At 66.5% G+C, this 113337-nt stretch carries 110 protein-coding genes (2 of these 110 running past the window's edge); 51 read left to right on the plus strand and 59 right to left on the minus strand.

Annotation, left to right across the window (positions count from 1 at the left end):
- The 3 genes in view from IBX18_RS09920 to IBX18_RS09930 are tightly spaced (at most 43 nt apart) and all read right to left on the minus strand, a layout consistent with a single transcriptional unit that may run on beyond the window.
- Positions 1–490, minus strand: the beginning of a protein-coding gene (locus tag IBX18_RS09920) for a hypothetical protein (protein WP_194833404.1). The gene continues 986 nt to the left of window position 1, outside the view; 490 of the gene's 1476 nt are visible here — the first part of the coding sequence; its start codon is at positions 488–490; its stop codon lies beyond the left edge, outside the window.
- Positions 487–798 carry a WXG100 family type VII secretion target gene (locus IBX18_RS09925; RefSeq protein WP_194833405.1) on the minus strand — a complete coding sequence of 104 codons (312 nt, stop codon included), beginning with the start codon at positions 796–798 and terminating at the stop codon, positions 487–489. Before IBX18_RS09925 ends, IBX18_RS09920 begins: the two co-directional genes overlap by 4 nt.
- A 43-nt stretch (positions 799–841) precedes the next feature.
- Positions 842–1171, minus strand: coding sequence for a WXG100 family type VII secretion target (locus IBX18_RS09930; RefSeq protein ID WP_194833406.1), 330 nt, complete (start codon positions 1169–1171; stop codon positions 842–844).
- 267 nt (positions 1172–1438) lie between these two features.
- Between IBX18_RS09930 and IBX18_RS09935 the strand changes: the two genes are divergently transcribed.
- Positions 1439–1864, plus strand: a complete 426-nt coding sequence (locus tag IBX18_RS09935) for a DoxX family protein (RefSeq protein ID WP_194833407.1) — start codon at positions 1439–1441, stop codon at positions 1862–1864.
- A 7-nt stretch (positions 1865–1871) separates the two neighbouring features.
- Here IBX18_RS09935 and IBX18_RS09940 read toward each other — a convergent pair whose 3' ends face one another.
- Positions 1872–3086: a DUF418 domain-containing protein gene (locus IBX18_RS09940; protein ID WP_194833408.1), complete on the minus strand. Its 1215-nt coding sequence runs from the start codon at positions 3084–3086 to the stop codon at positions 1872–1874.
- Between the two features lie 119 nt (positions 3087–3205).
- The gene (locus IBX18_RS09945) at positions 3206–3970 is read right to left on the minus strand and encodes a hypothetical protein (protein WP_194833409.1); all 765 of its coding nucleotides are present in this window, start codon (positions 3968–3970) and stop codon (positions 3206–3208) included.
- 406 nt (positions 3971–4376) lie between these two features.
- Between IBX18_RS09945 and IBX18_RS09950 the strand changes: the two genes are divergently transcribed.
- A complete protein-coding gene (locus IBX18_RS09950) occupies positions 4377–5273 on the plus strand; it encodes a PD40 domain-containing protein (protein ID WP_194833410.1) in 897 nt (298 codons plus the stop codon).
- 21 nt (positions 5274–5294) lie between these two features.
- Here IBX18_RS09950 and IBX18_RS09955 read toward each other — a convergent pair whose 3' ends face one another.
- The 8 genes from IBX18_RS09955 to IBX18_RS09990 all read right to left on the minus strand — a co-directional run bounded on the left by IBX18_RS09955 (position 5295) and on the right by IBX18_RS09990 (position 14572).
- On the minus strand, positions 5295–6716 hold the full coding sequence (locus tag IBX18_RS09955; protein WP_194833411.1) for a S8 family serine peptidase: 1422 nt from the start codon (positions 6714–6716) through the stop codon (positions 5295–5297).
- A gap of 626 nt (positions 6717–7342) precedes the next feature.
- Positions 7343–7945, minus strand: coding sequence for a DUF308 domain-containing protein (locus IBX18_RS09960; protein ID WP_194833412.1), 603 nt, complete (start codon positions 7943–7945; stop codon positions 7343–7345).
- 226 nt (positions 7946–8171) lie between these two features.
- Positions 8172–10109 (minus strand): M3 family metallopeptidase, encoded by a 1938-nt coding sequence (locus IBX18_RS09965; RefSeq protein ID WP_194833413.1) that lies wholly within the window; start codon positions 10107–10109, stop codon positions 8172–8174.
- Between the two features lie 190 nt (positions 10110–10299).
- Entirely contained in the window at positions 10300–10971 is a 672-nt protein-coding gene (locus IBX18_RS09970; protein WP_194833414.1) for a 1,4-alpha-glucan branching protein, read from the minus strand.
- A 116-nt stretch (positions 10972–11087) separates the two neighbouring features.
- Positions 11088–12233 (minus strand): RNA polymerase sigma factor, encoded by a 1146-nt coding sequence (locus IBX18_RS09975; protein ID WP_194833415.1) that lies wholly within the window; start codon positions 12231–12233, stop codon positions 11088–11090.
- A gap of 6 nt (positions 12234–12239) precedes the next feature.
- Positions 12240–12644, minus strand: a complete 405-nt coding sequence (locus IBX18_RS09980; RefSeq protein ID WP_135237251.1) for a YciI family protein — start codon at positions 12642–12644, stop codon at positions 12240–12242.
- Positions 12645–12688: 44 nt separating this feature from the next.
- Positions 12689–13240, minus strand: a complete 552-nt coding sequence (locus IBX18_RS09985) for a pyridoxamine 5'-phosphate oxidase family protein (RefSeq protein ID WP_194833416.1) — start codon at positions 13238–13240, stop codon at positions 12689–12691.
- Positions 13241–13615: 375 nt separating this feature from the next.
- Positions 13616–14572 (minus strand): hypothetical protein, encoded by a 957-nt coding sequence (locus IBX18_RS09990; protein WP_194833417.1) that lies wholly within the window; start codon positions 14570–14572, stop codon positions 13616–13618.
- Positions 14573–15440: 868 nt separating this feature from the next.
- Here IBX18_RS09990 and IBX18_RS09995 point away from each other — a divergent pair.
- Entirely contained in the window at positions 15441–15842 is a 402-nt protein-coding gene (locus IBX18_RS09995; RefSeq protein WP_194833418.1) for an SSI family serine proteinase inhibitor, read from the plus strand.
- 82 nt (positions 15843–15924) lie between these two features.
- Here the strand turns inward: IBX18_RS09995 and IBX18_RS10000 are convergent, their stop codons facing one another.
- On the minus strand, positions 15925–16332 hold the full coding sequence (locus IBX18_RS10000) for an SgcJ/EcaC family oxidoreductase (protein WP_228540627.1): 408 nt from the start codon (positions 16330–16332) through the stop codon (positions 15925–15927).
- Between the two features lie 250 nt (positions 16333–16582).
- Between IBX18_RS10000 and IBX18_RS10005 the strand changes: the two genes are divergently transcribed.
- On the plus strand, positions 16583–18043 hold the full coding sequence (locus IBX18_RS10005) for a carboxylesterase/lipase family protein (RefSeq protein ID WP_194833419.1): 1461 nt from the start codon (positions 16583–16585) through the stop codon (positions 18041–18043).
- Positions 18044–18147: 104 nt separating this feature from the next.
- The gene (locus IBX18_RS10010; protein ID WP_194833420.1) at positions 18148–19353 is read left to right on the plus strand and encodes a site-specific integrase; all 1206 of its coding nucleotides are present in this window, start codon (positions 18148–18150) and stop codon (positions 19351–19353) included.
- 115 nt (positions 19354–19468) lie between these two features.
- Here the strand turns inward: IBX18_RS10010 and IBX18_RS10015 are convergent, their stop codons facing one another.
- Together IBX18_RS10015 and IBX18_RS10020 are read right to left on the minus strand one after the other, a co-directional pair.
- Positions 19469–19729 (minus strand): hypothetical protein, encoded by a 261-nt coding sequence (locus tag IBX18_RS10015; RefSeq protein ID WP_194833421.1) that lies wholly within the window; start codon positions 19727–19729, stop codon positions 19469–19471.
- 28 nt (positions 19730–19757) lie between these two features.
- Complete coding sequence (locus IBX18_RS10020) at positions 19758–20681, minus strand: hypothetical protein (RefSeq protein WP_194833422.1); 924 nt, start codon at positions 20679–20681, stop codon at positions 19758–19760.
- Positions 20682–21277: 596 nt separating this feature from the next.
- Here IBX18_RS10020 and helR point away from each other — a divergent pair.
- A complete protein-coding gene (helR, locus tag IBX18_RS10025) occupies positions 21278–23476 on the plus strand; it encodes an RNA polymerase recycling motor ATPase HelR (protein ID WP_194833423.1) in 2199 nt (732 codons plus the stop codon).
- Positions 23477–23549: 73 nt separating this feature from the next.
- Positions 23550–24497, plus strand: a complete 948-nt coding sequence (ligD, locus tag IBX18_RS10030) for a non-homologous end-joining DNA ligase (protein ID WP_194833738.1) — start codon at positions 23550–23552, stop codon at positions 24495–24497.
- Between the two features lie 105 nt (positions 24498–24602).
- On the opposite strand, the gene IBX18_RS10035 is transcribed toward ligD, so the two are convergent.
- On the minus strand, positions 24603–25658 hold the full coding sequence (locus tag IBX18_RS10035) for an AraC family transcriptional regulator (protein WP_194833424.1): 1056 nt from the start codon (positions 25656–25658) through the stop codon (positions 24603–24605).
- Positions 25659–25782: 124 nt separating this feature from the next.
- Here IBX18_RS10035 and IBX18_RS10040 point away from each other — a divergent pair, with 124 nt between their 5' ends.
- The 4 genes from IBX18_RS10040 (at position 25783) to IBX18_RS10055 (ending at position 29635) form a co-directional block, all read left to right on the plus strand.
- A complete protein-coding gene (locus tag IBX18_RS10040; protein ID WP_306796210.1) occupies positions 25783–26523 on the plus strand; it encodes an NAD(P)H-dependent oxidoreductase in 741 nt (246 codons plus the stop codon).
- A gap of 261 nt (positions 26524–26784) precedes the next feature.
- A complete protein-coding gene (locus tag IBX18_RS10045) occupies positions 26785–27774 on the plus strand; it encodes a BtrH N-terminal domain-containing protein (RefSeq protein WP_228540628.1) in 990 nt (329 codons plus the stop codon).
- A 118-nt stretch (positions 27775–27892) separates the two neighbouring features.
- The gene (locus IBX18_RS10050; RefSeq protein WP_306796211.1) at positions 27893–28819 is read left to right on the plus strand and encodes an oxidoreductase; all 927 of its coding nucleotides are present in this window, start codon (positions 27893–27895) and stop codon (positions 28817–28819) included.
- A 249-nt stretch (positions 28820–29068) separates the two neighbouring features.
- Positions 29069–29635 carry an isochorismatase family protein gene (locus IBX18_RS10055; protein WP_194833425.1) on the plus strand — a complete coding sequence of 189 codons (567 nt, stop codon included), beginning with the start codon at positions 29069–29071 and terminating at the stop codon, positions 29633–29635.
- Positions 29636–30204: 569 nt separating this feature from the next.
- Here the strand turns inward: IBX18_RS10055 and IBX18_RS10060 are convergent.
- Complete coding sequence (locus IBX18_RS10060) at positions 30205–30645, minus strand: nuclear transport factor 2 family protein (protein WP_194833426.1); 441 nt, start codon at positions 30643–30645, stop codon at positions 30205–30207.
- 282 nt (positions 30646–30927) lie between these two features.
- Between IBX18_RS10060 and IBX18_RS10065 the strand changes: the two genes are divergently transcribed.
- Positions 30928–32163 carry an FAD-binding oxidoreductase gene (locus tag IBX18_RS10065; protein WP_194833427.1) on the plus strand — a complete coding sequence of 412 codons (1236 nt, stop codon included), beginning with the start codon at positions 30928–30930 and terminating at the stop codon, positions 32161–32163.
- Positions 32164–32332: 169 nt separating this feature from the next.
- Complete coding sequence (gene sigJ, locus IBX18_RS10070; RefSeq protein WP_194833428.1) at positions 32333–33265, plus strand: RNA polymerase sigma factor SigJ; 933 nt, start codon at positions 32333–32335, stop codon at positions 33263–33265.
- 45 nt (positions 33266–33310) lie between these two features.
- On the opposite strand, the gene IBX18_RS10075 is transcribed toward sigJ, so the two are convergent.
- The 6 genes from IBX18_RS10075 to IBX18_RS10100 all read right to left on the minus strand — a co-directional run bounded on the left by IBX18_RS10075 (position 33311) and on the right by IBX18_RS10100 (position 38688).
- Complete coding sequence (locus IBX18_RS10075; RefSeq protein WP_194833429.1) at positions 33311–34129, minus strand: LLM class flavin-dependent oxidoreductase; 819 nt, start codon at positions 34127–34129, stop codon at positions 33311–33313.
- Entirely contained in the window at positions 34126–34974 is an 849-nt protein-coding gene (locus IBX18_RS10080; protein WP_194833430.1) for an alpha/beta fold hydrolase, read from the minus strand. The genes IBX18_RS10075 and IBX18_RS10080 overlap by 4 nt, the downstream gene beginning before the upstream one ends.
- A gap of 178 nt (positions 34975–35152) precedes the next feature.
- Positions 35153–35989: an NAD(P)-dependent oxidoreductase gene (locus tag IBX18_RS10085; RefSeq protein ID WP_306796212.1), complete on the minus strand. Its 837-nt coding sequence runs from the start codon at positions 35987–35989 to the stop codon at positions 35153–35155.
- 223 nt (positions 35990–36212) lie between these two features.
- Positions 36213–37100: an LLM class flavin-dependent oxidoreductase gene (locus tag IBX18_RS10090; RefSeq protein ID WP_306796213.1), complete on the minus strand. Its 888-nt coding sequence runs from the start codon at positions 37098–37100 to the stop codon at positions 36213–36215.
- Between the two features lie 7 nt (positions 37101–37107).
- Positions 37108–37716 (minus strand): ABC transporter permease, encoded by a 609-nt coding sequence (locus IBX18_RS10095; protein WP_194833432.1) that lies wholly within the window; start codon positions 37714–37716, stop codon positions 37108–37110.
- Positions 37717–37953: 237 nt separating this feature from the next.
- On the minus strand, positions 37954–38688 hold the full coding sequence (locus IBX18_RS10100) for a hypothetical protein (RefSeq protein WP_194833433.1): 735 nt from the start codon (positions 38686–38688) through the stop codon (positions 37954–37956).
- Positions 38689–39148: 460 nt separating this feature from the next.
- Here IBX18_RS10100 and IBX18_RS10105 point away from each other — a divergent pair, with 460 nt between their 5' ends.
- The 3 genes from IBX18_RS10105 (at position 39149) to IBX18_RS10115 (ending at position 42618) form a co-directional block, all read left to right on the plus strand.
- On the plus strand, positions 39149–39772 hold the full coding sequence (locus IBX18_RS10105) for a hemerythrin domain-containing protein (protein ID WP_194833434.1): 624 nt from the start codon (positions 39149–39151) through the stop codon (positions 39770–39772).
- 211 nt (positions 39773–39983) lie between these two features.
- Complete coding sequence (locus IBX18_RS10110; protein ID WP_194833743.1) at positions 39984–41537, plus strand: acyl-CoA carboxylase subunit beta; 1554 nt, start codon at positions 39984–39986, stop codon at positions 41535–41537.
- Between the two features lie 106 nt (positions 41538–41643).
- Positions 41644–42618, plus strand: coding sequence for a helix-turn-helix domain-containing protein (locus IBX18_RS10115; RefSeq protein WP_194833435.1), 975 nt, complete (start codon positions 41644–41646; stop codon positions 42616–42618).
- Here IBX18_RS10115 and IBX18_RS10120 read toward each other — a convergent pair.
- Positions 42604–43437: a hypothetical protein gene (locus IBX18_RS10120; protein WP_194833436.1), complete on the minus strand. Its 834-nt coding sequence runs from the start codon at positions 43435–43437 to the stop codon at positions 42604–42606. The genes IBX18_RS10115 and IBX18_RS10120 overlap by 15 nt on opposite strands.
- A 170-nt stretch (positions 43438–43607) precedes the next feature.
- Between IBX18_RS10120 and IBX18_RS10125 the strand changes: the two genes are divergently transcribed.
- Entirely contained in the window at positions 43608–44522 is a 915-nt protein-coding gene (locus IBX18_RS10125) for a threonine/serine dehydratase (protein WP_306796233.1), read from the plus strand.
- A gap of 23 nt (positions 44523–44545) precedes the next feature.
- Here IBX18_RS10125 and IBX18_RS10130 read toward each other — a convergent pair whose 3' ends face one another.
- From IBX18_RS10130 to IBX18_RS10140, 3 genes are read right to left on the minus strand one after another with little or no spacing between them, the layout of a single operon-like run.
- Positions 44546–44941: a RidA family protein gene (locus IBX18_RS10130; RefSeq protein ID WP_194833438.1), complete on the minus strand. Its 396-nt coding sequence runs from the start codon at positions 44939–44941 to the stop codon at positions 44546–44548.
- A gap of 15 nt (positions 44942–44956) precedes the next feature.
- Positions 44957–45583, minus strand: a complete 627-nt coding sequence (locus tag IBX18_RS10135) for a transcriptional regulator (RefSeq protein WP_194833439.1) — start codon at positions 45581–45583, stop codon at positions 44957–44959.
- Entirely contained in the window at positions 45580–46755 is a 1176-nt protein-coding gene (locus IBX18_RS10140; protein WP_306796214.1) for a pyridoxal-phosphate dependent enzyme, read from the minus strand. Before IBX18_RS10140 ends, IBX18_RS10135 begins: the two co-directional genes overlap by 4 nt.
- Positions 46756–46928: 173 nt before the next feature.
- Here IBX18_RS10140 and IBX18_RS10145 point away from each other — a divergent pair, with 173 nt between their 5' ends.
- Entirely contained in the window at positions 46929–48155 is a 1227-nt protein-coding gene (locus tag IBX18_RS10145; RefSeq protein ID WP_194833440.1) for a cytochrome P450, read from the plus strand.
- Positions 48156–48180: 25 nt separating this feature from the next.
- Complete coding sequence (locus IBX18_RS10150; protein WP_194833441.1) at positions 48181–48375, plus strand: ferredoxin; 195 nt, start codon at positions 48181–48183, stop codon at positions 48373–48375.
- 152 nt (positions 48376–48527) lie between these two features.
- On the opposite strand, the gene IBX18_RS10155 is transcribed toward IBX18_RS10150, so the two are convergent.
- Both IBX18_RS10155 and IBX18_RS10160 read right to left on the minus strand, forming a co-directional pair.
- Entirely contained in the window at positions 48528–49178 is a 651-nt protein-coding gene (locus tag IBX18_RS10155; RefSeq protein ID WP_194833442.1) for a DUF1361 domain-containing protein, read from the minus strand.
- A gap of 100 nt (positions 49179–49278) precedes the next feature.
- Positions 49279–50130, minus strand: coding sequence for an alpha/beta fold hydrolase (locus IBX18_RS10160; RefSeq protein WP_194833443.1), 852 nt, complete (start codon positions 50128–50130; stop codon positions 49279–49281).
- Between the two features lie 100 nt (positions 50131–50230).
- Here IBX18_RS10160 and IBX18_RS10165 point away from each other — a divergent pair, with 100 nt between their 5' ends.
- Entirely contained in the window at positions 50231–50863 is a 633-nt protein-coding gene (locus tag IBX18_RS10165; protein WP_194833444.1) for a TetR/AcrR family transcriptional regulator, read from the plus strand.
- A gap of 201 nt (positions 50864–51064) precedes the next feature.
- On the opposite strand, the gene IBX18_RS43395 is transcribed toward IBX18_RS10165, so the two are convergent.
- The gene (locus tag IBX18_RS43395; protein ID WP_373889176.1) at positions 51065–51367 is read right to left on the minus strand and encodes an alpha/beta fold hydrolase; all 303 of its coding nucleotides are present in this window, start codon (positions 51365–51367) and stop codon (positions 51065–51067) included.
- Between the two features lie 405 nt (positions 51368–51772).
- Between IBX18_RS43395 and IBX18_RS10175 the strand changes: the two genes are divergently transcribed.
- A complete protein-coding gene (locus IBX18_RS10175; protein WP_194833445.1) occupies positions 51773–52039 on the plus strand; it encodes a hypothetical protein in 267 nt (88 codons plus the stop codon).
- A 211-nt stretch (positions 52040–52250) separates the two neighbouring features.
- Here the strand turns inward: IBX18_RS10175 and IBX18_RS10180 are convergent, their stop codons facing one another.
- Entirely contained in the window at positions 52251–53225 is a 975-nt protein-coding gene (locus IBX18_RS10180; RefSeq protein WP_194833446.1) for a YafY family protein, read from the minus strand.
- 63 nt (positions 53226–53288) lie between these two features.
- Here IBX18_RS10180 and IBX18_RS10185 point away from each other — a divergent pair, with 63 nt between their 5' ends.
- Entirely contained in the window at positions 53289–53642 is a 354-nt protein-coding gene (locus IBX18_RS10185; RefSeq protein WP_228540630.1) for a nuclear transport factor 2 family protein, read from the plus strand.
- 281 nt (positions 53643–53923) lie between these two features.
- Complete coding sequence (locus IBX18_RS10190; RefSeq protein WP_194833447.1) at positions 53924–54403, plus strand: DUF488 domain-containing protein; 480 nt, start codon at positions 53924–53926, stop codon at positions 54401–54403.
- 205 nt (positions 54404–54608) lie between these two features.
- Here the strand turns inward: IBX18_RS10190 and IBX18_RS10195 are convergent, their stop codons facing one another.
- The 3 genes from IBX18_RS10195 to IBX18_RS10205 form a co-directional block, all read right to left on the minus strand.
- A complete protein-coding gene (locus IBX18_RS10195; RefSeq protein WP_228540631.1) occupies positions 54609–55469 on the minus strand; it encodes an NAD-dependent protein deacetylase in 861 nt (286 codons plus the stop codon).
- Positions 55470–55492: 23 nt separating this feature from the next.
- Entirely contained in the window at positions 55493–56143 is a 651-nt protein-coding gene (lexA, locus tag IBX18_RS10200; protein WP_194833448.1) for a transcriptional repressor LexA, read from the minus strand.
- Between the two features lie 67 nt (positions 56144–56210).
- A complete protein-coding gene (locus IBX18_RS10205; RefSeq protein ID WP_194833449.1) occupies positions 56211–56588 on the minus strand; it encodes a VOC family protein in 378 nt (125 codons plus the stop codon).
- A gap of 106 nt (positions 56589–56694) precedes the next feature.
- Here IBX18_RS10205 and IBX18_RS10210 point away from each other — a divergent pair, with 106 nt between their 5' ends.
- Complete coding sequence (locus tag IBX18_RS10210; RefSeq protein ID WP_306796215.1) at positions 56695–57357, plus strand: ATP-binding cassette domain-containing protein; 663 nt, start codon at positions 56695–56697, stop codon at positions 57355–57357.
- Positions 57357–58133: an iron export ABC transporter permease subunit FetB gene (fetB, locus tag IBX18_RS10215; RefSeq protein ID WP_194833450.1), complete on the plus strand. Its 777-nt coding sequence runs from the start codon at positions 57357–57359 to the stop codon at positions 58131–58133. The genes IBX18_RS10210 and fetB overlap by 1 nt, the downstream gene beginning before the upstream one ends.
- 6 nt (positions 58134–58139) lie before the next feature.
- Here the strand turns inward: fetB and IBX18_RS10220 are convergent, their stop codons facing one another.
- The 3 genes from IBX18_RS10220 to IBX18_RS10230 form a co-directional block, all read right to left on the minus strand.
- On the minus strand, positions 58140–60413 hold the full coding sequence (locus IBX18_RS10220; RefSeq protein ID WP_194833451.1) for a molybdopterin guanine dinucleotide-containing S/N-oxide reductase: 2274 nt from the start codon (positions 60411–60413) through the stop codon (positions 58140–58142).
- Between the two features lie 112 nt (positions 60414–60525).
- On the minus strand, positions 60526–61002 hold the full coding sequence (locus IBX18_RS10225; RefSeq protein WP_194833452.1) for a nitroreductase family deazaflavin-dependent oxidoreductase: 477 nt from the start codon (positions 61000–61002) through the stop codon (positions 60526–60528).
- 154 nt (positions 61003–61156) lie between these two features.
- Positions 61157–61498 carry a rhodanese-like domain-containing protein gene (locus IBX18_RS10230; RefSeq protein ID WP_194833453.1) on the minus strand — a complete coding sequence of 114 codons (342 nt, stop codon included), beginning with the start codon at positions 61496–61498 and terminating at the stop codon, positions 61157–61159.
- A gap of 87 nt (positions 61499–61585) precedes the next feature.
- Between IBX18_RS10230 and IBX18_RS10235 the strand changes: the two genes are divergently transcribed.
- The 7 genes from IBX18_RS10235 to proS all read left to right on the plus strand — a co-directional run bounded on the left by IBX18_RS10235 (position 61586) and on the right by proS (position 70470).
- Complete coding sequence (locus IBX18_RS10235; protein WP_306796216.1) at positions 61586–62035, plus strand: MarR family winged helix-turn-helix transcriptional regulator; 450 nt, start codon at positions 61586–61588, stop codon at positions 62033–62035.
- Positions 62036–62188: 153 nt separating this feature from the next.
- Positions 62189–64474, plus strand: a complete 2286-nt coding sequence (locus IBX18_RS10240) for an MMPL family transporter (RefSeq protein WP_194833455.1) — start codon at positions 62189–62191, stop codon at positions 64472–64474.
- Between the two features lie 80 nt (positions 64475–64554).
- Positions 64555–65493, plus strand: coding sequence for a TIGR03621 family F420-dependent LLM class oxidoreductase (locus tag IBX18_RS10245; protein WP_194833456.1), 939 nt, complete (start codon positions 64555–64557; stop codon positions 65491–65493).
- Positions 65494–65887: 394 nt separating this feature from the next.
- Positions 65888–67216, plus strand: coding sequence for a family 1 glycosylhydrolase (locus IBX18_RS10250; protein WP_194833457.1), 1329 nt, complete (start codon positions 65888–65890; stop codon positions 67214–67216).
- On the plus strand, positions 67213–67428 hold the full coding sequence (locus IBX18_RS10255) for a hypothetical protein (protein WP_194833458.1): 216 nt from the start codon (positions 67213–67215) through the stop codon (positions 67426–67428). The genes IBX18_RS10250 and IBX18_RS10255 overlap by 4 nt, the downstream gene beginning before the upstream one ends.
- Before the next feature lie 145 nt (positions 67429–67573).
- Positions 67574–68950: a hypothetical protein gene (locus IBX18_RS10260; protein ID WP_194833459.1), complete on the plus strand. Its 1377-nt coding sequence runs from the start codon at positions 67574–67576 to the stop codon at positions 68948–68950.
- An 80-nt stretch (positions 68951–69030) separates the two neighbouring features.
- Positions 69031–70470: a proline--tRNA ligase gene (proS, locus tag IBX18_RS10265; RefSeq protein ID WP_194833460.1), complete on the plus strand. Its 1440-nt coding sequence runs from the start codon at positions 69031–69033 to the stop codon at positions 70468–70470.
- A gap of 30 nt (positions 70471–70500) precedes the next feature.
- On the opposite strand, the gene IBX18_RS10270 is transcribed toward proS, so the two are convergent.
- Positions 70501–71202: a TetR/AcrR family transcriptional regulator gene (locus IBX18_RS10270; RefSeq protein WP_194833461.1), complete on the minus strand. Its 702-nt coding sequence runs from the start codon at positions 71200–71202 to the stop codon at positions 70501–70503.
- A 156-nt stretch (positions 71203–71358) separates the two neighbouring features.
- Here IBX18_RS10270 and IBX18_RS10275 point away from each other — a divergent pair, with 156 nt between their 5' ends.
- Both IBX18_RS10275 and IBX18_RS10280 read left to right on the plus strand, forming a co-directional pair.
- Positions 71359–72288: an NAD-dependent epimerase/dehydratase family protein gene (locus IBX18_RS10275; RefSeq protein WP_194833462.1), complete on the plus strand. Its 930-nt coding sequence runs from the start codon at positions 71359–71361 to the stop codon at positions 72286–72288.
- Positions 72289–72403: 115 nt separating this feature from the next.
- Positions 72404–74125, plus strand: a complete 1722-nt coding sequence (locus IBX18_RS10280; RefSeq protein ID WP_194833463.1) for an FAD-dependent oxidoreductase — start codon at positions 72404–72406, stop codon at positions 74123–74125.
- Between the two features lie 368 nt (positions 74126–74493).
- On the opposite strand, the gene IBX18_RS10285 is transcribed toward IBX18_RS10280, so the two are convergent.
- A complete protein-coding gene (locus IBX18_RS10285) occupies positions 74494–74790 on the minus strand; it encodes a hypothetical protein (RefSeq protein WP_194833464.1) in 297 nt (98 codons plus the stop codon).
- 34 nt (positions 74791–74824) lie between these two features.
- On the opposite strand from IBX18_RS10285, the gene IBX18_RS10290 reads away from it, so the two are divergent.
- Together IBX18_RS10290 and IBX18_RS10295 are read left to right on the plus strand one after the other, a co-directional pair.
- The gene (locus IBX18_RS10290) at positions 74825–76921 is read left to right on the plus strand and encodes an LGFP repeat-containing protein (protein WP_228540632.1); all 2097 of its coding nucleotides are present in this window, start codon (positions 74825–74827) and stop codon (positions 76919–76921) included.
- Between the two features lie 14 nt (positions 76922–76935).
- Entirely contained in the window at positions 76936–77550 is a 615-nt protein-coding gene (locus IBX18_RS10295) for a hypothetical protein (RefSeq protein WP_194833465.1), read from the plus strand.
- On the opposite strand, the gene IBX18_RS10300 is transcribed toward IBX18_RS10295, so the two are convergent.
- On the minus strand, positions 77532–78473 hold the full coding sequence (locus IBX18_RS10300; RefSeq protein WP_194833466.1) for a helix-turn-helix transcriptional regulator: 942 nt from the start codon (positions 78471–78473) through the stop codon (positions 77532–77534). The genes IBX18_RS10295 and IBX18_RS10300 overlap by 19 nt on opposite strands.
- A gap of 65 nt (positions 78474–78538) precedes the next feature.
- Complete coding sequence (locus IBX18_RS10305; RefSeq protein ID WP_194833467.1) at positions 78539–79177, minus strand: TetR/AcrR family transcriptional regulator; 639 nt, start codon at positions 79175–79177, stop codon at positions 78539–78541.
- Positions 79178–79265: 88 nt separating this feature from the next.
- On the opposite strand from IBX18_RS10305, the gene IBX18_RS10310 reads away from it, so the two are divergent.
- The 3 genes from IBX18_RS10310 to IBX18_RS10320 all read left to right on the plus strand — a co-directional run bounded on the left by IBX18_RS10310 (position 79266) and on the right by IBX18_RS10320 (position 82300).
- The gene (locus IBX18_RS10310) at positions 79266–80219 is read left to right on the plus strand and encodes a DUF1295 domain-containing protein (RefSeq protein ID WP_194833468.1); all 954 of its coding nucleotides are present in this window, start codon (positions 79266–79268) and stop codon (positions 80217–80219) included.
- A 79-nt stretch (positions 80220–80298) separates the two neighbouring features.
- A complete protein-coding gene (locus IBX18_RS10315; RefSeq protein WP_306796217.1) occupies positions 80299–81543 on the plus strand; it encodes a glycosyltransferase 87 family protein in 1245 nt (414 codons plus the stop codon).
- Positions 81544–81550: 7 nt separating this feature from the next.
- On the plus strand, positions 81551–82300 hold the full coding sequence (locus IBX18_RS10320; protein ID WP_194833469.1) for a nucleotidyltransferase domain-containing protein: 750 nt from the start codon (positions 81551–81553) through the stop codon (positions 82298–82300).
- A gap of 4 nt (positions 82301–82304) precedes the next feature.
- On the opposite strand, the gene car is transcribed toward IBX18_RS10320, so the two are convergent.
- Positions 82305–85811: a carboxylic acid reductase gene (car, locus tag IBX18_RS10325; RefSeq protein ID WP_194833470.1), complete on the minus strand. Its 3507-nt coding sequence runs from the start codon at positions 85809–85811 to the stop codon at positions 82305–82307.
- A gap of 244 nt (positions 85812–86055) precedes the next feature.
- Between car and IBX18_RS10330 the strand changes: the two genes are divergently transcribed.
- On the plus strand, positions 86056–87507 hold the full coding sequence (locus tag IBX18_RS10330; RefSeq protein WP_228540633.1) for an MFS transporter: 1452 nt from the start codon (positions 86056–86058) through the stop codon (positions 87505–87507).
- Positions 87508–87664: 157 nt separating this feature from the next.
- On the opposite strand, the gene IBX18_RS10335 is transcribed toward IBX18_RS10330, so the two are convergent.
- Together IBX18_RS10335 and IBX18_RS10340 are read right to left on the minus strand one after the other, a co-directional pair.
- Positions 87665–88171, minus strand: coding sequence for a GNAT family N-acetyltransferase (locus IBX18_RS10335; RefSeq protein WP_194833471.1), 507 nt, complete (start codon positions 88169–88171; stop codon positions 87665–87667).
- Between the two features lie 27 nt (positions 88172–88198).
- The gene (locus tag IBX18_RS10340) at positions 88199–89332 is read right to left on the minus strand and encodes an MCE family protein (protein ID WP_194833751.1); all 1134 of its coding nucleotides are present in this window, start codon (positions 89330–89332) and stop codon (positions 88199–88201) included.
- A gap of 128 nt (positions 89333–89460) precedes the next feature.
- Between IBX18_RS10340 and IBX18_RS10345 the strand changes: the two genes are divergently transcribed.
- The gene (locus IBX18_RS10345; RefSeq protein ID WP_194833472.1) at positions 89461–90813 is read left to right on the plus strand and encodes a cytochrome P450; all 1353 of its coding nucleotides are present in this window, start codon (positions 89461–89463) and stop codon (positions 90811–90813) included.
- A 79-nt stretch (positions 90814–90892) separates the two neighbouring features.
- Entirely contained in the window at positions 90893–91774 is an 882-nt protein-coding gene (locus IBX18_RS10350) for an oxidoreductase (RefSeq protein ID WP_194833473.1), read from the plus strand.
- 27 nt (positions 91775–91801) lie between these two features.
- On the opposite strand, the gene IBX18_RS10355 is transcribed toward IBX18_RS10350, so the two are convergent.
- The 10 genes from IBX18_RS10355 to IBX18_RS10400 all read right to left on the minus strand — a co-directional run bounded on the left by IBX18_RS10355 (position 91802) and on the right by IBX18_RS10400 (position 101556).
- On the minus strand, positions 91802–92398 hold the full coding sequence (locus IBX18_RS10355) for a TetR/AcrR family transcriptional regulator (RefSeq protein ID WP_194833474.1): 597 nt from the start codon (positions 92396–92398) through the stop codon (positions 91802–91804).
- Between the two features lie 75 nt (positions 92399–92473).
- Positions 92474–92959 (minus strand): glutathione peroxidase, encoded by a 486-nt coding sequence (locus tag IBX18_RS10360; RefSeq protein ID WP_194833475.1) that lies wholly within the window; start codon positions 92957–92959, stop codon positions 92474–92476.
- The gene (locus IBX18_RS10365) at positions 92956–94182 is read right to left on the minus strand and encodes a cytochrome P450 (RefSeq protein ID WP_194833476.1); all 1227 of its coding nucleotides are present in this window, start codon (positions 94180–94182) and stop codon (positions 92956–92958) included. Before IBX18_RS10365 ends, IBX18_RS10360 begins: the two co-directional genes overlap by 4 nt.
- Positions 94183–94225: 43 nt before the next feature.
- A complete protein-coding gene (locus tag IBX18_RS10370) occupies positions 94226–95818 on the minus strand; it encodes a succinic semialdehyde dehydrogenase (RefSeq protein ID WP_194833477.1) in 1593 nt (530 codons plus the stop codon).
- 110 nt (positions 95819–95928) lie between these two features.
- On the minus strand, positions 95929–97524 hold the full coding sequence (locus IBX18_RS10375) for an acyl-CoA synthetase (protein WP_194833478.1): 1596 nt from the start codon (positions 97522–97524) through the stop codon (positions 95929–95931).
- A 25-nt stretch (positions 97525–97549) separates the two neighbouring features.
- Positions 97550–98791, minus strand: a complete 1242-nt coding sequence (locus tag IBX18_RS10380) for a hypothetical protein (RefSeq protein ID WP_194833479.1) — start codon at positions 98789–98791, stop codon at positions 97550–97552.
- A 5-nt stretch (positions 98792–98796) separates the two neighbouring features.
- The gene (locus IBX18_RS10385; RefSeq protein ID WP_194833480.1) at positions 98797–99345 is read right to left on the minus strand and encodes a nuclear transport factor 2 family protein; all 549 of its coding nucleotides are present in this window, start codon (positions 99343–99345) and stop codon (positions 98797–98799) included.
- Positions 99345–99551 (minus strand): ferredoxin, encoded by a 207-nt coding sequence (locus IBX18_RS10390; protein WP_107656548.1) that lies wholly within the window; start codon positions 99549–99551, stop codon positions 99345–99347. Before IBX18_RS10390 ends, IBX18_RS10385 begins: the two co-directional genes overlap by 1 nt.
- Positions 99548–100354 (minus strand): SDR family oxidoreductase, encoded by an 807-nt coding sequence (locus IBX18_RS10395; protein ID WP_194833481.1) that lies wholly within the window; start codon positions 100352–100354, stop codon positions 99548–99550. The genes IBX18_RS10390 and IBX18_RS10395 overlap by 4 nt, the downstream gene beginning before the upstream one ends.
- Positions 100354–101556 carry a cytochrome P450 gene (locus tag IBX18_RS10400; RefSeq protein ID WP_194833482.1) on the minus strand — a complete coding sequence of 401 codons (1203 nt, stop codon included), beginning with the start codon at positions 101554–101556 and terminating at the stop codon, positions 100354–100356. Before IBX18_RS10400 ends, IBX18_RS10395 begins: the two co-directional genes overlap by 1 nt.
- Positions 101557–101856: 300 nt before the next feature.
- On the opposite strand from IBX18_RS10400, the gene IBX18_RS10405 reads away from it, so the two are divergent.
- Genes IBX18_RS10405 through IBX18_RS10430 form a run of 6 tightly spaced genes read left to right on the plus strand, consistent with a single transcriptional unit; the run spans position 101857 to position 107444 of the window.
- Positions 101857–103326 carry an aldehyde dehydrogenase gene (locus IBX18_RS10405; protein ID WP_194833483.1) on the plus strand — a complete coding sequence of 490 codons (1470 nt, stop codon included), beginning with the start codon at positions 101857–101859 and terminating at the stop codon, positions 103324–103326.
- A 15-nt stretch (positions 103327–103341) separates the two neighbouring features.
- A complete protein-coding gene (locus IBX18_RS10410; RefSeq protein WP_194833484.1) occupies positions 103342–104091 on the plus strand; it encodes an SDR family oxidoreductase in 750 nt (249 codons plus the stop codon).
- Positions 104088–104957 carry an NAD(P)-dependent oxidoreductase gene (locus tag IBX18_RS10415; protein ID WP_194833485.1) on the plus strand — a complete coding sequence of 290 codons (870 nt, stop codon included), beginning with the start codon at positions 104088–104090 and terminating at the stop codon, positions 104955–104957. Before IBX18_RS10410 ends, IBX18_RS10415 begins: the two co-directional genes overlap by 4 nt.
- Positions 104954–105358, plus strand: coding sequence for a carboxymuconolactone decarboxylase family protein (locus IBX18_RS10420; protein WP_194833486.1), 405 nt, complete (start codon positions 104954–104956; stop codon positions 105356–105358). Before IBX18_RS10415 ends, IBX18_RS10420 begins: the two co-directional genes overlap by 4 nt.
- A gap of 12 nt (positions 105359–105370) precedes the next feature.
- A complete protein-coding gene (locus IBX18_RS10425; RefSeq protein ID WP_194833487.1) occupies positions 105371–106840 on the plus strand; it encodes an FAD-dependent oxidoreductase in 1470 nt (489 codons plus the stop codon).
- A 25-nt stretch (positions 106841–106865) separates the two neighbouring features.
- Complete coding sequence (locus IBX18_RS10430; RefSeq protein ID WP_194833488.1) at positions 106866–107444, plus strand: TetR family transcriptional regulator; 579 nt, start codon at positions 106866–106868, stop codon at positions 107442–107444.
- Here IBX18_RS10430 and IBX18_RS10435 read toward each other — a convergent pair.
- Both IBX18_RS10435 and IBX18_RS10440 read right to left on the minus strand, forming a co-directional pair.
- A complete protein-coding gene (locus IBX18_RS10435) occupies positions 107431–107880 on the minus strand; it encodes a nuclear transport factor 2 family protein (protein WP_194833489.1) in 450 nt (149 codons plus the stop codon). The genes IBX18_RS10430 and IBX18_RS10435 overlap by 14 nt on opposite strands.
- Positions 107881–107964: 84 nt before the next feature.
- Complete coding sequence (locus tag IBX18_RS10440) at positions 107965–108714, minus strand: SDR family oxidoreductase (protein ID WP_194833490.1); 750 nt, start codon at positions 108712–108714, stop codon at positions 107965–107967.
- A 113-nt stretch (positions 108715–108827) separates the two neighbouring features.
- Between IBX18_RS10440 and IBX18_RS10445 the strand changes: the two genes are divergently transcribed.
- Positions 108828–110414 (plus strand): GMC family oxidoreductase, encoded by a 1587-nt coding sequence (locus tag IBX18_RS10445; protein ID WP_194833491.1) that lies wholly within the window; start codon positions 108828–108830, stop codon positions 110412–110414.
- A gap of 14 nt (positions 110415–110428) precedes the next feature.
- On the opposite strand, the gene IBX18_RS10450 is transcribed toward IBX18_RS10445, so the two are convergent.
- Entirely contained in the window at positions 110429–110776 is a 348-nt protein-coding gene (locus IBX18_RS10450; protein ID WP_194833492.1) for a DoxX family protein, read from the minus strand.
- Positions 110777–110911: 135 nt separating this feature from the next.
- Between IBX18_RS10450 and IBX18_RS10455 the strand changes: the two genes are divergently transcribed.
- Both IBX18_RS10455 and IBX18_RS10460 read left to right on the plus strand, forming a co-directional pair.
- A complete protein-coding gene (locus IBX18_RS10455; RefSeq protein ID WP_194833493.1) occupies positions 110912–111787 on the plus strand; it encodes a sigma-70 family RNA polymerase sigma factor in 876 nt (291 codons plus the stop codon).
- Between the two features lie 159 nt (positions 111788–111946).
- A complete protein-coding gene (locus tag IBX18_RS10460) occupies positions 111947–113167 on the plus strand; it encodes a CdaR family transcriptional regulator (protein WP_107656535.1) in 1221 nt (406 codons plus the stop codon).
- Here IBX18_RS10460 and IBX18_RS10465 read toward each other — a convergent pair.
- A protein-coding gene (locus IBX18_RS10465; RefSeq protein WP_194833494.1) for a 4Fe-4S cluster-binding domain-containing protein crosses the window boundary here: on the minus strand, positions 113085–113337 show its end. The gene runs 326 nt beyond the window's last position; 253 of the gene's 579 nt are visible here — the last part of the coding sequence; its start codon lies beyond the right edge, outside the window — the gene reads right to left on this strand; the stop codon is at positions 113085–113087. The genes IBX18_RS10460 and IBX18_RS10465 overlap by 83 nt on opposite strands.

Raw genomic sequence — 113337 nt, forward strand, 5'->3', positions numbered from 1 at the left:
TGTCCCAGGTCAGCCCAGCGTTCGAGATGGTGGTCGCATTGCCGTCGGGAATGGTGAGGCCGATCTTTTTGACCAGGCCGAGCCCCTCGTCCACCAATCCCTGACCGGGACCACCGGCGCTGGGCAGCGGCTTGCGGCAGGCCAGCACCGGAAACGGCGGTTTCGGCGGCTGGACCGGCGCAGGACCGGCGCCGATGGTCGCGCCGTGCTCATCGAGCGCGCGCTGATAACCCATCTCGTTGAGGACGATGGCGTAGCTATGCGCGGCGGTGGCGACCTTCTCCACCATCTTCAAGATCTCGGTCGCGCGCTGGTCATAGGACCTTCCCCACGCGAGAGCGTCCTCGTAACTGCCCGCCATGTCGGTAGCTTTTTCAAGCTCCGGCCAGCGCGCATCGATTGCCGCCCACCAGGCCGACGCACCCGCAGCCACCTTGGCAGCAGTGTCGTAGTAGACCGTGGTGTCGACGTCGAGAACAGTTCCGGTCACTGCGCGACCTGACCGCTGCGGCCCAGCATGGCGAGGTTGGCGGCGGTTCCGCTCTCGTAGGAGGCGTGGGCGGCCGCTGCGGCGGCGCGCATCTTGTCGAGTCCTTCGGTCATGCGGGCCGCGGCGGCGACCCATTCGGCGTGGGCGGTGGCGTGCGCGTCGGCGGCGGCACCGTTCCAGGTCGATTGCACGGTGGCGATGCGCTGGTCCAGTTCGGTCAGGGAGTCGGCGACGAAGGAGTTGAGTGCGGCCACCTTGGCGGTGACGGCGTCCAGGTGTGCGAGGTCGACGCGGTATTGGTCGGTCATAGAACGTTGTCCCCCAACGGGTCTCGGTGCGGAGCGATGACTGTCAGGGCAGGTTCAGCGAACTTACCGCGGCGGCATTGCCGGTGTCGGTGGCGGCGCTGCGGTCGACGACGACGCCGAGCAGGTCGGCCATGTCGGCGAGAGCTTCGAAGACGTCCAGGGCACCGCGATGGACTTCGTCCCACGCGGTGGAGTACGCGGTCGCCGCGGTGCCGCGCCAGCTCGACTCGAGCGCGGTGACGTCGGCCGAGGCCGAACGCAAACCGTTGATGAGGTTCTGGGCGGTGGTCTGCACGTAGCGGCCGGCGTCGCTGACGTGGTCAGGCACCAGGTTGAAGGTGTTCGGTGCCGCGTTGGCGGCGCTCTCGGTCAACGGATGCTCCTTGAGGGGGTCGGGGCACTCTATGCAAGGTTGGACGTGCCCGGGTCGCCGACGGTTCCCTCTAAATCTATCGGTTCGGAAAACCGCATCGCGGGCCACCGTTGCGCACCCCTCCGAATGCCGGGTTGCTCGCGTTGTCTGCGCTGCGGACGTGCGGCACCCAACTAGGGCGGGTGTCCGATGACAGACACCTCACCGCTTTGCGCGTCATTGCTTCGCGCAGAGGTTGGCTGCCGAACTTATGTGACACTCGTAGCTATGCGCCCGCAAACTCGAACTGCCGACATCTGGCTGCTCTGTTGCCGCATCAGCGTGGGGCTGATGTTCCTGATCGGCGCATTCAAGAAGGTCACCGATCTCGACTGGTTCCGCGACGAGTTCGTCGCACTCGGCGCACCGTTTCCCCACCTCACAGCCCCGGTCACAGCCTGGATCGAGCTCGTCGGCGGCGCTCTGCTCATACTCGGTGCCCTCACCCGAGTCGCGGCCGCCGCTCTCGCTGCCACCATGGTCGGTGCGCTGTGGCTGTCGGTAATCCCTGCAATAGGCAAGAACTTCCACACTCTTCCCGACCGCGTCAGCAACTTCTTCTACGCCCCCGAATGGCTATTGCTGCTTATCCTCGCGCTGCTGGTCAGCATGGGCGCAGGTCGCGCTTCTATCGATAGTCGGCGCCACGCATAGCTCGGCATCAATCCGCCTGTGCCGGAACCTGTTCCGGCTTCCGCCACCACTGCGGAAGGGACAGATACGTCGCGGCCCGCAGCACCCACTCCACCGGCCCGTACTGGTGATGACGCAACCACCAGGTACTCAACGCCAGCTGCGCGGCATAGGTGACCAAGGCAATGGCGACGACGCCGAGCGGTGGAATCTCGTCGACCAGCGCAAGCCCATAACCGGTGTAGATCAGCATGAGCACGATGGACTGCCCGATGTAGTTGGAAGCCGCCATCCGCCCCGCAGGCGCAAGGTGCCCGATCACGGCCGCGGTGCGCGGAGACTGGGTGAGGCAGATGATGCCCGCTATGTAGGCGAACGTCATCAGCGGATTGACCAGCTGCTGAATACCAGGCCAGACACTCGGCATGATCATCCAGTTCATCGATCCCGCGAAGCTGCCCAGCGACACCGGCAAACCGACTCCTAGGCCGACGACCAGGAACCAAGGTGCCCACCGCCGCAACGTTTCCTGGTCGCTGAACAGCTGTCGTTTCCCCGCCGCCATACCGATCAGGAACATGCCGAGGCTGGTGAGGCCCTGGGTGAACCAGATCAGGCCGATGAATATGGGAGCGAGCCATATCTGCGTGCCGAGGGTGTCTTCGAGGGTGCCGGTATAGCCGTTGTGGATCCGCTGAAGGTCGAACAAACTGGACAGCGCGGCGATTTTGTCGTCCTCGGCCGGTAGGAAACTCCACCCGCACCACACCACATACAGCACCGCACCGGTGATCACGGCGGTGCGCGGCCTCAGTTTCTTCAGCGGGATCAGGATCAGGCACAGGAACGCGTACAAGGTGAGGATTTCACCGATCCACAGAAAGAACACGTGCGCCAGCCCGATCACCATCAACGCAAGGCAGCGGCGCAACAGTCGCGCGTTGGCCGAGACACCCGCGCGCTGGGCCGCCGCGATCTGCAGCGTGAACGAGTAGCCGAACAAGAACGCGAACAGCAGATAGAACCGGCCGGAGAACAAGGCCTCGACCACCGCGTGCACCGTGTGGTCGAGGCGACTGTCGAAGCGCGGTTGCGGGTTGTCGCTCGTCCCGTTGTACGACCACAGAGCGCTTGCGACGAGGACGTTGGTGATGAGGATGCCGAACAGCGCGAATCCCCGGAGAATGTCGACCTCCGCGATCCGTCGACCCGAGACCGCAGCGGGGACAACCGATTCCGACATACCAGTGAAGTTAGCCTGCCGAACCGGAACCGCGCGTCCGTCAACGGGCTGACAACCGCGCCGATCTCCAGGGTGCCGCGACTGCGACCTGCGGCGTATTGACAATAGCCACCTGGCGGTCACGCCAGATCGGCCACCTCCAGGTAGATCTGCCGTTCGACGGCGATCTCGGCCAGAAATCCTTGTGCGCCACCGGATGCGGCGGTCGCCGGGAACGCCGCGACGGCCAGCTCGCCTGCGCGCAACCGCATGCCGGTGAACTCGCGCTGCCCGAGAATGATCGGCTGTGCCTGCTCGAAGGTCTTCCGGACGACCTCGTCCGCGAGTGGCTCGCCGAGCAGGTCGGTCACCGTTCCCGGCACGATCCAGGCCGAAACGATCTGATCGAAGCTCGGCTGACGGGTGATGTGATGCGCCAGATACATCCGGCTCGGCCGGCCGAAGCACAGATGCGTGAGCAGTCCGCGACCGCGTTCGCGATCCGGATCGAGTTCGGTGAAGTGGACGACACGTCGCACGGTGGCGAGTACGTCGCTGGCGATCGCCATGCCATCGCGTTCGCGCCTGCCCCGGATCAGCGTGCCACGGAACGACTTGCGCGGGCGCACACGCCCCGGGTCGAGCTCCGCGATCGGGAAGTCCTCCGGATCGAACGTGTGAATGCCGGTGTAGCCGGACCGCCGGTCCGCGCCGAGTGCCCGGCTGCCGCGTTCGTCGAGTGCGACCTCGAGCAGCACCTGGTAGTTGTAGGGCGACTGGAACGTCGGACGGTACGACAGGTAGCAGTCGAGGCCGGTGCCGAAGGCGACCATGCCGTGCGTGCCCGCACCACCTGCCAGTCCGGGCTGATGATGTCCGGAGGTACGAATGTGGATGGCGCTCATGACCCCGCCTCGCTCTCGCTCATCGCATCAGCGACTGCGTTGTCGATTCGCTCGCTCATGATTTCGCTCCTTTCTCCGCACCTTCAGAGTGCCGACATCTCGGCCCGCTGCCACGAGTGCTCGACTACTCGAATCCGCAGGTAGGGGCTACTCGGTAGGGGTAGGGGCGCACTCCGCTATGGGGTGGCCGATCATGCTGTGGCATGCGGTGCCAGTTCGCATGCTGCGCCGTCCGGGGCAGCCGCCGCCCGGAGCACGAGGGCTTCGACGCGCTGATGGGGCCGGCCATCGCGTCTCGTTCAGTCGCGCCGCTGAACCAGCGGTGGCCCGGAACGCGCCGAGCAGCTTGGTACGGGTCGCGGAATTGCTTCGCCGCGAAGGGGTTCGCGTGGCTAGGTTGGTCGGCATGCGGAAAGTGAAAGTCGCGCTACGACATGTGGTTGTCGGCGTTGCGCTGTCCGGACTGATCGTCGGCTGCGGTTCGGAGCCGTCGGGCCCGGACCAGTCACCCCATTCGGAGCAACCGCGACGGACGGAGAAGGTGGTGTTCCAGGACGGCTGGCAATCGATCTTCGTCATGAATCCCGATGGCACCGATGTGGTTCGGATCGGCGAGGGCAACCATCCGAGTTTTTCCCCCGACGGATCGAAGATCGTGGTCGGTGGCACCGCTATTTCGACGATGGATCCGGACGGCAGTGACGTGCGGCGAATCACCGACGGCGGTTACGGCCCCAAGTTCTCCCCCGATGGATCCCGGATCGCCTTCGCCCGCGGCGGTGCCATCTATGCGATCAATTCCGACGGCAGCGACCTGAAGCAGCTCACCGCGCCCCCGGATCCGACGGCTCCGCCCGGCCCCGGCCAAGCCTCGTCGCAGAATCCCGCGTTCTCCCCTGACGGTTCAAAGATTCTGTTCACCAGGACCGGCGCTATTTGGGTAATGGCAGCCGATGGAACACACGCGCGGCAGCTGCTGGCGGATCCGTTCTGGAACTCCGACCCGGCCTTCACGCCGGACGCCACGAAGATCGTCTTCACCAGTAACCGGGGTGGGAAGAACCGCTCCGAGATCTACGTGATGAATGCCAACGGTGCCGATGTCCGTCCCCTCACCGATGACGCGACGGTGCACCCGGCGTTCTCGCCAGACGGCTCGAAGATCGTCTACACCCGCAATCCGGCACCCGAGCCGGGTGCCCAGATCTGGGTGATGAACAGCGACGGCAGCAACGCCCGCCAGCTCACCGATCCGAAACAGACTGCTCAGCTTCCGAGTTGGGGTGCGGGCACCGGTCGATGAGCCTTGATCGCCGGACGTCGATCAGTAGGGCGCGGCCATGGCTTTCAGATCGGGCAGGTTGCCGATGCGCTGACTCGCCGGGCGTCCCGGTGCGCTGGTCTGGGCTGATCCGGTAGCCCGCAGCAGCGCGCGTATCTCGGCGGGCGTTTTCCGGGAATCGGCGACCGCGCTGATGCCTTGAAAACTCGCGATCGCGCCGGTGACGATCGGTGAGGCGCTGGACGTTCCGCTGAAGACGTCGGTATACCAGAGGTCTTCGTCGGAGCCGCCCTGCAGATCGCCGTATCCGGTGGTGGTCACTTCCCTGCCCCAGCCCTGGGCGTCGGCGCGGGAACCGAAGTTGGAGAAGGCCAGCCGGGACCGGCCGGGACCGTGGTCGCGGCCGTGGAAGCCCTGCGGCGGCGCACCCGCTCCGACGACGATCGCACCCGAGTCAGCCGCACCACCGCGGAACGGGTTGCGCCACGAGGCGGGAAACTCGGCGGGGCGCCGGTCGTAGAGGGCGGCGTCGAGGTCTTCGGCACCGTTTCCGGCCGCTTCCACCACGATGACGCCGCGGGCGCCGGCGTAGCGAATCGCCGCGAGATCGTCGGGCCACCATTCGATCGCGATGTAGCCCGCTTGGTCCGGGCGACCCGCATAGTCGAAACGCGGTCCGGGACGGTGCAGTTCGAGCAAGATGACATCGCCTGCACCGAGCGCGTCGGCGGCGGTGCGGATCGCGGCGGCCGAGCCAGGTCCGAAGATCGACACCGCGCGAATGAGGGCGTCGGGTGCGATACCGGTGATGCCGTAGGCGTTCACGTCCCCGCTGATCTCGCCCGCGACCGCGGTGCCGTGGTCGCGCCAGCCTCGAGCCGGCGAGGGGTTGCCGCCGATCACACCGCCCTGGCCGATCATCAGGTCTTCGTGAGTGAACCGCCATGCGCCTTCGATATCGATCACGCGCACACCCTGACCGCGTCCGCCCGGCATGGTCCACGCCCACCGGGCGTCGACGCCCTGCGGTGCGGGGTCGAGGTAGCCCTGGCGCGCTTGGAAATTCGGGGTGACCGGTGGTGCGTCGTCGGCCCGCGCAACCGGCGCGCCGTCGGGTGCGATCGGCGGTTCGGCGGGCGGTTTCACGTAAGCGCCGTCGACCTCATCGTCTTCGCGCAGACGGGCGGCGACTGCCGCGAGATCCTCGGTGACGCCATGCACGGAGAAGTACTGGAGATACACCGCGGCAACGGGCTCGTGCGCGGTTCCCGCAACGCGAGCGGGCAGGCGGTTGGCGGGGCCGAAGATCCGCGCGAGCCGACAACCCTCGGGCAGTAGCGTGGTCAACCGCGCCTCGGTGCTCTGACTTTCGCGCAAGACGGCCGAGGTGAGTGCGGTGTCCGCACCGTTGGTGACCACGATCAGCTCGGCCGGCGATCGAAGCGGACGTTGCTGGAATGCCATGGTATTCAGTCAACCCCGTGCACGGGAGCGGCACTACCGTAATGCACTACGCATCTTCCCCGAGCGCATGCCGGCATGGTGTGCACGAGGGTTGGGTGAGAACCGTGCGCCACCGCGATGTCCCGCTCGCCGTCGGACTCCGTGTCGAACGGGATTTGACGGCGCCCCCACTCGCACGTCTCCGCCACCAAGTCCCGCTCGCCGCCGGACTCCGTGCCGAACGGGACATGACCGCGCCCCCACTCGTATTTCTCCGCCACGGTGTTCCGCTCGCTGCCCGGCTCTGCGGCGAGCGGGACCTGACGGCGCTCCCACTCGTACTTCTCCGCCACCGTGCCCCGCCGCTGTCGAACTCCGCGTCGTGCGGGACACGGCGGCGGAAGTTACTCGGGCGAGGCCGCGAGCCGTGTCCCGTTGCCGTGAAACGCGCAGCCATGCACCACCTGTGCCAAGTGCCGTCGTCCCACCACGCGGGCAGACGCTCACGTCATCGTCGTGGTGGTGCATGCGGGACTGCCCTTCAGGAATCGGGCCGCACCGTCTGCAACCGCCATATCCCGACAGGTTCCCTGCAGGCTTCGCTTGCACGAGACCAGATTTCAGCTTCACGTGCCCGGAACTTGCGATCAGGGGTCCAGGCGAACCGCGCGCATCCGCGACACTCCGGTCAGGTCCACCACACCGTGGCGTACCGCGGCGACGCTGAGCACCTCCATGGTCCCGATCAGGATGAGGAACAGTCCGACCACCAGGCCGAGCACGTCTACCGAGTCGAAGGGCAGCACGCCGACGAGGATGCCGAGCAGCATGGTGGCCAGCCCGAACACTTCCTGCCTGCCGCCGCCGGCCAGGTTGGTTGCCCAGACGGCGACTGTCGCATGGCAGATGCCGCGGATCGACCACGCCAGGGCGATCCAGAACGACAGCAACAGTGCCGAATTGCCGCCGTTGAAGCACAGCATGGCGAGCAGCAACGACACCACTCCGCTGGCGAAGACGAGCACGCGCAGGGCGGGCGCGATTTTCGCACCGAATGCGACAACTATCTGCAGTCCGCCGTTGAGCAGCAGGTAGAGGCCGAAAAGCAGCTCCGCGGTCGGCAGCGATTTGTGCGGCCATATCGCTATGACCACACCCACGATCATCGAGCAGGCACCGGCGACCACTATCGCCTGCCGGACACCGCCGGCCAGTGGTTCCGTACGCCCTCCGAGCTCGTTTTCGGGCATAGCTACATGATATGGCCGAGCCGTTCAGTTAGCCGCGTGTTTGCTTTCACTCGGTGCGCCGAGTGTCGATCATCGGACGTAGTCGGCACTCTCGCGGGACCGCTGGACTCCTCGGTCGGTCAGGTCGGCGACCATCCACACGAGTTGCTAGGGCGTTGCCAGATGCTCACGTGGAGCGTCGATCTGACGATTCAGCGGCTAGAGTGTTCCGTTCCGAACCCGGGACTTATGGGGCCGATCGAGCAGCATTCGCCACCGGCGCGGTATCCAACGACGCTGTGAAAGCATCGAATCCGGACGGCCGACCGAGGAAGTCCGCCACCAGATCCGCCGCGTCCCGAGATCCACCGGGAGCGAGAATTCGATCGCGATATCGATGCGCCACTGCGGGATCGAACAGGTCATCGGCGTCGAAGGCCGAGAACAGATCCTTAGCGATCACCAGACTCCACAAATACGTGTAGTACGCAGAGGTGTATCCGGCGAGATGTCCGAACGAAGCCTGAAAATGCGTGCCCGGCAAACCCGGGATCATGCCGTAGCGTTCCATGGCCTGCATGACCGCTGCAGTGTGATCGGCGGGCCGGTCCCGGTGCAGTAGATACGACACTGCGGCATAGCCGACCTGGGTCTTTATCGTAATTCCCTTACCGAAGTCCTTCGCCGCTCGCATCCGTTCCACCAGATCGGCGGGGATGCGAGTGCCGTTCTCATCGATGGCGAAGGTGCCCAGAATGGCCGCGTCCCATGCCCATTCCTCGAGCATCTGTGACGGCGCCTCGACGAAGTCCCACTCGGTGGCCACGCCGGAGAAGCGCGCCCACTCCTGCCGACCTCCCAGCACATGATGAATCAGGTGCCCGAATTCGTGGAACAGCGTGACGACGTCTTGGTGTTCCATCAACCCACGAGGGAAGTTGCACACCAGCACTCCCTCGGGCAGCAGCCGGTCGGTGATGCCACCGACGAGATCGAATTGCGCCGCATGCTTGTATTTGCCCGCGCGTGGATGGAGGTCGAGGTAGATCCGTCCGCGCCGTTCACCGTCGGCGTAGACGTCGTAAGCGGTGACGTCCTCGTGCCAGCGCGGGACGTCGACCGGCCGATACTCCAGGCCGAACAGTCGGCCGGTCACCTCGAGCAGGCCGGCGCGGACCCGGGTGAAATCGAAGTATCGGCGTACCTCCCTGGCATCGACATCGAATTGTTCGCGTCGGATCAGCTCCATGTAGTAACCGGTCTCGGAGCGGTCGATCGTGTCGGCGGGGTCGTCCTCCCGGCGGCGCGTCAACAGTGCGTCGAGGTCGCGGCGGCCCGCAGCATCAGCGGCGGTGGAGATCCGCTCGATGAATTCGGCGATGGCATTTCCGGTGCCGATCATCTTGACGTCGGCGTCGAAATCGGGCCAGCTCTCGTAGCCGAGGAGCCGGGCCTTCTCGTCACGCAGGTCGAACATCTCGTGCAGGACAGTGTCGTTGGACGGCCAACCGCGGCTCTCGAACTCGATCGTGAGGTTGCGGCGGGCATCGGCGTCGCGCGCGTAAGTACGGAACGGGCGGTAGTCCGGATAGTCGGTGGTGACCATGACGAGTCCGTCCTCGGCGGGCGGATGCGCGGCGAGGAAATCGGCGGGCAAACCGTCGAGTTGCTCTGCGGCGAGCCGAACAGATCGCACGTCGTCCCGGATGGCGCGGCCGAAGTCCTGGTCCAGCACGGTGAGCCGCTCGGAGATCTCGCGAAGCCTGGTGCGGGTCTTCTCGTCGCGGTCCACCCCGCTGCGGCGGAAGTCGCGTAGCACGTGGTCGCGCATGCGCAGGGCTACGTCGTCCAGACCCTCCGTGTCGGTGGCGGCGACGATGTCGTAGAGCGCACGGTCGAGGTTGCGATCGGTCTTGCTCCGATCGATCTGCTGGACCAACTCTTCGGCCAGGGTGCGCACCTCGGACTCGGGGTGGACCTCGACGAACAATCCGGCGGCCGACTCGGCACCGCGCAGCGCGATGTCCGCGTCGTTCCAGCGGCGGAGCACCGTGGCGGTGTCGCGGGAAGTGCCGTCTTTCAGCTGCTTCAGCGTGTCCGACGCGGACTGCAATCGGTCGCCGACGTAATCGGCGAGCCAGGCGGACCAGTCAGCGGATGGCAGGGCAAGCGGCTGCGGGTTCATTCCTCGACAGTAATAGCCGTCGTCTCGGTCGGGGCAGAGGTGGCAGATGCCGGGTCATAGTCGGCAGTCACGACAACCAGTGGTGCGTCGCAACCGGCGAGAGGCCCGCCCATTACGGTGTCGCGGCCTCGGCAAACCCCCCATTGGGTCGGCGGACAGCCTTGCGGCCCATCCTCTTTCACAGGCCTCGCTAACTCTCCACGTGACCGTCGAAGGACAAGAACACACCACGTACCGAAGTATCGCCCGGCAACTGCCATGACGCGGTGACGTGACCGGCACCGGCCCGGTCGGAGGACTCGTCACCGGGTTGCAGCACCCGGTTCACCCGCACGATCGCAGTGCTGCCGGGTACCTGCGCACCGACCATGATGTCGGTGCGCGACGACCCGTCTTCCGCCACCACCGGCTCCGATTCCAGTGTGGGAACGGCGATATCGGGTGTGGTCACCGCGACCGATTCATCCACCGTCGCGCTGGCATGCTGCGCCTGAGGCTGGACCGTTCCGCCGAGCAGGGCGAGAATCTGCGCCACCACGACCGGATCGCGCGTCCCGTCGTAGAGCCACCGTTGCCCGAGCACACCGTGCATCGACGTGCCGATCAGCGTGTCTTCGGCGCCGTCGCGCGGTGCGCCGCGATAGGCGAACGGCACCTGGTAGCTGACCGGCTCTGCGCCCGAAGTGTCGGTCACCACCATGAATTCGATCCCGACCTCCCCGGCCGGGTCGTCGAGCCGGAAACCCCCGGTCCGCTGCAGCACCGGGCGAGCGCTGCCGCGATACCACGACCTCGTCGGCAACCACGAGGCCAACAATTCGACTTTGGTGGGCACCATCGTGGTCTCGTGGATCACGGCCATGCTTCGAGTCCTCCTGCTCCGCCTCGCGGCGCTGTTGTGTCTCGAGTTTATGGGACCGAGCCGTCTCGATCGTCGCCTATTCCGTTGACGCTGCGACGATTTCAGAGGGGTTCCACTCACCCGCGCAGTTGCGTGTTGAGTCGCGCGGCCTGACGCGTGAGGTGAACACGTTCCGGGAGGCTGGTGGCCGACCCGGCGGCTTCGGTGTAGAGCCGTGCGGCAGTCACCAAGTCGCCGTCGCGTTCATGCAAGTACGCCGCGGCCGCGGTATGGCGGGGCAGGCCGGGGTTCAGCTCCGCCAACGCTGCCAGCCCGGCCCGCGGTCCGTCGGCCTCGCCCACCGCGACGGCCCGATTGAGGCGGGCGACCGGATTGTCGGTGAGGCGCAGCAGCTCGTCGTACCACTCGACGATCTGCACCCAGTCCGTCTCTTCGGCGGACTGGGCATCGGCGTGCAGCGCCGCGATCGCGGCCTGAGCCTGGAACTCCCCCAATCGATCTCGGCTGAGCGCGGCTTGGAGGATGTCGACACCCTCGGCGATCATGCGGGTGTCCCACAGGCTTCGGTCCTGTTCCGCGAGTGGCACGAGGTTCCCGTCGGCGCGCGTCCGGGCCGGGCGCCGGGCGTGGTGCAGCAGCATCAGCGCGAGCAGTCCCGCCACCTCCTCGTGCTTGGTCACGACCGCCAGCTGACGGGTGAGCCGGATCGCCTCGGCGGCGAGGTCGACATCGCCGGAGTAGCCCTCGTTGAAGACGAGGTAGAGCACGCGCAGCACCGTGCCGACGTCACCCGCTCGGTTCAACCGAACACCCGACACGGTCCGTTTGGCCCGGCTGATGCGCTGGGCCATGGTCGATTCCGGCACGAGATAGGCCTGCGCGATCTGTTTCGTGGTCAGCCCGCCGACCGCGCGCAGGGTCAGCGCGACGGCCGACGCCGGTGTCAAAGACGGGTGCGCGCACAGGAAATACAGCTTCAGCGTGTCGTCCGCCGTTTCCGCCGGGCCGGGCGCGGGCTCCTCCTCGAGCAGTTCCTCGCGCCGCCGCCTGGAGGTGTCGGCGCGGGCGGCGTCGAGGAACTTGCGCCAGGCCACGGTGACCAACCAGCCCTTGGGGTCGTGCGGCGGATCGTCCGGCCACACGCGCACCGCTTCGAGCAATGCTTCCTGCACCGCATCCTCGGCCGCCGCGAAGTCCGCGCCGCGGCGGCCGAGAATGCCGATCACCGCAGGCGCAAGTGCCCGCAGCAGAGCGTCATCCACTGCGCGTCACTCCGTGATGGTCGGCGGCGGGCTCCAGAACGGGCGCACCTCGAGCCACTCCTGGACCGGCTTACCACCCGCACCCGGCGCCGCGGACAACTGACCGGCGAGCTCGATCGCCCGCTCGTAGCTGTCCACGTCGACCACCATCCAGCCGGCGACCAGATCCTTGGTTTCCGCGAAAGGGCCGTCGGTAACCGGCGGCCGTCCCTCACCGTCGTAGCGGACGAACGTGCCCTCCGGGGCGATCGCCTGCGAGTCGACATACTCGCCGGTGCTCTGGAGTCGAGCGGCGAAGTCCTCCATGTACTGCACATGGGCGGTGATCTCGTCCGGTGTCCACTGGTCCATCGGGACGCCGTTGACCGATGCGGGTGCGCCCCGATAGTGCTTGAGGAACAGGTACTTCATGAGGTTCTCCTTGATATGGCTCGGCCCATTGTGGCCGGTCTGGTTCAGGGACGGAGCAGCGGGCGGGTTCTCGACATCGCGCCCTCGAATTTGTCTCGACTCAGGCTTGCTGGCGCTTCCCGCTGCTGGATCAGCTCCTCGATCGGGCTCGGCAGGTTCGTCTCGAAGTCGATCAGCTTCGCCCACGTCGGGGTCACCACGATCCGGACCATGCTGTCGTACAGCGCCCGAACCCCCGCCTCCCATTCGACGCGCTGCTCGGGCGTCATCTGGTAACTGCCGTTCATCTGGAGGTACTCCTCCGGGATGCCGTCGACGACATCGAACTCGACCCGACCGCGGATGAGCAACAGCTTCGGCGGATGCACCTCGGTGTCGATCGTCAACGCCACCATCGGGTTCTGGCGCAGGGCAGCCAGTTTCGGGGCGTTCGTCGAGGTGCACATGACGATCTCCGAACCGTTCCAGGTGAACCCGATCGGGATATTGCGGGGTGTGCCGTCCTTGGCCACGTACGCCAGCCGGGTGAAGTCGCGCGCCAGCAGCTCGCGGCTCATCGGTCGGTTCAGCACCTCGGTGATCTCGTTCGGTTGCATGGTCGTCCTCTCGGTGTGGTCGGCCGTTCTGGCCGGTGTATCCCTAGGACGGAGCAGGTGACCGGTTCTCGACATCGTCGTGTGCGGCAATTTTCAGAAGTTTTGTCGCAGAGTGGTGCACATGGCGACCGCGCCTTGTCTGTAGCGATATGCGGCTTCTGACACCGCGACTCCCGGCTGGGCCGCCGAGCGGAGCTGACGGTAGCGATGGGCGGCGAACGCCGAGGAGTGCCGTTCCCACGCTGTGCCGCAGCCAGGTGCCTACTCTCGAATTGCCGTGTGGTGTTACGGCTCGCGCGGCGACGGCTTCAGACCGATGTCGACTGGCGCCGTTCGATCCCGGCCATGAACGACTCGGGATCGTTGAGTACGAACTCACGCCCCCGATCGACTGTCCAGCGCCGTGATGTTTCCTGGCTTGCGGCGGGTTTCGGCGAGGAGTTCGTCGAGCTGAGCCTCGGCGCGTTCCGCACGGGCCAGGGTTTGGGTGCGTGCTTCGTCCAGTGCCTCGATGCGATGCGCCGCCTCGGTGCGTGCCTTCTCGATCGTGGCCGCTGCTTCGGCGCGGACCGTGGCGAGATCGGCGGCGGCGGTACGGCGGATCTCGGCCAGTTCGGTGCGGGCGGTATCGAGTTCGGCGCGAACCCTGCGCCATTCCTCGCGGGCCTCGTTGGCGGCTTCGATCCGTTCCATCGCGGCTTGCTCCGCACGCTCGGTCGCGCGTTCGGCGTCGGCGGCGCGCTGGACGGCAAGATCGCGTTCGGACTGCGCCGCACTGACCTGAGCAGCCGATTCACGTTGCGCGTGCGCGATTTCCGTCGCGGCGCGGCGTTCGGCCCGTTCCACCTGTTCGGCGGCTTCCTTGCGAATCCGATCGTTTTCCTCGGCAGCCTCGCGCCGCGCGGTGCGCACCTCGGCTTCTGCTTCGCTGCGCGCCGCGAATACGTCATCGGCGGCCTGCCGGGTGGCGCGCTCGACTTCGCGCAGCGCGTCATCACGGGTGCTGTTGGCGTCGGCGACCAAGGCTTCGGCACGTTCGGCCGCTCCGGCCGCGTCGTCGGCGGCGGCCTCGGCGAGCGCACGCGCCTCCTCCGCCTCGCGTCGCGCCTGTTCCGCGGCGACAGTGGCCATTTCGGCCTCGGCAATACGCCGAGCCGCATCGGCTTGCACCGCCTGGACCTGCGCTTCGGCAACGGACGGGTCGCCCAGGGTGGACAGTTCGGCGACCGCGGCATTCAGGGTGTTGCCCAGTTGGTCAGCGAGCCCACGGAATTGAGTGAGCAGCTCATCCGCGCGGAGCCGTGCCGCAGTAACCGGCCCCTGCTGCGTCACAGTGACGGAACCAGCCGGTGCCTCCGACTCCTCTTGTAGCCGTTGACGTTCCCGCCACGCGCGCCATCGCGTGTGGTCTGGATGATCACAGTATTCCGAGGGGCGGCCAGGTCCCCCGCCGCGTGTGATCGGTCGGGAGCAGCCCGGGTAGTTGCAGACGTTGGACACCGGAGAATCGTAGCGTTGGTTTCGTCACTATTGACGTATTCACACGAAACGAAATGTGCCGTGTCGCAGTAAGACTCATTTACTGACGCCGCCGTTCTGACCGCCGATAAGTGAACATTATCGGCGGTCAGACCGAAGCAGCATTCTGCAGACTCCCCCAAACTGGCTGGTTCTAATACGTTTACGTTTGGTTGCATCCAACGAAACGGAACCGCTACGAAACCCATCAAAAACTGTGCACCCCTGCACGCTCGTACCATTTCTCGGGTTCTGGCGTCAGCTGTGATGTGGAGTGGCCCGATCAACCGGTTTGGAGAAGGCCGCGTGCCGCCGCCTGCGCGGCCGCACACTCAACTGTTGGCGGATGAATGTTGGTCGGCGGCGGCCGCCTTCCGATACTGCCGCCGAGTAGCCTGCCGGCCGACGGTGAGCAATGTGGTGGTCACGTCTTGACCTACCCGCCAATCCGGGGGCTGACTGCCGGGCGCGCCCGGTGCGGGAAGGCCACCATCGAAGTCGCCCATTGGGCGCGGCCTGCGGTGCGGGTGCCGGCGCCAGTGGCGAAGGCGGCATGCATAGCGTCCGAGGCGACTTGCTGAATGCCGTAGCCACCACCGACGTTGTCGCGGGCGCTGCACCCTGGCGGCGCGCCTACGCCCGGCTGCGCGGGATGACGGCCGAAGCGTGATTGGGTGGACCGATGACGACCTACTCGCCCCGTCGCATCCTCACGATCTGCTCCTTGGCAATCGCGACGGCCGCACTGCCGCTAGCGTCCGCCGACGCCGCTGCCACACCCAAGTCCACATTGAAACTCACCATCACCAGTGCCGCCGCGCAGGATGCGAGATCGGCCACGTTGACCTGCGGTCCGGCCGGGGGAACTCATCCGCGTGCGAAGGAGGCGTGTGCGGCTCTGACCGCGGCGAAGGGCCAGTTCGATGAACTCGAGGGCGACGTCTCCACTTGCACAACGGAGTACGACTCAATCACCGCGACAGCAACCGGGACGTGGAATGGCGTGAGGGTCGAGTGGGAGAACACCTTTGCCAACGAATGCGAGCTCCACGGTGCTACTGCCCCGGTTTTCTTCTTCGACTGAGCAAAGTACCGGCCGTCGATCCGTGGTCGGCTATCAGTCTTCATCAACCGGCGCTGCACTCTGCGACGCGATCGGTGCGAAGTCATCGAGCCCGTTGAGTCGTGTGTTCTGTACCGCTCGGATCAACCACCGCCCCGAGCGTTGCACGAGAACCGCAGTGATGAGACCCCCGACGATCCTCAGACACGGCAGCGCCCGGCAAGACGTGATCGGGCCACGCCCATTCGGTATGCACCAGCATCACTCCAGGAGTCAGCGGCTGGATGTCGACGACCGTCTGGCTGTAGTTCTTCTTCTGCGCCAGCACAGATCCGGGTACATCCTTGTGCCCGCGCACATTCTCCTCCCGCGATCGCCACCACACGCCCCGGTGCGTGATGAAGTCGCAGTCCTCGGTGAACAGCTCGCCCCATTCCCGCATCTCATGCTGAACCCAGAGTTCGGTATAGCGATCGAACAGTTTGCGAATCGCCTCGATGTCATCATGCATGGATCGAATTCTGAAATATCAACCATAGTTTAGGTCAAGCAGGCGGCTGAACTCGTCGGACGAGCCAGCCTCCGACCTCTGGCAATCGGGTGCCTCCTCAACCCGATCCTGAGCTAGGTCAGACCGCGCTGGAAAGCTGCGTCACTCCCGCGTGGGCACTTTCCAGCCGAAGTGTGTGTCGGCGGATGATTTGAGCGGTACCTCGTAGGCGCCGATCGGTACCCATCGAACGAAAAGTGAGCACTCTGACGTGAACGACGAATGTGAAGTCCGCACGGCTGCCGGAGTCGTGCGTGGCAGGTGGGAGAACGCTGTGGCGGTCTTCCGAGGTATCCCATACGCCCAGCCGCCGGTTGGGGTGCGGAGGTTTGCGGCGCCTGTTGCGGCACAGTCGTGGGATGGCGTTCGCGATGCGCTGGAGTTCGGTCAGCCAGTGCCGCAAGCAAATTGGGTATCTGGCGGTGACTGTTTGACCCTCAATGTCTGGTCGCCTGATCTCGGTGCCGCGGGACTGCCGGTGATGGTGTGGATTCATGGCGGTAAGTACCTGGAGGGCACCTCCGGCAATCCGCACCACGACGGTACGACTCTTGCTCGGTCCGGTGTGGTCGTGGTCAACATGAACTATCGCGTCGGTGTGGAAGGTTTCGCCCGTATCGGTGGTGCTCCGGACAACCGCGGCATTCTCGATCAGGTTGCCGCGCTGCGGTGGGTGCAAGAGAACGTCGCTGCGTTCGGTGGTGACCCGGGCAACGTCACTGTGTTCGGCCAGTCCGCCGGCGCGGGTTGCATCGCGGCGCTGTTGGCGATGCCGATGGCTGCGGGGCTGTTTCGCCGCGCCATCGCTCAGAGTGTCCCCGGCACTTACTTCACACCGAAGCTCGCTGCCGCGATTTCGGCAACGATCGCCGCGGAAGTCGGTGTGCAAGCCACTGTGGACGAGCTGGCTCGTATCTCACCGCGTGAATTGATCGACGCGACAGAGGCGGTCGTTCAGAAGATGCCGGAGTACGTCGAAACCTGGGGGCCTACGGCGCTGACGCCGACTCCGTTTTCACCAGTCGTCGACGGTGACATCCTGCCGTCAGCGCCATGGCGTGCGCTCGCCGCCGGTGCCGCGCGGTGCATCGATGTGCTCGTGGGGCATACCCGCGACGAATACCGACTGTTCAATGCTCGTCTCGGTAGCGAGGTGACCGATGAGCAGGTGAGTGCCACACTTGAGCTTCTCGCGCCCGCCTCGGACGCGGATTACCGAACCGCTTATCTCGAAGCCAGTCCCGGGCAGCTGGATGAACTCGTCAACGCCGACTGGCTGTTTCGGATGCCGAACCTGCATCTTGCGAACGCTCACTGCGCCGGAGGTGGGCAAGCCTGGACCTATGAACTCTGCTGGAGTTTCAATCCCGCGCAGGGCGCCTCACACAGCCTCGACAACCTACTGGTGTTCGGCACGCTCAGCCTCGACGAAGTGCGCAGCTACGGTGGACCGACCGCCGTGGACGAAGCCCGCCACGTCGGACACCACATGCGCACCGACTGGCTGAACTTCGCGAGAACCGGCAACCCCGGCTGGGCCCCTTACGATCCGGGCACCCGATCAACCCGCGTCTACACCGCCGAGCCGAGCACCCAGCTCTACCCCGAAGAACGCTCGCGTCGCATCTGGCACACCCACCAATTCGACGTTCAGGACCTGCGTGCCCAGTGAAACGCGCACTAGGACATACCCCGACGCGCGGAAGGCGCTCGCTCCCGTGAATTCGACTGCGGCGGCGGGACAATGACTTCGGTCTAGAAACAGGGAGCTGATCGATGGAAGAGCGCGCCGCTGTCATAGCGATGCCGGACTCGGTGCGCACCGAGTTGCGCCGCGGGGTGCGCAGTGTGCTCGTGGACGCGGCCGCGCTGCGGTTGGTGCGGGAGCGGTTCGATGACGATCAGGCGGGTTCGCTGCGCCGCTATCTCGAAGCCTCGCAGTCCGCAAATACGTTGCGCGCCTATCGAACCGACTGGATCGCCTGGTCGGCGTGGTGTCTGGACGAGGGTCGGCAGGCGATGCCCGCGGACCCGCTCGACGTCGCCGTCTACCTGGCGGCCGCCGCCGACGCGCGCCGCGATACCGGTGAGTGGGCGTTCAGCGCGGCGACACTGGAACGCAAGTCTGCGGCGATTGCCGCCGTGCACGCCGCGAACGGATTGCCCTCCCCCACCCGTTCCGACGTTGTCCGCCTCACCCTGCGCGGCATCCGCAAGACTCGGCGAACACAGCCGAAACGCAAACGCCCCGTGCTGTTGCACACCCTCGATCAGTTGCTCGCCGGGCTACCCGAACCCGGCTGGCCGACCGAGCCCGCTCGGCGCCGCGATGCGCTCGTGTTGTTGATCGGGTTCGCCGGCGCACTGCGACGCAGTGAGCTCGCCGGGCTGCGCATCGCCGATGTGGCGGTGCAACTCGATCACGCCACCGGTGAGCCGGTGCTGCTGGTGCGACTGCCGTCGACGAAAACCGACCCGACCGGTGTCGCCGAACAACGCGTCGCGCTGCCCCGCGGCCAACGCCCGCGCACCTGTCCCGTCTGCGCGTTCGCCGACTGGGTGCGCCTGCTCGAAATTCACACCGCAGCAGGCACATCCGGCTTGCGCGCCCACCTGACCACCGACACCACCGATCCGGGCATCCACCGCTGTCACGGCTTCACCGGAACCGCCCTCGCCGAGCAACCCGACCTACCCTTGTGCCCCACCATAAATCGTCACGGTACGGTCGGCGCCACCCCCATGTCCGGCCGAGCGGTCGCCGAACTGGTCAAACGCTACGCCGCCCGCGCCGGACTGGACCCCGACCTCTTCTCCGGCCACTCCCTACGCGCAGGCTTCGCCACCCAAGCCGCGCTCGGCGGTGCCAGCGATCGCGAAATCATGCGCCAAGGCCGCTGGTCCAATCCCCGCACCGTGCACGGCTACATCCGCACGGCAAATCCGTTGGAAGACAACGCCGTAACCAAACTCGGCCTGTGAACGTGCGGAGGACACCATTCAACTGCCGTCGAGAAAGCACTGCACCGACAAGTGCGTTCCACTTCAGAGCACGCATCGCCGATCTAGCGAGCATTCCGAATGCAGTACCGCGAACTCAGTCGAACAGTTCGTCCGCAGTATCGACCAATACGGCGCGCCGAACCCACGTCTCGAGCTGATCCACATCAGCACACCTCGACACCCGTGTACGAATCTCGTCGCTGACCGAAATGCCGCGAGCATCCAGCACCGTCAGCACCATGCGGGCCGCCTCACTCGCCCGACCTTCGGCCTGGCCTTCGACCCGTCCTTCGGCCCGACCTTCGTCGACATACTTCCGGGCGAAGTCGCTCTGGTACTCGTATCCCGTAGTCATCTGAGCATTCCGAAGCAGTTCCGCGAACTCAGTCGAACAGTTCGTCCGCAGTATCGATCAACACGGCGCGTCGAACCCACGTCTCGAGCTGATCCACATCAGAACACCTCGACACCCGTGTACGAATTTCGTCGCTGACCGAAATGCCGCGAGCATCCAGCACCGTCAGCACCATGCGGGCCGCCTCACTCGCCCGACCTTCGACCCGTCCTTCGGCCCGACCTTCGTCGACATACTTCCGGGCGAAGTCGCTCTGGTACTCGTATCCCGTAGTCATCAGCTCCTCCAGGTGGTGTTGCGCCGACTCAGACAGAGCCTTGTGCACGATGTCATAATACATTTTCGCTCGCTCGTCCTCGGTCTTAACGAGGCCTGCGAGCAGGGCAGAGAGAACTTCACGGGCCTGCGGGCCTTCGGCGTGCGCGATTGCCGACAGCACCGCACGCTCCGGCACCGCGACAGCTTCAGCCGGATCAGTCACCGCGGGCACTTGGTTAGGGCCCAGCACCAGCGGACGCAGGGTCATGCCGGGATGTCCGAGGTCGATCGGTCGCGCCGCCCATTCCGCTACACCGACGTCCGGCGCCACCACTAGCAGGAACACCGGGCATTTCAACCGCGCCCGGAGGGTAACGACATAAACTGGCCAACTCCATTGTCGGGTGCCGTCTCGACGTAGCTGCACCTCGACCGCGATCCCCGCCACCGGGATACCGGACCCATTGGTCAGCGAGAAGGCCATGTCCCCGCGGAATTCCTTGGGCCCGATGTCGGTGAAATCACAAGCCTCGGTACGGGTCTGTTGGAAATCGGGTAGGGGTAACCCGAATACCTCATGCAGAAAACCCGCTGCCAGCTCGGGCCGACAGCGGAACAGTTCCACCAACCCCTCGTGGATGTATTTTGGCGGCATGCCCGTGAGATTACGCTGCGCCACCGACACTTTCGGCATACTTCGCGCAATTTTCAGCGTTCACAAACACATTCGTCGGTCGGGCTGACCGTCCACAACCAGCGTCGCTGCAGCCATCATTAAACGTGACTTTGGAATGTTCGATTCGAGGGTGCATGCCGGAACCGCGCTATAAAGCGTGACTTTGGAACGCCCTATTCGAGAGTGCATATTGGAACCGCGCTACAGTGCGCAGCCAGTTGCGGGCAGGAGGAACCGTCCATGCGGCGTCGCGAGGAGGTCCGTCTACTCCGGACAACAAAAATGGAAAGGATCTACTCCTTCCCACTCTCAATGTATAGCGCACAGGGGGGCTTGCGGCAAGACCGGGGTGATGCCGCACAATTGCTCGCCTAGGTCAGACCCCTGTGGAAATGGAGATGTTGGGTGCATGTGTGGTGGGCGACGTATTGGTCGCGGGGCGACGTCGGGGCGAGGGTGAAGCTGCCAGGTCACGCCCGAGTGACGGCTGCGTCGGTCGCGCTTCGCACCGAGGCGGCAGCCGCGCCGCTGCTGCGGCCGGTCCGGCAAGGGTCGCCGGTGTCCGCATGAGCACACGCGAGACGGTCGTAACAGAACAAACAATGAAGGGGCACATGCCAACCCACGGGTACGAAGACGAATTGCAGTCCGAGCGCGGCTATGTGGCCGGGCTCTACACACGGCTCGATGCCGAGCGCGCCCGGGTGAAGGGCAGGTACGCGGCGGCGTTGCGCGGGAACGACGGCAGCCCGATGGAACGGGATTTCGAAGTGCGCGCGCTGGCCAAGGAGGCGATGCGGCTGGATGTCGCCGACAACGGGCTGTGTTTCGGTCGATTGGACACCCTCACCGGCGAGCGGTCCTACATCGGCCGGATCGGGCTGTTCGACGAGGCGAACGAGTTCGAACCGCTGCTGCTCGATTGGCGGGCACCGGCGGCGCGTCCGTTCTATGTGGCTACCGCCGCGACACCGGAGAACATGCGTCGCCGCCGCCAGTTCCACACCCGCGGGCGTCGGCTGGTCGATTTCACCGATGAGGTGCTCGGCCGTCCGGAGGGCTCCGATCGGGGGGACGCGGCGTTGCTCGCGGCGGTCAACGCGCCGCGTGGCGACGGGATGAACGACATCGTGGCGACGATCCAGGCCGAGCAGGACGAGATCATCCGGCTCGACCATCCCGGTGTGCTGGTGATCGAGGGCGGGCCGGGCACCGGAAAGACCGTAGTGGCGCTGCACCGCGTCGCGTATCTGCTCTACACCCAGCGTGAGCGGATGGAACGCCAGGGTGTGCTGGTGGTCGGCCCCAATCCGGCGTTTTTGAACCACATCAGCCGCGTACTGCCGTCGCTGGGCGAAACGAACGTGGTGTTCACAACGACCGGCGACCTCGTGCCCGGACTGCGCGTCACCGCTGAGGACAGTCCGCAGGCGGCTCGCCTCAAAGGTTCGCTGAAGATCCTGGGCGTGCTCGCAGCGGCGGTCGCCGATCGCCAGCGACTACCCGGTGAGCCGCGGATCATCGAGTTGGCGGATGTCACGGTGCGGATCGACGCCGAGATCGCGGGGTGGGCCAGAGAAGAGGCGCGCGGGAGCGGGCGGCCACACAACGAGGCGCGCGAGGTGTTCCAGGAGATCCTCACGTGGGCGCTCACCGAACGAGCGATCGCCCGGATCGGCAAGGGCTGGCTGACCCGCTCGGACACCGAAGCGTGGGAGCAACTGCGGGAAGACCTGATCGCGGAGCTCGCGGACAACGACGCGTTCACCGCCGCACTCGACGAACTGTGGCCGATTCTGACACCGGAAACGCTACTGGCCGAGCTTTATACGTCCGTCGAACGACTACGCGCGGCGGGCGGCGACGAAGCGCTGTTGCGTACCGACGGCACCGCCTGGACGGTCTCGGACGTGCCGCTGCTCGACGAACTGGTCGATCTGCTCGGCCGCGACAAGCCCGTCGACCAGTCCGCCGAGCGGGAACGCAACGAGCAGGCGCAGTATGCCGCGGGCGTGCTGGACCTGATGGTCGGCCGCGAGGACATGATGGACGACGAGGATCACCTGTTCGCCCAGGACCTGCTCTACGCCGAGGACCTGGCGGATCGTTTCCTCGAACGCGACACCCGCGAACTCGCCGAACGCGCTGCGGCGGACCGGGATTGGACCTACCGGCATGTCGTCGTCGACGAGGCGCAGGAGCTGTCCGAAATGGACTGGCGGGTACTGATGCGACGGTGCCCGGGCAAGTCGTTCACGGTGGTCGGCGATCTGGCGCAACGCCGGTCGGCCGCGGGAGCCACCTCGTGGGACGCAATGTTGCAGCCGTATGTGCCCGGCCGGTGGATCTACCGGTCGATGACCGTGAACTACCGCACCCCGGCGGAGATCATGCGCGTTGCTGCCGCGGTACTCGCCGAGTTCGCACCCGATGTGCCGCCGCCGGAGTCGGTGCGCGCGTGCGGAGTCCAGCCGTGGGCGAAGCAGGTGAGTGCTGACGAACTGTCCAGTGCCATCGAGGAATTCGTCCGCGAGGAGGCAGGTCGCGAAGGTACCAGCGTCGTGATCGGGCCGCCGGATGTGCCCGGCGCGGTGGCGGCGTCGGAGACGAAGGGGTTGGAGTTCGACGCCGTTCTGGTCGTGGAGCCGGAACGGATCCTGGCAGACGGACCACGCGGCGCGGCCGAGCTCTACGTCGCGTTGACCCGCGCCACCCAGCGCCTCGGCGTGCTGCACCAGGGAGAACTGCCGCAGGCCCTGACCGGACTCGCCGAAACCGGGACACCCGCCCCGGTCGGAAGCCGACCACAGTAGTTATTGGCGCGACCGTCCCATACTTGCTGATTGCTGGATATATGCTGATCTTGTGCAATCAGCGCCGGCGCCGATGCTGGCCGTCTCCGGGCGGCCACCGGCAGACACCGGTCTGTGGGCGATCGAGATGAAGTGGGACGGCATTCGCGCCATCACCCGATGGAACGGCGGGCATGGCCGGTTCTACAGTCGGAACAACCGCGATATCAGTGGCTCTTTTCCCGAGTTGACCACCGCTTTCGCCGGTCTGCTCGATGGTGTGGACGTGCTGGTCGACGGAGAGATCGTGGCACCCGAGCCGGGCACCGGTGTGCCGTCTTTCCGTCGGCTACAGCGCCGGATGCACGTGGTGCGACCCACCGCCGAACTCTTGCGTGAAGTGCCCGTGCAATACCTCGTTTTCGATTTGCTCGGTGTCAACGGAGAGTCCATTATGACGCTCCCCTATGCCGAAAGACGCGCCCGACTAGAGGATTTGGCGATCGACCTACCGCTCACACGCACCCCGCCCTACTACGTCGACGTCAGTTCGGCCACCATGCTCGAGGTCGCCAAGGACCACGGACTAGAGGGCATCATCTCCAAACGCCTCGACTCCAGTTATCAGCCCGGCCGCCGCTCTCCCGCCTGGATCAAAACCCCGCTTCGCAAGACCACCGAGGTTGTCATCGCCGGCTGGCTCCCTGGCAACGGGCGGTACTCCGGCATCTTCGGCTCCATCGTGATGGGCGCCTACGACGGGGCGGGCCGCCTGGTGCACATAGGCAACGTCGGCACCGGCTGGACGATGCGAGACCGCAAGGTCCTCCAGTTCCGCCTCAACGAAATAACCCGCCCCGACACCCCCTTCGACATCCCACCCCCGCGCTCCGTCTCCTCCTCGGCGCATTGGGTCGAACCCGAACTCGTGGCCGACATCGAATACCGCGAGGCCAGTGCCGAAGGGCTCCGTCACCCGAGTTGGCGCGGGCTGCGGACGGATAAGGCGCCGCACGAAGCCAAAACGCCGGATCTCGGCTGATATCCACCCGGCGTGGGTGGCGGCGCAGGTAGGCGGTGAAGCTGATGATGGGCGCCCAGCCGGCCGGAAGCACCGGGGGCCGTCGACCTTTTGCTGCGGGTTTTGTCAGCGCGAGACCGCGCCCTCTGTCCTCGTCGCACTCGTGCGGCGTGAGCGCGTGGAGTGGTTCGATGCTGTCGTGATCCGCGAGATCCATCCGGACTCGTCGCGGGGTGCGGCCAGCGCTGCCCGGAACTCGGTGGGACTCGTCCCGCGGAGCCGTTTGAAGGCCGCGCTGAAGCCGAAGGTGTCAGAATAGCCGACGGTGGTCGCCACCTGGGCGACGCTGCGAGCGGGGTCGGCGAGCAGTTCTTCGGCTTCGGCCATGCGCCATTCGGTGAGGTAGGCCAGTGGCGGTTCGCCCATCACTTCGGTGAAGCGCCGAGCGAACAGTGCGCGCGAGACCGCCGCCTCGGCGGCCAGGCTCGCCACGGTCCAGCGGTGGAACGGCCGGTCGTGGATGGCGGTGAGCGCCGGGCCGACGATCGGGTCGGCCATCCCCCGGTACCAGGCGGGCGCGCAATGCTGCTGTTCGGCGAGCCAGGAGCGCAGCGTGCAGACCAGTGCCCAGTCCAGCAGCCGGTCCATCAGCGCCTGCGAGCCCGCGCTGAACCGGACCGCGTCGGCGGCGGATTGTTCCAGCCACAAGCACATTTCAGGGTCTTCGTGGATCACCATCACCTGCGGTAGCGCTCGCAACAGCCGTTCGTGGCGTCGCCCCGATGCCCGGTAGGCGCCGACGAGCAGCGAAGTCTCGCCTGGCACACCGGTTGTGGATGGCGTGACGATCAATTCGGGTGTCGCGCAACTGATGTCGGCCGGACCGAATCCGTCCGGCACGAAACAGGACAGCTCGTAGCGCTCGTGCGGACGGTCGAGCGCGTCGGGCGTGGCGGCAAGGTGAAAGGGTTCACCCGCCTGCACGAGCGCGGTGTCGCCGGCGACCAGACTCGTGCGTGATCCATCAGCGAGCACCAGCGTGCCGTCGCCGCGCAGCACCGTCACCATGATCAGGGGCGCACGGTCGGCGAAGCGAATAGTCCACGGCGGGCGCAGCACGGCATGGGCCACGACCGATCCTTCGGCACGAATGCCGCTCAGCAACGAACTCAACGGGTCCACCCCATCAGCGTAGACGAATTCCTATCGACTGAAGATGATCACCCATAGATCGTCCACACGATTCGCGGTTGACTGATGCGACCGGGCCGACCAGCCCGCACCAGATCGAACAGGAGAACTCACCGTGACCCAGTCCGCCGCCACCATGACGCCCACCGCCGAACTGACCACCGCCGGATCGAGCACCACCGATACCTCCAGACGGGGTGCCACCGCGCTCGTGGTCCTCGGCCACCACCGCTCCGACTCGCTCTCCGCTCATATCGCCGACCTCGCCGCCGGCCGCCTCGCCGCCGCCGGGTACACGGTCGACTTCCTCGATCTGCAGGCCGAGAACTTCGACCCGCGGATGACCGTCGCGGACCAGCCCGAGTGGGGCAATCGCGATAAGGTCTACTCCCCCACCGCCGAGGCGCACATGCGGCGCGTGCTGGCCGCTGAGGTCGTGGTCGTGGTCTTCCCCGTCTACTGGCAGAGCGTTCCCGCCCTGCTCAAAGGCTGGATCGATACCGTGTGGAACTACGGTTTCGCCTACGGCCGCAGCAAGCCGCGCCTGGCAGGCAAGCGCATCCTGTGGCTCGGATTGGCCGGAGCGACAGCCGATGACGCGATCATCCCCGGCATGCAGCAGCTACTGGAAGCTCAGCTCAACGACGGCTTGGCCTACTACAGCGGTTTCGCGGACTCGCGGGTCGGCCTGCTTCCCGATGCCGAGGAGTCGCCCCAAAGTATCGACGCCGAGGGCAATCTCGTGATCGGCGAGGCGATCGGCGGGGACGCGCGGACCGCCCACTACGCCGCCTTCGACGCGAAAGCAGAGGGCTTCGTCGACGCATTGCTCGCTGCGAGTCACGTCGCCGCCTAGGGGTTGAGGAACATCCCGCGCAGCGATCCGAGCGGCGGCCGGACCGAATTTCGCCGGGTAGTGCCCGATTTGCTCGAGGCGGGCCAGAAGTCCGGCCGGGATAGCGTTGGACTCTCCCGCCACGGGAGAGTCCAACATGATGGCAGCGCGGTTTCGTTGCCGTCCAAGAGTGCGGGCTGTACGTGAGGCCTTTCTCGCTGGGCAAGCGGAAGCGCCGAGAGAAGAGTGATGATCGCCGCCCAGGAAGGTGTCCGCATAGCCATGCTGATCGACATTGAGGCCCGCGGTATGCGGCATTGCGAGACAACAGCTTTGGGGGTGCTGCTGCGACAGCATGGACTCGAGCTGTCCGAGCCGATGATGTTCGGCCTCGGCTCCGGATTGTCGTTCATCTACTGGGACAGTAAGAGCATGGGCTTCCCCTTCCTCGGTGGACGGGTCAAGCCGTTCGAGCTCACCAGAAACCTGGCCACCAGGCTCGGGCTGGAGCTGCTGGTCCAGGAGACCGCCTCCCCTCGTAAGGCGTGGGAGAACGTGGTCGACCTTCTCGGTGCCGGCCACGCTGTCGGACTGCAACTCGACAGCTACTACCTGGACTACTTCACGTCGAAGGTGCACTTCGGCGGTCACGTCGTCGCCATGTACGGCTACGACGACCACGTTGCATTCCTGGTGGACACCGACCAGCAAGGCGGCACGGTGTCCACCACGCTGACCAGCCTCGCTCAGGCCAGGGCCGCGCGCGGTCCGATGACCGCCAAGCATCGATCCTTCACTCTCACCGCCGCGCAGCACCCGTCCTCCCCGGAGAGCCAGATCATTCCCGCCGTCACCGCCTGCGCCGACGCCTTCCTCAACCCGCCCATCGCCAACCTCGGACACCGCGGCATCGAAAAGGCCGGCAAGCTGGTACCCACCTGGTTCGAGCGGACCGACGACCCGCAGCGCGATCTACCGCAGGCAGCCCTCTTGATGGAGCAGGCCGGCACCGCCGGCGCCCTCTTCCGCAACTTCTACCGCGACTTCCTCGCCGAATGCGCCCAGACCCTCGACAGCCCCCACCTGCGCACCGGTCACCGGCTGTACGCCGAGGCAGCGACCGGCTGGACCCAAGTCGCTGCACTGATCGCACAAGCCGGTGAATCGGGCGATGCCCAATGCCTCGCCCAAGCAGGCAACATCCTCAGCGACCTTTCACGGATCGAGTGCGAAGCCATGCAGGAGCTCAGCCGGCTGGGGAGTGAGCTGTAGACCCCGGATAGTTTCGTTGTCCAGCGACACCTGCCAGACCGCGGCCGCACCCAGAGCGGCGAAGATTTTCGGGGCTTTTCGAAGGGGCGCTCGGCGGCTGCGGAATTGTGGTTTTACCGTGTGGCAGCTCACTTTCATGGTTTCGGGCAGGGTGGACGCGGCGACTGGGGGATCCTGGAAGCTCGGCGATTCGACGGTCAATCGGATCGGGTTGGGCGCGATGCGGCTTCCGCAGTACGGTCAGGCGTTCGCGGCGGACGCGGTGCCGCGCGATCGGGGTGCGGCTGTTCGGGTGCTGCGTCGAGCGGTCGAGCTCGGGGTGAATCACATTGATACCGCCGCGTTCTACTTTTCCCGGTTGCGTTCGGCGAACGAGCTGATCAATCACGCACTGGCTCCGTACCCGGATGAGCTGGTCATCGCCGCGAAAGTCGGGCCACGCCGCGACCGGTCCGGGAATTGGCTGGAGCCGGCCACACCGGGGCAACTCCGCGGCGAGGTCGAGGAAAATCTTCGCCAACTCGGCCGCGATCATCTCGACCTTGTGTATCTGCGGCGGTCCGGCCAAGATTCGATTGCCGAGCATTTCGGTGTGCTGGCCGAGTTGCGCGAGGCCGGGCTGATCCGTCACCTCGGGGTCTCGAATGCCACGCCCGCGGATGTGGCCGACGCGCAGGCGATCGCCCCGGTGGTGTGCGTACAGAACCCCTACGGGCTGGCCCACCGTGGCGACCAGGACGAGTTCGTCGACGCATGCGGTGCGCAGGGAGTCGCGTTCGTGCCGTTCTTCACCATCGCTGGTGCGGGTCGGGAAGCGGGCGCTACGGCCGGCGAACACCCGGAAGTCGGTGCGATCGCCCGCGCGCACGACGCCACACCAGCGCAGATTCGCCTGGCATGGACATTGCACCGCGGGCCGCATGTGCTGCTCATCCCCGGCACAGGCGACCCGGACCACCTGGTGGACAACGTAGCCGCGGCCGGACTATCGCTCACCCCAGACGATTTGACCCGGCTCGACGCCGTACATCGAGCCGAACAATAACTCAGCACGATCATTCATCGAATAACCATCCGCGTTCCGTTCCACAAGGTTTCGCGGTCGTCGCTGCGCGACGGCGAGGTCGACCTCGCCGGAGTTGCGCGACCGCCGAGCATGCAAGCAGCTCCGGGAGCGTGGCGGAGATGCGGGGGCAGATGAGCCGATTATGCGTTCGCCGATGCATACCGGCGATAGCAATCTACAATAAGCGCTGGTCGAAAAACGTTGCGGGACCGATCTTGTGGAGGCGTCATGGGCAAGGCTCTGATCATCGTCGACGTACAGAACGACTTCTGCGAGGGGGGGACGGTGGCCGTTGCGGGCGGCGCCGCGCTGGCCGAACGGATCAGCCGGTATCTGCGTGACAGTCACTATTCCGCGATCACCGCCACCCGCGACTATCACATCGATCCCGGCGCCCATTTCTCGGACACTCCCGATTTCGTCGACACGTGGCCGCCGCACTGCCGAGTCGACACCCCTGGCGCCGACTTCCACCCGAACCTCGACACCGCGCCGATCGATGAGGTCTTCTTCAAAGGCGCGTATGCCGCTGCCTACTCCGGATTCCAGGGCGCCACCAAGGACGGCACAGCGCTCGCGGACTGGTTGCGCGCCAACGACATCGATACCGTCGACGTTTGTGGTATCGCCACCGACCATTGCGTTCGCGCCACCGCCATGGATGCCCGCACCGCCGGTTTCAACACCCGAGTGCTGGTGAACCTGTCCGCAGGCGTGTCCCCCGGCAGCATCGAACGGGCACTGGACGAACTCCAGGTGGCAGGCGTGAAAATCGACGCAAAAACCGCTGGTTGACCGAGGGCATTTCGTGTCGCCATATTGGTCGGATGATCAGGGGGAACTGAGGCTGGCATCGGCCGAGAGGCGAGTGACATCAGTTCCCCCTGATCGCCTGTCCAGCAGTATGTTTCGGAGGCGCACGCGACACAGCGCCTTCGTGCCGCTCCCGAGGACAGCGCAGCGCGGTGGGTACTGGTCGCAGCGGAGGTCGCTGTCGGCAGCAACGACGGTGGGCTGGCGTGGCTGGGGCCGTTGATCGCCGCCGACGCGGCCCTCGTCAACGATGCCGTCACCATCGCTGACGTCCTGATGGGATCCGGATGCCTCGCAAGCCCTTCGGCTCGCATGCAGCGGGGTCGATCGCGAGCAGCTGAGGCACATTGCATACGCCGAAGGTGATGCGGCCGCTCAGCGAGTATTGGCTCTGCTCGACGGCGACCGCTGACCGCACTATCCGCCACTGACGCCGGGCGCGTGTTCGGCGGATTTCTCCGCTTCCGTGCAGGTCGTCGGCCGAGTCGGCGAAGACGTCGGGTTATTTTCCGGCGACCGGCCCGGGTATCCCGAGCCGGTCTGCGGCTTAGTCAAGCAGGTTGGTCCTTCTCCGTGGGGAGCCAGACTTGCATGTTCTCCGGGTTGATCGGGATCGAGATGTGTTCGTGGGTGATCAGCCAGCCGCCGTTGGCGCGGTGCAGGCACACGGTCTCGCGGACCCAGATGGACGCTTGCAGTCCGCCTTTGCGGGTTCCCGAGTCCAGGTGGAGCATGTTGGCGAAGGCGACGTCGCCGCTGGTCCGCACGGTGCGGTCGTGGGTTTGCAAGCTGATGGGGCCGTCGTAGCCGTCGAACCAGCGCAGGAAGTTGCGGCGGACTTCGTCGTGCCCGGCGAACCGGAGTGGGGGTACGACGTCGTAGTAGACGATGTCGGGGTCGTAGTGCTCCATGAGTCGATCGATGTTCTTCGACTGCTGCGCCTCGGCGCGGGTGGCGAAGAATGCCTCGAGTTCGGAGTCGTTGGTAGTCATCGCATCCTCTGTTCGGGATTTCGTCCGGCACCGGTTCGCCCGGAGCGGTCGCTGTGGTTCCGCTACTCCGACGACGCCGGGCTCCGGAATGTGAGGCGCGCTGCGGCTGAGTCGGCGGCGCAACGCCCATCCCAGCGGTCGCCGTGCATCGAAATAGCCTCCGCGAGCAGGGCATTCGGCCCGAAAATTGCCATAGGCGAAAAATTCCGGAGTCGGCTAGGGTCGGATTCATCCCAGGGCCCCGGGGTTCGAAATATCGGTCGAACTCGCTGTGGAGGAACAATGTCTGACCATTCCGACGTCGTCGTCATCGGTGGCGGAATACTAGGGTGCACAATGGCTTTGCACCTGATCGAAGCCGGTGCCGGACGGGTCCGGCTGCTGGAGCGTGACGGGCTTTTCCAGGGCACCAGCGCAGCCGGCGCCGGATTCCTGGCAAGCTGGACGCCGTTCGCCGCAGAGCAAGCCGTGACCGGGTACAGCCTGGACTACTACGCCCGGCTGCAAGCCGAAGGCCACGACATCGACCTGCGGCGCAACGGGATCCTGTCGCTGGACGCCCGCGCGTCCTCATTGCAGGAAGTCAGCGCCGGCGGTGCGGAGTACGGCGCGCAGGCCACTGTCGTGGACGCGGCCGAAGTCGAGGCGCTGACCCACGGCCTGGTCAAGCGCACTGGAGTATCCGGCGGATTGTTCGAACCAGTCGGTGCGCAGGTCTTCGCGCCGAAGGTCGGGGCAGCCCTTGCCGAGCGGCTGCACCGGCACCCGGAAGTGCTCGACGCGCGGCGGCCGGCTACCGCGCTGCGGGCTCGCGGCGGTCGCATCGTCGGCGTCGAAACCACCACCGGGACAATTGATTGCGCGGCCGTGGTGGTGGCGGCGGGCGCCTGGAGCAACGAATTGCTCGCTCCCCTCGGCATATTTCTGCCCTCCGCACCGCAAGTCACCTCACGGATCATCACCGAGAACCTCGACCTGCCCGGCACCTTTCCCGCGCTGCTCCTTTCGGGTCTGATCCCCGAGGATCCCGACGGCGGAACACTGTTGTGGGTGCGCCGCCACGACGGCGGCTTGCTGTGGGGCGGCACTTACGACACGTACCCGCGCAATATCCTCCTGGACGCCCCGATGCCGGAACGGCTCGACGAGATCCCTTACGACGGTGTGCGGGAACTGCTGCGAGTAGCCGCACGCGCCGACGCCGTCATGCCGGCCCTTGCCCGGCAATCCAGCATTACGGTCAAACACGGCGCACCCTGCTACACCCCAGATTGGCGCGCACTGGTCGGGCCGGTCGCCGCCGTCGAGGGCCTCTATGCCCTGACCGGAGACAACGAAGCCGGGTTCACTCACGGCCCCGGCCACGCCAAGGTCCTCACCGATCTACTCCTGCACGGAACCAGCGACCTGACCCCCGCCGACGACTGGAGCCCCGACCGTTTCGGCGATCAATACACCACCGAAACCGCCGTCATCGAGGCTTATCTCGACTACCAGAGGTCGTTTGCCGCCAGGTGAGCTCGGTCGCCGTGAGCCTTGCTCGGGCACAGAGCTGGTCGTGGGTGGTGGCGAAAGTCCGCGCCGCCCACGACCGCTCTCGCGCGGTCGCCCTGGCAACATCACATTCCGGACGGCTGTTTCGTCGTAATGGTGTGAGCGGAAGCAACAGCGGAAGATCGGCGGCACGATGACCACCGAAGCGGGGCCGGATGGCCGGCTCGATCCGAGCCTGGACGCGATCATGAGCGAGCGTCGGCAGCTGATCAATCTCGCGTATCGGCTCCTCGGTTCGCTTGCCGATGCCGAGGACGTCGTACAGGAGACGTATGCGCGCTGGTATTCCATGTCCCGAAGCCAGCAGCAGGACATCGCCACCCCGGGTGCGTGGTTGACGAAGGTGGCGGGACGCATCTGCTTGGATCTGCTCGGTTCGGCGCGTGTGAGGCGGGAACGCTATGTCGGTGAGTGGGTTCCCGAACCGCTGCCCGATCGAGGTGAGTGGAGCGCGGGCCCCGGCACCGACCCTGCCGACCGGGTCACTCTCGACGAGTCGATCAACATGGCTTTCCTTGTCGTGCTCGAGTCGATGACCCCGGCCGAGTGTGTGGCGTTCATCCTGCACGACGTCTTCCGCTACCCGTTCGCGGAAGTGGCCGAGATCGTCGGTCGCAGTCCGGCGTCGTGCCGTCAGCTCGCGACCTCAGCGCGCAGGCGCATCGATGCCGCGCAGCCCGCCGCGGCGCCTACCGCCGAGCAGGCGCGCGTCGTCCGCGGGTTCAAGCAGGCGTGGGAAGCCCGGGACATCAACGCCCTCATCGGGTTCCTCGATCCCGCTGCCACGGCGATCGCGGACGGCGGCGGTCAGGTCAACGCCGCGCCGCGGCCGATCGAGGGTGGCGAGCAGATCGCCCGCTACCTCGTCGACGTCTCAGGCCGGGTACGCGGTGTGACGATCCTGGAGTGCACGGTCAACGGCCAGCCCGGTCTGGTGACGCAGATGAACGGCACCGTCACGGCGGTGGTGGCGTTCGATATCTCGGACAATCGGATCCGACGCGTCTGGGCGGTCCGCAATCCCGACAAGCTCAGCCAATGGACGGCCGCTCAGCTCATTCGATAGTGGCTGCCCGGTATCGCCGCACACGCGAGCTGCCGAATCGCATCGTCACCTTTCGATCGGTCCGTCGCGGAGGACACCTCGCACCTGGTCCAGCGTCACGGTGTCCGGCTCGAACTCTGCCAGCCACCAGGTGGCGCCCGCCTTGGCGTAGGGGGCTGGGTCGGCGTTGGCCGGCAGGGGGACGGCGATATCGAACGGGGTGGTGCTGTGCTGCCGGAGGGCGGTGAGGGTGGTGGCGATCTCGGCGAGTTGGTCGGGGTGTTCGAGGTTGACGGGGAAGAAGCCGTCGTGGCGCGCGGCGCGGCGCAGCGGTCGGAGGTTGCCGGGGAATCCTGCGGCCCATACCGGCACGCCGGGGCGTTGGATCGGGGTGGGCAGGAAGGAGATTCCGTCGACGGTGTAGTGCTCGCTGTGATGGTGCACCGGCTCACCGGACCAGGCGGCGGTGAGGATCTGTAGTGATTCGTCGAGCATTCGGCCGCGCCGCCGGTCGTCGAGTTCCTCGCCGGTGGCCGATAGTTCTTCGGCGAAGCGATTGCTGCCCAGGCCGACGCCGAGGGTGAGGCGGCCGCCGCTGAGGCGGTCGAGTGTCGCGGTTTCCCTGGCGACCTTGGTGGGTCGGCGGCGGGCAAGGGGTGTGACCATGGGGCCGAACCGGAGGTTTTCGGAGGCGGTGGCGATCGCGGCCAGCGTGATCCACGGGTCGGCCACCTGCCGGACCGGCTCCCGCCAGCGCACGTGGTCCCAGACGAACATGCCGTGCCAGCCTGCCTCCTCCGCCTCGGCGGCCAGTCGTGCGACGGCGACCGGGTCGGCGAGATCATCGAAGATCGGCAGCCAAAGGGCCGACTGCAACGTGGTCATGCGATACCGCCTTCGGTGTGCTGGAGCAGGGCCGGGACGAACACGTCCCACAGCGGTTTCGGTAGGTCGTGTCCGGCGCCTTCCAGGATCAGCAGCGTCGCGCCGGGAATCGTGTCGCGTAGCGAATATCCGTGTGGGAGTGGGAAAGCCGGGTCGTGGTCGCCGTGCACCACCAGAGTCGGCGCCTTGATGGCGGCGAAATCGCGGGATGCCCCGTCGAAGCTCATCGCGTAGTGGTTGACGAGGGTGGATCCGATGTTGCGCGCGCGGGCCACATCCCGCTCGACCAGGGCGCGGGTGGCGGTTTCATCGAAGTAGGGCGAGCCGCCCGAGTACGACTTCACCGATGCGACCACATAATCCACCACCGCGCGGGAATCAGTGGGGCCCGGGTCGGCGAGGGTGCTGAGCTCCTCCGACGGCGGCAGCCCTTCCGCGCCTGTGGAAGTGGAGACAAACGTCAGTGACTCGACCCGGTCGGGGTGGTCTACACCAAGGATGAGTCCGATGCCGCCGGACATCGATCGGCAGACGATGTGTGCGCGCTCGAGGTGCAGGGCGTCGAGGAGGCCGAGTGCGTCCGCGGCCAGGTCGGTGTACGCGTAGCCCGGCCGTCCCGGCGGGTAGCTGGTGGATCTGCCGGTGTCCCGGTTGTCGTAGCGGATCACGAACCGGCCGCCGCGCGAGATCTGTTCGCACAGTTCGGTTTCCCACCACAGCATCGAGGCGGCCGCTCCATCGATGAGCAGGATCGCCGGGTCGGCGGGGTTTCCGAAGGTCTCTAAGCACAGCTCGACCTCGTTGAGCTCGACGAGTTGCTCGCCGTGCGACAGGGAATCGGTCATGGAGGCAACGCTAGACCGCGCGGTCCCTCCCCGACAGCGCCAGTTTTCGATCGAGTCGATCGCGAGCAGCTACGTAACTCGCCATCCTGGATTCACGTCCGACGTGCAACTGCGGCATCTCACCGCGCTGGGCCGACGTGGACTCGTTCGGCCAGGCGATCGCGAGCCGTGGAGCTCGCTAGCCGACGAGCGCCGCGGCGTCGTAGGTCGGCTGATAACCGAGCTGCCGGCGGGCCTTGCCGGAGTCGTAGACGCGGTCGATGGTGGTCGGCAGTGGCCAACCTTGTTGCCGAAACAAGGTGACAATGTCGGGCACTCGTTGTTCGAGCAGTGGCCTCGGATCGTCCCACAACTGCGGTGTGTCGTTGGGGCGGAACACCATTGGCCCGGCGATGTTGAATGCGCCGGTTACCTCGGGGTGTTCGGCGGCCAATCGGTGGGCGCGGGCAACATCGCGGACGTCGACCCCACGGTAGAGCCGGTGGGCAGCCTGGATGGCGGGCTCCTCCGGGAAGCAGCGGGCGATGCGCAGCACGACCGTGCTGAGCGTCCGATCACCTTCGGCGAGAAGAGCTTCCGCGCCGAGCTTGGTTTCGTCATAGATGTCGCGCGGCCGCGGTTCCAGCGTTTCATCGACCCAGACCGCACGATCGGTGGGCACCAGTGCGTGCCCGTAGACCGAGGTGCTGCTGGTGTAAACCATTCGCCGGACACCACATTCGGACGCACACTCGAGCAGAGCGGCGGTGGCCTCCACGTTGACGGCACGGAACTCGTCGTCGCCGACCCGGCCGACATGCGGAGCGTGCAGCGCAGCCGTATGCACGACAACCTCCGCCCCGTGAACGGCGCGTGCTCGAAGTTGCGTGTCGCGCAGATCGCCCAGATGGGTGGTCCACTGGCCGGGACGAACATCCCAGCCGCGCACTTGCCAACCTGCCGCGTGCATTTCCTGCGCGACGGCAGCTCCCACCACACCGGACGAACCAGTTACCAAAACTACTGCCGACTCCACGGACTCCGACATTACCCGCGTGGGCGCACACCCCGTCATGCCTGCTGACCGTGCCATATCGAGCGGTTCTAGGCCGAGGACATGCTCGCCGCCCGGCGAAACGCGCGAACGTATCCAGCTGTGCCGGCCATGGCACGACGATTATGTGTGCCTCAGCCACCCCGAGGGAGCGCAGTCGCAGCCGATGGTCGTACCCCGCGTGACCACGTCAGCGGCTGGGAGTTCAGGCGCACAGGGCTCGGGTGGCGGGGATGACGTCGCCGATCCAGCGGCGGAGTTGGGTGTCGTCGGCGGATTCGGGCCAGTAGACGAAGGTGTCGAAGCCGATTTCGTTGGCGAGATCGGCGAGGATGCGGGCCCAGCCTGCGGCGTCGGTGCGGATCGGGGCTTCGCCGCGCAGGGTGACCTGGCCGGGGGTTTCGGTGATCGTGCCGACGAGTTGGGCCATGCGGGTGATGTCGGCCGGGTTACGTCCGGCCTCGGTCGCGGCGGCGGAGATGATGTCTTGTGTCGCTTGCCATTTCTCGTACGGCAGGTAGTGCGGGATGGGTGCGGCCCATCCGTCGGCGATCCGTCCGGTGAGGGCGTTGGCCTTCGGGCCGACGCTGCCGAACCAGATGCCGACCGGATGTGCGGGCGCGGGCCCGGACTGCACGCCGTGCACGGTGTAGTGCGTGCCATGGACTTTCGCTTTCGTCCCCGGCAGCCACATGGCGCGGATGATCGCGGTGGCTTCCTCGAGTGCTTGCAGCGCTTCGGGATTCGACCGCACCGGTCCGCCCATGGCGCCGATCGCGGGCCAGAACGCGCCCGCGCCCAAGGCGAGTTCGAAGCGGCCGCCGCTGAGCAGATCCAGAGTCGCGGCTTGCTTCCCGAGCATCGCGGGTCCGCGCAACGGCAGGCTCGCCACATCCGGAAACACCCGCAGCCGTTCGGTTTCCGCCAGGATGGTGGCGATCACCGCGAACGTGTCGGCCAGTCCGCCCGAGTACGGATGGTCCTGGATGCCGAGCAGATCCAGGCCTTCCCGGTCCGCGACCTTCGCCATCGCACGCAACTGCGGCAGCTCGGTCACGGTCGGCGCCCACTGAATACCGAATCGCAAGTTCACACCGCGATCATGCCAGCCCGTTCAGCCGTGCTTCTTTAAGCCTTGACGACCCGTCATGCCGGGATCGGCACAGCGCAGCAACGAGGTAACCGCCGCCTCCGGCGATAGCCAAGACCCAGTACAGGTTTGCTCCGTCGAGCAATAGCGCGGCCGACGACGTCACCGCGAGCCAGGCACCGAGGGCGTACTGGACCAGATCACGATATACGGATCCGCCTGCGAGATAGATCATTCCGACGACGAGGCCGGAACCGGTCGGCCACAACAGCGTCTGCACCTGCACGTCCTGCAGCGCCGTCTCCAGGGCTGTGATGATCAGATACAGCGCAGCGAAGCCGATCAGCCAGGACGCGGCCAGCAAGATGCCGACAACAGCCTCGCGACCGTGGGCACCGCGCTGCGCTCGGACCGCGAACACCCCGGTCACGACCAAGCCGGTCAGCAGTCCGCCTAGTAGAAGAACTGGCGCTACGGCGGAAGGTATCGGCAGACTGGGCTCGTCGCCGTAGGTCAGCGCGAATGCGCTGTAACCGAGCAGCCAGGCGAAACCGAAAGTCAGATACGAGGGTCTGTTGTTCGGAACGGTGGCCACTGCGCGTGGATCGTGATGGGACATGGCGGTCCTCCTATGTGGACATAGAAAGTAGAACTCGCCCCGCCGAGACACTCCATGAGCGAGAGTCTCGAACACATAGCCCAGCGTCTCGTTAGTTGGCGTTCCTTACCGTCGGCCGGACTCCAGGTGTTCTAGCGAACCTTTGACCACGAGTTATCCCGCTGCTCGCGGTACTGGTGCGCGGCTTCAACGTCCGAGCTCGCAGGCGCAGATAGCACGGGTGGAATCTACGCCCGCTCAGCTTCGAACGCCGAGGGTGCCAGTCCAGGCGGCAGTATCCAGACCAGCGCGACGGGCCAGCGCGAACATGGCGACGATGTCGTCGTCGGTGCGTGGCCGGGAATCCTCGCCGGGGTAGTGCTGCTCGGTCAACCGGGTCATCGAGTCGGCGAAGGAGCGGAGCACGTTCTCCGTGACGGTGCCGCGCTCGGCGGCGTCGAGTAGCTGGTCGCACAGCTCGGGCATGCCGGCGTCGGTGGCGTCGAACTCCAACCGCTCAGCGATCTCGCCGACCGCACCCTCCCGGGTCGTCAACGACGAGACGCCGCAGTCCAGTCCGTCATCGGCCAGGTCGTCCGGGTAGGGCGCCCGGTGCCAGGCACCGTCGTCGAACCAGTAGACGCAGCCGACCATGTAGTCATCGATCAGGCCTTGCAGGTATTGGCACGGCAACCATTCCGGGGCACCGGCCAGCAGGTCGATCGCGGGTTCGTGCGTTTTGACGTTGCTCGATTCGTCTTCGCCGACGAGGACCGCGCGGCCGTCGCCGTACCACTTCAACACCCACCAGGTGCAGCCGCTGTCGTCCCAGTGCAGGCCGTCGTCGTCGATCCAGTATCCGTAACGATGCTGCGCGGGCTCGCGCTCCTGGTCCCGGTCGTAGGTCGCGACCGCGACAGCCGCCCACCGCGTCCACAGCAGCCGCGCGTCCGGCAGGTCGTCGGGGCGCCCCGGGCGGTGTAGCTTCGCCAAAATCGTTCTCCTGATCCGCGTTTCGGATGCCAGCATAGGCGGCCGCCGCGACATCGCGTATCGATGCCACGCGGTGCGGCGGGACGGACGGGCCCAGTTCCCACTGACCAGCTCGGAGCATCTCACCAACCTGGCCGAGATCGCCGCGACCGACGTCCCGGCCGGGGTGACCCAGCGGCTAAGAGCCATCTGGGCGCACGAGCAGCCGCCCTCGAGCGACCTCACCTGTGACCGACGGGTCGCTCGTGCGTCGAGCGCGGCACCGACTCCCCCGTCCAGCGCCTCGACGGCGCGGGCCAGGTGCAGACAGATCCGGTCTCGACCTGCCCCCACTGTCGGGCGTTCCAGAGGATGGCCGTCCGGGTGCGTTATTGTCGATCACAGGGACCTGCCAGCTGCCCTGAGAGCTAGTTTGCCTGGCGTCCAGTGCTGACCTGAAACGCGTTGTCAGGGAGGAATTGTGGACATTACCGAGTTGATTCTCGACGACCACCGTGAGCAGCGGCGGCTGTTCGCGATCCTGGAGCAGATCGACCGCGCCGAAACCGACGTGCTCTCCGCCATTTGGGATCGGCTCGCGGCCTTCCTCGAGCTGCACGCGAAGGCCGAGGAAGAGATCTTCTACCCCGAGCTGCTGCAGGTGGGTATCGCGGCTCGGCGCGCGGACCGGGTGGAGGACGAGACGCTCGACGCGATCCACGACCACAACGAGATCAGGGACGCGGTCGCGGAGGTGGCACAGCATCAGGTGGGCACCGACGACTGGTACGCGGCGGTCGCGGCCGCGAATCTGGCCAACAGCGATCACATGGCCGAGGAAGAACGCGAGGGTCTCACCGATTTCCGCAGGCTGGCCGGGTTGTCGCGCCGTCACCGGCTGGCCGTAGCGTTCGCCGCCTACGAGGCGCGCAATTACGCCGGTGTCGAGGCGGTCGACGAGGATCCCGCGGGCTATATCCGCGAGGTCGAGAACAAACTGCCGACCGAGGGCGAGCCGTCGACCGAGGATCAGCCACCGGCCACCGAGAACAAACCAGCGCCTTCGAACGGATCGCTGAGTGTCGGCAGCCTGAAGCGGAACTGACCCCGCGGCACTCACCAACGGCCCGTCACCCCCTTACCGCACGCGGTACAGTCGACCCGCTCCGGGCCCGCTTTCGAGCTGTTGGGAATGCCATACCAATCCGGCCCGAACTGTGACCTGTCCCGCATATGGGGACTGTTATCGCGTTCTTGTGTCCACACCGCTTAACGTCGCCAAGGCACAACAGTTGGTAGGGAAGGTGGCGGCGAGCGTGGTTGATACCCAGGCGAAGCTAGATGAACTGGTCAAGATCCTGGCGATCGCTGCGGAACCCGCAGGTGAGGGCGGTATTGCCAAGCGGGAGAAGAAGGGTATTCCGAGCGTCCGGCAGCGGATACAGATGCTGCTCGACCCCGGGACGTTCCTCGAGACCAGTGCGTTGGCGCGCCAGCCCGACCAACCGGACGCGCTCTACGGCGATGGACTGGTCACCGGTCGTGGGTTGATCGGCGGCCGCCCGGTAGTGGTGATCGCGCACGACCAGACCGTCTACGGCGGCTCGGTCGGTATCACCTCCGCCCGAAAGTTCATGCGCGCGTTGCAGTTCGCGTTCGACAACGCCTGCCCGGTGGTGACGATCAACGACTCCGGCGGTGCGCGGATCCAGGACGCGGTGGGCTCGATCGCGTCGTTCGGTGATATTTCCCGGGTGTTGGAGAAGCTGTCCGGCTATGTGCCGCAGGTGTCGATCATTCTCGGCAAGTGCGCCGCGGGTTCGGTGTACGGGCCGATCAATACCGACGTGCTGATCGGCACCAAGGATTCCTACATGTTCGTGACCGGGCCCGAGGTGATCAAAGCCGTCAACGGTGAGGACATCTCGGCCGAGGACCTCGGTGGCGCGGAGGTGCAGGCCAAGCGCGGCACCCTGCATCACGTGGCGGCCACCGAGCAAGAAGCCTATGACTGGGCCCGCCAGTACCTGAGCTATTTCCCGACGAGCTGCCTCGAGCAGCCGCCGATCGTGAATCCGGGTCTGGAGCCGGAGATCACCGTGACCGATCGGGAACTCGACAAGATCATCCCGGATTCCGATCGCACCGGGTACGACATGCACGAGATCCTGCTGCGGATCTTCGACGACGGTGAATTCCACGAGGTGCGTGCGGAATTCGCGCCGAATCTGATCACCGGATTCGCCAGGGTCGACGGTTTTCCGGTCGGTGTGATCGCCAATCAACCGTTGGTGCTCGGTGGCTCCATCGACGCGGCCTGCTCGGACAAGTCGACCTATTTCATCCGGCTCTGCGACGCGTTCAACATCCCGCTGGTGTTCGTCGTCGATACGCCGGGCGTGCTGCCGGGTCTGGACCAGGAAGCCAACGGGGTGATCATCCGCGGTGGCCGGGTGCCGCGCGCGATCATCGAGGCCACAGTGCCGATCATCAACCTGGTGGTGCGTAAGTCCTATGGCGGCGCGTACGGGATGATGGCGGCCCGGCAGGTGGGCGCCGATATCAGTTTCGCCTGGCCGACGGCACGGATCGCGGTGATCGGCGCCGAGAGCGCGGTCGACCTCATCGGTAAGCGGCAATTGGCGGCGGTGCCCGCGGAGCAGCGGGCGGCCGCGCGCGACTTCATGGTCAACCATTACAACGAGACCATCGCCACCCCGTGGATCGCCGCCGAACGCGGTTACATCGACGCCGTCATCGAGCCGGCGCGCACCCGGCTGGAGATCCGGCACGCGCTGCGCTTGTTGCGGGACAAGCCGCCGGTCAAGCCGGAGTTCAATCCGCGCAAGCATTCGGTCTATCCGATGTGATTCCGCTGGAAGCGTCTCCATGAAGGTGGTTTGACTCGGCCCCTGCCGCGGGGAAATATGGGCGCGGCGGGGGTCTGAGAACGAACGCGGAATGGATCGGCCGGCGATGGACAGTACTGGAGCTGACTTCGCCGCCTCGCGTGGGGTTTTCGCCGTGGATTCGACCGATCCGGGTGCCGTATCGCGCGGTTTCGACATCTTCCGGCACGGGTGGCAGACACAGGTCGGCGACGGCTTTCCGCTGCCGACTTTCAGTCCGATGACCACCGGCGATTTCCGGGTCAGGAGCCGCGTCGCGAAGCTGCGCGACGTGGCTGTCACCGATCTCGACAGTGCGTCCGTCATCCGCACGGCAGGCACCCCGTACGGCTATGACGACCAGGTGCGGATTTACGTAGTTCGCCGCGGCACTTGGACTTTGGGTGCGTCGGCCGATCACGACGAATACACCGTCGCGGCCGGGCAGTTCCTGTTGCGGCACGGTCCGCCGTTGCATTTCGGGGCGACGCCGGAGACCACGGTCAGAATTCTCACGCTGCCTTCCGCGGTGCTCGCGCCGCGACTGCGGAACCGGAGCGTCACCGAGGCGGCGGACTCGGCGGAGATGCGCCTGCTGATGGCGCACACGAACATGGTGCACGCCACCGTGGCGGACCTCGGCCCGACCGGTGTGCACGCCGCGCACGGCGCCATGCTCGAACTGGCGAGGGCGGTGACGACGGGTCGGTTCGACGATGCGGAGCCGGGGTTGCGGCCCGCGCTCGTCCAGGCGGCGAAAGTCTTGGCGGATGGTCGGCTCGCCGATCCCGAGCTGTCTGCGGCGATGCTGGCCCGTGAACTCCACGTCTCCGTGCGCACTCTGCAACGGGCGTTCACCATGGCCGGCGAGTCGGTGACCGGCTACATCCGCGACCGCAGGCTGGCACAGGCGCGGCTCGCCCTCACCGCCCCGTCGCACCGGCCGACGGTCGCCGAACTCGCCGCCTACTGGCAATTCGCCGACAGCAGCCATTTCATCCGCGCGTTCAAGAAACGCTACGGCCAGACGCCCGCCGAGTACGCCCGCTCAGCAAGGTCCTAACGACTTGGCGCGCAGTTCGCCGCGCGGACCGATCGCCTCGGCCACGCCCAGACAGGTGCTGCCGAGAAAGATGCCGAGCTGGTAATGGACGGTGTCGGCATCGAACGAATCGACCAGAACGCCGATTTCGTATTCTCCGGGATAGGTGACCTCGCCGACGTAGTCGATGCGATAGGACGACGGTGACAGGTCGGGCACCAGCCCGTCGAGGGCGAGTGCCGCGGCCGTGAATGCCGCGATCGCCTCGTCGTACCAGGTGGCGAGGGCGAGGAAATTGACGTGCTGATTGATGTCGACGTCGCTGATCCGGGCACGCAGCGGAGCGAAATACGCGTAGTGGTTGCGCTGCCGGCGTTCGGCATTCGCACGGGCTACGACCGTCTCGCTGGAATCCGGGCCGGCCAAAGCGGTGAGATCGGCGATCAATTCGTCCGGAAGGGCGAACGGTCCCGCGGTGCCGAACAGCACGACCGTGGCGCTACCACTGCCCACCCTGTTGCCGCCGGCGAATACCGCATGTCCGTAGGTGAACGATGACCGCCCGATCCGACGGATATCGGTGTGCACTTCGATATCGGTGTCCGTGCGGCGGGCTGGGGCGAGCCGTTCCACGCTTTGGCCGACGAGAATGATTTGGTAGGGACCGAATTCACCGGCCGCGACGAGTCGTTCGAACTGCGGCAGTTCCAGTCGTATCCGAGCGTCCTCCAGCCAGCGGGCCATCCCTACCGTGCTCACGGTCCCGTCCCGGCCCAGATCGCCTTGCCGCACTCGGATGTCGGACTGGACCGGAAACGCGTAGTCACTGATGGATTTCATGAACGAGGACCCTAGGAGGAATTCAGGAGCCGCGACATCGGTAAACCTGCATATGGCGTGGATGTTCCATAGGGTTGACGCGGTTGTTCGAACGGCGGGTCGCCGCTGGGTATCGTCGTGCTGTGCTCGAGACGCGGCTTGATCTGGACCGGATTCGTGCGGCCCGCCGCGTGATCGACCCTATTCTTCTGAATACTCCGATGTACCGATGCGATGCGCTGGGGCGTCGGCTCGACTGCACGGTGAGTATCAAGCTGGAGACAGCGAACCCGGTGCGCAGCTTTAAAGCTCGCGGTACCGAGCTCGTCTCCAGTCTGTTGACCGAGCAGGAGCGGACGGCGGTGGTGTGTGCCAGCGCGGGCAACCTCGGCCAGGCGCTCGCGTGGTCCGGCCGCCGTCGTGGACTGCGGGTGACCGTGGTGGCGTCGCGGCGAGCGCCCGCGGCCAAGCTCGAGCGGATCCGTGCGCTGGGTGCCGAATTGATGGTGGTGGACGGCGATTTCGAGATGGCCCGCGAGCAGGCGGTGAGTATCGCGCGATCGCGCGGGATTCGGCTGGTCGAGGACAGCCTTGATGTGGAGACCTGTGAGGGGGCCGCGACGATCGGACTCGAGTTGGCGGATGCGGAGGACGCGTTCGATGCGGTGCTGATTGCGCTGGGTGGCGGGGCGATGGCCACCGGCATCGGTTACGTCCTGAAGTCGCTGACACCGGGTGTCGAGGTGATCTGTGTGCAGCCGGCCGGTGCACCGGCGATGACCCGCTCGTGGCATGCGCGGCGCGTAATCACCACCCAGTCGTATGACACCATCGCCGACGGGGTCGCCGGTCGATATCCCATCCCGGCGGTCGTGGACGACCTTCTCGTGGTGGCCGATGACGCTGTGCTGGTTCGGGAGTCATCGATCATCGCGGGCGTTCGAATGCTCTGGGAGCACACGGGTTTGGTGGTCGAGCCCTCCGCCGCGCTGGGTGTCGCCGCCGTCCTCGAGGATCCGGGCCGTTTCGCCGGGCGTCATGTCGTCACGGTCATCTGCGGTGGCAATGTCGATCCGGATGCTTACCGCGGGTGGATATCAGCGTGATTCGAATTTCGTCGCGCGCTCTGCTATTCCGGGAGGGCGGCGATGGCGTGGATCTCGATGGCCGAGTCGTAGTGCAATGCACTGGCGCCCGCCACGATACGAGCCGGGCGGTGCGGGCCGAGCCATGCGGCATAGATCGTGTCGAAGGCGGGCCAGGCTGCGAGGTCGGTGACGTGCACCGAGACCGACACCAGCCGGGTCCTGTCGATACCGGCGGCGGCCAGACAACGGTCGAGGTTGTCGAGGACTTGCCGCGCCTGGACGTCGAAAGGCTGGCCGGCCAAGCTGTTTCCGTCTTCGTCGACCGGTAGTTGCCCGGAGATGTAGGCGAACCCGCCGTGCATGGCGATATGTGAGTAGTGCCCGGCTGGTGGTCGCAGGTCGGGACTGTTGCGTAGTTGGATGTCGGCGGAGGTCATTGGTCCGGTCCTTCGTTACTTGGAGTAGTTGTAGACGCTGGCGCGGGAGACGCCGAGCAGGTCGGCGATGGTTTGCGCGGAGCCGCTGGATTCGAAGTAGCCGTCGCGGCGAAGTTGTTTGGCCAGTGCACGTTTGGCGTCGGCGGGCAGACTCCGCGGGGTGTGTGCGCGGGCCGCGGCGAACGCCTCGATGGTCTCGCGCAGCTCGCGGGCGGTGCGGTCGCGCAGTGTCTCGAGGACTTCGCCGCCGTGTGCTACCTCGGTGGCGACGAGGTTCGCGAGGGTGCGGGTCAGCGGTGACAACGAGGAGACGTCCAGGTTCAGGCACAGCGCCGCGACGTATCGTCCTTGTCTGTTCTTGATGCCGATCGAGGTGCTTTTGACCGGTCGTCCGTCGGGGAATTGGTTGGGGTAGTTCTGGATGACGCTCGGGTAGTCGGGGTCGGCGATGCGCGCCAGCCCGAGCTCGGTGGCCGAATCCCCCACCTGCCGGCCCGACAGGTTGTTCTCGATGGCGCGGATAGCGTGCTGCGGATTGCGTAGATCGTGGAGCACGACCTCGCACAGTCCGGGAAACATCCGGCCGATCGCGCCCGCGATCTTTTCAGCCTCGGCCAGGAGGTGCTCGTCGTCGGCGCTCATGCCCGCGCCCCTTGTCCTTGATGGCTCGTGCGGTCTTCGTCGAAGATGCCCGCCGTCTTCTCCGACGACTTGGTTCCGGCGCCGGTGAGCACCACCACGGTGGTCTCGTTCTCACCGATGGCGCCCGCGGCGATGAAGTGGTCCAGCGCCGCGGCGGCGACGCAGCTGGTGGGTTCGGCGTAGAGGCCGCGAGAGGCCAGCTTGCGCACCGATTTCCGGATCATCTCCTCGGAGACGGCGACGGCCGCGCCACCGGAACGGCGGATCGCCTCGACCGCTTCGGGCAGCCGGACCGGATCGGCGATAGCGGCGCCCTCGGCGATGGTGGGAACGCGCGGTTCGCGGTCGGCGGGGTCGAGACCGTTGACCGTGTCGGCGATGGTCGCCCAGTGCTCGGGCTGGCCGACGAACAGGCGCGGGCGGTGCGCGATCTGCCCCGCGCCGAGCAGCTCGCTGAACGCGATGTCGCACCCCAGGACGTTGCTGCCCGCGCCGGCGACGAGCACCACGTTGTCGGGGGCTTGGAACCCGAGGTCTTCCCACATCTCGTAGGCCACGGTTTTGGTGCCCTGCAAGAAGAATGGGTGCCAGTTGTGGCTGGCGTACCTGATCTGTTCGGACTGGCGGATCGCTTCCTGCGACACCTGCTCGCGGGTGCCCGCGACGAGTTCGATCTGGGCGCCGTAGGCGCGCACCTGCAGGATTTTCGCGGCCGAGGTCGACTCGGGCACGATGATCTTGGCTCGGATGCCGGCAGCGGCACTGTAGGCCGCGACCGAGGAGCCGCCGTTGCCGGAGCTGTCCTCGAGCACGTAGTCCGCGCCTTGGCCGCGCAGGTGCGACACCATCACCGCCACCCCGCGGTCCTTGAAACTCGACGTCGGGTTGAACCATTCGAGCTTGAAGTGCACGCGCCGGCCCGCCCAGTCCATCGGCACCATCGGGGTGCAGCCCTCGCCGAGGCTCACCCGGTGGCGCGCGTCGACGGGGATCGCCGCCTGATAGCGCCATAGTGACCGTTCCGAGGTGACGATTCGGTCGGGCGTGATGCCCGGCAGCGCACTCATCGCCAGTGCGGTGCCGTCGTCGCCGCGCCAGCGGGGGTCCGCGATGTTGTAGCGGTGGCCGGACCGGTCGTACAGGAACGCATCGGTGATGGGCGTGTCGGTCACAGTCTCAATCCTTCTTGCCGGTCCAGGAGGTTCTAGACTAGCAGTCTAGATTTACATTCACAGTCTAATGCAGCCGCTGACGCCGCCCAGGAGGCCGTATCAGCGCCGTGACAGCCGTATGTCAGGTCGTTCCGCGACCGTGGTCAGCACAACAGCCACGAAAGGAAAACCTGATGACTCAACCGGTTTCGATTCCGAACGGTCTCCCCACGGCGCGTGATGCCAGCCCCTTCGATCCGCCCAGCGAGATCAGCCGGATGCGCGCGACCAGCCCGGTCTGTCCGCTGATCTTTCCCGACGGGCACGAAGGCTGGTTCGTCACCGGATACGACGCGGTCCGCCAGATCATGGCCGATACCCGATTCAGCTCGCGCCGGGATCTGGGCATCATGCACGTGCCGTACGAGACCCCCGGCATGCCCGCTGCCACTGAACCGTCTCCGCAGATTCCGGGGCTGTTCATCGCGATGGACCCGCCGGATCACACCCGGCTGCGGCGCATGCTCACCGGCACCTTCACCGTCCGGCGGATGAAGCAGCTCGAAGAGCACATCATCGAGATCGCCGAGCAGCAGTTGGCGGAGATGGCGAAACTGACCCCGCCGGTCGATCTGGTCAAGGAGTTCGCGCTGCCGGTGCCGTCGCTGGTGATCTGCGAAATGCTCGGCGTCCCTTACGCGGACCGGGAGACCTTCCAGGTCAACTCCGCCAAGTTCCTGGTCAAGGACCAGTCGCTGGAGGAGAAGATGGGCGCGTACGGCGCGATGATGGGCTACCTCGCCCAGCTGGTCACGGCCAAACGCGCCGAACCCGGCGACGACATCCTGTCCGACCTGGCCCGCAACGACGAACTCTCCATCGAGGAGCTGACCGGCATCGCGTTCCTGCTGCTGCTCGCGGGCCACGAAACCACCGCGAACATGTTGGCGCTGGGCACGTTCGCGCTGCTCGAGCATCCGGACCAGTTGGCCGAACTGCGGGCCGATCCGGAGCTGGTGCCCGATGCCGTCGAGGAACTCCTGCGCTACCTGTCCATCGCCGACATCTTCTATCGCTACGCCACCGAGGACATCGAACTCGGCGGTGAAACGATCCGCAAGGGCTCGACCGTCGTCGTCTCGCTGCTGGCCGCCAATCACGATCCGCAGCGCTTCGACAACCCCGACACCCTGGATATCCATCGCAAGGCGCGCGGTCACCTGTCCTTCGGCCACGGGGTGCACACCTGCCTCGGCCAGCAGCTCGCTCGCATCGAAATGCGTGCCGGATTCGCCGGGCTCCTGCGGCGCTTCCCGACCCTCGAACTCGCCATCCCAGCCGACGAGGTGAAACTGCGGACCGACATGAACATCTACGGCGTGCACGAATTGCCGGTCACGTGGACGCAACTGGCCTCGTAAACCGTTGAGCACGAAGGAGATAACGATGACACGGCTTGTGGCGGATCGGGAGCGCTGCATCGGATCGGGCATGTGCGCGCTCATCGCACCGGAGGTGTTCGATCAAGACGAGGCCGACGGCCGGGTGCGGTTGCTCGATCCCAGCCCGCGCGGCGGTCACGCGGCGGTGCGCGACGCGGTGGACGCTTGCCCGGCCAGGGCACTCGACATCTCGGATTAGCGGACATCGACTCGCGCCGCCGGGCTCGATCTCAGCGCCTGGACGTGCAGCTTGCGGTAGGTTTGCCTTCCTCCGAACGGTGCCGCGGGGATGCCGGTTCGGGTGGCACAGCGGTGGCTCGACGAACCTCGTTGTGCGCGCGGATGTTCCGGTCAGGTGACGGCAGGGCGGCGGAGGCGGCGCAGATCGGCGACCGCCGTCTCGACCACGGCTTTGGTCACGAAATGTCCGACGGCGGTGACGAGGAAGGTGGCCACGATGAGGATGGGGGCCCAGGACCAGGTGAGGGCGAGGACCATGCGTTCGAAGGTGCCGCGGGGCTGGACGACGGGTTCCCAGCTGTTGAGGCGGGTCCAGCGGCCGAGGAAAACGCCTATCGCGCAGAGTAGGTGCAGGCCGAGGGTCATGGGGGCGCGCCAGCGGGTTCGGCCGATGTGGTCGAGGTAGCGGCCGAGTTCGGCCAGGGCGAGGTAGTAGGCGAGGAAGCCGGAGGCGATGAACGCGGCGTAGACGGGCAGCACGGTGGTGACCACAGGGCCGTCACCGAGGAAGCGGATGTCGTCGCGCAGGTGCACGAGGTCGGTGACCACATAGGGCGCGTTGGGCAGGAACAGCACGAACAGCACGGCGCCGGCCCACCACAGCGGCGAGCGGGATACCTTGCGATCACTGCGTCGCCACCGAAACACCAACAGCGCCAACACCACTGGCACCCAGGCCAATATTGTGTTCCAGGCCAGCCAGACGAAGTCTCGCCGGACCACATCCAACAGGCCCGGCCCCACCCGATCGAGTACATCCATGGCGCCATCATGCCGATCGGACGGGCCGCGGTGAGCTCTCCGAGCCGAAGGCCACTACATCGCTACAGCTTCACCACACTATCTCCACAGCCGCACGAGGTCATCGAGCCAGAAAGGACTGCAACGCGGTGATCAGCGCGGCCGGATTGTCTTCCTGCACATTATGTCCCGCGTCCGGGACGACGACGAGTTGTCCGTCCGGGATGCGCTCGACCAGACGTTCGGCGGCCGACTGCGGCAGTATTCTGCTGCGACCGCCGCGCGCCAGCAGCACCGGAACCCGGGACAGTTGAGCGGCGAATCGTTCGAGTGCGGCGAGGATGGCCGGGAAGTCGGGTGGACTCAGGTCGCCTTTGGGCACCCAGCCGCCGTCCTCGGTGCGGCGGAACAGGGTGCTCATGCGGTAGGTGACGCCCGCGCGATCGGAGCGCGGGCTGACCCGCATCGCGGAGTCCACCACCGTGTCGAGTTCTCGTACCGGGCCGAGCCCAAGAATGAATTCCCTTACCCGCCGGGTACTTTCGAAGTCGGCGCCGGGCGCGACATCGACGAGGGCCACTCGTTCCACCAATTCCGGCCGGGTATCGGCGATGTGGGCCGCGACCACGCCGCCGAGCGACATGCCGACAAGCCGTACCCGGTCGAAACCGAGGTGGTCGGCCGCGGCGACGACGTCGTCCGCCATGGTCGCGATCCGGTAGTCGTCGGACCACTCGCTGTCGCCGTGACCGCGCAGATCCAGCGCGACCAGCCGGGCGGTGCCGCGCAGGCCGAGGCAGACGAAATCCCAGGTGTGCGCGGTCAACGCACCGCCGTGCAGCAGGATGGTCGGGAAACCCTTTCCACCCCAATCGAATCCGTGCAATCGACAGCCCGCACGGGAGAAACGGAAGTCGCGGGGTGGCGTCGGATCGTGGATCGGGACACCCAAGGCCGCCGCTCGCTCGGTCATCGACGGAATCGTGGTTTGTCCTCGCACGGCGCCACCTTTCCTTACCTTGAGTATCCAAGGTAACGGATATTACCTTGGATACTCAAGGTAATATTTGCGGATGGCCACCCGAGTGCGACGCAAACCCGATGACGCCAAACGACTGATTCTCGAGGCCGCGGGCAAGCTACTCGCCGCGGGCGGCCCGGCCGCCGTGCAGGTGCGTGCCGTCGCCGCCGAGATCGGGGTCTCCGACGCCGCGGTCAACCACCACTTCGGTACGCGCAACGGACTATTGGAGGCACTGCTGCGTTTCGGCGGCTCCAAGCTGAAGGCCGAACTGCACACGGTGCTCGCCACATGGACCGACGGACCCATCGACCCCGCCGAGTTGGTGCGCGCGCTGGCCGCGCTGTACGCCGACGGGTACGCCGAACTCGCGCTCGCGCTGCACCGCTCCGGTTGGCGCGACGCCGGTAGCGGTCTGCTCGACGAGGTGGTCGACCGGCTGCACAGTCAGGCCGAGCAGCACTGCACGGCGACCGGTCGAATTCCGCCGCCGCGTGAGGCGATTCAATTGACGATCGCCGCGTTGCATCAAGCTGTCGCGACGGATCCGCTGTTCGGAAACGAATTCCGCAGGAGCGTCGGACTGGACGCGTCGGCTCGTGAGCGCATGCTCGACTGGTGGACGGAGATCTTGCGCGCGACGGTCGCCGGGACCGAAGGGGCGACGTCGCGCTCGACGAGCTAGGGACAGCCGGGAGCTGATCGCGGACGGCGGGGCGACTGCTCGGTGATTGCTGTGCGCCCCGAACCGAGAAATCGACCGATGCGTTCTCAGCGCCCACGGCTTCACACCCTTTTGCTGAGCCGCACACCCGATATAGAGGGTGTGCGGCTCAGCAAAAGGGTGTGCGCTTCTCCCCCCGCGCGGCTGCTCGGGACCGGCGTCTCAGGTAATCGTTTCTCTGCGGTGGACGAATTCGGTGACGTGGTCGGCGAAGGTCGGCCACAGTTCACGGGGCAAGTGGTGGCCCATGCCGTCGAAGATCACCAATTTCGCGCCGGGGATCGCCGCGGCTGTGGCATGTCCGCCGCTGACATCGCACATCAGGTCGAACTGTCGCATCTGCGCGCCGCCGCCCATGATCAGCAGCACCGGCGGCAATTCGGTGTCGCCGAAGCGTTCGTAGGTGATGTCGATTCCGGACGGACCGACGTTCAGGAGCTTGTCCTCGGTAATTTCGTCCTCCATCTCGATACCTCTGCGCGCGTGCCGGTTGTCGGCAGCAGCGGCTGGATTTCGCTCGGGCCTGCGAGTATGCGGCACCAACGGGGCCTTGCCGCAAGCCCACCCGCGCGATGTATGTTGAAAGGGGAAGAGTTCCGCGCCGACAAATCACCTCTGTTCGGCATGCGATGCCACTTTGCACGCGCCGCAAACTAGTTACGACATAGCCTGTCAGCTGGCGATTCATTTCGGATTCCCCGCCGTCGCGACGTCGTGCGGGCGCAACGGTCACATTGTCTGCACGCAATGCCGAATTGCAGTCGCCGCCAAAAGCTTCGCGCTTGTCTTCGCGCTCTCGTCGGACGAGATCGCGGCCGTACTCGGTCGCGGACCGGGGTGGGTAGCATCCTCGGCGATGATGGGAGTTGGATGTCGGAAGTTGTGCAGCTGACGGCGGTTGATGCAGCGGGGGTGTGCTGGCCGGTTGCGTTGCGGCTGGGTGAGCCGTCGGTCGCGCGGGTGGAATTGGTGGGTCATGGCGTGTTCGGGTCGGCTGACGACGACTACCTGAGCTGTCTGATCACTGTCCGCGAGTACCTCGAAAAGCAGGGACTGCTGTTGTGCTGTCAGGGCGCTCGGCCGGATGTGTGGCCGTCGGGCCAGTTACGGCAGTTCGAAAATGGGCGGCGCGCCTAGGTTCTCGACGATGATCGTCGTGGCGAGGAGGTCGAGGTGGTGGACATCTTCGCTCCGGCGCCGCCGGAGCTGGTGGTCAGCGTGTTGGCGCAGCGCAAAGCCGTGTTCGCGTTCAACGGCTTGCCTTGGCGGGGCGAGTAGCTGCTGCCTCGACGATGAAGACGGCGCGGCGATGCACGAAGAGTGGTCGGGCCGCGGCAGGCGGCGACGCTCAGGGTGACAGTTCGTAGCGGGTAGCGATTGCGGTGGCGCGGTTGTGCAGGGCGGTGCGCAACCACTGTGGGGACAGGGCTTCGGCGTGGGTGGCGAGTTGCCATAGTGCCCATTCGGCGTGTCGGGAATCTTGGAAGGTTGCTTCCAGTCGTAGCCAGCCGTCGGCTTCGGATTCTTCGGCGCGGATGGTCAATGCGGTGTCGACCAGTTCCTCGCGCCGGGCCGGGTTCATGCGTAGCAGCACGGTGACTTGGTCGCCGCCGGTTCGGAATCGCGTGCTGCGCTCCTGCCAAGCCTGGGATAGATCGACGTGGTCTGGTCGTTGGGCGGGTTCGGGGAGTGCTTCGGCGGCGAGGATCCGCGACAGGCGGTAGGTGCGGTCAGCGCCGGACTTGGTGGCGAGTAGATAGCCCTGGCCGCGCGCGGTGACCAGGCCGATCGGGTCCACCGTGCGCCAGGTCGGGTCCTGGTCGACGGCCGCGTAGTGGATGCGCAGTTTGCGTCCGGCGAACACCGCGCGCCGAACCTCGGTCACCACGGTGTCGGGCACCTTCTCGGCAATCAGGCGGCGGGCGAGCAGATCGGTTTCCGGTTCGATGAGTAATCGCTGGGCCGCGTCGTTGGCGGTGGCCAGATAGCTCTCGGGGAGCGCGTCGACCACCTTGCGCATGGCCGAAGCCAGCGCCGAGGCGAGGCCGAAGGCTTGTGCGCCGCGCCGTGATCCGGCGACCAGCAGGGCGAGCGCCTCGTCGTGATTTAGTCCGGTGAGCTCGGTCTGGAAACCGGGTAGCAGGGCGAATCCGCCGTGCCGGCCGCGTTCGGCGTAGACCGGAACACCGGCCGCGGACAGCGCCTCGATGTCGCGCAGCACCGTGCGCGTGGACACTTCCAGCTCGCGGGCCAGCGCAGTCGCGGAGAGCCGGCCGTGCTGGCGCAGCAGCAGCACCATCGAGACCAACCGGTCGGCGCGCATGCGCAGAATTATGCCAGGAATACACGACACAGGATGTCGTGATTCGCTGGGAAGCTTACGAGTATGACAAACAAGAACGTGGCCACCGACCCCAACGACCTGGGCAAGTACTTCATCGAGCGCGCCAACGCGGGCGACGTCGACGGACTGGTGGCGTTGTACGAGCCGAACGCCGTGCTGGCGTTCCCGCCCGGCAACCTCGCTACCGGACACGCGGAGATCCGGAAGGTGTACGAGCAGTTCGTCGCGGCCGCTCCCGTGCTGACACCGGGTCGGCAGCATCCGGTGCTGATGAGCGATGATCTGGCGCTGACCGCGTCCACGTTGACCACCGGCGAGGTGGCGGTGGAGATCGCCCGTCGTCAGCCGGATGGGTCGTGGTTGTGGGCGCTCGACCAGCCGGTACTCATCCCGTAGCGGACGCGGGTGGTGGGCTCCGGCGAGCCCACCGCTGCGCGGGGCATTTCACCGTTGTGCGGGCATGTAGAGGAGCGGCGCCGAGCTGACCAACTGGTGCTCGGGGTGCCGCGATCTGAGCTTGCCGCTACGAGTGTCAGATATGGGCTGGGCTGCCGGCGATGGGCTGGGCTGTCGGCACCGACAGCGGCCGGATTGCCCACGCTCGGTTCGCAATCCACGCGGCGAGCGCCTCGCTATCCCGGCGAGGCTTTCGCGCCACCGAGTCGGACAGGTACTGAATGAAACGATTTGCGACGATCGGCGTCTACGGCTTCACGGCTGCAACCTTTATCGAGCAGCTCACCGACACGGGTGTGGGGTTGCTACTAGACCTGCGGCAGCGTCGCGGCGTTCGGGGCGCTGAGTACTCGTGGGCGAACTCGGCGCGGCTTCAGCAAGCACTCGCGGTGGCAGACATCGGCTATAGGCATGTGCGGGAGCTGGCACCGACCACCGAGTTGCGCCAACTCCAGTACCGAGAGGACGACCGTCAGGGTGTAGGCAAGCGCAATCGCGTCGCGCTGGCATCGGAGTACACCGAGCGCTACACCCGGGAGATCCTCGACCCGTTCGACCTCGGCACGCTCGTGGCGGAGGTACCGAGTGACTCGATGGCTGCGCTCTTTTGTGTCGAACGCGATCCGGAGGCCTGCCATCGTTCGCTCGTGGCCGCCCGCCTAGAGGCCGAACACCGACTACCGATCACGCACCTGCACTGAACCCTTTTCGCCGCAGTCACTGACGAGTCGCAGTCGCCGCCGACCCGCCGGGTGCACATACTTGCCACATGCGGCGTGACCGACGCGGCAACCGTGCTCCCGGGTCGGCGGGACGAGTCGCACGTGCAAAACTAACACCGGGGCACGCGCAAAGTTGGCACCGAGTCCGCCGGACGCTGCCAAGCACACCCCTGCCTGCCAGTACTCACCCCGCCGAGGATAGAACCCGTACCTCTCCGAGCGCGTCGGCGAGCGCGACCAGCGCACTCGAGCAGCCGGCGTCGAGCAGGCACGTGGCCAGCTCGTCCCCACGGGTGGTCCCGTGGTTGACGATCACCACGGGCCGACCGGTTTTCGCCGCGTGCCGCACGAAGCGCAATCCCGACATGACGGTCAGTGACGACCCCGCGACCAGCAGCGCGTCCGCCTCGTCGACGAGTTCGAATGCCGCCGCGACGCGCTCCTTGGGCACGTTCTCCCCGAAGTACACGATGTCGGGTTTCAGCATTCCCCCGCAATTCGCGCAGTCGACCATCCGGAAACTGTCGGTGTCCGCAACAACCGCATCGGCATCGGGCGCGACTTCCACCCCGTTCGTCGTCGCTCCCTCGGCGAAACCAGGGTTCGCCGTTTCGAGCCGCTCCGCCAACGCCATCCGCGAAATCAACGCCTCGCAACGCAGACACCGCACCCGCGCATAGGTGCCGTGCAGGTCGATCACCCGCCGATGCCCGGCCTTGGTGTGCAGCAGATCGACGTTCTGGGTGATCAGCCCGGTGACCACACCCATCCGTTCCAACTGCGCCAGCGCGCGATGCCCCGGATTCGGCCGTGACGCGTCCATCCGCCGCCAGCCGATGTGGTTGCGTGCCCAATACCGCTGCCGGAACACCGGATCGCCGACGAACTGCTGATAGGTCATCGGGTTGCGTGGCGGCGAGGCCGGCCCGCGATAGTCGGGGATGCCGCTGTCGGTGGACACGCCGGCACCGGTGAGCGCTACCACCCGGCGCCCGGCGAGTACCTCGACCAGCCGCTCGACGCCTGGTTCCGACATGTCCGACATCAGTTCAGGGTACGACTACCCGTTCAGACGCGGCGCATGACCGAGACCACCTTGCCCAGCACCGCGGCCTGATCACCGTCGATGACCTCGTAGGCGGGGTTGCGCGGTTCCAGATACACATGCCCGTTGCGCCGCCGGTACACCTTCACCGTGGCCTCGCCGTCGATCATCGCGGCCACGATCTCGCCCGAGTGCGCCTCGTTCTGCTGGCGCACCACCACGATGTCGCCGTCGCAGATCGCCGCGTCGATCATCGAGTCGCCGCGCACCCGCAGCCCGAACACGGTGCCGCGGCCGACGAGCTGGCGCGACATGGTCACCATGTCGTCGGTGTGTTCCTCGGCGAGGATGGGTGTGCCCGCGGCGATGTCGCCGACCACCGGCACGGCCACCGAGTCCTCGTTGGTCTCCCGCGGCGCCGACCCTTGCAGGAACATCCGCACATCGATCGGGCGCGACATCGTCTCGCTGCGCCGCAGGAAACCCTTCTCCTCCAGGCTGTTCAGATGCTTGGACACCGACGACGACGAACGCAACCCCACCGCGTCCCCGAGCTGCCGGGAGTTGGGCGCGTAGCCGTGCCGCACCACCCAGTCGCGAATGGTGGCGAGGATCCGCTGCTGGCGCTCCGGCAGCCGGGAAGTGTCGAGATGCTCGAGGTCGTCGTAGGTCACCGGGGCATCGTAGAGGTCGACGCCGATCGCGCGGCGGCACAGCCCATTCCGGTGGAGTGTCGCGCCCTCAGCCGAGGCTGCGTTCGGATGTGCTTCGCTCGACACAGAATTCGTTGCCCTCGGGATCGCGCAGGGTGGCCCAGCCCAGACCGTCGGCGGTGCGGTGATCCTCGAACAATGTCGCGCCGAGTCCGATCAGCCGCTCGACTTCCTCGTCGCGGGTGCGTTCGGTCGGCACCCAATCGAAATGGATCCGGTTCTTCACCGTTTTGCCCTCCGGTACCCGGATGAACAGCAACCCCGGCACCGGCTCGGGTGCGACCAGCAAAGCCTCGTCGTCGTCTACTTCGTCATCGTCGGAGACGGGCCAGCCGGTGACGTCGCTCCAGAACGAGGCCAGCTTGTACGGATCGGCGCAGTCGATGGTCACGTGGCGCAGCAGCATGGCAGCGAGCCTATCGGTGCCCCGAGTGCCGATGCAGCACAATAAAATCGCCGCGCTGTACCGGCCGATGTGCGTCGTCTCGCGCGGCGCGTAGCAGGATTGCCGCGTGCACACCTTCGTCCTGGACCGGGTCGGCGTGGTCGCCAACTCGACGCCGCTGCTCGTCGACCTCGACGTCACCATGCCCGGTGGCCGGTGCACCGCGGTGGTCGGGCCGAGTGGTACCGGCAAGACCACGCTGTTGCGGTTGCTCAACCGTCTCGCCGAACCGAGCAGCGGACGGATCCTGCTCGACGACACCCCGATCACCGAACTCGATGTGCTGGCGCTGCGCCGCCGGGTCGGGTTGGTGCCGCAGCGCCCGGTGCTGCTGGCCGATGTGGTGGCCGACGAGCTGCGGGTGGGGTGCGCTGACCTGTCGACCGCGCAGGTCGCTGCCCTGTTGGCCAGGGTCGCGTTGCCGGAGTCGTTCGCCGAACGGCGGTGCGCGGAGTTGTCCGGCGGTGAGGCGCAACGGGTGTGCCTGGCCCGCGCGTTGGCCGTCGAACCGGACGTGTTGCTGCTGGACGAACCCACTTCCGCGTTGGACGCGGTCGCCGCCACCGCCGTGGCCGAGCTGATCCGCGCGCACGTCGACGCGGGCGGCACCGTGGTCCTCGTCAGTCACGATCACAGTTTCGTCCGGACCGCCGCCGCCGACATCCTGATACTCGACGACAAGCACCTGGTCCAGGACGGGCCGGCCGATCAGATCGATCGGAAACCGTGATGGCGGAAGGTCTTTCGGTCCCCGACTGGACCGGTGTCTCGGCCTCGCTGCTGCTGGTAGCGCTGGCCGCCTTCATCGCCTATCGCCAGCACCTGAACCTGACCCGCGAACTGGTGATCGCCGCGATCCGGGCCGGAGTTCAGCTGATCGCGGTGGGTGCGATCCTGCTGATCGTGTTCCGGCACACCGCATTACCCGGTGCGTTCGCGTGGGTGATCCTGATGGTGATCATCGCCGGGCAGGTCGCGGGACGCCGCGGTGCTGGCTTACCGCAGGCGCGGAGATCCGCGACGATCGGCGTTGCAGTCGGTGCCACGATCACCCTCGGCGCGCTCGTACTGCTCGGCGTGATCTCCACCGAACCGCGCGTGGTGGTCCCCGTCGGCGGGATGGTTGTCTCCGGCGCGATGCAGGCCACCGGTATCGCGTTGCGCCGCATCCGGGAGGACGCCAGGCAGGCCCGACCCGCCATCGAAGCCCGGCTGTGCCTGGGATTGCCTGCGCGGCAAGCCTTTCTGCCGCATCGACAGTCCGCGCTGCGCACCGCACTCGTGCCTGCGATCGATTCCACCAAGGTGGTCGGCCTGATCAGCCTGCCCGGCGCGATGACCGGACTCATCCTGGCCGGGGTCGACCCGCTCACCGCGATCCGCTACCAGATCGTGGTCATGTACATGCTGCTCGCGGCCACCGCACTGGCCGCGCTCGCCGCCTCGAGGGTGGCCGAACGCGCGTTGTTCGATGAAGCCCAGCGCCTTGTCCCCCTCCCCGACTGACCGTCCTTAGCGAATCGTGCGCGGCGGACGATCGACGGCCAGCTCCGGCACCGCACCGGTGTATCGCTCGATCTCGACCAGCGACAGCTGACCGGTGCAGCCTTGGCTGAGCTTCGAGGAGGGGCGGTCCGCGATCAGGACGTTCGGATTGCCGTGGCGGCAGAATGCGGGATCGGCCGGGTCCGGGTCGTACCAGGCGCCGGTGGACAGCTGCGCGACCCCCGGCCGGACCGCGTCGTCGACGATCAGCCCGGCCAGGCAACTGCCGCGCTTGCTGCGGATGCGGACGACATCACCGTCGTGCAGGTCACGGGCGGCGGCGTCCTCGGGATGCAACCGAACCGGTTCGCGGCCGGTGACTTTGCTCGATTGGCTGTATGCACCGACATCGAGCTGACTGTGCAGCTTGGCGCGCGGCTGGTTGGCCACCAACTGCAACGGGAACTCGGCCGCGGCCGCACCACCCAGCCACTCCTCGGGTTCCAGCCACACCGGGTGACCGGGGCAGTCCGCGTATTCGAAGACTTCGATGGTCTCGGAGCAGATCTCGATCTTGCCGCTCGGCGTGCTCAGCGGGAACTGATCCGGGTCGGCCCGGAAGTCCGCGCCCAGCACCTGATTCGGGTCGGGCACCGGCAGTTCGAGGTGCTCGCTGGCCCAGAACGTGTCGAAGTCCGGTAGACCATGCCCGGCGTGGCGCAGCCGCCATTGCTCGTACAGGTGGCGCAGCCATTCGCCGACGGTGCGGCCCTCGGTGAATTCCTTGCCGACGCCGAGGCGTTCGGCCAGCTCGCCGAAGATGGCGTAGTCGTCGCGTGCGGTGCCGTGCGGCTTGGTGAGTGCCTTCATCGCGAAGAACACCCGGTCTCCCGCGCCGTAGTCGTCGCGTTCGATGGTCATGGTCGCGGGGAGCACGATGTCCGCGTGCCGCGCGGTCGCCGACCAGAACGGATCGTGCACCACCACGGTCTCGGGCCGGGCGAACGCCTCGCGCAGCCTGGCCAGATTCTGATGGTGGTGGAAGGGATTTCCGCCGGCCCAGTAGACCAGCCGGATATCGGGATACACCAGATGCTGTCCGTCGTATTCATAAGACTGGCCCGGGTTGAGCAGCATGTCGGCGATTCGCGCGACCGGAATGAACGTGTCGACCCCGTTCGGCCCCTGCGACAGCCGCGGCGGCGCGAACTCCTGGGCAGGCTCACCCAGGCTCGCCGCCGAACCGTACCCGTGCCCGAACCCGCCACCGGGCAACCCGATCTGGCCGAGCATCGCCGCGAGCACCACCCCCATCCACAGCGGCTGCTCGCCGTACTGCGCACGCTGTAACGACCAGCTGACCGTCACGAAGGTCCGTGCCGCCGCCATCTCGCGCGCGAGCGCCCGGATACGTTCGCCACTCAGTCCGGTGAGCGACTCGGCCCACTCCGGCGTCTTGACGATCCCGTCCGTCTCGCCCCGCACATAGCCGATGAACCGCTCGTAGCCGACGGTGTACTTGTCCAGGAATTCCTTGTCCGCCAAGCCTTCCGCGTCCAAGACCTGCGCCAGCGCGAGCATCAACGCGGTATCGGTGCCCGGCTGCGGCGCCAGCCACTCCGCTTCGGCCTCCGCCGGGATGTCGTCGCGCAACGGCGAGATCGATACGAACCGGCAGCCCCGCGCCCGCGCGGCCGCGATCCATCCCCGGGTGTTGTGCCGCGACACACCACCCGGCGACACCGCCGAGTTCTTCGGCGACAACCCGCCGAACGCCACCACCAGCTCCGCGTGTTCGGCGAGTACCGCCTTCGACGTCGCCTGCTCCAGCACGAAACCGAGGTCGCCGATCACGTGCGGCAGCAAGACCTGCGACACCCCGAGGCTGTAGCTGTTGACGTGCCGCACGTACCCGCCGAGGCAGTTCAGGAACCGATGCACCTGGCTCTGCGCGTGATGGAACCGTCCCGCACTCGCCCACCCGTAGGACCCGCCGAACACCGACTCCGCACCGTGCTCGCGATACACCCGCCCCAGCTCACCGGCGAGCAGATCCAGCGCCCGCTCCCACGACACCGGCACGAACGGCTCGTCACCGCGTCGTGGAGCGCCGGGCCCGTGCTCCAGCCAGCCTTGACGCACATACGGTTGATCGATCCTGGTCGGATGGTGCTGCGCGGAGGCCACATTCTCGATCAGCCGCATCGGCTCCGGATCCTCGCGCCACGGTCGAACAGCCGTCAGCCGTTCGCCGTCGCTGTCGGCCTCGAAAGCGCCCCAGTGCGTCAGATGCGTCGTCACCGAGACACCGTAACCCGGCCGTCCGACAAAGTGGCGGCCACGTCTATCGCACCGAAATCACGCGACTTACCGGCGCTGCGAACACTTTTCGAACGACCACGGCCAAGTCGGGTCAGACGCGGCGCAGTTCGAACATCCGGAACTGACGACCGCCGGAGAGCTCGTACTCCATCTCATAGCCCGGCCAGAACTCGACGGCCAGATCCCAGGCGGGTTTGCGATCGACACCGGTGAGCTCGGTCACGCTGACGGTGAACTGCTTACCTTTGTGCCGCACGGTGGCGGTGTCGGCGGCCCGGAGATTGGCCGACCACACCGGATGCTTGGGACTGCCCCAATTGGAACCGAGCACGAGGAAGTTCTCGCCGCGCGGCACATACAGCAGCGACGTGGTCCGCGGGATCCCGGTCTTGCGACCCGGCACCGTCACCTCGATCGAGGGCAGGCCGACCACATCCAGCACGCCCATCCGCCCGTCGGTCCAGCGTCGAACGGCGCGCTCCACCGGAATGACGACCGGTGCGGTGCGCATGACCCAGCGCTGTTGGGCCAGCCGTCTAGCGATCGGAGGCAGCGGATTCGACACCATCCTCGAATGGTGACACGTCGCCGTCCTACCGCGGAATCGGCGGGCCGGACCGAGGGGCAGATCACATCCGGGACGGCGCAAAGCCGTTCTCAGACAACGCGTCAGCACCGTGCGGTCGATCCAGTCGCCCGGATCGACCGCTCGCGAAGCTCCCTTACTTCGAGGACTCGACACCCTCCTCGACCGGAAGACCGGCATCCGCCCAGTCCTGGATGCCCGCCCGGTACGCGCGGACATTCGTGTATCCCAGCGCCCGAAGCTTCCCGGCTACGTTCTCGCTGTTGCGGCACGCTTCGTTCGCGCAGTACGTGACGATCGCCGCGCCCCGATCCGGAAGCAGCTGTCCGGCAACAGCTTCCACGTCGGCTTCGACCAAGACCCGGGCACCGGGCAGATGCGCCTTCTCGAAATATCCCGCCCCGAGCGTGTCGAGCACGGTCACCGATCCGGCCTCGATGGCGGCGGCGAGTTCTTCACGGGTAATGACGTCGATCATGAGAGTGTCCTTCCTCCAGCACAATTTATGTGCGTGTGCACGCTACTAGATGCGTGCAGGCGCACACAAGTGGGTAGGATCGAACTCGTGGCCGACACCGACAACCGCCGCGCCGCGGCCAACGCCTGGTCCGCACTGCTGCGCGTACACGCCCAGCTGGTGCCGCAACTCGACGCCGACCTGCGCAAGTCCGTCGGACTCCCGCTCGCGTGGTACGACGTCCTGCTCGAACTGGACGGCGTCCCACCCCTGCGAATGACCGACCTCGGCGCCCGCGTCGTCCTCAGCCGCACCCGGGTCAGCCGCCTGGTCACCGAACTGGAAACGGCGGGCCTGGTCACCCGCGAAGCCAACCCCGACGACGGCAGATCCGCCTTCGTCACCATCACCGACACCGGCCGCACCCGTTTACGCGAAGCCGCACCCCGCTACCTCACCGGCATAGAGCAACGCTTCGCAGGCAAACTCGACCCCACAGAGTTACGGGCACTCACCCGAACACTCGGCAAAATCCTTGGCCCAACCGACATTTCCTAGCAAAACTCTCAGGAAGATCGCTCCGCACCGCCGGTACTTTGGAGAACGCGCACCTCGGGCGCGACCACCGGAAGGATGCAATCTCTTGATGATCGGTGCCCACAGGCCGCTCCGCACACCACCGACCTGTCCGCACTTACGAAGAGCCGCCTGATGTTCGCGCACTGGGGAAACTTCGTCCACCGGTTCCGATTCGTCGTCATCGCCCTCATCGGCGCCCCGCTGCTCGCACTCGGCGCGTACGGATCGGACCTGTCCGGACATCTCAGCTCCAGCGGCCTGGACGACCCCACCTCCGAATCGGCCGAGGCCGCACGAGTATCCGACGACGCGTACCTGCGCGACCACCGCGCCGACGTTCTCGTGCTCTACACCGCACCGCCGGGCGTATCGCTCGACGATCCCGCGTTCAGCGGCAAGATCGTCGACAACCTCAACAGCCTGCGTCCCGAGCACCCTGACGAAATCCTCGCGATCAACGGCTCGTATTGGCGCACCGAGACCGGCCAGCAGCAGCGCAGCGCATTCGGCCGACCGGAACTCGGCCGGGCCTTCGCCTCCATCGCCATAAAGGGCGACACCGACACCGAAATGGTGAACAACTTCCGGAAAGTGAAGGACGTCTTCTACATTCCGGGCGTCGACGTACAGGTCGCCGGGCTGCAACCGGTCGCGGGCACACTCACCGACTCACTGGACGAAGACATCCATCTGATGGAAGTCGTCGCCTTCCCCGTGGTGGCGGTGCTGCTGTTCTTCATCTTCGGCGGATTGGTCGCCGCCGCACTGCCGCTCGTCGCCGGCGGGCTCACCGTGCTCGGTGCCAATGGCATCGTCCGATTCATCACCGAATTCACCGACGTCAATTCGTTCGTCTCCGGCGTCGTCTCGATGATCGGCGTCGGCCTCGCCATCGACTACGGCCTGTTCATCGTGAGCCGATTCCGCGAAGAACTCGCCGAGGGCTACGACACCCAGACCGCGGTACGCCGTGCCGTGATGACCGCAGGCCGCACCGTGGTGTTCTCGGCGACCATGATCATCGTCAGCCTCGGCGGCCTGCTGCTGTTCCCCCAAGGATTCCTGAAATCAATGGCATACGGCTCCATCGCCACGGTGTCGCTCGCCGCATTGACCGCGCTCACCGTCCTGCCCGCGATGCTCAGCATCCTCGGCCCACGCGTGGACATGTTCGGTCTCAAACGTTTCGGCAGAACCAAGACCGCCGACGAGGTCGAGAACAGTTTCTGGGGCCGATCCACCCGCTGGGTGATGAAGCACCCCAAACGAATTGCCGTCCCGATCGTCCTCGGCCTGCTGCTGCTGATCATCCCCGTGAAGAACATCGCCTTCGGCGGCTTCAGTGAAACCTATCTACCACCGGACAATCCGACGCGGCTCGCGCAAGAAGCGTTCGACGACACCTTCCCGCTCCGGAAAGCCGATCCTGTGCAACTCGTGTTCATCTCCGAGGAGAAGAACACCCGCGGCATCAGCGACGTCGTGAAGCAGGCGAATCTGGCACCGGGCCTCGTCACGCCCCCGGCGGCAGACGGCCCCTTCAGCACGCCGTCCCCCTCGACCATCCGTCCCGGCGTCTATAAAACAGAGGCGACACTCTCCGTCGAAAACGCCAACAAGACCATCGATTACCTGCGCTCGCTCGACGTACCCGACAACGTCACCATGCTCGTCGGCGGCCAGCCCGCGATCCAAAAAGATTCCATCGACGGCCTTTTGGGCCGCATCCCGTTCATGATCGCCGTCGTCCTGTTGCTCACGACAATGCTGATGTTCCTCACCTTCGGCTCACTGATCCTGCCGATCAAGGCCGCGCTGATGAGCGCGCTCGGTCTCGGCACCACGCTCGGCATTCTCACGTGGATATTCGTCGACGGGCACGGCGCAGGTTTACTCAACTTCACCGCGCAGCCGATCAGCTCACCGGTCCTGGTGCTGATCATCGCCATCATCTACGGCCTGTCCACCGACTACGAGGTATTCCTGCTGTCGCGCATGGTCGAAGCCCGCTCCAAAGGCGCGACCACCACCGAGGCCATCCGCATCGGCACCGCGCACACCGGCCGCATCATCACCGCGGCCGCGCTCATCCTGCTCGTCGTCACCGGCGCGTTCGCATTCTCCAAGCTCGTAATGATGCAGTACATCGCCTACGGCATGATCGCCGCCCTAATCATCGACGCCACCATTCTGCGCATGCTCCTGGTGCCCGCCGTGATGAAATTGCTCGGCGACGACTGCTGGTGGGCACCGGCCTGGATGAAACGCATCCAACAGCGGGTCGGGCTCGGCGAACCGGTCCTCGACGACGAACACCCCGCCAACCGCGACATGACCGACCTCGTCGAAACCACGCCCATCACCGACCCGGTCACCGTGCGGCTCCCCATCGTGACTGCGGATCAGTCGCGCCGCTGAACCCGAATTCGCCCTCAGCGGAATCACTTACGGCATCCGATCGGCGGAATTAGCGTGGGCAGCTCGAAAGGAGGTCGAGCATGAACGCTCCGATCAAGTTCTCCATGACCGCCAATATGATCGACGTAGGGTCCTGGCCGGACTTCGCCAGCGGCTGCGAGCAGGAGGGCTTCGACGCGCTGATGGTGCCCGACCATCCTGGCTCGTTCGCGTCCCCGTTCGTCGCTCTCGCCGCTGCCGCGACGGCCACCGAGACGATCCGACTCGGGACCAACGTGGTCAATGCCGGGATGTGGGAACCGTTTCTACTCGCCGGCGAGGTCGCCACGCTCGATCTCGTGTCGAATGGGCGGGCGCTGTTCGGGATCGGCGCGGGTCACACCCCCGCCGAATGGACCATGCAAGGCCGCGAGCATCCATCGGCGGCGGCACGCGTGGCCAGGATGGTCGAGGTCACCGACACCACGCGGCGGCTGCTCGCCGGTGAGACAGTGACTTACGCGGGCGAGCACGTTCAACTCCGGGACGCGGTGCTGACTCGGCCACGACCGGTGCAGGAGCAGGTGCCGGTCCTCGTCGGCGGCAACGGGACCCGCGTGCTCCGATATGCCGCCGAGAACGCCGATATCATCGGCTTCTCCGGGCTCGGGCGCACCCTGGCCGACGGCCGCAACCATGAAACCCGGTGGGGGCGCGATCAGATCGACGCGCAGGTCGACCTCGTCCGGAACACCGCCGCCGCGGCGGGCCGGACGCCCGCGTTCGAGGCGCTGGTGCAGCACGTGGAGATCACCGACGATGCCGAGGCGGCGTGTGCGCGGTTCGCCGAGGATGTGCCGAGCACCAGCGTCGCGGAGTTGCTCAGCGCGCCGTTCGTGCTGATCGGCACCGTGGACGAGTTGGTCGCCGAGTTGCGTGCGCATCAGCAGCGCTGGGCGTTCGAGCGATTCGTCATACGGGCCGCCGCCCGTGCGGCCGGTGCTCAGCTCCTTACTGCACTCTCCTCGTCGGAGTCGTAGCGCTCCAGTCGGCACAGCCCGCTCCCCTTCTTGGCTGGTGAGTGGGCTGTGTCGGTTGGTATCGCATTGGTGATTCGTGGATGGTTCTTGTTGGAGTGAGTTGCATGCGTAGATGCGCATATCCATGTATCTATATGGATTTTATAGACTTCAACCTTCCTCCTTCGATTCGGCCGCGACACACTGTGACGAGATATGCGCTGCCCGAACCGAAGTCGCTGCATTGACCACACCCTCCCCTACTCCGAACGAAGAGCCGAGCCCCTCACCTCCTCCCCTCCCCTGCGGTGCATCAGCTCGACGCACCCCCACAGATCCCCCCGAAACGGACATACGACCAGTTACGCTGTCCCCCAGGTCCATGGCCCCGGTCATTTCGTTGAACAGGAGCTCGATGCGATCACAGCGCCCTCGCCGCGTCTTCGCCACCCTTGCGGCCGCCACGGCCGCGCTCCTCGTCGCCGGCACGGCGGTTGCCGCCGCACGCCCGGCTCCACCAGCCCAGGTCGCACCGCTCGGCGCCGACTTCCTGTGGGGTGTTGCCGCATCGGGATACCAGGCGGAAGGCCATGCGCCCGACAGCAACTGGTCCCGCTATGTCGCCGCAGGGAAAACCACTGACCCCTATGGTGATTCGATCGACTTCGTCAACCGGTTCCGCTCGGACATCGCGCTGGCGGCCCAACTCGGCGTACAGGTCTACCGCATCGGCTTGGAGTGGGCGCGAGTGCAACCGCGGCCCGGCGAATGGGACGAGGCCGGACTCCGCTTCTACGACAACGTGATCGCGGCCATCACCGAGGCGGGCATGCGGCCGATGCTCACCATCGACCACTGGGTGTATCCGGGCTGGGAGGTCGATCGCGGCGGCTGGCGCAACCCCGGGATCGTGGCGGACTGGCTCGCCAACGCGCGACTGCTCGTCGACCGCTACGCCGCGCAAGACCCGCTGTGGGTCACCTTCAACGAGCCGATGGTCTACATCGTCAACGAACTACGCAAGGGCGGCCTGTCCCCCACCGACGTGCCCGCCATGCACGACCGAATCGCGCAGGCCCACAACGGCATCTACGACTACATCCACGCCGTGCAGCCGGGCGCGATGGTCACCAGCAATGTCGCCTACATCCCGACCGGCGAGGACGTGATCAACAAGCCGCTCATCGACAAGATCGGCGCGCGCCTCGACTACATCGGCATCGATTACTACTACGGCCTCTCCCCCGAGAGCCTGCTGGCCGGCCCGCCCGACTTCGAAAAGCTCTGGACCCAGCCGCTACAGCCCGAAGGCATCTACTACGCCCTGCAGCACTACGCCCGTCAATTCCCCGGCAAACCGCTCTACATCGTGGAGAACGGCATGCCGACGGAGAACGGCGCACCGCGCGCCGACGGTTACACCCGCGCCGACAATCTGCGGGACACCGTCTATTGGCTGCAACGCGCCAAGGCCGACGGAATGAACCTGATCGGTTACAACTACTGGAGCCTCACCGACAACTACGAATGGGGCTCTTACACGCCACGTTTCGGTCTCTACACGGTCGACGTGCTGACCGATCCGACGTTGACCCGTAAGCCCACCGATGCGGTTCCCGCCTACGCCGCCATCACCCGAGCGGGCGGCGTCGCTCCCGACTACCGGCCCACCCGAGCGCCGCAGAACTGCTCGCTCGTCGACGCCGCGGTCAGCTGCCTCGACCCGGTCACCGTCCCGCGATGACCGGTGCGCACGAAACCTCCGACGCCACAGCGGTATTGCGGCGCTGGGAAGAGTCCGGTGCCGTATGGCGGGTACTCCGCCAAACCGCCGGTCAGGTCACCATCGGCCTGTATGAATGCACGGGTGGTCAAGAAGTCGACCGCTTCACCTCGACGGATCCGGCGCTGCTGCGGTACCTCGGCGACCGATCGAGCAGTGAGGGCCTCGGCTGACCCGCGTGCGCGGTGAACAGGAAATGAACAGCCCGATCGTCGAATGTTCAAGCCGGACAGCACATCGCATACTCTCCTTCAGCTGACGACCGGTGAACTTCCCTCCGGGCAGCGCTCGACAGGGAGAGGACGGCCCGCGACTGACATGACCACCACCAGCCGCCGTGTTCTTTCCGGCATGTCGCCACACGCCTACGGGGCCGGTCCTGCGGTCACGGGACATCGCGTCGTCCTCGTCACCTTCGCCGGCCGTCGTGATCGAATGGAATTACTGACCCGCTACGTGGCGGAGGCGATGCGGCGCAAGCTGATCGACGAGTGGCATGTCTGGAACTTCGCCCGCAACGAGGCCGACGATCGCTGGCTGCGCGCACAGTTCCCGGCGATCGGACGGTCACCGGACAATCAGGTGTACTTCCCTGCGGGCCGAGTCACCGTTGCGCGCAATGCCCGCTGGCGTTGCCGGGTGCGGGCGGGACACGACGTCCACATCGCCTTGGGACCGCAGGGCGGGGACGGCGACGCCCCGGCCTACGAATTCGTGATCGGCGGCTGGTCCAACCAGCGAACCGTGCTGCGCCACCTCGACAATCGTGATCTCCTCGTCCGGGACCACGACGACCGCACGGTCCGGCGGCCACCCATCGCAACGGCCGCGACGCCAGGCATCATGTCCAGCAACACGTTTCGGGACATCGAGCTGTCGATCGACCCGACCGGGGTCGGCCTCTCGGTCGACGGCGCGGAGATCATCCGCAGCCGCACGGCGGTCCCGGCCGGAATGTACGACGTCCAGGTGAAGACCGGTTACGGTTCCGACGGCGAATGGCGTTTTCCGGGCGTCGCGGAGTATCTGTACAACACCGATGGCCCGGGATGGGGGCAGGTCTATGACTTGTATTCCGCCCACGCCCAGTACTACGCGGACGCCGTCTTCCTGAAATGCGATGACGACATCGTCTACCTTCAGCTCGACAAACTCGCCGACTTCCTCCGGTTCCGGATCGACCAGCAGCGTTATTTCCTGGTGACCGCGAATGTCGTCAACAACAACGTCTGCGCCTACTACCAGCAGCAAGCAGGCGCGATCCCGGCGAGTCTGATGACGCTGGAACTCCCGCCCGGCGGGTTCCGCGGCAGCCTGTGGGAAAGCCCTGAGCTCGCCACGCGGCTGCACAACCACTTCCTCGACAACGCGGATGTCTTCGAGCAGAACAGCACCGCGCCCACTCCCTGGAGCGAACGCCTGAGCATCAATTTCGTCGCGTGGCTGGGCGGGGATCTGTCGTACATGTCGGCGATATCCGCGGACGGGGACGACGAGCGCATACTCTCGGTCGATATCCCGTCCTATCTGAAGCGTCCGAACTGCATCTATCCGGGATTCGTGGCCAGCCATCTCTCCTATTTCTCCCAGGAAGCCGCGATGGATACCGCCGCCCTCCTGTCGAGATACTGGGGGCTCGCAGCGGAGCGCGGACTGCCGCTGCCGGAACGGTCGATGGAGATGGCCGGACGCTGACCGAGCCGCCCTCGGCCAGCAGGTCAGCGCCGGTAATCCGCGCATAAAATTCGCTGGCGTGCGGCGATAGCCTTGTCGACATGGCACGGGATGAGCGCGGCGTGACCGCCCAGAGCGCGGATTTCTCCACCTGGTACAACGAGCTGGTCATCAAGGCCGGCCTCGTCGATCGCGGGCCGGCTAAGGGCACCATGGTGATTCGACCGTACGGGTACCGGATCTGGGAGTTGCTCCAGGCCGAGCTGGACCGCCGGATCAAGGAGACCGGGCACGAGAACGCTTACTTCCCGCTGCTCATCCCGCAGAGCTACCTCGAACGCGAAGCCGACCACGTCGAGGGGTTCGCCCCTGAGCTGGCCGTTGTCACCCACGCGGGCGGCAAGGAGCTCGAAGAACCGCTGGTGGTGCGGCCCACGTCGGAGACGATCATCGGCGAGATGATGGCGAAGTGGATCTCCTCGCACCGAGACCTGCCGATGCTGCTCAACCAGTGGGCCAATGTCGTCCGCTGGGAGATGCGACCCCGAATGTTCCTGCGCACCACGGAGTTCCTGTGGCAGGAGGGTCACACCGCGCACGCCGACGAGCCCGAAGCTCGGGCGGAAATGGCACTGGCGCTCGACATCTACACCACCGTCGCGCGGGAGTTCGCGGCCATGCCGGTCGTGCCGGGTCAGAAGACGCCCGGTGAGCGGTTCGCCGGGGCGGTGGAGACGCTCACCATCGAGTCGATGATGCGCGACGGTAAAGCCTTGCAGGCAGGCACGTCCCACTATCTGGGTACCAACTTCGCGCAGGCCTTCGGCATCCGCTACGCCGCCGCCGACGGGCGGGAAACGCTGTGCCACACCACCTCGTGGGGCATGACCACCCGCATGATCGGCGCCATCGTACTGACGCACGGTGATGACCGTGGCCTCGTCCTGCCGCCGAGGCTGGCTCCGCACCAGGTGGTGATCGTGCCGATCATGCGCGGCGATAGCGCCGCCGCGGTCCTGGCTGCTGCCGAGGAACTCGCACAGAACTTGCGCGCCAAGGGGATTCGCGTGCACGTCGACGGTCGAGATCAAACACCCGGCTGGAAGTTCAACGAGTGGGAGATGCGCGGCGTCCCGCTTCGCATCGAACTCGGTCCGCACGACCTCGCCGCGGGGACCGCCGTGCTCGTACGCCGCCTGGGTGACGAAGGGAAGCAAACCGCGGACCTGGCAACCTTGCCCACCACCGTCCCCGTCATGCTCGACGAATTCCAGGCCTACCTGCTGACCCGAGCCACCAGCTTCCGCGACGAACACACTCACGAGGTCGATGACTGGACCTCATTCGAGACAGTCGTCGCCACCGGCTGGGCCCTCGCGCTGCACTGCGGGAATCCCACCTGCGAGGACGAGATCAAAGCCCGCACCGCGGCAACGCCCCGCTGCATCCCGCTGACCGCGACTCCCGACTCAGGCCCCTGCGTCCACTGCTCCACCCCCTCCGCCTACGGCAAGCGCGTAATCTTCTCCCGCGCTTACTGATTCGGGGAGGCCACCGCCAACCCACCACGTTCAGTTCGCCCGGTACCCGAGCAGGTCGAGTAGACCGTCGAGTTGATGTTCGAAGAGTTCGTCGCGGTCGGCGAAGGTGTCGGTGCCGTACATGTCGAACACGTCGGCGCTGATGGTGCCGAAGAGGCTCGCCCAGAAGGTGATGCCGCGGGCGAGCAGCCAATCGGGAAGGTCGAGGTGGAATTCGTCGCGGATCTGGGCGAAATTCGCTGCGAGGGGCGGTGATACGCGCGGCTCGGTGGCGGGCGGGTGGAGGAGATCCGCCTGGTAGGCGCGGGCGAAGAGCTTTTGCAGGGCGGCGATGACCCGGGTGCCGGGGGCCATGGTTTGGTCGGCCGGGGCCTGGTAGCCGGGCACCGGGGTGCCGAAAAGCAAGCCGTAGCGGGCGGATTCGGCGTGCGCCCAACCACGGACAGTGCGGGCGAGGACCCGCAGTTGCTCGATCGGGTCGTCGGGGGCGGTAGCGAGGGCGGCGTCGACGGTATCGCCGAGGGCGTTGTAGCCGTCCACCACGAGCAGGGTGAGCAGCTCGTCGCGACTGCTGACGTAGCGGTAGACCGCGGAGGAGACGACGCCGAGATCGCGGGCGACCGCGCGCAGCGAGAGGGCGGCGGCACCGTCGGTGGCCAGGTGTTCGCGGCCGATCCGGACGATGTCGTTCATGGTTTGCGCCCTGGCGCGGGCCCGCGGGGTCGTCGGCATGTCTCCACGGTGCAATACCCAGAGAGCATTGTCAACAACAGTGAGCAGTGCTCTTGACAACAGCTGAGTGGATGTCGCATGCTCATTCACATCAGAGAGCACTGCTCTCTAGGAGAGATCGGGCCACCTCAGGCCCCACCGAAGGGATTCACCAAAATGTCTGACCTGCACATCGTCACCGGCGCCGGACCGGTCGGCACCACCATCGCCGAGCAGCTCGCCGCCGCAGGCCACCAGGTGCGGGTACTCACCCGCTCCGGCCGCGGTCCCCAGCATCCACTGATCGAACTCCGCCGGGTGGATGTCGCTGCGCCGGAATACCTTTCGGGCCAGTTCGACGGCGCCGCCGCGGTCTATCACTGCATCCACGGTTCGAAGTACTCCGCGAAGGTCTGGCGCGCCGAACTGCCCGATGCCGAGCAGGTGGTCATGGACGAGGCCGGGAAGGCCGGCGCGGTCGCGGTTTTCCCGGAGAGCCTGTACTCGTATCAGCCGACCGAGGGGCCGATCACCGAAATGTCGCCCCGCACAGTACGTTCCGGCAAGGGTGGAGTGCGGGAAGAACTGCTGCGTGCCCGCGCCGCACACTCGACCGCAACGGTCAGTGTCGTCTCCGCCGACTTCCTCGGCCCGTACGTCCACGCCTCGATGGCCGGCGACCAGATGGTCGCGCCGATCCTGGCGGGCAAGCGGGTCAGCGCCTTCGGCAAGATCGACCTCCCCCACTCGTTCACCTACATCCCCGACCTGGCCGCCGCGATGATCTGCGCGGCAGCCGACAAGTCGGTGCACAACACCGTTCTGCACGCACCCACCGCACCGGTGATCACCCAGCGTCAGCTCATCAATGCCATCGCCGACGCCGCAGGCGCACCGCGGCCGAAGATCTCCGTCATCCCGGTGTGGATGATGAAAGTGCTGGGTGTGGCCAGCCCGCTGCTGCGCGAACTCGCCGAGCTCGGCCACCAACTGGAGCGCCCGTTCGTCCTCGACTCCACCGACAGCGAGCACAAGCTCGGCCTGCGCCCCACACCCCTCGACGAGGCCGTGGCCACCACCGTCGCCTGGTGGAAATCGCAGGCGTGACCCTGGTGCGCGGGTGGCGCCGGACCGAAGTCACGTCACCCGCCCTGGTGCTGCGCACAACCTACCCGGTAGTAGTGTTACCCCAGTCACTGGCGACCCGATCGAGGAGCTTCCTATGGACCAGCGAGCAACGGATTTCGACGTTCTCATTGTCGGTTCTGGGTTCGGTGGCAGCGTCACGGCGCTGCGGTTGGTCGAGAAGGGCTACAAGGTCGGCGTCATCGAGGCCGGCCAGCGGTTCGCCGACGACGAACTACCGAAGACCAGCTGGGAGCTGAAGAAGTTCCTCTGGGCGCCGAAGCTCGGCTGCTACGGCATCCAGCGCATTCACCTGCTGCGCGATGTCCTCATCCTCGGCGGCGCCGGTGTCGGCGGCGGATCGCTGAACTACGCCAACACGCTGTACGTGCCGCCGGAGCCGTTCTTCCGGGACGCGCAGTGGCGCGAGATCACCGACTGGCAAGACGAGCTCGCGCCGTACTACGAGCGCGCGCAGAAGATGCTCGGCGTGGTGCGCAACCCGCACATGACGCCGGCCGACGAAGTGTTCAAGCAGGTCGCCGACGACCTCGGGGTCGGCGACACCTTCGTGCAGACTCCCGTCGGCGTGTTCTTCGGCGAACCCGGAAAGACCGTGGCCGACCCGTACTTCGGCGGTGTCGGACCCGAGCGCACCGGGTGCATCGAATGCGGTGACTGCATGGTCGGCTGCAAGTACGGTGCCAAGAACACACTCGTGAAGAACTACCTCTACCTCGCGGAAAAGGCCGGGGCGCAGGTCATTCCGATGACGACGGTGACCGATCTGCGGCCGCATCCGGACGGCACCTGGGACGTGTCCACCGCGCGCACCGGCGCCTGGGTGCGCAAGCACCCGAAGACCTACACCGCGGCGAACGTCGTGCTCGCGGCCGGCACCCGCGGCACGCAGCAACTGCTGTTCGCCATGCGGGACAAGGGTGCACTGCCGGAGCTGTCGGACCGGCTCGGCCAGCTCACCCGCACCAACTCCGAATCGATCGTCGGCGCGGCGACCAAGAAGGTCACGCCCGGAGTCGATTTCACCAAGGGTGTCGCGATCACCTCGTCCATTCACCCGACGCCCGACACGCATATCGAGCCGGTCCGTTACGGCAAAGGCTCGAATGCCATGGGCCTGCTGCAAACGTTGATGGTGGACGGCGGCGGGCGCATTCCGCGCTGGCTGCGCTTCCTCGGCGTCGTGCTGCGCCATCCGATGGACCTGCTCGGGTTCCTGAGCACCAAGGACTGGAGCGAGCGCACCATCATCTCGCTGGTCATGCAGCACCTGGACAATTCGATCACCACCTACACCAAGCGCGGACTCTTCGGCCGCAAACTCACCAGCAAACAAGGCCACGGCGAACCGAACCCGACCTGGATCCCGATGGGCAACGACGTCACCCGCCGGGTGGCCGCCAAGATCGGCGGCATCGCAGGCGGCAGCTGGGGCGAGATCTTCAACATCCCCCTCACCGCCCACTTCCTCGGCGGCGCGGTGATCGGCGCCGACCCCGAACACGGCGTAATCGACGGCTACCACCGAGTTTTCGGCTACCCGACCCTCAGCGTCGTCGACGGCGCCGCCGTCTCCGCCAACCTCGGCGTCAACCCCTCCCTCACCATCACCGCCCAAGCCGAACGCGCCGCCGCCTACTGGCCGAACAAAGGCGAACTCGACACCCGCCCCCCACTCGGCACCACCTACCAGCGCATCGCCCCCATCGCCCCCACCAAGCCGGTGGTCCCCGCCAACGCCCCAGCCGCCCTTGTTCTTCCGATCGTGCAGATCCGAGAGACGCCTGCGGCAGGCTGATCTCGGCTCCAACTGATCCGGCCTGAGTCCCGGACGGGCTCAGTTGACTTCACCGGTCTCAGCTGTGCGCAACGAGTCCGACGGCTGAAGCCCTTACGACGGTCTCCGAAGGCATCCTTCCGCGAATCAATCGAGCGCGAAGGCAACTCAATTCGGCCGCCACCCCTCAGGATGGCCAGCAAACTCGCGCTGCGCGGGGGATTCGCACGCGGCCCAGTTCGGTTCCCCAGTTGGTCAAGCGTGACAACAGGCGGGTATGTGTGACAACCTGTTTCGGATGCTAGCAATCTGTTGGCAATCCGATGGGGGGATGCGGTGCAACGTTCAGCAGTGCCAATGTCTCGGCAGCACCGAACATGTCGTCGAATTTACCTGCGTGTCATCGTAGCTGGTCTCGCGGTGTTGTTGGTGGCGGTGGGCGCGCAGTTCGCTGCCGCCTCGGCCCCCAGCATCTCGCCGCCGACGGCGACGAACACGCCCTCAGCAACAGCGCCGACTCCTTCGCCGCCCGCGCCGCAACCGAGCCATACATCGACACCGACGACCCCTGTCCCGCAGCCTCCTGCGTCGACGACTCCGGCGGTGCCGTCGAAGACCACACCACCACCAGCCGCGCCATGTGGTCCCGAGGCGCGGTCACGGGTCCCGCAGAAGTGGGAGCCCACCCGCAATCCGCGTTCGAGCGTGGTTCCTGGCCAGATGCGTTCAGACTGCCAGGGCATTCCAGAGGGGTTCAGCAAGGAGCAGGCCGACAAGGCCGAGACGATGGAAGCGGTGTTGGCGGGCCGTTCGCAGGACCGATCGGCGCTGGCAGCACCTGGGTGTCAAGTGTATTGGCCAGCACCGTATGAGGTATGCGGTGCGATCCGCGACAAGTACAACGAGCTCGGCGGCCCCAATAGCTTTCTACTGTTTCCAACCTCCAATGAGTTGAGTAACCCGGACGGCGTCGGCAAGCGGTCGACATTCCAGAACGGGCCGATCTATTGGTCCCCAGCCGGTGGGGCTCATCCGGTGGCGAATCATTTTTTCGCGGCCTGGCAACGCAACGGCTGGGAGGGCGGTGTACTCGGTTATCCGACCTCCGATGAGCTCGTCAATCCCGACAACATCGGGCGCCGCCAGTATTTCCAGGGCGGCACCATCTACTGGAAACTGAACGAGGCTTACTACGTTGCCGGTGCGATTCGGGACAAGTGGGGTGAAACCGGCTGGGAGAGTGGCTGGCTCGGGTACCCGATCAGTGATGAGACGCGAACCGCGGACGGTGTCGGCCGATTCAACCGCTTCGAACGTGGCGTCATCTACTGGTCGCCTGCAGGAGGCGCGCATCCAGTAGCGGGAGCGATTCTGATCGAATGGGGCAGCGAACAATACGAGGCCGGACTCTATGGCTATCCGGTCAGCGACGAACGGGCACTTGCCGGGAGCAGCCGCGAACAGGATTTTCAGAACGGCCGAATCCGCGTACCCACCCCGGTCGCGGGCGGTGATGGCTCAGATGAAGATACTGTGACCCGACCGGTTCCCGGTGGAGGCGACTACGCACCCGACGCGGACCATCGCAGCGGAGCAGGGATCCAACCTGGTGGCTCCGGGTGGAATAGATGCGCACAACGCCCGACTTATCCGAGTTCCAACGGAAGCCTTTATGGCTGCGCAGGCCCGGGGTACACCGATCCGACCGATCCCACCACGACCGCACCCGGCATCGAATCGTTCAGTGAGCCGATCAACCTCAGAAACGGATGCGACCGCGACTACGCGAAGAAGAAGGCCGCCGCGTTGGCCGGGCGAGAACCCGACGGCCCGTATTGGCAATTCGAGCGCTTGTACTCCTGTGCGGTGAACCCGATCAACGCGGTGATTCATGACGACCGCGGCAAACTTGTCGCCGTCGTGTCCGGCAAGCTCGAACAGGAACTCATTACCAACCACAACCGGACTAAGAGCGAGTACCGGGTCAGGTTCAGTGTAGAAGCGATCAAGGGCGCGGGCTGGACGGTCACGGCGCAAGCCCCGTGCACCTCGCCGGCCATCAGTTGCCCGGTCGCCACACGCGACGAACTGGTCAACGAACCTCTGGCTCCGGGCGCGAAGGTGTTCGGTTTCTACGAATTCGGCCCTGATTCGGTGGCACCCAACCAGGTGCTGACCTTGATCATGGGGTTGAACATGCGGTTCAACTTTCCAGGCGCTGCCGAGGAGACTCCCGGTAGCCTCGAATCACGAAGCAATTCCCCAGAGATCCGCTGCGACAACGAGACCGGCCTGCCTGGCATCTCCGCGGGCTTGCCCTCGCAGGGGTGTGTGTTCCCCAGCCGTTGGGCCACTGTAGATTTCGCCTCGGATCCCGCGATGGGCCCGATCGCCGACCACGTGCGACGAGCACAGCAATCCGGGCTTCCCGGCGCGCAGAGACTCTATGCGACGGGGCCGCTGTCACGGATGACCAATAAGAACGAACGCCTGCGCAACGGTGCGCGCGCCTGCCCATCAGGACGCTATTCGATCGCGACGATGTCGTGTGACGAGTATCCGTTCCGTTCCACCTATCAAGGAGCAGCTCAGCCGCCCGGGGCTGTCCTACCACCGAACGGGCGAACGTTCCCCGGCTGCCAGATCAGCGACACCCCGCGGGTGGATCCGTCACGCACCGGGTCGAGCGGATATAGCGTATGCATGGTTCCTGTCGATGCGAATCAGAAGCAGTCCGACGTTCTGGCCACGTTCTACTACGAGAACAGGATCATGGACGGCGACAAGTTCTACGTTCGCGCTGACCCCTCGATGTGACCACGGAGACCCAGATGGCGACTTTGACCGATGTCGTCGACTATGACGGCGGTGGGTTCTTCTTGACCGACGCCGACCTAGACGACCAGATATCCACCCTGTCTTATGAACCCGGACAACGGCTCTATATCGGGACAGGCGCAGTACGGATCAACACCACACGCGATCAGGCACGTGGATTGGCCCGCGTGAGCGTCGAAGTAGGCGACAACGCCTTTCCCGTCCCGCCGGCGAACGCCCGACTCGTCGACGAGCGCACGTACCACACACAGCGCGGCGCCCAGCGCATCCGCGACAGCAACCTCGAAGAATGCCAAGGTCAACTCGCCACTCCGATCACCGCAGCGGGCCCAGCGACCGTACACATCCGCGTCTATGAGATCCCTGCACCGCACGATCAGTACCTCGCCACCGCGCCGAACTACGCTGACCGGCTGATAGACATCGATGAGCATCTGCTGCTGCACATTTGGAACGAGCCCACCGCTGACAGCCAAGCCCCTGGAACGCGAACACAGCTGCGAGGCGTCGTCGCAAGCGATGGCAGCGAACCCGCGGCTGCGGCGAACGTAGTGTACGTCGAATCCGAAAGTGACGCCCCGGTACCGCCTCAGTCGGGATCTCGGTAAGGCGTTCGCATGGTCATGTGATCCGCGGCGGCGGCGTGATACTGCCGACGGTGCTCTTCCCATGGCGCGTGCTGCTGCTCCGGAGTCATCGCGAGCAGCTTTCGCAACTGGGACCATTGGGTTTCGTTGGTGGGGGTGTAGATCTGGACCCAGGCGCCGGATACGGCGGCAAGGGACATGCTGGTGATGAACATTTCTAGTTCGCCGATGGCTAGGTTGCGGATTTGTTTGATGCGGTTGGCTGGGACGGCTACATCGTTGCGGGCCCATAGGGCGGCGAAGTCGGGGCTGGCGGTGCACATTTCCTCGATGAACTCTTGCCAGGTGGGGTCGTCGAGGTTCTTCGCGTAGGCGCCGCGGAGGTAGGCGACCATGCGGCGCAGGTCGTCCCAGCTGTGCTTGTAGGTGTTGCAGCACTGGGGGGTGAGGAAGACGCGGCGGGCGACGTTGCGTTCGCCGAGCAGGAAGCCGGGGCACAGTGCCGCGTAGGACTCGTTGAACGCCAACAGGTCGTACTTCGCGCTCAGTACTGCTGCGGGCAGGGGCGTCAGATGGTCGAGGATGGTTTGCATCTCGGCGGGCAGCGCGGCGTTCGCGCAAGGAGTCGGCACGGTCGGCACGTCGGCGAGGCGGTAGAGATGTCCGCGCTCGGCGTCGTCGAGGGCCAGCGTCCTGGCTACCGCGTCGAGCACCTGCACGCTGACATTGATCTGACGTCCCTGTTCGAGCCAGGTGTACCAGGTGACGCCGATGCCGGACAGCTGCGCGACCTCCTCGCGGCGCAGCCCGGGTGTGCGGCGGCGCGGACCGGGCGGCAACCCGACGTCGTCCGGGGAGATCTTGGCCCGCCGCGACTTCAGGAAGGTTCCCAGTTCCGCGCGGCGCGCTTTGCGCACCGCCCGCACGTCCAGCACTTCGGTCATCAGATGATCGTGCCGGATTCCGCTAACGGTATCCAGGTGCTGCTAGTACCCGTTTCAGCGCTGAGCTACCGTGGGTCGCCCGAATCCTGGTGCCCACCCGGGTAATCGAGCGCGTCCAGGCAGTTCAGCAGATGCGGGCGAATCGCAGTCCAGTCGGACCATTCGGGCGCCGCGCCGGGAATCGACGCCGCGAGCGCGATGCCGCGCACCGTCGCCACCACCATGTCCAGCAGGCTGTCGAAGCCCGCCGACGCGGCATAGGTGGGTAGCAATTCCTTGGCCTTCCGGCGAAAGGTGTGCATCCCGATGGTCGTCAGTTCGACTGCGCTGCGCGCGATTTCGCTATCGGTGCGAGCCACGTTGAACAGCTCGAAGACCGCGGGCGTGATGGGCAGGCGATGCAGGCGCCAGAGGCCGTCCAACATGGCGGCGGCGATCTCGCGTTCGGTGGCGTCCGGCTCCGGAGCCGCGGCGAACTCGACGAACAACTGCTCACCCAGGCGCGATATCGCCGCGTCGACCAACGCCGCCTTCGACGGAAAGTAGTACTGCTGCGCACCCTGGCTGACGCCCGCCCGCTCGGCGACGCCGCGCGTCGAGGTCCCGGCATAGCCGACCTCGATCAGGCTGGCGAGGGTCGCGTCGAGCAGTGCGTCGACGGTCTCGGCTCGTCGTTGGGCCTGCGTTCGCTTCGCGCTGCTCACCCGCCCATGCTAGCAATACATGTCACTCGACTTGTTAAGTCGATCGACTTGGAATAACCTCCGAGGTATCCCAACCAGGAGGCACCCCGTGGCCGACACCCAAGTCCAGCGACCGATCAAGAGGTTCCTGGCGTCGATAGTCAGCGTCCCGATTTTCGTCGCGATGCTGGCCGACGAGACCACCCGCACGTTCGCGATCGTCAATGCCGTGGCACAGCTGGCGTTGTTCCTCGTCGTCGCGTGTCTGCCTGCCTGGCGCACGCTCCGGATGAGCTACGTCGATATCGCCTGGCCGTGGGGTCTGACCGTGCTCGGCGTGGAAGTACTGGTACTCGGCGAGCTCTCGCTGTTCACCGGTGTGATCGCGTGCTTCTATCTGGTTGTCGGCGGCCGCATGGGGCTGGCCGCCCTGGCCCTCTGGCGCGCAGGCGAATTCGGCAAGGAGCTGCCCCGATACCGCTTCCAGCGGCTGCGCTGGCGCCGCACGTCACTCGGCAGCGAACGCGTCGACCTGGTCGCGGAGGTACTCGTGCAGGGCTGGGCGAACTGCACGGTGCTCGCGGTACCCGCCGCGCTGGCCGTGTCCGCAGACAATCCAGCCTTCTCCGTAGTCACAGTGGCCGGATTCGTGCTGTGGGCTTGCTCCTGGGCGCTGGAATCCACCGCGGACATGCAGAAGCTGCGGTTCGCGGCGGCGTCGGCCACTGCGGGCGTCAAACGCAGCTGCGATGTCGGCCTGTGGAAGTACAGCCGCCACCCCAACTACTTCTTCCAGTGGATGCAGTGGACCGCCGTTGCGCTCATCTGCCTGCCCGAACTCGTCGACCACTTCGGCCGGACCAACCCGTACAGCGCGGCACTGCTCGCTCTCGGCCTGGTCGGGTGTTCCTTGACCATGTACTGGTGCCTGGTCTCCTACACCGGCGCCATCCCCGCCGAGTACTACAGCGTCCAGAAGCGACCGGACTATCGCGACTACCAAGCACGCACCAACATGTTCTTCCCTGGACCTGTTAGGACGCAGTCGCACACCACCCGGTAGCGGTAACGATTCAGCGACGCGCCAACACCCGAGACCCGGGGCGTGCTCGAGCTCGAGTTATTCGGTAGGTTCATCACTTGTGCCCAAGTCCCGCATGCTGGAATTTCCACGCACGGGCCCAACACTTTTCCTACTGGCCGCAAGCGCTGCTCTCGCGGTGATCCTGCTGTTCACCACGGTCGACCCGTGGCTGGAGCGGGCAGGCATCCTGGACGGCGGGCTGGACGTGCACGTGTATCGGGACGGCGCCTGGCGCATCCTGCACGGACTGCCGCTCTATACCGAGCCGACCATCGCTGGGCTCCTGTACACCTACACGCCCTTCTCCACCATCGCCTTCATCCCTATTGTCGCGATCCCATGGTTGTACGTCGCCGATACCTGGCTGGTGTTGAACCTGCTGGCGCTCTTCGGTTGTGTGTTGATCAGCTGGCGCATCCTCGGCTACCGGATCACCGCCCGGCTCGCGGCTGTCAGTGCGCTACTGGCGATCACGTGCGTGTTCATCGAGCCTGTCCGGACCACGCTGTTCTACGGGCAGATCAACCTGATGCTGATGCTGTTGGTGCTGTGGGACTTCTCCCGCGCCGAGGGCAGCAAGCTGCGCGGCATCGGCGTCGGACTGGCCGCCGGTATCAAGCTGGTCCCCAGCTACTTCGTGGTGCAGTTCCTCGCGCTGCGCCAGTGGCGTTCGGCGGCTACCGCGGTCGCGGTCTTCGTCGCCTCGATCGTCCTCGCCTGGATAGTGCTGCCCACCGATTCCCGGCAGTACTGGACGTCGACGTTCTTCCAGTCCAATCGGATTGCGGACGACATGCACCCGTCCAATCAATCCCTGCGCGGCGCCATCGCACACCTGACCCACCACCCGGCGCCGATCTGGCTCTGGGTGCTGCTCGCCGGGGCCGTCGCACTGGTGAGCTTGGCGATCACGGCGGGTCTGCACCAGCGCGGCGAACGGCTGCTCGCGGTGACGCTCGCCGGTCTCACGGCCTGCGCGGTGTCCCCGTTCTCCTGGGACCACCACTGGGTGTGGTTCGTTCCCCTGTTCGTCTACCTGGTGCACAAGGCGCAGTCACAGTGGCGCTGGTGGATTGTGGTCGCGGCGCTGTTCGTATCGATCGGCGCGTGGACGTGGGAGTACGACCCCGACTATGTGGTGGTGGGGCTGTTCCTGTTTCCGCCGTGGTGGCCGGGTGCGCAGCTTCTGATCAACAGCTTTGTCATCGTGTATGCCGTGGTGCTGGTCTGCGCCGGAGTGCTACTGCTCAGGCTCCGCCGCGAAGGCGTCGAGGTCACCGATGAGGCGCGAACAGTGAGATGAGACAGAGATGAGTGTGCCGCCGGAGGCCGCAGCCGTACTCGATGAATTCGCCACGGAGATCAGGTCCGTCGCCGACGTCGTCGCGCTCCAGGTGGGTGGCTCGCTCGCCAGCGGTGATTATCGGCACGGGGTCAGCGATTACGACCTGGTGGCGTTGCTCGAACGGCCGTTGCGCGACGAGCAGCGGCGCCGGATCGCGCAGTTCCATCGCGGGTTCATCGCCCGCCGTCCCGCGGCCGCGAAGCTGCACTGTGTCTACGTACCGGTGGACGAGCTCGGTGCGGTCGAGACACCGCATATGACGTGGGCCGCGCAGATGCTTTTCGAGCGACCGCTCACCGGGATTGCCCGAGCGGAGTTGTTACGCTTCGGATTTGCCGTGTTCGGGGAATCCCCGGAGGTCTTGATCCCGCAGGTCACCGCGGCAGAACTGGCCGAGGCGGTCCGCCGTGACCTCAGCGGGTATTGGGTGCCCGCGCTGCACCGTCCGTGGATCTGGTTGCGCGACAGCTACATCGACCTGAGCCTGTTCACCCTCGCTCGCGCCGAGGTCACCTTGGCGACCAACGAGTTGATCACCAAGCGAGAAGCCTTGTCCCGGCTGGACCGGTTTCATGTCCCCGCCGAGCTGATCGAACAGATACGACAGCGGCGAGAAGGGCACCCGGTCCCTATCTCGCCGCTGTCCCGATTTCGCCGGGCAACATCCGTACACGGCCTGGTCTCCGACGGACTGCGAATCCTACTCTCCTACTGAGGATTCAGAGCAGCTGCAGCAACCGGAGATCCCGCACGTACTTCTCGATCAGCGCCGAGGACAGATGCGGAATGTCGCGCTCGGCAGTGATATTCGAGGTTTGCACCGCCGCCTGGAACTTCTTGGCCGGCAGCAGGGAACCCCGAACCGGCGGGCGCTGCCGATTGTAGGCCCGCAGCAACGGCAGCACCGAGGCGTTGCGCTGCTTCTCCGGCAGACCACGAATGGCGGTCTCGAACCGGCTGAACCACTCGTCGTAGTCGGTGATCCGCTGGATCGGCAGGCCCGACTCGATGAGCCAGTCGACGAAGGAGTCCAGGGAGATGCCGTCGTCGTACGGGTTCAGCACATCGTAGGTCTGGAAGCCGTCGACGGCTTGGACCCCCAGCGTGGTGATCGACGCCGCGGTGAAATCGGCTGGCAGGCCCTCGTAGTGAGCCCGCTGCCGGTTTCCGGCGGCATCGGTGACATAGAACGAGTGCGGCGCGACACCGGTGGCAACCAGACTGAGGACCAACCGGGTGAACATGTCCTGGACATTGAGCTGCCCCGCATACCGGCTGTGCGCCAGGATCATGTCCGAACGGAACACCGCCACCGGCAGCCCGCACAGATCGTGCACCTCGCGCAGCAGCACCTCGCCTGCCCACTTGCTGTTGCCGTAGCCGTTGGCGTATCCGTCGTCGACGGCGCGCACGGCGCTCATCTCACGGACATCGCTGTCCTCCTGGAACGCGGCCGGGTCGACCTGATCGGCCACTCCGACGGTGGACAAGTAGGTGACCGGCTTGCGCCGTCCGGTGATCGCCAGCCGGATGATCTCCGCGGTGCCGACGACATTGGGCCCGAACAGCTGGCTGTACGGCAGCACGTGATTGACCAGTGCGGCGGCGTGCACGATCAGGTCGACGGTGCCGGCCAGCCGTTGCCAAGTCTGTTCGTCCAGACCGAGATTCGGGTCACCGATATCACCGGGCAGTACCTCCAGGTGCCCTGCGGCCAGTCGCCGGTAGTGCTCCAGCAGTTCCGGATCACCACTGTCGAACGCCGCGTCGAGCCGCTCCTTCGCCGCGGCCGCGTCGCTGCCGCGCACGATGCAGATCAGCGTGCCGCCAGTCTTTTCCAGCCGCTCCAGCCATTCCAGGGCGAGGAAGCGACCGAGGTAACCGTTGGCGCCGGTCAGCAGGACCGTCTGTGCCGGAACGGGCGCGGCCGGAATGCTGTTGGCAGCAGCCAGGGTTCGGGCATCGATGAACTTGTCGAGGGTGAGGTCGGCCGCGCTGATTTGTGCGCCGCCGCCGTGCACCGAGATGACCGACGGCCGCTTCGCCCCCGGACCACGTTGCGCCTCGATGTATTTCGCGATCTCCGCGAGGTTGTTCGCCGGGCTGATGATGACACCGACCGGCACCTCGACCCCGAAGGTGTCGTTGAGCACGTTCGAGAACGACAGTGCCGACAGGGAATCGCCGCCCAGGTCGGTGAAGTGCGCGTCGGGCCGCAGGTCGGCGGCGGAGATGTTGAGCATGGCCCGTGCCGCATGCGTCACCGTGTCGAGCACCGGACGTTCGGTGGCTTCGCGGCGCAGCTCGAGCATCTCCTCGGTCTGCCGCTCCGCCTGCTCGGAGTAGATCCGTTCGAGGCGAGCGCCGTAGCGTTCCTTCAGCTTGGGGCGCAACAGCTTCCCGATCCCGGAGAGCAGACCGTTGTCCGTGGTGAACGGCTCGGTCTCGATCAGGAAATCGCGGGGAATCTCGTACGACTGTAGGTCCAATTCCTTCGCCAGCTGCTGAATGGATGCGGCCAGTGCGGTTTTCAAGGCTTCCGGGTCGCGATCGCGCAGCGCGTCGTCGGTGGGCACGATCACCGCGAGCAGGTAGGCCCGTTCACTGTTGCCGTAGATGAAGATCTGGCGGATCAGCGGGCTGCTCGCGTAGACCGCCTCGAGGTGGGCGACGGTGACGAACTCGCCCTGGGACAGCTTCAGCACGTTGTTGCGCCGGTCCACATACATGAGCTCATCGGGCCCGAGCTCGGCCACGATGTCACCGGTCTTGTAGAAGCCGTCCTCGTCGAAGACCTCCGCGGTCACCTCGGGCCGCTTGTAGTACCCGGGAATCTGGTTCGACGTCTTGACCAGCAATTCACCGCGCGGGTGTGGCTGATCGGTGCGGAAATAGCCCAGCTCGGGCACGTCGACCAGCTTGTAGTCGAGCACCGGCGGCCGCTGCACCCGGTTGTCCATCAGGACGTTCACGCCTGCCTCGGTCGAGCCGTACCCGTCGTGCAACCGCAGGTCGAGGACGGACTCCATGAAGGTGCGCATCTCCGCGCTGATCGGTGCGCTGCCGACGACCACGCCCAGCATGCGGCCGCCCAGGAAGTTCTGTCGCAGATCGGCTTTCACCGCGCGATCGAGTTCCACCGGGTCGACGCCCGCACCGGAGGCGCGATCCATCTCGCTGCGGTAGCGCTGAAAGATCATCTCGCACACGCGCGGCACGAAGAACACCTCGATGGGGCGCACCAGGGCCAGATCCTCGAACAGCGTCGACATGTCGCTCTTGGCCGCGAAGTACGCGGTGCCGCCGCGCGCGAGCACGCCGGTCAGCGACAGACGGCCGGCGATATGACTCATCGGCATGTAATTGAGATTGATCGCCACCCCGGTGGCTGCCGGGTGCCAGGTCGAGCTCAGCAACCGCTCGGTGTACATCGCGCCCTTCGGCGTGCCGGTGCTGCCGGAGGTGTAGATGAGCAACGACAGCGGGTCCTCGTCGGCGGCGGGGACGAACAGCGTCGCGGGCGGCAGCGCGGCGCCCCGTTCGCGCACCGCGTCGAGTGTTTCGAGGATCACCGAACTATTCGCGTCGGCCAGGCGTCGGCGGGCGGTGTCGAAGGCGGCGCGCTGGTCATCGTCTTCGGGGTGGTAGTCGAACACCACCAGGCGCTCCGGCGAGGTGCCCGCGAGGAGGCAATCCACGGCCGCGCCGAGGTGTTCCGGAGTCGACGCGAGCACCCGGGGTGCCGTCTCGGTGAGGATCGCCGTCAGCTGCGGCACCGCCGCGCCGGCTTGCAAGGGGACACTGGCCGCGCCCAGGTAGGTGGTCGCGAGGTCGAGCGTCGCGTAATCGATGCTGGTGAAGCCGATGGTGGCGACGAAATCGCCTGCGTGCAAGGGCTTCTCGGGGTCATGCTGCCAGGCTGCGGCGACCGCACCGACGCGCTGCCACAGCTCGCGATAGGTGATCGTGTCGAACCTGGGCAGCAGCCGCAACGAGGTGCGTCCGGTCGCGGGATCGGTGGCCGGTTCGAACGCGCGCTGCCCGACGGCGGGGCGGTCGGCATAGTTGTCCATCACGGTGGCGATGATCTGCCCCAGGCGTAAGCCGGGTTCTCGAATCGCCGCGGACACCGCCTCATCCGGCCGCGCGGCCTTGACCTGTTCGTCTTCGGCAAACAACTCCGCGATCCGGCGTTGTAGCCGCTCGTCCCGTGTATCAACCGCCATGGCAAATCTCCCTCGTTGACAAAGTAGAAACGCCCTGCATCTTTAAAACAGGTTAGCTTGTCTAAGTATTTCCGGGAAGACGCTGCTCCGGGGACCGAACAAGTGGCGTGCATCACAGTCGACCGTAGCCCGCTTTTGCACGAGTGAAAACTCCCGAATGCCCGAATCGGTTTATCCAGGTGTTGCCGATACCAGTTTCAATGGGCTCCTGTTACTGGTGCTGCCGAGCCCGCAAGCTCATTACATGACGCAGATCTTGTCGCCGGATTCGGCAGCCGCACAGCCGGTTGCTACTCCCCCGGCCGCTCCACCCGCCGCGCACGGTGCGCGGCGCACCCTGGCCATCCTCATCGTGATCCTCACCGGTCAATTCATGGCCGTTCTCGACGCCGCCATCGTCAACGTCGCGATTCCGTCGATTCGCAGTTCCCTGCACACCTCCGGCGCGGCATTGCAGCTGATCGTGGCCGGTTACGTGATCGCCTACGCCGTACTGCTGGTGACCGGCGCGCGCCTCGGCGATCGGTTCGGTCAGCGGCGGATGTTCATCGCCGGACTGGCCCTGTTCACGCTCGCCTCGCTGGTCTGCGGGCTGGCCTGGAACGAGGCGTCGCTCATCGTGTTCCGGTTCGCGCAGGGTGTCGGGGCGGCCGCGATGGTGCCGCAGATCATGACGATCATCCAGCGCACCTTCACCGGCAATGCGCGAGCCAAGGCGCTCAGCGTGTACTCCGCGATCATCTCCGGCGGCATGGTCGCCGGGCAGGTGCTGGGCGGTTTGATCGTCAGCGCCGATCTGTGGGGTAGCAGCTGGCGCGGGGTGTTCCTGGTCAATGTGCCGATCGGGGTGGTGCTACTGGTGTTGGCGCCGCGGATTCTGCCCACCGTGACCGAGCGTTTCGACCGCAAGCTCGACCTCGCCGGGCTCACCGTGCTCACCGCCGCCGTGCTCACGCTCGTGCTGCCGCTGGTGCTGGGTCGCGAACTCGGCTGGCCGATGTGGGCCTGGATCTCGTTGGGCGCCTGCGTGGTTGCCTTCGCGGCGTTCGTCGGGATCGAGCGGGCCGTGGCGGCGCGCGGTGGCGAGCCGTTGTTCTCGCACCGGGTGCTCGCCGCACCGGGACTGCTGCTCGCCGCGGCGACGCTGTTCGTGATCATGGCGACGTTCGGCGGCTGGATGTTCGTGATGGCCATCCACTTCCAGAGCACCCTCGGGTACAGCGCGCTGCACGCCGGGCTGCTGTTCATTCCGATGGGCGTCACGTTCGCCGTCACCGGCCTGAACTGGGAACGCATCCGAGATCGCTACCACGCCACCATGATTCCACTCGGCCTCGTGCTGGCCGCCGCGAGCATGGTCGCCGTGGGCGCGCTGCTGCGCAACGGTGCCGACGTAGGACCGCTCGTGCTGACGCTGCTCGGCGTGTGCGGAGTCGGCAACGGTCTCGCGTTCAGCCCGCTGATGACGCGCACCCTCGCCAAGGTGCCCATGAGCCTGGCTGCGGACGCCAGCGGAATCCTGGTGACCAATGTGCAGCTCGGAATCGTAGTCGGCATCGCCTCGTTCGGCTCCCTGTTCCTCGGCCTGGCGGGCACTACAACACTGTCGGCGTCGCACGCGCTCGGTGGCACGGCCATCGCGGAAGGGGTGACGGTGCTACTCGCAGCCGCACTCTCCGTCCGCGCGGCACGGTAACGGCGACACCCGGACCCCGGGCCCCTCGCCCTGGGATCCGTGTTGTGCGGCGGACTGCCCCCGCACTAGCGGAATCCCGCACCGACTCTCGGGATCCGCACCCACCACGGACCCCCAGAGCCAGTGCGGATCCCGAGAGTCGGTGCGGCTGTTGCGTTCAGCGGGGCAAGGCGACGTGCACTCGATGCTCGGCGCCGTAGTGGACGCCGGTGCCTACGGTCAGGAAGCCCAGGCGGGCCGCGAGTTGGAGGCTGGGCTTGTTGTCGACGTGGACGAGGGCCCAGACCGAGTTCAGGGCAAGGTCGGCGAGGCCGTGGTGGAGGAGGGCGGCTGCGGCCTCGGTGGCGAGTCCGCGCCCGCCGTAGGTCGGGCTGAGATACCAGCCGATTTCAGGCAGCTCGCCGGGTAGTTCCCACGACGGGCGGAGGTGGCCGATGCCGACGACGGTGCCACCTTGCAGGAAGGCCCAGTGGCCCATCCCGGGCGGCCCGTCGAAGGCGAGCCGCTGCCGCATCATTTCCCGCGCGTTGTCCGGAGCACTGATGTCGAGGTCTAGGTAGGTGCTCATGCTTTTGTCTGCGAAGACCTCGACGACGGCGTCGGTGTGCTCGGCGCGCAGCGGCACCAGCGTCAGTCGCTCGGTCTCCAATGTGGTTTGCCCCATGCACTGATCCTGCACGCTCACAACACATCACGGGGGTGAGACTCCTGGTAGACCCGCGAACAGGATTTGGAAGACCTTGGGGGCGTTGAATTTCAGGGTGGTGGAGGGGGCGTAGGGGGTGTTTTCGGCGGTGTCGGTGACGAGGTAGGGGGCGTGGGAGCCGGGGATGCGGTCGAGGATGCCGGTGCAGTGGGGGCCGCCGGTGGCGTTGACCTTGGGGAGGTCGTCGGGGTAGATGTAGGGCTCGCCGCCGTACATGAAGCCGGCGTTGAAGACGGCGCCCGGTTGGATGCCGCCGACGAAAGATTCGGCGTCAGGGAGGGTTTCGGCCAGGCCGAGGACGAGGCAGTTCAGTACCGGCTTGTAGGTGTTCAGCAAGCCGGTGGTGGGGCGGAGCAGGTCCAGGGTGGTGGCGAGGTGGTGTTCGTTTTCGCTGAGGACGGCGTGGGTGGTGTCGGCCAGTCCGATGACGTTCAGCAGCACCGCGTCCAGGTCGGCTTCCTGATCGATGAGGGTGGCGCTCGTGGTGGTGGCGTTGGTCGTGGTGCGCAACAGGTCGTCGACGGTGTCGGCGTAGAGGGCGGTGACCTCGGCCGCGGCGATCGTATCGCGGTGCAGGGCAGGCAGACTGGGGTTGATGTCGCGCAGATAGGTGGCCGCGCGGGCCAGCAGATCGCCGAGTATTTCGCCGCGGCCCTGGAGTGCGGTGGACAGGGCGGTGAGGGTGGCGTTGAGCCGCTCCGGCGCGATCTGCGCCAGGATCCGCGTGAGCTGTTCGAACAGCGTGTTGAATTCGACGGTCACCGCGTCCGCGTGCACGGTGGCACCGTCACGCAGCCGGTCGGCCGAAGGCTGCGGCGGGACAACGAAGTTCACGTACTTCCCGCCGAAGATCGTGGTGGAGCGGATGTCCACCCGCACATTCGCCGGAACCAGTGGCAGCGACTCGGGATCGAGCGCGAGCCGCAACTGCACCCGGCCGCCCGTCCGCCCCACCGACTCCACCCGCCCGATCTCCACCCCGCGCAGTTTCACCTTCGCCGCGGGGTCGAGCACCAGTCCGCTGCGCGGCGCGTCCACGGTCACGGTGGCCGTCGCGACATACCGGCCGGTGAACATCGACAGCGCCACACCGACTATGGCGACGAGCACGACAACCATGGCGGCACCGGCCAGCTTCAACCGGATGGCCGACCACAGCGACCATCTTGCCCGGTCACCTGTGTCGTAGTAATGTCCAGACACGTGTCCATGATAGGTTCGGACCACGATCCCCGGGAGGGTTTCCGATGACTCTGGTTACGCCGCAACGAGTTTCGGGTGCACAACAGGATCTCGGTCACCTGCCGGAATTCCGAACCGACCCCATCGGCTTGATGCGCAGGGTGCGTGCGGAATGCGGCGATGTCGGGTCCTTCGACCTGGCGGGACGACAGGTGATCCTGCTGTCGGGTGCGGAGGCCAACGAGTTCTTCTTCCGTTCCGGCGACGAGGATCTCGATCAGGCGGCCGCGTATCCGTTCATGAAACCGATCTTCGGCGAGGGCGTCGTCTTCGACGCACCGCCCGAACGCCGCAAGGAGATGCTGCACAACCAGGCCTTACGCGCCGAGCAGATGCGCGGCCACGCCGCGACGATCGCCCGCGAGGTGAACCGGATGCTGGCGCGCTGGGGCGACGCGGGCGAGATCGACCTGCTCGACTTCTTCGCCGAACTGACCATCTACACCTCCTCCGCCTGCCTGATCGGCGTCAAGTTCCGCGACGAGCTGGACGAACGATTCGCCCGGCTCTACCACGACCTGGAGCGCGGCACCGACGCCCTGGCTTACGTAGACCCCTACGCCCCCATCGAAAGCTTCCGCCGCCGCGACGCCGCCCGAGCCGAACTCGTCGAATTGGTCCAGGGCATCATGGACACCCGCGCCACCAATCCCCCGGCAGGCAAGGACGATCGGGACATGCTCGACGTCCTGGTCTCCATCAAAGACGAGCACGGCACCCCGCGGTTCAGCGCCAGCGAAATCACCGGCATGTTCATCTCGATGATGTTCGCCGGGCACCACACCACCTCGGGCACCGCGGCCTGGACGGTGATCGAACTCCTCCGCCACCCCGACCAATTGCGCCGGGTGGTCACCGAACTCGACGACCTGTACGCCGACGGTTCCGACATCAGTTTCGGCGCACTACGCCAGATCCCCAACCTGGAAGCGGTGCTCAAGGAGACCCTGCGCCTGCACCCACCACTGATCGTGCTGATGCGCGTGGCCCGCGGCGATTTCGACGTGTGCGGGCACCACATCGCCCCGGGCGACCTGGTCGCCGCCACCCCCGCGATCTCCAACCGGATCGCCGAGGACTTTCCGAATCCGGAGCTGTTCGACCCCGGCCGCTACGCCGACCCGAGGCAAGAGGACATCGTCAACCGATGGACCTGGATCCCGTTCGGCGCCGGACGACACCGCTGCGTCGGCGCGCCGTTCGCCCTGATGCAGCTGAAGGCGATCTTCTCGATCCTGCTGCGGGACTGGGAGTTCGAGATGGCGCAGCCCTCGGCGAGCTACCGCAACGACCACAGCAAGATGGTGGTGCAGCTGATGCAACCGTGCACCGTGCGCTACCGCAGACGGCAACGCTGACCGGCCGGTCGGCCGAGGCCTCGCGCACCAATTTATGTTGACGTTGACTACTTTGTAGGCAGCGCCTACATTGGCGGATATGACCGATACCCGATGGACATCGAACGATCTACCTTCCTTCGCCGGACGCCGAGTCGTCGTCACCGGCGCCAACAGCGGACTGGGTCTGGTCGTCACCCGGGAACTCGCGCGCGCGGGCGCCCGCGTCGTACTCGCCGTGCGCGACGTCGCCCGCGGCCGCGAGGTGGCCGGCCAGATCGCGGGCGATACCGAAGTCCGCGCCCTCGACCTCGCCGACCTGACCTCGATCCGGCGCTTCGCCGACGACTGGACCGGCGATATCGACGTCCTGGTGAACAACGCGGGCATCATGCTCGTCCCCGAGGGACGGACCAAGGACGGCTTCGAAAGCCAGATCGGCACAAACCATTTGGGCCACTTCGCGCTGACAAACCTGCTGTTGCCGCATATCACCGACCGCGTCGTCACCGTCTCCTCGCAGGCCCACCGCCGCGGCACCATCGACCTGGACGACCTCAATTGGGAGACCCGCAATTACAGCGCGGCGGGCGCATACGCCCAGTCCAAACTCGCCAATCTGCTGTTCACCCTCGAACTACAGCGACGGCTGACCGCAACCGGATCGCGCCGCGCACACAGCGCACACCCCGGCTGGGCCGCGACGAACCTACAGAGCCATTCGGGTAATCGACTCCTCGGCACCGTGATGCATCTCGGCAATAAATTACTGGCGCAGGACGCGGCTACCGGTGCGCTGCCCACTCTCTATGCCGCCAGCCAGAACCTACCGCCGGCGAGTTACGTCGGACCCGACGGCCTGCTCGAATACCGCGGCCACCCGGTCCTGGTCGGCCGCACCGCCGCAGCGAGCGACCCGGAGCTGGCCCGTCGGCTGTGGGAATTGTCCGAGCAGCTGACCCGAGTACCGTCCACCGTCTGACCCTTTGGTGATTGGGGCTGCGATACGTCAGTCGCGAGGTCGCAGCCCGGCCATGAGCTGGGCGATGGTGTCGGTCAGCAGTTCGTCCAGGTTCTCCCCGGTAACGAATCCCGAGCCGACGAACGTGGCGAGACCTTGCAGCGCCGCGACGGCAGGCATACCGATCCGCATCGGATCGCCGGCCGCGACCTCTCCCCGCGCCTGCCCCTCGGCGATCGTCGCCATCGGCACCGCGAAGGCCTGCGCCACCGCGGCAGCCATCTCCGCACCCGAATCAGGACTGTGCTTGCGCGCGAACATCACCGCGAGCAACTCCGGATTCTCGATCGCGAACGTCAGATAAGCCCGCGCTATCGCATGGAGCCGCTCCGCGAACGTCCCCGGTACCACGGCACCTTGGTAGACCTGCGCGAGCCGCTCGAAGCCACTCAACGCCAGCGCATCGAGCAGCGCCTGCTTGTCCCGAAAGTGCCGGCTCGGCGCCGCATGACTGACCCCGGCGTCCCGAGCGAGCTGCCGCAACGACAGCCCGTCGGCGCCGGATTCGCGCAGTGTCACCTCGGCCCGCTGCAACAGCGTCGCGCGCAGGTCGCCGTGGTGATAAGAGCGCGAACGGAAACTCATCGACACAAAGTTTCTGTCATGACACAAAGTGTAGTCGTTGACTACTTATAACTAGCGGACCATCGAATGGTGCACTCAGAGCAAAGATTCGATCGATGCGACGAGCGCCGACGCGTCGGGGCCGACGGTGGGCCGGAACCGCCCCGCCACCTTGCCGTCGCGGTCGATCAGGAACTTCTCGAAGTTCCACTGCACGTCACCGGCCGCGCCGTCGGCGTCGGGGGTTTCGACCAGCGTCCGGTACAGCGGGTGCTGGTTTTCCCCGTTGACGTCGGCCTTGTCCAGCAGCGGGAAATCGACGCCGTAGGTGGTCGAGCAGAATTCCTGGATCTCCTCGGCCGACCCCGGCTCTTGGCCCATGAACTGGTTGCACGGCACCCCGACCACGCTGAAACCGCGTGGGCCGTAGGACTTCTGCAGTTCGACCAGCCCGGAGTACTGCGGCGTCAGCCCACATTTGGAGGCCACGTTCACCAGCAGCACCACCTTGTCGCCGACCAGCTCGGACAGGGTCGTTGATGCCCCGCTCAGCGTCTGCAGCGGTACGTCTCGAAGACTCATTCGTATCGGACCTGCCAATTCTTGATTCCGTTGATCCACCCCGACCGCAACCGTACCGGATCTGCCACCTCGGTGATCTTGGGCATGGCCTCGGCGATGGCGTTGAACATCAGGTCGATCTCCAGCCTGGCCAGGTTCGCGCCGACGCAGTAATGCGCGCCGGTGCCGCCGAAACCGACATGTGGATTCGGGTCGCGCAGCACGTCGAAGGTGAACGGATCGGCGAAGGCGTCCTCGTCGAAGTTGGCGGAGCCGTAGAACAGTCCGACCCGGTCGCCTTCCCGGATCCGGGTGCCACCGATCTCGGTATCCGCGGTGGCGGTGCGCTGGAACGCGGTGACCGGCGTCGCCCACCGGACGATCTCGTCGGGCGCGGTGCGCGGACGCTGTTCTTTGTAGAGCTCCCACTGCTCCGGATGGTCCACGAACGCTTTCATGCCGTGCGTGATGGCATTGCGTGTTGTCTCGTTGCCCGCCACCGACAGCAGAATGACGAAGAAGCCGAATTCGTCGGAGCCGAGCGACTCCCCATCGACATCGGCGTGCACGAGTTCGGACACGATATCCCCGGCCGGGCTGCCGCGCCGCTCCTCGGCCAGATTCCAGGCGTAACCGAGGATTTCGGCCGAGGCGAGCGCGGGATCACCGTAATCCGGGTCGTCGTAGCTGAGCATCTGATTCGACCAGTCGAACAGCTTGCGCCGGTCCGCCTGTGGCACGCCGATCAGCTCGGCGATCGCCTGCAACGGCAGCTCGCAGGCGACCTGTTCGACGAAGTTCCCGCCGCCCGTTTTTTTCGCCTCGTGCACAATGGCATGCGCGCGTTCGGTCAAGGCCGCGCGTAAACCCTCCACCGCGCGTGGGGTGAAACCCTTGGTGATGATCTTGCGGAACTTGGAGTGCTTCGGTGGATCCATGTTCACCAGCAGCACATTCGACGCGGCCCGCTGCTCCGGCGTGATGTCGTCGGACAACCGGATGATCGAGCCCTTCCGCTCGGAGGAGAACAGCTCCGAGTTCCGCGAGACCTCCTTCACGTCGTCGAGTTTGCTCACCACCCAGTAGCCGCCGTCCCGGAAACCACCGGAGTGGTCGTCGGGTTGCGGATTCCACCAGACCGGCGCGGTGCGGCGCAGCAGCGCGAACTCCTCGACGGGCCTTCGCGTCTCCCACAGGGCCGGATCGGTGAAGTCGAATCCGGCCGGCAACGACGGTGTCGCCACGGCTACCTCCTCAGGTGGTGCTGCGAACCGCGCCGAATCGGGTTCAGCGCAGCCTGGTTCGGCGCATCAGCCGCAAGGACATCAGCGTCATCTTCAATTGCTTCTCATACGGCTGGCCCGAGCGGGCCGACAGCACCTGACGTTTGAGCACGCCGACGTTGACCGTGTCGGTGTACTTGAGCAGGCCTTGATCGCCGTGCCGGGTGCCGACGCCGGACTGCTTCACCCCACCCGACGGCGTGCCCTTGGCGGCGTAGGTCGCCACGAAGCCGTCGTTGATGTTGATGTTGCCCGCTTGCAGCTGGGCGGCAATGCGGTTGGCGCGGTTCAGGTCTCGGCTCCACACGCTCGCGTTCAAGCCGTACTCGGTGTCGTTGGCGAGCCGGATGGCCTCCTGCTCGTCGTCGTATGGGTACACGCTCACCACCGGGCCGAACGTCTCCAGCGTCGCATGCGTCATCTCCGGGGTGACACCGGTGAGCACGGTCGCCTCGTAGAACGCGGGACCGATGTCCGGACGCGCCTTACCGCCGGTCAGCACGGTGGCACCCTTGGCACGGGCATCCTCGACGTGCGCGGCGACCCGATCCCGGTGCTGCTCGGAGACCAGCGAGCCGAATTCCGGCGTGTAGTCGTACGCGGCACCGATCTTGCTGTTCAATTCGTCGGCGGCCGCGACCAATCGGCGCACGAACTCGTCGTAGCGGCTGCGGTGCACGTAGATCCGCTCGATGTGCATGCACGCCTGGCCCGAGTTGGCGAACACCGAGAACACCGCACCCGGCACCACCTCGTCGAGGTTCGCGTCGTCCAGCACCAGCATCGGGTTCTTGCCACCGAGCTCGAGGCTGCACCCGATCAGGTTGCGCCCGGCCTGTTCGCCGACCACGCGGCCGGTGGCGGTCGAGCCGGTGAACATGACGAAGTCGACGCTGTCGATCAGGGTGGGTCCGATGTCCGGGCCTTCACCGCAGACGACCTGGACGAGTCCGCGCGGCAGTCCGGCCCGGTGCAGCAGCTCGACGCCGTAGAGGACGCACAGCGCGGTCTTGTTGTCCGGCTTGAGGATTACGCCGTTGCCGGCCATCAGCGCGGGCATCGCGTCGGACAGCGCGATCGCGAACGGGAAGTTCCACGGCGCGATGACCGCGACCAGCCCCTTGGGCCGGTGCTCCTCGGTCGAGGTGGTCACGATCGGCATCGGGCCACCGCGGCGCTTCGAACGCAGCACGCGGCGTGCGGTTTTCAGGTAGTGGCTGATGACCATCGGCACGTCGCACGACTCCTCGACGGCCATCCGCCGGGTCTTGCCGCAGCCGATCTGGATGAGATCGGCGATCGTCTCGACCTCGCCCAGGATCAGTTCGTGCATCTGCTCGAAGACACGCAGCCTGTTGCGCAGCGGCAGCGCGGCCCATTCCTGTTGTGCCGCACGGGCCGTCGTGGCGGCGGCGCGCACGTCCGCCGGGGTGGACTGCGGGAGCTCACCGACCGATGCGCCGGTATAGACCTCCGTCATCGAGTACGGTGCGGCGGTACCGTCGGCGACGATCAGCTCGGTCAACCGGTCGATCAATGCACCGGTGATCCGTGCGGGCAGCGCCGCCGTTGGGTTCTTCTTCGTCTCAGTACTCATCGGGACTTCTCCATGACATGCGGCATCGCCGCAGGTATCGGGCCGGACCTTGCCACCGAATTAGAACACGTTCCTGTTGTGTGGGGTGGGCGTTCGCGCAGGCTCATGGGTCAGTCCGCGCTGTAGTCCGGGGCACGCTGGGCCGTGGCGGCCGTGGCCCACCGATAGTCCGGTTTGCCGCTGGGGGCTCGGACCACGCTCTCGACCACCCAGATCTTCTTGGGCACCTTGTATCCCGCGAGATGTTGCCGCACCTGCTCGGCCAGCGCCGCGAAGTCGACCGGTTCGGCGACGGAGACCACCGCGGCGACCTGCCAGCCCCATCGCTCGTGCGGAACACCGACCACCACCGCGTCATAGATCCCGTGGTGCGCCTTGACCACGCCCTCGACCTCTTCGACGAACACCTTCTCGCCGCCGGTATTGATCACCATGTTGCCGCGGCCGAGCAGCGTGACCGATCCGTCCGCCTCGATCCGCGCCCGATCGTCGGTGACCACGATGCGCGCACCGTCGACCGTCTTGAACAGCTTGTCCGTCTTCACCGGATCCTTGTAGTAGCCGAGCGGCACCGACCCGGTCTTCGCCAGCCACCCTTCCTCGCCGGGCCGCACCGGACGTCCGTCGTCGTCCACGACCACCGAACCCCGCCCCGTCTGCACGCGCGGCCCGCGACCGGGGTTGTCGTCCTTCTGCGCGAAACCTATTCCGCCGAAACCGGTTTCCGACGAGCCGATCGAGTCGGTGACGACCAACGACGGAAACAGTTCCAGCAGTGCGTTCTTCACCGGCTGCGACAGCAACGCGGCACCCGAGCCGATGGCGATCAATCCCGTCGCGTCGACGGGCGCGGCCCGGTAGGCGTCGATCAGTGGCCGCGCCATGGCGTCACCGGTGATGACCATGACCTGCGGGCGGTGCCGAACGACTGCCTGCCACACTCGATTCGCATCGAACCGTGGTTCGAACAGCACCGCGTTACCGGACCACAGCGCGTTGAAGGTCGGCATCATGGCGGCGGCGTGGATCAGCGGCGGCAGCACGAACCAGGTGCTCTGCTGGCCCTGCGCGCCGACCCGGGACTGCTCGTACTCGTCGGCCACCGGAACGCCGGTGTAGAAGTCGATGCCGCCGCCGAGCACCCGCCACATGTCTTCCTGGCGCCACATCACGCCCTTCGGCAGCCCGGTGGTACCACCGGTGTACATCATGAACAGGTCGTCGGCGCTGCGCTCCGGGAAGGCCCGCTCGGCCGAACCCGCGGCGAGGGCGTCTTCGTAGTGCACGGCGTCGACCGGTGCGACGGTGCCGTCCTGCACTACGATCCGATGCCGCAGCGACGGCACCCCGGCCGCGGCGGCGTGCACCGCCTCGGCGTAGCAGGCGTGATAGACCAGCGCCGCGAGGTCCGCGTTGTCGTAGACATACCGCAGCTCCTCGACGCCGTAGCGGTAGTTGATATTGATGGGGACGGCGCGGATCTTGAAGCAGGCGAGCAGCGTCTCCATCGTTTCGATGCCGTTGTGCATCTGGAACCCGATGTGGGCACCCGCGCGCAGACCGGCCGACAACAGGTGCGCGGCAAGCCGATTCGCGCGCGCGTCGAGCTCCGCGAAGGTCAGGCTGCGGTCGCCTTCGCGCAGTGCGACCCGATCGGGCATCGCGTCGACGGAATGTTCGAACAGGTCGGCGAAGTTACGGGCCACGGCGAATCAACTCTCTCGATACTCGTCACACCACCGTCAGCGGCAAGGGGATACCGCGATCGGTGAAGGTAAAGGCGGCGCCGCCACTGAAGCGGGTCAGCGCGACTTCCGACGACTCGCGGAACGACTCGTCCGTGCGAGTGATCTCGATGGTCAGCGCACGCTCGCTGGAATCGGTGGTGCGCGCGGCGAATCGGGGGTTCACGCCGCGGGCCATCGCGTCGATGGGCGCGAGATGCTCGGCATCGATCAGCGCGGGCCAGACACCGTCCGCTACGGCGCCACTGTCGCGCGGAATCGTCAGCTGGACGTTGTCCTCGGTCTCCAGCACGCGAACACCCGTATAGGACAGCGGGTTCCACGCCGGATGCAAGCGCAGCACGGTGGCGAGCGAAGCCATGTCGTCGCCGAGAGGCAAGGCCTTGCGCAACCTTTCGGCGGTGAGCCCGGCGATGCCCGCGAACTGCTTGCGGCCGATCTCGATCGCCGCGTCCGGCTCGAGCCGGGCCCGCACCGCGATCAGGAAACCCAGGGCCAGCAGATGATGTTGCAGGCACACCTCGTCCGCCAGGCGGACCAGCGCCGACTTCGAGAAGTCCGCGAAGCGCAGATCGCTCAGCAGCGGGCCCGAGTAGTCGGCCTGCCCCTCGTCGTCGGGGTCGATGTCGGCCAGCTCCAGTCGCGCGGCCGCGGAGTCCGCCACCAGGTCCGCGTTGGCGGGCACCGGCGGCGGGACGTGCGCGGCATCGATGGTGACCGTCCACGCGCACATGGGTTTCCGGTCGGCCGGGCGGCGTGGCGGCCGATGGATCGGCCGGACCTGGGCGTGCGGGTTGGTGGCCAGCGCGGTGGCGTCGAAGGTCGGGTCCTCGATGTCGTGGCACATGCCGACGACGAAGTCGTCCCCCATCGGCTCCACATCCAGCAGCGCACCGCAGTGGTCGAGCCAGAACTCGCCGTGGTCCCAGTCATCGACGCGGAACCGGAAATCCATGAATTGCGGCGGTGCGCCGATGTCGAGCTGCAAACCCTTGAAGATGGTCACCACGTCGTCGCCGGTGAAACCGAACGCCCGCTGCATGCGCCGGGTGTAGACGGGGCTGGCGAGCTGCCACTCCTCGATCGCGACGGCGGTCATCTCGGTCCGGCCGAAGGCCGCGATGGTGTGCGCCATGCCGGACCGGTCGATCAGGTGCCCGGACAGCAGCAGCTCGGGCAGCAGCGTCGCGAGCCGCGCCCGCGACAGCTGCTCGAAGTTACTCGACATCGGTGTCACCACAGCGAGGCCGGGGCCTGACCGATGGGATACCAGCCGGGCAGCGGGCCGGCCACCGACCGTTCGATGCGCTGCTGCATGCCCGCGGGCAGCACCTTCCCGGTGATCATCTCCATGAACATGTGCGAGACATTGCCGAAGTCGAAAAAGTCACGCTGCCAGGACCATTGGAAGTCGCCGCCGTAGCGGAACCAGCTGCCGCCGATGCCCTCGGGTGAATAGTGGCGCCCGTCGGGGCGTTTCACCTCGGAGATCTGCTTCCAGAAGCCGATGACGGTGCCGCTGCGGTCGTCGATGACGAACTCCTGGTACGGGTAGGTCCAGCCGTCGAGCCCCTGCATCTCCTGCCCGAGGGCGAGATCGCGGATCTCCTCGCGCCCGACCGCCATGAATTCTCTTGCGGGGCCGTAGTTCCAGCCGTAGGTGGCGTCCTCGGTATACATCTCGGCCAGCGGTTTCCAGTCGCCCTTCTCCTCGCAGCGCTGGTTCTCCAGCTGCCACCGCCGGACCATCTCGTCCAGCTCGTCGCGTGCGAAACTCGCCATTACCGTGCACCTTCCGTGGAAACGATCGACAGGGCCTGGGTGGGGCAGTACTTGACCGCCCGCTCGACGTCGGCGCGGGCCGCCGGATCCGGTGTGTCCACCAGGATTTCGACCTTGCCGCGCTTGGGCACCCGGAACGCGTCCGGCGCCTCGTCCTGACACACGGCGTGGCCCTGGCACAGGTCCAGATCGGCGATGACTCTCACTGTTGGCTCCCGCCTTCTTCGCTCGACAGCTCCCGCAGCGGCGCCTCCGGCTGGACCTCGACCAGTACGAGGTGCGCACCGCGCGGCGTGGACACGACGGCCACCACCGCGGCAGCCAGGTCGCGCGGACGCAGCATGATCGGATGCCGCGCGAAACCCCAGTCCTTCCACGCATTCAGCAGCGGCCCGACGACTTCCGGGGTGGAGTCCATGCCCATGCCGGTGAGCGTCGGGCCCGGACGCACCACCGACGCACGAATGCCGGTGCCCTCCAGCTCCATTCGCATCTGCACGGCCATCGCCTCCAGCCCCGCTTTAGCCGCGCTGTAGGCACCGGTCCGCGGCCGGGGCTCCGGTGCGCAGTCCGAGCCGATCAACACGACGTCGCCGCGGCGCCGCTCGAGCATGCCGGGCAGCACCCGGTGCACCAGCCGATGTGCGCCCACCAGGTGCACCTGGACCTGACGCAGGAACCGCTCCGGGTCCATCTCGTGCACCGGCGAGAACTCGATGTCCCCGGCGCTGGACACCAGAATCTCGATGGGGCCCAGCGCGTTTTCGGCGGCCGCCACGAATTCGTCGATCGACGCCGCATCGGTGACGTCCAACCGGTGCGCGAAGGCCTCGCCGCCGTCGGCGCGAATCTTGTCCGCCAGGTCCACGCACTGCTCGACCCGGCGCGCGCCGAGCGCGACGGGATAGCCGAGGCCGGCCAGCGCGACCGCGGTGGCGGCACCGATGCCGGAGGACGCACCGGCTACCAGCACCGGCCTGCGCGCGGGATGAGGTTCGAAACGCGCCACTATTTCGCCTCCACCACGATGGGGAGGTGCGCGAAGCCACGCACATTCGAGGAGTGCACCCGGGCGATGCCCGCCTCGGCGACGTCGTAGGACCGCACCCGCGCCGCGAACTCCCGCAGCGCGACGGCTGCTTCCAGCCGAGCCAGGTGCGCGCCGAGGCAGTAGTGCACGCCCGCACCGAAGCTCGCCAGGCCCGCCTTGTCGGCCCGGTCGATGCGGTAGGTGTCGCCGTCGTCGAAGACGGCCGGATCGCGGTTGGCCGAGCCGATCAGCAGCAGCACCTTGGCCCCCGCCGGGATGGTGTCGCCGTAGTAGTCCAGATCGACGGTGGCCGAGCGCGCGATCACCTGGCTGGAGGTGTCGTAGCGCAGCGTCTCCTCCACCCAGTCGGTGACGTGCGCGGGTTCCGCCGCGACCTTGGCGTACTCCCCCGGATTGCGCGCGCCCCAGTACAGCGCGTTGCCGAGCAGCTTCGTCGTGGTCTCGTTGCCCGCCACCACCATCAGGAACAGGAACCCGATGATCTCCTCGTCGGACAGTGTGTCGCCGCCGATTTCGGCATCCAGCAGCGCCGAGGTGAGATCGTCGGTCGGCGTGCGCCTGCGCTCGGCCACCATCTCGGTGTAGTAGGTGAGGAGTTTGATCGACGCCTCCACGGCCGCCTGCGGGATGTCCAGGACCCCGTCGTCGCGGTGCACGACGAGGTCGGCGAGCCTGCGGATTTCGATGCGGTCACTCGCGGGCACGCCCATCAGCTCGGAGATGACGTCCATTGGCAGCTTGCCCGCGACCTCGTCGATCCAGTCGAAAGCGCCGGTGGCGACCGCGGGTTCGAGGTAGGACAGCGTCAATTCCTTGATCCGGCCCTGCATTTCGGCCACCCGCTTGGGCGTGAACCCCTTGTAGACCAGCCGCCGCATGCGCAGGTGCCGCGGGTCGTCCATAGCCAGGAACGACATCACCCGGTGCGCGTGCGGCCCCCAGGCGGCCGGATCGAGGGAGACCCCGTTGGCGCTGGACAACCGGACGCTGTCGCGGAAGCCCGCCGTCACGTCGGCGTGCCGGGACAACGCCCAGAAATCCAGCTCGGCGTTGTGGTAAAGCGGCGCCTCGGTGCGCAGCCGCTGATACGTCGGGTACGGGTCCTCGTGGAAGCGGTAGTCGTAGGGATCGAACGTCAAGGGTTCCAACGCGGCCGTCACTTCAACCACCCCCACTTCGAGAACAAGTTCTCCCGAGCGATTTCGGGCCGTCCGGGTAGCGGAGGCAGATAACTGGACATGTGTCTGGACAGTACCACCGGCCCACACCTCCGACAACGGTTCCGCTGTACTACCGACACCATTGCGCAGAATTCGACCGACTCGCCCGAGAACCGCGCAGATTCCGCGACGGCCGCGCGACGGATGACCCAGAATGGCTGAGTTAGAACGTGTTCTTGCCAGAAATCACCGCTTGAGACTACATTCCGTACATGTGTCCAGACAGTATCGGAGCAACGCATGAGTAGCCTGCTGCCCGCCGACGGCGCGCGCCTGCTGATCGGCGGCAAGCTGGTCGAGGGTGGCGGCGGAGTCTTCGCCACCGTCGACCCGGCGACCGAGGAGGTGCTCGGGCACGCCGCGAACGCCGACGCCGCCGACCTCGACGCGGCGGTGGCCGCCGCCCGCACCGCGTTCGACGAGACCGACTGGCCCCGCGACCCGGCCTTCCGAGCGCACTGCCTCGAACAGCTGCGCACCGCCTTGCAATCGCACGTCGAAGAACTACGCGAGCTCACCATCGCCGAGGCGGGCGCGCCCGCCATGTTCACCCGCGGCCCGCAGCTGGAAGGTCCGATCGCCGACCTCGCCTACTCCGCCTCGCTGGCCGAAACCTACAGCTGGGAAACCGATCTCGGCACCGCGGCGCCGATGGGCATCAAGACCCGCCGGGTGCTGCGCCGCGAGCCCGTCGGGGTGGTCGGCGCGATCACCCCGTGGAACTTCCCGCACCAGATCACCTTCGCCAAGCTCGGTCCCGCCCTCGCCGCCGGAAACACCGTGGTGCTCAAGCCCGCGCCGGACACACCGTGGTGCGCGGCGGCGGTCGGCGCGATCCTGGCCGAGGAGACCGACATTCCGGCGGGGGTGGTGAACATCGTGACCGGCGCCGACCACGGGCTCGGCGCGCGCCTCACCGAGGACCCCCGGGTCGACCTGATCAGCTTCACCGGTTCGACGCAGACCGGACGCGCCGTGATGCGCGGCGCCGCAACCACACTCAAGAAGGCGTTCCTGGAACTGGGCGGCAAGTCGGCGTTCATCGTGCTCGACGACGCGAATATCGCCGGAGCCTGTGCGGTGGCGGCGTTTTCGGTGTGCGTGCACGCGGGTCAAGGCTGCGCGATCACCACTCGGCTACTCGTCCCGCGTGCGTCCTACGACGAGGCGGTGCAGGCCGCCGCCGCGACGCTCTCGGGTATCAAACCGGGTGATCCGGCCGACTCGCGGACGGTGTGCGGACCGCTCATCTCGGCGCGCCAACGCGACCGAGTGGAGCGCTACCTCGAACTCGCGCGGTCCGAGGGTGGCCGCATCGTGGTCGGTGGCGGTCGGCCCGCGAAACGCGAACGCGGCTTCTTCATCGAGCCGACCCTGATCGCGGACGTGCCGAACAGCGCGACCGTCGCGCAGGAGGAGATCTTCGGCCCGGTGCTGGTTGTCATCCCCTACGACAGCGACGACGACGCCATCCGGCTGGCCAACGACTCCCCCTACGGGCTGTCCGGTTCGGTGTGGGGCACCGACCCGGAACGGATCCGCCACGTCACCAACGGCGTACGGACCGGGACGTTGAGCGTGAACGGCGGCGTCTGGTACTCCGCCGACGCACCGTTCGGCGGCTACAAGCAGTCCGGCATCGGCCGGGAGATGGGCATCGCCGGGTTCGAGGAATACCTGGAAACCAAGCTGATCGCGACCGCTGGATAAGAGGAGCACATCGTCATGGCCCGTTTCACGGGAAGATCCGTCATCGTCACCGGCGCCGCGCAGGGCATCGGCGCCGCCTATGCCGCCGCGCTGGCCGCCGAGGGCGCGAAAGTCGTCGTCGCCGACAAGAATACCGAGGGCGGGCAGGCGACGGTGGAGAAGATCACCGCCGATGGCGGCACCGCGCTGTTCGGCATGGTCGACGTGTCCGATCCCGAATCCGCCACCGCGCTGGCCGAACTGACGGTCGCCGAGTTCGGCGGCATCGACCACCTCGTCAACAACGCCGCCATCTACGGCGAGATGAAGCTCAACCTGCTGCTCACCGTTCCGTGGGACTACTACAAGAAGTTCATGAGCGTGAACATGGACGGCGCGCTGAACATGACCCGCGCCGTCTGGCCGCACATGCGCAAAACCGGCGGGTCGATCGTCAACCAATCCTCCACCGCCGCATGGACATACTCCAGCTTCTACGGCTTGGCCAAGGTCGGCGTCAACGGCCTGACCCAGCAGCTCGCCTTCGAGCTCGGCGGCTCGAACATCCGGATCAACGCCATCGCACCGGGCCCGATCGACACCGACGCGACCAAGACGGTGACGCCCGCGGCCATCGTGGAGGACATGGTGAACCGGTTGCCGCTCAAGCGAATGGGCACACCGGCCGACCTGGTCGGCGCGTGCCTGTACCTGCTGTCCGACGAAGCAGGCTGGGTCACCGGTCAGATCTTCAATGTCGATGGCGGACAGGTTTTCCGTTCATGACCGACACCCAGCTCGGCTTCATCGGACTCGGCGCCATGGGTGCGCCGATGGCCAAGCGGCTACTGAATTGGCCAGGCGGGCTGACAGTCTGTGACGTGCGCGCCGACGCGGTTCTGCCGTACACCGACGCCGGTGCCGTACCGGCCGCCTCACCGGCCGAGCTCGCCGAGCGGGCCTCGGTCATCTCCATCGCGGTGGTCGACGACGCACAAGTGCGCGAGGTGCTCACCGGCCCCGAGGGACTACTGCGCAGCGCAGCGCCCGGCACCGTGGTGGCGGTGCACTCGACGATCAGCGACCGCACCGCCGAGCAGCTCGCGGCCGAATGCGCCACGCGCGAGGTCGAATTCGTCGACGCACCGGTCAGCGGCGGCGCACCGGGCGCGAAAAAGGGCACCCTCGCGGTCATGGTCGGCGGCAGCGACGCGGCCTACGAACGAGTCCGCGCGCCCTTCGAGTGTTTCGCTGATCTGATCGTGCATGCCGGCCCGGTCGGCGCGGGCACGCGAATGAAGCTGGCCCGCAACCTGGTCCACTTCGTCGCGTTCACCGCCACCACCGAGGCACAACGGCTGGCCGAGGCCGCCGGACTCGACCTCACGGTGCTCGGCAAGGTAGTGCGGCACTCCGACGCCGTCACCGGCGGGCCGGGCGCCATCATGCTGCGCGATCGCACCGCACCGATCGAGGAGGGCGACTTCTGGCTGCCGATCCTGCGGCACGTGCGCGATCTCGGCGAGAAGGACCTCGGTCTCGCGCTCGAACTCGCTGCCCGGCTCGACATCCCACTCCCCCTGGCCGAACTCGCGCTCGAACGGCTCGGGCCCGGGCTCGGCGTTGGCACATCCGAAAGGCAATCCTCATGAGCGACAACGGTTCCGCCGAGTCCGTGCGCCAACGCGGCCTGGCGAAGATGGCCGAGGTGTACGGCACCGAGTTCCAGGACTACCCGGGCAGCCACTTCGCGGTGACCGCCGACCACCTCTTCGCCGACATCTGGTCGCGTCCCGCGCTGTCCATCCGGGACCGGCGGCTGCTGCTGCTCGGCGCGCTCACCGCGCAGGGCGCCATCGACACCGCCGGTATCCAGATCGGCGCCGCGCTGCGCAACGCGGAGCTCACCGAGGAGCAGTTGCACGAGATCGCGGTGTTCCTCTGCCACTACGTCGGTTGGCCGAACGGCACCAAACTCGACCTGTTGGTGGGCACCATAGTGGCGCAACAGAAGAAGGCGGCCCGCAAGCAGGAAGCCGACCGCACCGAGTGAAGGACCCGAAACATGTCTGATGCCAACACCCTTCGGCCGCTACGCGCGAGCAGCGTCACCGAGTGGGACCTGCACGCCGATGTAGTCGTGGCCGGTTACGGCATCGCCGGGGTATGTGCCGCGATCGAGGCCGCCCGCGCGGGCGCGGAGGTGCTGATCCTGGAACGCACCGGCGGCTGGGGCGGCGCGGCCGCGATGGCGGGCGGCTTCATCTACCTCGGCGGCGGTACCCCGCTGCAACAGGCCCTCGGCTTCGAGGACACGCCGGAGAACATGGAGACCTTCCTGCTCGCGGCGCTCGGCCCCGGGGTGGACAAGGCCAAGATCGCCGACTACTCGCGCGGCAGCGTCGAGCACTACAACTGGCTCGTCTCGTGCGGTGTGCCGTTCCGCGAGGCCTTCTGGGGCGAGCCGGGCTGGGAGCCGCCGCACGACGAGGGCCTGATGTACTCCGGCGGCGAGAACGCGGCGCCGTTCAACGCGATCGCGAAACCGGCCCCGCGCGGTCACGTTCCGCAGTTCGCCGACAAGAAGATCGGCCGCAAGAGCGGCGGCTATATGTTGATGAAGCCGCTGGCCGAAACCGCCGAATCACTCGGTGTCGCCGTCGAATACGACCTGCGGATCGGCCGCCTGGTGATGGACGACGACGATCGTGTGGTCGGTGTGCTCGCCAAACGCTACGGCAAAGACGTCGCCATCCGCGCCGACCGCGGGATCGTCTTGGCCACCGGCAGTTTCGCCTACCACCAGCAGATGATCGAGGGCTACGCGCCACGCCTCATCGGCAGGCCCGCCGCCGCGATCGAGGAGCACGACGGCATCGGCATCCGGCTCGCGCAGGCCCTCGGGGCGGAGCTGGCACACATGGACGCGACCGAGGTCGCCTTCTTCGGCGACCCGCAGCTGATGGCGCGCGGCATCCTCGTCAACGGGCGCGGCCAACGGTTCATCGCCGAGGACACCTACCCGGGCCGGATCGGCCAGGCGGCGCTGATCCAGCAGGAGAACCAGGCCTTCCTGGTCATCGACGAGGCGTCCTACGAGGCCGGGCTGGCCACCGAGACCGCCACCCCGTTCTTCCGGCAGCCGCCGACCTGGGCCGCCGAGACGGTCGCGGAACTGGAGTCCGACATGGGCCTGCCGACGCTGGCGCTGCAAGCCACCGTCGACTGCTACAACCTGCACGCCGCCGACGGCAAGGATCCGCTGCTTGGCAAGAAGCCGGAATGGGTTCGGCCGCTGCAAGGTTCGCTGGCCGCGTTCGACATGCGCGGGTACACGGCAGGTTTCACCCTGGGCGGTCTGCGCACCGACCTGGATTCCCGGGTGCTGCACGTCTCCGGCGAGCCGATCCCCGGCCTGTTCGCCGCCGGGCGCTGCACCTCCGGGCTGTGCGCGGGCGGGTACGTGAGCGGGGCCTCGCTGGGTGACGGCAGTTTCTACGGCCGCCGGGCGGGCATCGCCGCGGCGAAGAACTGACCTGCCCGTAGTAGTATCCAGACACATGTCCGAATCCGATCCCGTCATCGTCGAGGCGACCCGCCGCAGGCTCTCCGGCAAGCAGGCCGACACCGTCGACAAGCTCACCAGGTCGGCGGTGGAAGTGCTTGCCCGCGAAGGGTTCGCGGGGATGACGATCCGGTTGGTCGCCGCGGCGGCGGGGGTCGGCACGGCCACCGCCTACACCTACTTCTCCTCGAAGGAACACCTGGTCGCCGAGATCTTCTGGCGGCGTTTGGTTTCCGCGCCGTCGCCGGCCAGCCAGGACCCGGACCCGACGGTGCGGGTGGTGGCCGAACTGCGCGATATCGCGATGCTGGTCGCCGACGAGCAGGAGCTCTCCGGCGCGGTCACCAGCGCGCTGCTCGGCCGCGACCCCGACGTGGTGCATCTGCGCGGTCGCATCGGGACCGAGATCCGCAAGCGGATCATGCGGGCGCTCGGCGCGGACGCGGACCCGGACGTCGTCGAATCACTGGAGTTGCTCTACGCCGGTGCGCTGGTGCGCGCGGGCATGGGCTACGCGTCCTACTCGGAGATCGCCGATCGCATCGAGAAGTCCGCGTTGCTCATCCTGAAGTAACCGAGGGGACCGGGAGTTCCGTCAGTCCGAACGCGACCATCTGACGCAGTGGATCGTGGTAGCTGACCCATTCGGCGATCTTGCCGTCGCGGAACCGGAAGACGTTCACGTAGTCGTTGCGGTATGGCCTGCCGGTCGCGCGAACGACCATGTCGCCCTTCGATTCGACCAGGAATCGGTCGGGGTCCAGCATCGGCTCGATCTTGCTCGCCCACATCGCGTAGCGCTCGTACCGGTCGACCGCCGTCCGGGTGGCCCGGATCTCGTCCTTGCCGTCGGCATGGTCCGGGAAGCCCGGCAGCTGGTACGGAATCGACATGTGGATGTCGTCGGTGCACAACGCCAGGAAACCTTCGAAATCCTTGGCCGAGCTGAGCCGGAAGAACTCCTCGATCATCGCGGCCTTCCGCGCGCGGTCCTCGTCCACCATATCCATCACGCCCTTCCAAGAGAGTGGAGCCGAATGGTATGTACAGAGGCTAACAATATATACGACCGATCGTTCGCTTTGTGACCGGCCTCACCGTCCACCAGCCACATCGATGAACGAGCCGGTGACATACGACGCCCGCTCGGACAACAACCAGACAATGGCTTCGGCGACCTCCTCCGGTCGGCCACCGCGACGCATCGGCAGGCTCGGCGCGACGCGGTCGACTCGGCCCGGTTCGCCGCCCAGGGCGTGCATGTCGGTGTGGATGAAGCCGGGGCGCACCGCGTTCACTCGAATACCTTCCGCCGCGACTTCGACGGAGAGTCCACGGGTGAAGGTGTCCAGGGCGCCCTTGCTCGCGGCGTAGTCGACGTACTCCCCCGCCGAACCGAGCCGGGCGGCGGCCGAGGAAACATTGACGATCGCGCCGCCCAAGCCGCCGTGCTCGGTGGACATACGCTGGATGGCGTATTTCGCGCACAGCATCGGGGCCACGACATTGACCGTCATCACGCGATGCAACCGTTCGACGTCGAGTTCGACGACGCGGCACTGCGTTTCGAGCGTCGCCGCGTTGTTGACCAAGCCGGAGAGCGTGCCGAGCTCGGCATCGACGGTGCGGAACAACGCATCGATGTCGGCGGGGTCGCTCATGTCGGCGCGTACCGCGAGCGCGCTGCCGCCCTCGGCGGCGATGCCGGCGACCACCGCCTCCGCCGCGGCAGTGTCCGCTCGATAGGTCAGGCAGACGCGGTGACCCGCACCCGCCAGCAGCCGGGCCGTTGCCGCGCCGATACCGCGGCTACCACCGGTGACGATCACTGTTCCCGCGTCCACTGTCGCTATACCTCCGTACTCGGGTGACTTGTGTCCGGTTGTGCTGAAAGCGAACCATCGGCACACCCGATCCTCGTATCTTTGCCGTAGGCAGCGCAGATCGGAGTGGGACAGTGCAACCAGGTGGGCTTACCGCGGACTACGTGATCGTCGGCGCCGGATCCGCGGGCGCCGTGCTGGCGAACCGGCTCAGTGCCGATCCGAATACGTCGGTGGTGCTGCTGGAGGCGGGCCCACCGGACAAGAACAAGTTCGCCCATATTCCCGCCGGGTTCGCGAAACTCTTTCGCACCGAGGTGGATTGGGACTATCTCACCGAGCCGCAGCCCGAGCTGAAGAATCGGCAGATCTATTGGCCGCGCGGCAAGATGCTCGGCGGGTCCTCATCGATGAACGCGATGATGTGGGTGCGTGGTTTCCGCGCCGACTACGACGAGTGGGGCTTGCTGGCGGGCGAGGAGTGGGGCTTCGCGGCCGCGGTCGAGCAGTTCCGCCGGATCGAAAACGTCCAGGACGCACAGTATCCGGACGAGGGCGCCAACGGTCCGTTGCACATCTCGCGGCAACGCAGCCCACGCGCGCTGACCGCCGCCTATCTGACCGCGGTGCGGGAGGCCGGTTTCGAGGTCGAGCCGCCGAATCGGCCGGAGCCGGAAGGCTTCAGCGAGACCATGGTCACCCAGCACGGCGGCAGGCGGTGGAGCACCGCGGACGGATACCTGCGGCCCGCGATGCGGCGGCCGAACCTGACCGTCCGCACCGAGGCGCCCGCGACCCGGGTGCTGTTCGAGGGAACTCGCGCGGTCGGTGTCGAATACCACCAGGGCGGCGGCCCGCACACGGTCACCGCCCGCCGCGAGGTGGTGCTGTGCGGTGGCGCGATCAACAGCCCGCAGCTGCTGATGCTCTCGGGCATCGGCGACCGAGACGAGCTGGCGCGCCAGGGTATTCGCGCGCTGCGGCACGTGCCCGAGGTGGGCGCCAATCTGCAGGATCACCTCGTCACCGGGATCGGCTACGGCGTCGCGGCCGACTCGCTGTTCGGCGCCGAGAAGCCGCGCCAACTGCTCGACTACCTGCTGCGCCACCGCGGCATGCTGACCTCAAATGTCGGTGAGGCCTACGGATTCATCCGCAGCAACCCCGAACTGGACCTGCCCGACCTGGAGCTGATCTTCGCGCCCGCACCGTTCTACTACGAGGGCCTGGTCGACCCGACCGAACACGGCGTCATCCTGGCGACCGTGCTGCTGCGCCCGCACAGTCGCGGCCGGATCACCCTCGCCGCCCCGGATCCGGCCGCCAAGCCGGTGATCGACCCGCGCTACCTGTCCGACAGCGCGGGCGCCGACCGCGCCGCCCTCATGTCCGGCCTGCGCACCTGCGCCGAGATCGCCGCCACCCCGGCCATGAAAGCCGTCCTGGGCCCGATCATCTACCCGCCGCAGGCCCCCGCCCAGCTCGAAGCCACCCTCGAACTCGCACTGAACGGCTACTCGCACACCCTCTATCACCCGGTCGGCACCTGCCGGATGGGCACCGACCCGGCCAGTGTCGTCACCCCGCACCTGGAAGTGCGTGGCGTCCAAGGCCTGCGCGTCGCCGATGCCTCCGTCATGCCGCTGCTCATCCGTGGCCACACGCACGCCCCCGCCGTGTTCATCGGCGAGCAGGCGGCGAAGTTCATCCAGCAGGGCTAGGGCCTAGGCGCCGGTCAGGCGAGCACGAACAGCACCAGCGACGCGGCGGCCAGTGCCAGATACGGCATGGGGTAGGCGAGGTCGCCGTACCCGCGGGCGCGGAGGATGGTGATGATCGCGCCGATGAAGTAGAGGACCAGGCAGATCGCGGCGGCCAGTCCGAGCGGCGGAATGGCCAGGCCGACGAGCAGGCCGGCGGCGCCTGCCGCCTTGATCACGGCCAACGGCATCAGCGTCCAGTCCGGGATGCCGTAGTGCCGCATGTTGTCGCGCACCCATTGGGCACGGAAGACATCGACGCCGGACGCGATCAGCATGGCGGCCGCGGCGACGATGGTGACGATGACATAAGCGGTGGACATGGGTTACACCCTCCTGATGTGTGCTGCGCCCGGTCTGCGATCGTGGTGTGGCGCCTCGGCGGCGTCGCACCGGACCAACCGGGCGCGGTGGGATCCGTCAATCATCTGACGGAGGGCGGAACGGAAAGGTGACCGATGCGGGCGCAGGACGTGCTGGCGCAGCGATTCGAGACCCATCGCGGCCATTTGCGCGCCGTCGCGTATCGGATGCTCGGGTCGCTCAGCGAGGCCGACGACGCCGTGCAGGAGGCCTGGCTGCGGCTGGCCCGCCAGGACAGCGACGAGGTGGTGAATCTGGCAGGCTGGCTGACCACGGTGGTGTCACGGATCTGCCTGGACATGCTGCGGTCGCGGGCCGCACGGCGCGAGGAACCGGCCGACCTGCTCGCCGAACTCGGCGACGCCGCCTACGACAGCGACCCGGAACACGAAGCGGTGCTGATCGATTCGGTCGGCCGGGCGTTGCTCGTGGTACTGGACACGCTGGGTCCCGACGAGCGGGTGGCGTTCGTGCTGCACGATCTGTTCGCGGTGCCGTTCGATCAGATCGCGCCGATCGTCGGGCGCAGCACCGCGACCACAAAGAAACTCGCCAGCCGTGCGCGACAGCGGGCACAGGGCGAAACCACCGCCACCGCAGACGAACTCGCTGAGCAACGTCATGTGGTCGAGGCTTTCCTGACCGCCGCCCGCGGTGGCGATCTCGACGCGCTGCTCGCGGTGCTCGCCCCGGATGTGGTCCGCGTCGCCGATCCGGCCGCGCTGCCCGCAGGCCTGTCGGCCGTGGTGCGCGGCGCTGCGGCGGTCGCGAAGGAAACCGTACTGCTGCAACGTCGTTCGCGGGTGGCGGCGCTGGCACTGGTGAACGGCGCGGTCGGCATCCTGGTCGCCCCGCGCGGCAAGTTGCTACTCGCCCTTGTGGTTACGGTGCGCGACGATCGGGTCGCGGGCTACGAGGTGATCGCCGATCCGGCCCGCCTGCGCGAACTCGATATCGCGGTACTGGCGTAAAAAACCGTCCGAACCCCGACACGCTGTGACGACGCACAAGGACCGACCGACCAGTCTGCAAGTCTCACACAGAACCTTGCGAATCGATCCGTCACCGGAATTCAACGATTAGTGTGAATCCGCCGCACAGTTATATTTCGGGGGCGGAAGGAGTCGTCAATGTCGATCGACAACTCGGCCCGGCAGAGCCTGACGCTCGCCGGCAAGCCGATGTCGTCCCCGCTCAAGGACGTTCGCGCGTTGTCGCGCCAGATGGTCGGGCACTTCGTCGAGAACGTCATCCCCTGCGGGACCCTGCCCGCGGACGCGATCTCCGGCGACGTCACCACCATCACCCGGGTCTGCCTCGAGTTCGCGGTGAGCATGCTCGACGGCCAGGACATCCCGGGGAAGTTGCAGCGCTTACAGGACGCGGCGGCGGGCTGGGCGCGCGAGGGCGTGCCCATCGACACCATCCACCACTCCATCCACGAGGGCTTCAAGATGGGGCTGGACCTGGTGGTGTCCGACGCGTCCATCAAGGATTTCGACAGCCTGGTCGACGGCGCCAAGATGGTGCTGGAGATGCTGGACATGATCAGCTCGGCGATCTCGGTGGCCTACATCAAGGAACTGCGCTCGGTGGTCAGCGAGCACCACACCGCGGTGCACACGCTCACCTCCGCGCTGCTCGGCGGGCACAGCACCTCCACCATGGCCCGCGAATGCGGCATCGCCATCGCGGCCTCGTATGCCGTTCTCGCCGTGGCGATTCCGCCGCATCGCGAGGAACACAATCCGATGCTCGACAGCCAGGTGGTCGCGCGCCGCAAGCTCAGACGGGTGCAGGCCGAACTGGCCACCCGCTGCGGGGACAGCGCGCTGTCGCTGCTCAGCGTCGACGGCGGCACGATACTCATCCCGTCGCCCACCTTCGACAACGCGGGCTACGACGCCCTGGTGACCCAGCTGTCGCACGCCGCCCAGGTCGGCATCACCGCGACCATGGTCGAGGCCACCCCCGAGCAGATCCCCAACGCCGCCGACCAGGCCCACGAACTGCTCGACATGGTGCAGCGGCTCGAAGCCGTGGCCGGGCTGTACCGGTTCGACGAACTCGCGCTCGAATACCAGCTCACCCGCCCGGGTCCGGGCCGCGAGTACCTAGGGCAGCTGCTCGATCCGCTCGACGAACACCCCGAGCTACTGGAAACCCTGCAGCGCCATATCGCCAACAACCTCAATCGGCAGCGCACCGCCCGAGTCCTGCACGTGCACACCAACACCGTGGACTATCGCCTCAAGCGGATCGGTCAGCTCACCGGCTTCGACCCGTCCCAACCGTCCGGCCTGTGGTATCTGCGCTCGGCGTTGGTCGCCCGCAGCTATCGCACGACGTGACCTCGGCCGCGAAAGGCGCTGCGGCATAACGGGTCATGCCGAGCGCGGAGCCGACGACGACGCGCCGGCTCGCCGGACCGGACGACCCGGCATCGCGCCCCTCGAACCGCTCGGCGACCAGCGCGTCCACCGACGCGCTCAGCCACGGCAGCCGCTCATCCAGCACGGCG

The sequence above is a fragment of the Nocardia sp. XZ_19_369 genome (assembly GCF_015355715.1).
Taxonomy (GTDB): Bacteria; Actinomycetota; Actinomycetes; order Mycobacteriales; family Mycobacteriaceae; genus Nocardia.

Bases quoted from the DNA above. Each gene is read 5' to 3' on its own strand.
- IBX18_RS09925 (WP_194833405.1), bottom strand. From the start codon at position 798: ATGACCGACCAATACCGCGTCGACCTCGCACACCTGGACGCCGTCACC.
- IBX18_RS09935 (WP_194833407.1), top strand. From the start codon at position 1,439: ATGCGCCCGCAAACTCGAACTGCCGACATCTGGCTGCTCTGTTGCCGC.
- IBX18_RS09940 (WP_194833408.1), bottom strand. From the start codon at position 3,086: ATGTCGGAATCGGTTGTCCCCGCTGCGGTCTCGGGTCGACGGATCGCG.
- IBX18_RS09945 (WP_194833409.1), bottom strand. From the start codon at position 3,970: ATGAGCGCCATCCACATTCGTACCTCCGGACATCATCAGCCCGGACTG.
- IBX18_RS09950 (WP_194833410.1), top strand. From the start codon at position 4,377: ATGCGGAAAGTGAAAGTCGCGCTACGACATGTGGTTGTCGGCGTTGCG.
- IBX18_RS09955 (WP_194833411.1), bottom strand. From the start codon at position 6,716: ATGGCATTCCAGCAACGTCCGCTTCGATCGCCGGCCGAGCTGATCGTG.
- IBX18_RS09960 (WP_194833412.1), bottom strand. From the start codon at position 7,945: ATGCCCGAAAACGAGCTCGGAGGGCGTACGGAACCACTGGCCGGCGGT.
- IBX18_RS09965 (WP_194833413.1), bottom strand. From the start codon at position 10,109: ATGAACCCGCAGCCGCTTGCCCTGCCATCCGCTGACTGGTCCGCCTGG.
- IBX18_RS09970 (WP_194833414.1), bottom strand. From the start codon at position 10,971: ATGGCCGTGATCCACGAGACCACGATGGTGCCCACCAAAGTCGAATTG.
- IBX18_RS09980 (WP_135237251.1), bottom strand. From the start codon at position 12,644: ATGAAGTACCTGTTCCTCAAGCACTATCGGGGCGCACCCGCATCGGTC.
- IBX18_RS09985 (WP_194833416.1), bottom strand. From the start codon at position 13,240: ATGCAACCGAACGAGATCACCGAGGTGCTGAACCGACCGATGAGCCGC.
- IBX18_RS09995 (WP_194833418.1), top strand. From the start codon at position 15,441: ATGACGACCTACTCGCCCCGTCGCATCCTCACGATCTGCTCCTTGGCA.
- IBX18_RS10000 (WP_228540627.1), bottom strand. From the start codon at position 16,332: ATGCATGATGACATCGAGGCGATTCGCAAACTGTTCGATCGCTATACC.
- IBX18_RS10010 (WP_194833420.1), top strand. From the start codon at position 18,148: ATGGAAGAGCGCGCCGCTGTCATAGCGATGCCGGACTCGGTGCGCACC.
- IBX18_RS10015 (WP_194833421.1), bottom strand. From the start codon at position 19,729: ATGACTACGGGATACGAGTACCAGAGCGACTTCGCCCGGAAGTATGTC.
- IBX18_RS10020 (WP_194833422.1), bottom strand. From the start codon at position 20,681: ATGCCGAAAGTGTCGGTGGCGCAGCGTAATCTCACGGGCATGCCGCCA.
- helR (WP_194833423.1), top strand. From the start codon at position 21,278: ATGCCAACCCACGGGTACGAAGACGAATTGCAGTCCGAGCGCGGCTAT.
- ligD (WP_194833738.1), top strand. From the start codon at position 23,550: ATGCTGGCCGTCTCCGGGCGGCCACCGGCAGACACCGGTCTGTGGGCG.
- IBX18_RS10045 (WP_228540628.1), top strand. From the start codon at position 26,785: ATGCTGATCGACATTGAGGCCCGCGGTATGCGGCATTGCGAGACAACA.
- IBX18_RS10055 (WP_194833425.1), top strand. From the start codon at position 29,069: ATGGGCAAGGCTCTGATCATCGTCGACGTACAGAACGACTTCTGCGAG.
- IBX18_RS10060 (WP_194833426.1), bottom strand. From the start codon at position 30,645: ATGACTACCAACGACTCCGAACTCGAGGCATTCTTCGCCACCCGCGCC.
- IBX18_RS10065 (WP_194833427.1), top strand. From the start codon at position 30,928: ATGTCTGACCATTCCGACGTCGTCGTCATCGGTGGCGGAATACTAGGG.
- sigJ (WP_194833428.1), top strand. From the start codon at position 32,333: ATGACCACCGAAGCGGGGCCGGATGGCCGGCTCGATCCGAGCCTGGAC.
- IBX18_RS10075 (WP_194833429.1), bottom strand. From the start codon at position 34,129: ATGACCACGTTGCAGTCGGCCCTTTGGCTGCCGATCTTCGATGATCTC.
- IBX18_RS10080 (WP_194833430.1), bottom strand. From the start codon at position 34,974: ATGACCGATTCCCTGTCGCACGGCGAGCAACTCGTCGAGCTCAACGAG.
- IBX18_RS10095 (WP_194833432.1), bottom strand. From the start codon at position 37,716: ATGTCCCATCACGATCCACGCGCAGTGGCCACCGTTCCGAACAACAGA.
- IBX18_RS10115 (WP_194833435.1), top strand. From the start codon at position 41,644: ATGGACAGTACTGGAGCTGACTTCGCCGCCTCGCGTGGGGTTTTCGCC.
- IBX18_RS10120 (WP_194833436.1), bottom strand. From the start codon at position 43,437: ATGAAATCCATCAGTGACTACGCGTTTCCGGTCCAGTCCGACATCCGA.
- IBX18_RS10130 (WP_194833438.1), bottom strand. From the start codon at position 44,941: ATGACCTCCGCCGACATCCAACTACGCAACAGTCCCGACCTGCGACCA.
- IBX18_RS10135 (WP_194833439.1), bottom strand. From the start codon at position 45,583: ATGAGCGCCGACGACGAGCACCTCCTGGCCGAGGCTGAAAAGATCGCG.
- IBX18_RS10145 (WP_194833440.1), top strand. From the start codon at position 46,929: ATGACTCAACCGGTTTCGATTCCGAACGGTCTCCCCACGGCGCGTGAT.
- IBX18_RS10150 (WP_194833441.1), top strand. From the start codon at position 48,181: ATGACACGGCTTGTGGCGGATCGGGAGCGCTGCATCGGATCGGGCATG.
- IBX18_RS10155 (WP_194833442.1), bottom strand. From the start codon at position 49,178: ATGGATGTACTCGATCGGGTGGGGCCGGGCCTGTTGGATGTGGTCCGG.
- IBX18_RS10160 (WP_194833443.1), bottom strand. From the start codon at position 50,130: ATGACCGAGCGAGCGGCGGCCTTGGGTGTCCCGATCCACGATCCGACG.
- IBX18_RS10165 (WP_194833444.1), top strand. From the start codon at position 50,231: ATGGCCACCCGAGTGCGACGCAAACCCGATGACGCCAAACGACTGATT.
- IBX18_RS43395 (WP_373889176.1), bottom strand. From the start codon at position 51,367: ATGGAGGACGAAATTACCGAGGACAAGCTCCTGAACGTCGGTCCGTCC.
- IBX18_RS10175 (WP_194833445.1), top strand. From the start codon at position 51,773: ATGTCGGAAGTTGTGCAGCTGACGGCGGTTGATGCAGCGGGGGTGTGC.
- IBX18_RS10180 (WP_194833446.1), bottom strand. From the start codon at position 53,225: ATGCGCGCCGACCGGTTGGTCTCGATGGTGCTGCTGCTGCGCCAGCAC.
- IBX18_RS10185 (WP_228540630.1), top strand. From the start codon at position 53,289: ATGACAAACAAGAACGTGGCCACCGACCCCAACGACCTGGGCAAGTAC.
- IBX18_RS10190 (WP_194833447.1), top strand. From the start codon at position 53,924: ATGAAACGATTTGCGACGATCGGCGTCTACGGCTTCACGGCTGCAACC.
- IBX18_RS10195 (WP_228540631.1), bottom strand. From the start codon at position 55,469: ATGTCGGACATGTCGGAACCAGGCGTCGAGCGGCTGGTCGAGGTACTC.
- IBX18_RS10205 (WP_194833449.1), bottom strand. From the start codon at position 56,588: ATGCTGCTGCGCCACGTGACCATCGACTGCGCCGATCCGTACAAGCTG.
- fetB (WP_194833450.1), top strand. From the start codon at position 57,357: ATGGCGGAAGGTCTTTCGGTCCCCGACTGGACCGGTGTCTCGGCCTCG.
- IBX18_RS10225 (WP_194833452.1), bottom strand. From the start codon at position 61,002: ATGGTGTCGAATCCGCTGCCTCCGATCGCTAGACGGCTGGCCCAACAG.
- IBX18_RS10230 (WP_194833453.1), bottom strand. From the start codon at position 61,498: ATGATCGACGTCATTACCCGTGAAGAACTCGCCGCCGCCATCGAGGCC.
- IBX18_RS10240 (WP_194833455.1), top strand. From the start codon at position 62,189: ATGTTCGCGCACTGGGGAAACTTCGTCCACCGGTTCCGATTCGTCGTC.
- IBX18_RS10245 (WP_194833456.1), top strand. From the start codon at position 64,555: ATGAACGCTCCGATCAAGTTCTCCATGACCGCCAATATGATCGACGTA.
- IBX18_RS10250 (WP_194833457.1), top strand. From the start codon at position 65,888: ATGCGATCACAGCGCCCTCGCCGCGTCTTCGCCACCCTTGCGGCCGCC.
- IBX18_RS10255 (WP_194833458.1), top strand. From the start codon at position 67,213: ATGACCGGTGCGCACGAAACCTCCGACGCCACAGCGGTATTGCGGCGC.
- IBX18_RS10260 (WP_194833459.1), top strand. From the start codon at position 67,574: ATGACCACCACCAGCCGCCGTGTTCTTTCCGGCATGTCGCCACACGCC.
- proS (WP_194833460.1), top strand. From the start codon at position 69,031: ATGGCACGGGATGAGCGCGGCGTGACCGCCCAGAGCGCGGATTTCTCC.
- IBX18_RS10270 (WP_194833461.1), bottom strand. From the start codon at position 71,202: ATGCCGACGACCCCGCGGGCCCGCGCCAGGGCGCAAACCATGAACGAC.
- IBX18_RS10275 (WP_194833462.1), top strand. From the start codon at position 71,359: ATGTCTGACCTGCACATCGTCACCGGCGCCGGACCGGTCGGCACCACC.
- IBX18_RS10280 (WP_194833463.1), top strand. From the start codon at position 72,404: ATGGACCAGCGAGCAACGGATTTCGACGTTCTCATTGTCGGTTCTGGG.
- IBX18_RS10290 (WP_228540632.1), top strand. From the start codon at position 74,825: ATGCGTTCAGACTGCCAGGGCATTCCAGAGGGGTTCAGCAAGGAGCAG.
- IBX18_RS10295 (WP_194833465.1), top strand. From the start codon at position 76,936: ATGGCGACTTTGACCGATGTCGTCGACTATGACGGCGGTGGGTTCTTC.
- IBX18_RS10300 (WP_194833466.1), bottom strand. From the start codon at position 78,473: ATGACCGAAGTGCTGGACGTGCGGGCGGTGCGCAAAGCGCGCCGCGCG.
- IBX18_RS10320 (WP_194833469.1), top strand. From the start codon at position 81,551: ATGAGTGTGCCGCCGGAGGCCGCAGCCGTACTCGATGAATTCGCCACG.
- car (WP_194833470.1), bottom strand. From the start codon at position 85,811: ATGGCGGTTGATACACGGGACGAGCGGCTACAACGCCGGATCGCGGAG.
- IBX18_RS10330 (WP_228540633.1), top strand. From the start codon at position 86,056: ATGACGCAGATCTTGTCGCCGGATTCGGCAGCCGCACAGCCGGTTGCT.
- IBX18_RS10335 (WP_194833471.1), bottom strand. From the start codon at position 88,171: ATGGGGCAAACCACATTGGAGACCGAGCGACTGACGCTGGTGCCGCTG.
- IBX18_RS10340 (WP_194833751.1), bottom strand. From the start codon at position 89,332: ATGGTTGTCGTGCTCGTCGCCATAGTCGGTGTGGCGCTGTCGATGTTC.
- IBX18_RS10345 (WP_194833472.1), top strand. From the start codon at position 89,461: ATGACTCTGGTTACGCCGCAACGAGTTTCGGGTGCACAACAGGATCTC.
- IBX18_RS10350 (WP_194833473.1), top strand. From the start codon at position 90,893: ATGACCGATACCCGATGGACATCGAACGATCTACCTTCCTTCGCCGGA.
- IBX18_RS10355 (WP_194833474.1), bottom strand. From the start codon at position 92,398: ATGAGTTTCCGTTCGCGCTCTTATCACCACGGCGACCTGCGCGCGACG.
- IBX18_RS10360 (WP_194833475.1), bottom strand. From the start codon at position 92,959: ATGAGTCTTCGAGACGTACCGCTGCAGACGCTGAGCGGGGCATCAACG.
- IBX18_RS10370 (WP_194833477.1), bottom strand. From the start codon at position 95,818: ATGAGTACTGAGACGAAGAAGAACCCAACGGCGGCGCTGCCCGCACGG.
- IBX18_RS10380 (WP_194833479.1), bottom strand. From the start codon at position 98,791: ATGTCGAGTAACTTCGAGCAGCTGTCGCGGGCGCGGCTCGCGACGCTG.
- IBX18_RS10385 (WP_194833480.1), bottom strand. From the start codon at position 99,345: ATGGCGAGTTTCGCACGCGACGAGCTGGACGAGATGGTCCGGCGGTGG.
- IBX18_RS10405 (WP_194833483.1), top strand. From the start codon at position 101,857: ATGAGTAGCCTGCTGCCCGCCGACGGCGCGCGCCTGCTGATCGGCGGC.
- IBX18_RS10410 (WP_194833484.1), top strand. From the start codon at position 103,342: ATGGCCCGTTTCACGGGAAGATCCGTCATCGTCACCGGCGCCGCGCAG.
- IBX18_RS10415 (WP_194833485.1), top strand. From the start codon at position 104,088: ATGACCGACACCCAGCTCGGCTTCATCGGACTCGGCGCCATGGGTGCG.
- IBX18_RS10420 (WP_194833486.1), top strand. From the start codon at position 104,954: ATGAGCGACAACGGTTCCGCCGAGTCCGTGCGCCAACGCGGCCTGGCG.
- IBX18_RS10425 (WP_194833487.1), top strand. From the start codon at position 105,371: ATGTCTGATGCCAACACCCTTCGGCCGCTACGCGCGAGCAGCGTCACC.
- IBX18_RS10430 (WP_194833488.1), top strand. From the start codon at position 106,866: ATGTCCGAATCCGATCCCGTCATCGTCGAGGCGACCCGCCGCAGGCTC.
- IBX18_RS10435 (WP_194833489.1), bottom strand. From the start codon at position 107,880: ATGGATATGGTGGACGAGGACCGCGCGCGGAAGGCCGCGATGATCGAG.
- IBX18_RS10450 (WP_194833492.1), bottom strand. From the start codon at position 110,776: ATGTCCACCGCTTATGTCATCGTCACCATCGTCGCCGCGGCCGCCATG.
- IBX18_RS10455 (WP_194833493.1), top strand. From the start codon at position 110,912: ATGCGGGCGCAGGACGTGCTGGCGCAGCGATTCGAGACCCATCGCGGC.
- IBX18_RS10460 (WP_107656535.1), top strand. From the start codon at position 111,947: ATGTCGATCGACAACTCGGCCCGGCAGAGCCTGACGCTCGCCGGCAAG.